The 101,875-nt window shown below is 63.1% G+C and carries 104 protein-coding genes and 2 pseudogenes; 56 read left to right on the plus strand and 50 right to left on the minus strand.

Features of this window, described 5'->3' with window-relative positions; translation table 11 throughout:
- The first annotated feature begins 426 nt into the window (after positions 1–426).
- Positions 427–1,182 carry a ThuA domain-containing protein gene (locus AC0L3P_RS25010; protein ID WP_354065645.1) on the plus strand — a complete coding sequence of 252 codons (756 nt, stop codon included), beginning with the start codon at positions 427–429 and terminating at the stop codon, positions 1,180–1,182.
- Between the two features lie 321 nt (positions 1,183–1,503).
- Positions 1,504–2,406: an alpha/beta fold hydrolase gene (locus AC0L3P_RS25015; protein WP_354212199.1), complete on the plus strand. Its 903-nt coding sequence runs from the start codon at positions 1,504–1,506 to the stop codon at positions 2,404–2,406.
- A 1,419-nt stretch (positions 2,407–3,825) separates the two neighbouring features.
- Here the strand turns inward: AC0L3P_RS25015 and AC0L3P_RS25020 are convergent.
- Together AC0L3P_RS25020 and AC0L3P_RS25025 are read right to left on the minus strand one after the other, a co-directional pair.
- Positions 3,826–4,347, minus strand: a complete 522-nt coding sequence (locus AC0L3P_RS25020) for an HdeA/HdeB family chaperone (protein WP_275174760.1) — start codon at positions 4,345–4,347, stop codon at positions 3,826–3,828.
- A 652-nt stretch (positions 4,348–4,999) separates the two neighbouring features.
- Positions 5,000–6,136 (minus strand): AraC family transcriptional regulator, encoded by a 1,137-nt coding sequence (locus tag AC0L3P_RS25025; protein ID WP_473305950.1) that lies wholly within the window; start codon positions 6,134–6,136, stop codon positions 5,000–5,002.
- A gap of 422 nt (positions 6,137–6,558) precedes the next feature.
- On the opposite strand from AC0L3P_RS25025, the gene AC0L3P_RS25030 reads away from it, so the two are divergent.
- The 3 genes from AC0L3P_RS25030 to AC0L3P_RS25040 all read left to right on the plus strand — a co-directional run bounded on the left by AC0L3P_RS25030 (position 6,559) and on the right by AC0L3P_RS25040 (position 7,785).
- Positions 6,559–6,882, plus strand: coding sequence for a hypothetical protein (locus AC0L3P_RS25030; protein WP_354210636.1), 324 nt, complete (start codon positions 6,559–6,561; stop codon positions 6,880–6,882).
- Positions 6,879–7,091 (plus strand): hypothetical protein, encoded by a 213-nt coding sequence (locus AC0L3P_RS25035; protein ID WP_275174762.1) that lies wholly within the window; start codon positions 6,879–6,881, stop codon positions 7,089–7,091. Before AC0L3P_RS25030 ends, AC0L3P_RS25035 begins: the two co-directional genes overlap by 4 nt.
- A 235-nt stretch (positions 7,092–7,326) precedes the next feature.
- A complete protein-coding gene (locus AC0L3P_RS25040) occupies positions 7,327–7,785 on the plus strand; it encodes a hypothetical protein (RefSeq protein WP_354065638.1) in 459 nt (152 codons plus the stop codon).
- 107 nt (positions 7,786–7,892) lie between these two features.
- On the opposite strand, the pseudogene AC0L3P_RS25045 reads toward AC0L3P_RS25040, so the two are convergent.
- A pseudogene (locus AC0L3P_RS25045) lies at positions 7,893–8,104 on the minus strand (hypothetical protein); the annotation flags it as partial.
- Between the two features lie 317 nt (positions 8,105–8,421).
- Between AC0L3P_RS25045 and AC0L3P_RS25050 the strand changes: the two are divergent.
- Positions 8,422–9,183 carry an outer membrane protein gene (locus AC0L3P_RS25050; protein WP_473305954.1) on the plus strand — a complete coding sequence of 254 codons (762 nt, stop codon included), beginning with the start codon at positions 8,422–8,424 and terminating at the stop codon, positions 9,181–9,183.
- 754 nt (positions 9,184–9,937) lie between these two features.
- Here the strand turns inward: AC0L3P_RS25050 and lpxD are convergent.
- The gene (gene lpxD / locus AC0L3P_RS25055; protein WP_473305957.1) at positions 9,938–10,999 is read right to left on the minus strand and encodes a UDP-3-O-(3-hydroxymyristoyl)glucosamine N-acyltransferase; all 1,062 of its coding nucleotides are present in this window, start codon (positions 10,997–10,999) and stop codon (positions 9,938–9,940) included.
- 384 nt (positions 11,000–11,383) lie between these two features.
- Here lpxD and AC0L3P_RS25060 point away from each other — a divergent pair, with 384 nt between their 5' ends.
- Positions 11,384–11,764 carry a hypothetical protein gene (locus tag AC0L3P_RS25060; protein ID WP_473305960.1) on the plus strand — a complete coding sequence of 127 codons (381 nt, stop codon included), beginning with the start codon at positions 11,384–11,386 and terminating at the stop codon, positions 11,762–11,764.
- Between the two features lie 81 nt (positions 11,765–11,845).
- Here AC0L3P_RS25060 and AC0L3P_RS25065 read toward each other — a convergent pair whose 3' ends face one another.
- The 4 genes and pseudogenes from AC0L3P_RS25065 to AC0L3P_RS25080 all read right to left on the minus strand — a co-directional run bounded on the left by AC0L3P_RS25065 (position 11,846) and on the right by AC0L3P_RS25080 (position 13,839).
- On the minus strand, positions 11,846–12,046 hold the full coding sequence (locus tag AC0L3P_RS25065; protein WP_275174766.1) for a hypothetical protein: 201 nt from the start codon (positions 12,044–12,046) through the stop codon (positions 11,846–11,848).
- Positions 12,047–12,126: 80 nt separating this feature from the next.
- A pseudogene (locus AC0L3P_RS25070) lies at positions 12,127–12,605 on the minus strand (SOS response-associated peptidase family protein); the annotation flags it as partial.
- Between the two features lie 9 nt (positions 12,606–12,614).
- On the minus strand, positions 12,615–13,088 hold the full coding sequence (locus tag AC0L3P_RS25075) for a PH domain-containing protein (protein ID WP_473305962.1): 474 nt from the start codon (positions 13,086–13,088) through the stop codon (positions 12,615–12,617).
- Positions 13,089–13,092: 4 nt separating this feature from the next.
- Positions 13,093–13,839 carry a TAXI family TRAP transporter solute-binding subunit gene (locus tag AC0L3P_RS25080; protein ID WP_473306090.1) on the minus strand — a complete coding sequence of 249 codons (747 nt, stop codon included), beginning with the start codon at positions 13,837–13,839 and terminating at the stop codon, positions 13,093–13,095.
- A 765-nt stretch (positions 13,840–14,604) separates the two neighbouring features.
- Here AC0L3P_RS25080 and AC0L3P_RS25085 point away from each other — a divergent pair.
- From AC0L3P_RS25085 to AC0L3P_RS25095, 3 genes are all read left to right on the plus strand, one after another.
- Positions 14,605–14,889 (plus strand): response regulator, encoded by a 285-nt coding sequence (locus AC0L3P_RS25085; RefSeq protein ID WP_473305965.1) that lies wholly within the window; start codon positions 14,605–14,607, stop codon positions 14,887–14,889.
- A 124-nt stretch (positions 14,890–15,013) separates the two neighbouring features.
- Entirely contained in the window at positions 15,014–15,724 is a 711-nt protein-coding gene (locus AC0L3P_RS25090) for an ion channel (RefSeq protein WP_275174772.1), read from the plus strand.
- A 184-nt stretch (positions 15,725–15,908) separates the two neighbouring features.
- Positions 15,909–16,172, plus strand: coding sequence for a hypothetical protein (locus AC0L3P_RS25095; RefSeq protein ID WP_354065623.1), 264 nt, complete (start codon positions 15,909–15,911; stop codon positions 16,170–16,172).
- A gap of 975 nt (positions 16,173–17,147) precedes the next feature.
- Here the strand turns inward: AC0L3P_RS25095 and AC0L3P_RS25100 are convergent.
- Positions 17,148–17,537, minus strand: a complete 390-nt coding sequence (locus tag AC0L3P_RS25100) for a hypothetical protein (RefSeq protein ID WP_275173155.1) — start codon at positions 17,535–17,537, stop codon at positions 17,148–17,150.
- Between the two features lie 287 nt (positions 17,538–17,824).
- Between AC0L3P_RS25100 and AC0L3P_RS25105 the strand changes: the two genes are divergently transcribed.
- A complete protein-coding gene (locus tag AC0L3P_RS25105) occupies positions 17,825–18,082 on the plus strand; it encodes a DUF2798 domain-containing protein (protein ID WP_473305969.1) in 258 nt (85 codons plus the stop codon).
- 50 nt (positions 18,083–18,132) lie between these two features.
- On the opposite strand, the gene AC0L3P_RS25110 is transcribed toward AC0L3P_RS25105, so the two are convergent.
- The 3 genes from AC0L3P_RS25110 to AC0L3P_RS25120 all read right to left on the minus strand — a co-directional run bounded on the left by AC0L3P_RS25110 (position 18,133) and on the right by AC0L3P_RS25120 (position 21,372).
- Positions 18,133–19,920: a chloride channel protein gene (locus AC0L3P_RS25110; RefSeq protein WP_473305971.1), complete on the minus strand. Its 1,788-nt coding sequence runs from the start codon at positions 19,918–19,920 to the stop codon at positions 18,133–18,135.
- A gap of 12 nt (positions 19,921–19,932) precedes the next feature.
- Entirely contained in the window at positions 19,933–20,586 is a 654-nt protein-coding gene (locus AC0L3P_RS25115; RefSeq protein ID WP_473305973.1) for a class II aldolase/adducin family protein, read from the minus strand.
- 159 nt (positions 20,587–20,745) lie between these two features.
- Positions 20,746–21,372, minus strand: a complete 627-nt coding sequence (locus AC0L3P_RS25120) for a MarC family protein (protein ID WP_473305975.1) — start codon at positions 21,370–21,372, stop codon at positions 20,746–20,748.
- Positions 21,373–21,461: 89 nt separating this feature from the next.
- On the opposite strand from AC0L3P_RS25120, the gene AC0L3P_RS25125 reads away from it, so the two are divergent.
- The 5 genes from AC0L3P_RS25125 to AC0L3P_RS25145 all read left to right on the plus strand — a co-directional run bounded on the left by AC0L3P_RS25125 (position 21,462) and on the right by AC0L3P_RS25145 (position 25,461).
- Positions 21,462–21,668 (plus strand): hypothetical protein, encoded by a 207-nt coding sequence (locus tag AC0L3P_RS25125; RefSeq protein WP_007601434.1) that lies wholly within the window; start codon positions 21,462–21,464, stop codon positions 21,666–21,668.
- 112 nt (positions 21,669–21,780) lie between these two features.
- Positions 21,781–22,347: a YciE/YciF ferroxidase family protein gene (locus tag AC0L3P_RS25130; protein ID WP_007612902.1), complete on the plus strand. Its 567-nt coding sequence runs from the start codon at positions 21,781–21,783 to the stop codon at positions 22,345–22,347.
- 155 nt (positions 22,348–22,502) lie between these two features.
- The gene (locus tag AC0L3P_RS25135) at positions 22,503–22,886 is read left to right on the plus strand and encodes an Hsp20/alpha crystallin family protein (RefSeq protein WP_007612908.1); all 384 of its coding nucleotides are present in this window, start codon (positions 22,503–22,505) and stop codon (positions 22,884–22,886) included.
- A gap of 8 nt (positions 22,887–22,894) precedes the next feature.
- A complete protein-coding gene (gene lon / locus AC0L3P_RS25140) occupies positions 22,895–25,300 on the plus strand; it encodes an endopeptidase La (protein WP_473305977.1) in 2,406 nt (801 codons plus the stop codon).
- Positions 25,301–25,305: 5 nt separating this feature from the next.
- The gene (locus AC0L3P_RS25145; protein ID WP_473305979.1) at positions 25,306–25,461 is read left to right on the plus strand and encodes a hypothetical protein; all 156 of its coding nucleotides are present in this window, start codon (positions 25,306–25,308) and stop codon (positions 25,459–25,461) included.
- A 71-nt stretch (positions 25,462–25,532) separates the two neighbouring features.
- On the opposite strand, the gene AC0L3P_RS25150 is transcribed toward AC0L3P_RS25145, so the two are convergent.
- The 3 genes from AC0L3P_RS25150 to AC0L3P_RS25160 all read right to left on the minus strand — a co-directional run bounded on the left by AC0L3P_RS25150 (position 25,533) and on the right by AC0L3P_RS25160 (position 29,036).
- The gene (locus AC0L3P_RS25150) at positions 25,533–25,835 is read right to left on the minus strand and encodes an HU family DNA-binding protein (protein WP_007601427.1); all 303 of its coding nucleotides are present in this window, start codon (positions 25,833–25,835) and stop codon (positions 25,533–25,535) included.
- 357 nt (positions 25,836–26,192) lie between these two features.
- Positions 26,193–27,425, minus strand: coding sequence for an acetyl-CoA C-acetyltransferase (locus AC0L3P_RS25155; protein WP_473305983.1), 1,233 nt, complete (start codon positions 27,423–27,425; stop codon positions 26,193–26,195).
- 147 nt (positions 27,426–27,572) lie between these two features.
- Positions 27,573–29,036, minus strand: coding sequence for a GH1 family beta-glucosidase (locus AC0L3P_RS25160; protein WP_473305986.1), 1,464 nt, complete (start codon positions 29,034–29,036; stop codon positions 27,573–27,575).
- Between the two features lie 483 nt (positions 29,037–29,519).
- Between AC0L3P_RS25160 and AC0L3P_RS25165 the strand changes: the two genes are divergently transcribed.
- On the plus strand, positions 29,520–29,726 hold the full coding sequence (locus tag AC0L3P_RS25165) for a hypothetical protein (protein ID WP_007601421.1): 207 nt from the start codon (positions 29,520–29,522) through the stop codon (positions 29,724–29,726).
- Positions 29,727–29,893: 167 nt separating this feature from the next.
- Here AC0L3P_RS25165 and AC0L3P_RS25170 read toward each other — a convergent pair whose 3' ends face one another.
- The 6 genes from AC0L3P_RS25170 to AC0L3P_RS25195 form a co-directional block, all read right to left on the minus strand.
- Positions 29,894–30,301: a hypothetical protein gene (locus AC0L3P_RS25170; RefSeq protein ID WP_473305988.1), complete on the minus strand. Its 408-nt coding sequence runs from the start codon at positions 30,299–30,301 to the stop codon at positions 29,894–29,896.
- Positions 30,302–30,359: 58 nt separating this feature from the next.
- Positions 30,360–30,527 (minus strand): hypothetical protein, encoded by a 168-nt coding sequence (locus AC0L3P_RS25175; RefSeq protein ID WP_275173173.1) that lies wholly within the window; start codon positions 30,525–30,527, stop codon positions 30,360–30,362.
- A gap of 169 nt (positions 30,528–30,696) precedes the next feature.
- Positions 30,697–30,930, minus strand: a complete 234-nt coding sequence (locus AC0L3P_RS25180; protein WP_275173174.1) for a hypothetical protein — start codon at positions 30,928–30,930, stop codon at positions 30,697–30,699.
- Positions 30,927–31,226 (minus strand): hypothetical protein, encoded by a 300-nt coding sequence (locus AC0L3P_RS25185; protein WP_007601417.1) that lies wholly within the window; start codon positions 31,224–31,226, stop codon positions 30,927–30,929. Before AC0L3P_RS25185 ends, AC0L3P_RS25180 begins: the two co-directional genes overlap by 4 nt.
- Before the next feature lie 150 nt (positions 31,227–31,376).
- Positions 31,377–33,863, minus strand: coding sequence for a TonB-dependent receptor (locus tag AC0L3P_RS25190; RefSeq protein WP_473305991.1), 2,487 nt, complete (start codon positions 33,861–33,863; stop codon positions 31,377–31,379).
- A gap of 152 nt (positions 33,864–34,015) precedes the next feature.
- On the minus strand, positions 34,016–35,374 hold the full coding sequence (locus AC0L3P_RS25195; protein WP_473305993.1) for a histidine kinase: 1,359 nt from the start codon (positions 35,372–35,374) through the stop codon (positions 34,016–34,018).
- Positions 35,375–35,519: 145 nt separating this feature from the next.
- Here AC0L3P_RS25195 and AC0L3P_RS25200 point away from each other — a divergent pair, with 145 nt between their 5' ends.
- Positions 35,520–36,140 carry a response regulator gene (locus AC0L3P_RS25200; protein ID WP_018460280.1) on the plus strand — a complete coding sequence of 207 codons (621 nt, stop codon included), beginning with the start codon at positions 35,520–35,522 and terminating at the stop codon, positions 36,138–36,140.
- 69 nt (positions 36,141–36,209) lie between these two features.
- Positions 36,210–37,055, plus strand: a complete 846-nt coding sequence (gene fghA, locus AC0L3P_RS25205) for an S-formylglutathione hydrolase (RefSeq protein WP_473305995.1) — start codon at positions 36,210–36,212, stop codon at positions 37,053–37,055.
- A gap of 27 nt (positions 37,056–37,082) precedes the next feature.
- Here fghA and AC0L3P_RS25210 read toward each other — a convergent pair whose 3' ends face one another.
- Positions 37,083–37,655 carry a DUF3280 domain-containing protein gene (locus tag AC0L3P_RS25210; protein WP_275173186.1) on the minus strand — a complete coding sequence of 191 codons (573 nt, stop codon included), beginning with the start codon at positions 37,653–37,655 and terminating at the stop codon, positions 37,083–37,085.
- Positions 37,656–37,714: 59 nt separating this feature from the next.
- Here AC0L3P_RS25210 and AC0L3P_RS25215 point away from each other — a divergent pair, with 59 nt between their 5' ends.
- The 6 genes from AC0L3P_RS25215 (at position 37,715) to AC0L3P_RS25240 (ending at position 42,583) form a co-directional block, all read left to right on the plus strand.
- Complete coding sequence (locus AC0L3P_RS25215; RefSeq protein WP_473305998.1) at positions 37,715–38,896, plus strand: ABC transporter substrate-binding protein; 1,182 nt, start codon at positions 37,715–37,717, stop codon at positions 38,894–38,896.
- Positions 38,897–38,906: 10 nt separating this feature from the next.
- Positions 38,907–39,887, plus strand: a complete 981-nt coding sequence (locus AC0L3P_RS25220; protein ID WP_473306000.1) for a YVTN family beta-propeller repeat protein — start codon at positions 38,907–38,909, stop codon at positions 39,885–39,887.
- Positions 39,884–40,690, plus strand: coding sequence for an ABC transporter ATP-binding protein (locus AC0L3P_RS25225; RefSeq protein ID WP_473306002.1), 807 nt, complete (start codon positions 39,884–39,886; stop codon positions 40,688–40,690). The genes AC0L3P_RS25220 and AC0L3P_RS25225 overlap by 4 nt, the downstream gene beginning before the upstream one ends.
- A complete protein-coding gene (locus AC0L3P_RS25230; RefSeq protein ID WP_473306004.1) occupies positions 40,687–41,535 on the plus strand; it encodes an ABC transporter permease in 849 nt (282 codons plus the stop codon). Before AC0L3P_RS25225 ends, AC0L3P_RS25230 begins: the two co-directional genes overlap by 4 nt.
- Positions 41,532–42,146: a hypothetical protein gene (locus AC0L3P_RS25235; protein WP_473306006.1), complete on the plus strand. Its 615-nt coding sequence runs from the start codon at positions 41,532–41,534 to the stop codon at positions 42,144–42,146. Before AC0L3P_RS25230 ends, AC0L3P_RS25235 begins: the two co-directional genes overlap by 4 nt.
- Before the next feature lie 137 nt (positions 42,147–42,283).
- Positions 42,284–42,583, plus strand: coding sequence for a copper-binding protein (locus AC0L3P_RS25240; protein WP_007601401.1), 300 nt, complete (start codon positions 42,284–42,286; stop codon positions 42,581–42,583).
- A gap of 126 nt (positions 42,584–42,709) precedes the next feature.
- On the opposite strand, the gene AC0L3P_RS25245 is transcribed toward AC0L3P_RS25240, so the two are convergent.
- A complete protein-coding gene (locus tag AC0L3P_RS25245; RefSeq protein WP_354065580.1) occupies positions 42,710–43,267 on the minus strand; it encodes a PQQ-dependent catabolism-associated CXXCW motif protein in 558 nt (185 codons plus the stop codon).
- A 10-nt stretch (positions 43,268–43,277) separates the two neighbouring features.
- Positions 43,278–44,159, minus strand: a complete 882-nt coding sequence (locus AC0L3P_RS25250) for a substrate-binding domain-containing protein (RefSeq protein ID WP_473306009.1) — start codon at positions 44,157–44,159, stop codon at positions 43,278–43,280.
- A gap of 129 nt (positions 44,160–44,288) precedes the next feature.
- Between AC0L3P_RS25250 and AC0L3P_RS25255 the strand changes: the two genes are divergently transcribed.
- Complete coding sequence (locus tag AC0L3P_RS25255) at positions 44,289–45,215, plus strand: quinoprotein relay system zinc metallohydrolase 2 (RefSeq protein ID WP_473306011.1); 927 nt, start codon at positions 44,289–44,291, stop codon at positions 45,213–45,215.
- 50 nt (positions 45,216–45,265) lie between these two features.
- Positions 45,266–46,084 (plus strand): quinoprotein dehydrogenase-associated SoxYZ-like carrier, encoded by an 819-nt coding sequence (locus AC0L3P_RS25260; RefSeq protein WP_473306013.1) that lies wholly within the window; start codon positions 45,266–45,268, stop codon positions 46,082–46,084.
- A 19-nt stretch (positions 46,085–46,103) separates the two neighbouring features.
- Here AC0L3P_RS25260 and AC0L3P_RS25265 read toward each other — a convergent pair whose 3' ends face one another.
- The 3 genes from AC0L3P_RS25265 to AC0L3P_RS25275 form a co-directional block, all read right to left on the minus strand.
- Positions 46,104–46,586 (minus strand): transporter, encoded by a 483-nt coding sequence (locus tag AC0L3P_RS25265; protein ID WP_473306015.1) that lies wholly within the window; start codon positions 46,584–46,586, stop codon positions 46,104–46,106.
- Positions 46,587–46,588: 2 nt separating this feature from the next.
- Positions 46,589–46,987: a hypothetical protein gene (locus AC0L3P_RS25270; RefSeq protein WP_473306017.1), complete on the minus strand. Its 399-nt coding sequence runs from the start codon at positions 46,985–46,987 to the stop codon at positions 46,589–46,591.
- A gap of 213 nt (positions 46,988–47,200) precedes the next feature.
- Positions 47,201–47,560: a hypothetical protein gene (locus AC0L3P_RS25275; RefSeq protein WP_027566550.1), complete on the minus strand. Its 360-nt coding sequence runs from the start codon at positions 47,558–47,560 to the stop codon at positions 47,201–47,203.
- A gap of 87 nt (positions 47,561–47,647) precedes the next feature.
- On the opposite strand from AC0L3P_RS25275, the gene AC0L3P_RS25280 reads away from it, so the two are divergent.
- From AC0L3P_RS25280 to AC0L3P_RS25295, 4 genes are read left to right on the plus strand one after another with little or no spacing between them, the layout of a single operon-like run.
- Positions 47,648–48,628: an ABC transporter substrate-binding protein gene (locus tag AC0L3P_RS25280; RefSeq protein ID WP_473306092.1), complete on the plus strand. Its 981-nt coding sequence runs from the start codon at positions 47,648–47,650 to the stop codon at positions 48,626–48,628.
- 1 nt (position 48,629) lies between these two features.
- Positions 48,630–49,367, plus strand: a complete 738-nt coding sequence (locus AC0L3P_RS25285; protein WP_275173206.1) for an ABC transporter permease — start codon at positions 48,630–48,632, stop codon at positions 49,365–49,367.
- Entirely contained in the window at positions 49,357–50,067 is a 711-nt protein-coding gene (locus tag AC0L3P_RS25290; RefSeq protein WP_473306020.1) for an ABC transporter ATP-binding protein, read from the plus strand. The genes AC0L3P_RS25285 and AC0L3P_RS25290 overlap by 11 nt, the downstream gene beginning before the upstream one ends.
- 47 nt (positions 50,068–50,114) lie before the next feature.
- Positions 50,115–50,468: a hypothetical protein gene (locus AC0L3P_RS25295; RefSeq protein ID WP_354210604.1), complete on the plus strand. Its 354-nt coding sequence runs from the start codon at positions 50,115–50,117 to the stop codon at positions 50,466–50,468.
- Between the two features lie 10 nt (positions 50,469–50,478).
- Here the strand turns inward: AC0L3P_RS25295 and AC0L3P_RS25300 are convergent, their stop codons facing one another.
- The 4 genes from AC0L3P_RS25300 to AC0L3P_RS25315 all read right to left on the minus strand — a co-directional run bounded on the left by AC0L3P_RS25300 (position 50,479) and on the right by AC0L3P_RS25315 (position 52,408).
- Positions 50,479–50,688: a hypothetical protein gene (locus AC0L3P_RS25300; protein WP_027566545.1), complete on the minus strand. Its 210-nt coding sequence runs from the start codon at positions 50,686–50,688 to the stop codon at positions 50,479–50,481.
- A 133-nt stretch (positions 50,689–50,821) separates the two neighbouring features.
- A complete protein-coding gene (locus AC0L3P_RS25305) occupies positions 50,822–51,727 on the minus strand; it encodes a hypothetical protein (protein ID WP_473306025.1) in 906 nt (301 codons plus the stop codon).
- 36 nt (positions 51,728–51,763) lie between these two features.
- On the minus strand, positions 51,764–51,844 hold the full coding sequence (pqqA, locus tag AC0L3P_RS25310; protein ID WP_018460299.1) for a pyrroloquinoline quinone precursor peptide PqqA: 81 nt from the start codon (positions 51,842–51,844) through the stop codon (positions 51,764–51,766).
- Positions 51,845–52,015: 171 nt separating this feature from the next.
- On the minus strand, positions 52,016–52,408 hold the full coding sequence (locus AC0L3P_RS25315) for a penta-EF hand family protein (protein ID WP_473306027.1): 393 nt from the start codon (positions 52,406–52,408) through the stop codon (positions 52,016–52,018).
- Positions 52,409–52,750: 342 nt separating this feature from the next.
- On the opposite strand from AC0L3P_RS25315, the gene AC0L3P_RS25320 reads away from it, so the two are divergent.
- The 5 genes from AC0L3P_RS25320 (at position 52,751) to AC0L3P_RS25340 (ending at position 57,367) form a co-directional block, all read left to right on the plus strand.
- Positions 52,751–54,415: a methanol/ethanol family PQQ-dependent dehydrogenase gene (locus AC0L3P_RS25320; protein ID WP_275173213.1), complete on the plus strand. Its 1,665-nt coding sequence runs from the start codon at positions 52,751–52,753 to the stop codon at positions 54,413–54,415.
- A gap of 10 nt (positions 54,416–54,425) precedes the next feature.
- Positions 54,426–54,782, plus strand: a complete 357-nt coding sequence (locus AC0L3P_RS25325) for a c-type cytochrome (RefSeq protein ID WP_473306030.1) — start codon at positions 54,426–54,428, stop codon at positions 54,780–54,782.
- Positions 54,779–55,708 (plus strand): substrate-binding periplasmic protein, encoded by a 930-nt coding sequence (locus tag AC0L3P_RS25330; protein WP_473306032.1) that lies wholly within the window; start codon positions 54,779–54,781, stop codon positions 55,706–55,708. The genes AC0L3P_RS25325 and AC0L3P_RS25330 overlap by 4 nt, the downstream gene beginning before the upstream one ends.
- Before the next feature lie 113 nt (positions 55,709–55,821).
- On the plus strand, positions 55,822–56,811 hold the full coding sequence (locus AC0L3P_RS25335) for a Bug family tripartite tricarboxylate transporter substrate binding protein (protein WP_473306034.1): 990 nt from the start codon (positions 55,822–55,824) through the stop codon (positions 56,809–56,811).
- Between the two features lie 130 nt (positions 56,812–56,941).
- On the plus strand, positions 56,942–57,367 hold the full coding sequence (locus AC0L3P_RS25340; protein WP_275173219.1) for a hypothetical protein: 426 nt from the start codon (positions 56,942–56,944) through the stop codon (positions 57,365–57,367).
- Between the two features lie 59 nt (positions 57,368–57,426).
- On the opposite strand, the gene AC0L3P_RS25345 is transcribed toward AC0L3P_RS25340, so the two are convergent.
- Positions 57,427–58,395: a helix-turn-helix domain-containing protein gene (locus tag AC0L3P_RS25345; protein WP_106946412.1), complete on the minus strand. Its 969-nt coding sequence runs from the start codon at positions 58,393–58,395 to the stop codon at positions 57,427–57,429.
- 512 nt (positions 58,396–58,907) lie between these two features.
- On the opposite strand from AC0L3P_RS25345, the gene xoxF5 reads away from it, so the two are divergent.
- From xoxF5 to AC0L3P_RS25380, 7 genes are all read left to right on the plus strand, one after another.
- Positions 58,908–60,713, plus strand: coding sequence for a lanthanide-dependent methanol dehydrogenase XoxF5 (xoxF5, locus tag AC0L3P_RS25350; RefSeq protein ID WP_473306095.1), 1,806 nt, complete (start codon positions 58,908–58,910; stop codon positions 60,711–60,713).
- A 109-nt stretch (positions 60,714–60,822) separates the two neighbouring features.
- Positions 60,823–61,311 (plus strand): c-type cytochrome, methanol metabolism-related, encoded by a 489-nt coding sequence (locus AC0L3P_RS25355; RefSeq protein WP_354210642.1) that lies wholly within the window; start codon positions 60,823–60,825, stop codon positions 61,309–61,311.
- Positions 61,312–61,372: 61 nt separating this feature from the next.
- A complete protein-coding gene (locus tag AC0L3P_RS25360; protein WP_027566533.1) occupies positions 61,373–62,482 on the plus strand; it encodes an S-(hydroxymethyl)glutathione dehydrogenase/class III alcohol dehydrogenase in 1,110 nt (369 codons plus the stop codon).
- A gap of 34 nt (positions 62,483–62,516) precedes the next feature.
- Positions 62,517–63,080, plus strand: coding sequence for an S-(hydroxymethyl)glutathione synthase (gene gfa / locus AC0L3P_RS25365; RefSeq protein WP_275173223.1), 564 nt, complete (start codon positions 62,517–62,519; stop codon positions 63,078–63,080).
- A 627-nt stretch (positions 63,081–63,707) separates the two neighbouring features.
- The gene (locus tag AC0L3P_RS25370; protein ID WP_007612984.1) at positions 63,708–64,160 is read left to right on the plus strand and encodes a (2Fe-2S)-binding protein; all 453 of its coding nucleotides are present in this window, start codon (positions 63,708–63,710) and stop codon (positions 64,158–64,160) included.
- A gap of 1 nt (position 64,161) precedes the next feature.
- Positions 64,162–66,474 (plus strand): xanthine dehydrogenase family protein molybdopterin-binding subunit, encoded by a 2,313-nt coding sequence (locus AC0L3P_RS25375; protein ID WP_354065542.1) that lies wholly within the window; start codon positions 64,162–64,164, stop codon positions 66,472–66,474.
- A gap of 57 nt (positions 66,475–66,531) precedes the next feature.
- Complete coding sequence (locus AC0L3P_RS25380; RefSeq protein ID WP_275173227.1) at positions 66,532–66,792, plus strand: hypothetical protein; 261 nt, start codon at positions 66,532–66,534, stop codon at positions 66,790–66,792.
- A 222-nt stretch (positions 66,793–67,014) separates the two neighbouring features.
- On the opposite strand, the gene AC0L3P_RS25385 is transcribed toward AC0L3P_RS25380, so the two are convergent.
- From AC0L3P_RS25385 to AC0L3P_RS25405, 5 genes are all read right to left on the minus strand, one after another.
- On the minus strand, positions 67,015–68,754 hold the full coding sequence (locus AC0L3P_RS25385) for a methanol/ethanol family PQQ-dependent dehydrogenase (RefSeq protein WP_473306038.1): 1,740 nt from the start codon (positions 68,752–68,754) through the stop codon (positions 67,015–67,017).
- Between the two features lie 114 nt (positions 68,755–68,868).
- A complete protein-coding gene (locus tag AC0L3P_RS25390; protein WP_275173230.1) occupies positions 68,869–69,522 on the minus strand; it encodes a QcrA and Rieske domain-containing protein in 654 nt (217 codons plus the stop codon).
- 266 nt (positions 69,523–69,788) lie between these two features.
- Positions 69,789–70,253 carry a group III truncated hemoglobin gene (locus tag AC0L3P_RS25395; RefSeq protein ID WP_473306041.1) on the minus strand — a complete coding sequence of 155 codons (465 nt, stop codon included), beginning with the start codon at positions 70,251–70,253 and terminating at the stop codon, positions 69,789–69,791.
- Between the two features lie 137 nt (positions 70,254–70,390).
- Positions 70,391–71,242 (minus strand): 3-hydroxybutyryl-CoA dehydrogenase, encoded by an 852-nt coding sequence (locus tag AC0L3P_RS25400; RefSeq protein WP_275173234.1) that lies wholly within the window; start codon positions 71,240–71,242, stop codon positions 70,391–70,393.
- A 241-nt stretch (positions 71,243–71,483) separates the two neighbouring features.
- Complete coding sequence (locus AC0L3P_RS25405; RefSeq protein ID WP_473306045.1) at positions 71,484–72,962, minus strand: FAD-binding oxidoreductase; 1,479 nt, start codon at positions 72,960–72,962, stop codon at positions 71,484–71,486.
- Between the two features lie 223 nt (positions 72,963–73,185).
- Between AC0L3P_RS25405 and hisC the strand changes: the two genes are divergently transcribed.
- Together hisC and AC0L3P_RS25415 are read left to right on the plus strand one after the other, a co-directional pair.
- Entirely contained in the window at positions 73,186–74,238 is a 1,053-nt protein-coding gene (hisC, locus tag AC0L3P_RS25410; RefSeq protein ID WP_473306047.1) for a histidinol-phosphate transaminase, read from the plus strand.
- Between the two features lie 222 nt (positions 74,239–74,460).
- The gene (locus AC0L3P_RS25415; RefSeq protein ID WP_354065526.1) at positions 74,461–75,159 is read left to right on the plus strand and encodes an ABC transporter permease; all 699 of its coding nucleotides are present in this window, start codon (positions 74,461–74,463) and stop codon (positions 75,157–75,159) included.
- Here AC0L3P_RS25415 and AC0L3P_RS25420 read toward each other — a convergent pair.
- Complete coding sequence (locus tag AC0L3P_RS25420; protein WP_354065524.1) at positions 75,133–75,942, minus strand: ABC transporter substrate-binding protein; 810 nt, start codon at positions 75,940–75,942, stop codon at positions 75,133–75,135. The two genes, AC0L3P_RS25415 and AC0L3P_RS25420, sit on opposite strands and share 27 nt — an antisense overlap.
- Positions 75,943–76,113: 171 nt before the next feature.
- Here AC0L3P_RS25420 and AC0L3P_RS25425 point away from each other — a divergent pair, with 171 nt between their 5' ends.
- The 3 genes from AC0L3P_RS25425 (at position 76,114) to AC0L3P_RS25435 (ending at position 78,140) form a co-directional block, all read left to right on the plus strand.
- The gene (locus AC0L3P_RS25425; RefSeq protein WP_354065522.1) at positions 76,114–76,404 is read left to right on the plus strand and encodes a hypothetical protein; all 291 of its coding nucleotides are present in this window, start codon (positions 76,114–76,116) and stop codon (positions 76,402–76,404) included.
- A gap of 319 nt (positions 76,405–76,723) precedes the next feature.
- Positions 76,724–77,803 carry a hypothetical protein gene (locus AC0L3P_RS25430; protein ID WP_354065520.1) on the plus strand — a complete coding sequence of 360 codons (1,080 nt, stop codon included), beginning with the start codon at positions 76,724–76,726 and terminating at the stop codon, positions 77,801–77,803.
- 64 nt (positions 77,804–77,867) lie between these two features.
- The gene (locus tag AC0L3P_RS25435) at positions 77,868–78,140 is read left to right on the plus strand and encodes a Plug domain-containing protein (RefSeq protein ID WP_275173244.1); all 273 of its coding nucleotides are present in this window, start codon (positions 77,868–77,870) and stop codon (positions 78,138–78,140) included.
- A gap of 11 nt (positions 78,141–78,151) precedes the next feature.
- Here the strand turns inward: AC0L3P_RS25435 and AC0L3P_RS25440 are convergent, their stop codons facing one another.
- A complete protein-coding gene (locus AC0L3P_RS25440) occupies positions 78,152–79,468 on the minus strand; it encodes an alpha/beta hydrolase (RefSeq protein ID WP_473306051.1) in 1,317 nt (438 codons plus the stop codon).
- A gap of 501 nt (positions 79,469–79,969) precedes the next feature.
- Between AC0L3P_RS25440 and AC0L3P_RS25445 the strand changes: the two genes are divergently transcribed.
- Positions 79,970–81,979 (plus strand): putative bifunctional diguanylate cyclase/phosphodiesterase, encoded by a 2,010-nt coding sequence (locus tag AC0L3P_RS25445; RefSeq protein ID WP_473306053.1) that lies wholly within the window; start codon positions 79,970–79,972, stop codon positions 81,977–81,979.
- A 2-nt stretch (positions 81,980–81,981) separates the two neighbouring features.
- Here AC0L3P_RS25445 and AC0L3P_RS25450 read toward each other — a convergent pair whose 3' ends face one another.
- The 8 genes from AC0L3P_RS25450 to AC0L3P_RS25485 are packed head-to-tail and all read right to left on the minus strand — an operon-like array spanning position 81,982 to position 90,345.
- Entirely contained in the window at positions 81,982–82,701 is a 720-nt protein-coding gene (locus tag AC0L3P_RS25450) for an ABC transporter ATP-binding protein (RefSeq protein ID WP_354065515.1), read from the minus strand.
- Entirely contained in the window at positions 82,694–83,449 is a 756-nt protein-coding gene (locus AC0L3P_RS25455; protein ID WP_354210586.1) for an ABC transporter ATP-binding protein, read from the minus strand. Before AC0L3P_RS25455 ends, AC0L3P_RS25450 begins: the two co-directional genes overlap by 8 nt.
- Entirely contained in the window at positions 83,446–84,444 is a 999-nt protein-coding gene (locus AC0L3P_RS25460) for a branched-chain amino acid ABC transporter permease (RefSeq protein WP_473306057.1), read from the minus strand. The genes AC0L3P_RS25455 and AC0L3P_RS25460 overlap by 4 nt, the downstream gene beginning before the upstream one ends.
- A complete protein-coding gene (locus AC0L3P_RS25465) occupies positions 84,441–85,316 on the minus strand; it encodes a branched-chain amino acid ABC transporter permease (protein WP_473306059.1) in 876 nt (291 codons plus the stop codon). The genes AC0L3P_RS25460 and AC0L3P_RS25465 overlap by 4 nt, the downstream gene beginning before the upstream one ends.
- Before the next feature lie 10 nt (positions 85,317–85,326).
- Positions 85,327–86,568 (minus strand): ABC transporter substrate-binding protein, encoded by a 1,242-nt coding sequence (locus AC0L3P_RS25470; RefSeq protein ID WP_473306061.1) that lies wholly within the window; start codon positions 86,566–86,568, stop codon positions 85,327–85,329.
- Between the two features lie 23 nt (positions 86,569–86,591).
- Positions 86,592–88,967: a xanthine dehydrogenase family protein molybdopterin-binding subunit gene (locus tag AC0L3P_RS25475; RefSeq protein ID WP_473306065.1), complete on the minus strand. Its 2,376-nt coding sequence runs from the start codon at positions 88,965–88,967 to the stop codon at positions 86,592–86,594.
- A complete protein-coding gene (locus AC0L3P_RS25480; protein ID WP_473306067.1) occupies positions 88,964–89,488 on the minus strand; it encodes a (2Fe-2S)-binding protein in 525 nt (174 codons plus the stop codon). The genes AC0L3P_RS25475 and AC0L3P_RS25480 overlap by 4 nt, the downstream gene beginning before the upstream one ends.
- Positions 89,485–90,345 carry an FAD binding domain-containing protein gene (locus tag AC0L3P_RS25485; protein WP_473306070.1) on the minus strand — a complete coding sequence of 287 codons (861 nt, stop codon included), beginning with the start codon at positions 90,343–90,345 and terminating at the stop codon, positions 89,485–89,487. The genes AC0L3P_RS25480 and AC0L3P_RS25485 overlap by 4 nt, the downstream gene beginning before the upstream one ends.
- 251 nt (positions 90,346–90,596) lie before the next feature.
- Here AC0L3P_RS25485 and AC0L3P_RS25490 point away from each other — a divergent pair, with 251 nt between their 5' ends.
- Positions 90,597–91,217, plus strand: coding sequence for a TetR/AcrR family transcriptional regulator (locus tag AC0L3P_RS25490; RefSeq protein WP_027519406.1), 621 nt, complete (start codon positions 90,597–90,599; stop codon positions 91,215–91,217).
- A gap of 6 nt (positions 91,218–91,223) precedes the next feature.
- On the opposite strand, the gene hutU is transcribed toward AC0L3P_RS25490, so the two are convergent.
- The 3 genes from hutU to hutI are packed head-to-tail and all read right to left on the minus strand — an operon-like array spanning position 91,224 to position 95,678.
- The gene (gene hutU, locus AC0L3P_RS25495) at positions 91,224–92,894 is read right to left on the minus strand and encodes a urocanate hydratase (RefSeq protein WP_473306072.1); all 1,671 of its coding nucleotides are present in this window, start codon (positions 92,892–92,894) and stop codon (positions 91,224–91,226) included.
- A 13-nt stretch (positions 92,895–92,907) separates the two neighbouring features.
- Positions 92,908–94,467, minus strand: a complete 1,560-nt coding sequence (gene hutH, locus AC0L3P_RS25500) for a histidine ammonia-lyase (RefSeq protein WP_473306074.1) — start codon at positions 94,465–94,467, stop codon at positions 92,908–92,910.
- Positions 94,464–95,678, minus strand: coding sequence for an imidazolonepropionase (hutI, locus tag AC0L3P_RS25505; RefSeq protein ID WP_473306076.1), 1,215 nt, complete (start codon positions 95,676–95,678; stop codon positions 94,464–94,466). Before hutI ends, hutH begins: the two co-directional genes overlap by 4 nt.
- Positions 95,679–95,777: 99 nt before the next feature.
- Here hutI and AC0L3P_RS25510 point away from each other — a divergent pair, with 99 nt between their 5' ends.
- The 6 genes from AC0L3P_RS25510 to AC0L3P_RS25535 all read left to right on the plus strand — a co-directional run bounded on the left by AC0L3P_RS25510 (position 95,778) and on the right by AC0L3P_RS25535 (position 101,766).
- Entirely contained in the window at positions 95,778–97,136 is a 1,359-nt protein-coding gene (locus AC0L3P_RS25510; protein WP_473306078.1) for a formimidoylglutamate deiminase, read from the plus strand.
- Positions 97,133–97,861: a histidine utilization repressor gene (gene hutC / locus AC0L3P_RS25515; protein WP_473306081.1), complete on the plus strand. Its 729-nt coding sequence runs from the start codon at positions 97,133–97,135 to the stop codon at positions 97,859–97,861. Before AC0L3P_RS25510 ends, hutC begins: the two co-directional genes overlap by 4 nt.
- 106 nt (positions 97,862–97,967) lie before the next feature.
- A complete protein-coding gene (locus tag AC0L3P_RS25520; protein WP_473306083.1) occupies positions 97,968–98,912 on the plus strand; it encodes an ABC transporter substrate-binding protein in 945 nt (314 codons plus the stop codon).
- Between the two features lie 73 nt (positions 98,913–98,985).
- Positions 98,986–99,759 (plus strand): ABC transporter permease, encoded by a 774-nt coding sequence (locus AC0L3P_RS25525; protein WP_027519414.1) that lies wholly within the window; start codon positions 98,986–98,988, stop codon positions 99,757–99,759.
- On the plus strand, positions 99,756–100,541 hold the full coding sequence (locus AC0L3P_RS25530) for an ABC transporter ATP-binding protein (protein ID WP_473306085.1): 786 nt from the start codon (positions 99,756–99,758) through the stop codon (positions 100,539–100,541). Before AC0L3P_RS25525 ends, AC0L3P_RS25530 begins: the two co-directional genes overlap by 4 nt.
- Positions 100,534–101,766: a hydantoinase/carbamoylase family amidase gene (locus tag AC0L3P_RS25535; RefSeq protein ID WP_473306087.1), complete on the plus strand. Its 1,233-nt coding sequence runs from the start codon at positions 100,534–100,536 to the stop codon at positions 101,764–101,766. Before AC0L3P_RS25530 ends, AC0L3P_RS25535 begins: the two co-directional genes overlap by 8 nt.
- Positions 101,767–101,875: the final 109 nt, after the last annotated feature.

Raw genomic sequence — 101,875 nt, forward strand, 5'->3', positions numbered from 1 at the left:
AGGGCGACGTCGTCGGCAGCTTGCGCCCTTCCAGTCGCAAAGAAGGTGTCGCGGAACGCAGCGGAGAGGCAGCAGCCCAAGCAATTCAGCAAGCAGCAGCTTTACGAGATACTGGCTGAAGCGGTCAAAAATACCGGCTAGGTCACCGCGAGCGCCGTTGCACTGCGCTCAGTATTCGGCTCGGCTCGGCAGTTCGGGGGTCGTGCACCTTCCCAAGTTCGTCTGCTTCGGGTCAAGGTGCGAAGAACCCGGCCTGAGCAAAACCAGTCCGCTTCCACCCACGAAGCTGACCTCAATGAGACGGTTCGCCACTTCGCTGATGGGCCAGCAGCGTTGCATAGGACGGCGATGCCCCAAGACCGGTGCTGGGCTGATCTGTGCTAGGCTTCTTCAAAACATGGTTGGTCGGCTTTGGCGGAGGCGATTGTGAGGCGACGTGAGTTCATCGCGCTCCTCGGCGGCGCTGCGGCAATCCGACCACTCGGCGCGCATGCGGAGCGTCCGCCAGAGCGCATCCTCTATTTCACATACTCCGCCGGCTATCGGCATGATGTCATACCGCTTTCCAAGGTAATCCTGGCCCAGCTCGGAAGCAATTCGGGTGTCTTTGAAGTCACTGCAACGGAAGACACGTCCGAATTTTCTGCCGAAAACCTCGAGCGCTACGCGGCGGTGATGTTCTACACAACCGGAGAACTTCCGATGAGCGACGCGCAAAAGAGAGCTCTTCTCAGCTTTGTACGCTCGGGCCGCGGGTTCCTCGGTGTTCATTCTGCGACGGACACATTCTACACTTGGCCGGACTATCTCGATCTGGTCGGCGGCTACTTTAATGGTCATCCTTGGCATCAGGCCGTGAAGATCGAGGTGGTTGATCCTGGCGATCCCCTGGTGGCTTTCCTCGGAAATTCGTTGCAAGTTGAGGACGAGATCTACCAAATCAGCGACTTCGATTATCGTGGATCACGCGTGCTCCTGCGCCTCGACCCAAGCTCGGTGGACCTTGGCAAGAACGGCGTGCATCAGCGATTCTATGGCTGGCCTCTCACCTGGACCCGGTTCTATGGCGAGGGACGGGTATTTTATTCGGCGCTGGGCCACGAGCCGTCAGTTTGGCAGGATTGCCGCTACCAGCGACTCCTCACGAACGCTATCCTCTGGTCTATGCGAAGGTCGCCCTAGGAGACGCCGCCGCACTTCGCATTTGCGCCACCGCCGGATTCGTCGGGTGGTGTCCGTGCCAGAGGTTCGGAGGGTCTTGGTCTGCGACTTCCGTTCAGGGTCAAAAGCGGCTGGCGAGCCAAGTTCAGCTCGGCGTCCGGTTCACCAGCGATAGCGGACATCACGGCGGCTGAACTGCTCTTCGGCTTAGGGCCACAACCGGACTCACATGAAGCAAGAAAAATACGCGCGCTCGGTTATCGCTTGCTGCCATGCGCGTTGTGGAGAACTATGCTGGCGGCAAACCAGTCCTCTCGGAGACCTGCCTGAGGAGGAAGTTCAATGCGCCGCATCGTGGTCTCATTTCTATTTGCCGCCTGCACGAGCACACTACTGTGGGCACAAGAGGTCAAGCCCGACTGGCCCATTCCATCGGAATTGAAATGGGAAGCCATCAACGGTTATCCCATGGCCTACCGGGAAGCGGGTGAGGGTACACCCATCGTGCTGGTGCACGGCTCTACAAGCGATTACCGGATTTGGAATGCCCAATTCGGCGCCTTTAGTGTCGCTCACCGGGTGATTGCGGTCAGCCTAAGGCACTTTTACCCAGAACGCTGGGATGGCAGCGGCACCGATTTCTCAATCGAGCAGCACGCCCAGGACATCGCTACGTTGATAAACAAATTGAATCTCGGGAAAGTGCACCTCGTTGGGCACTCGCGCGGTGGCGCGGTTGCAGTCGAGGTTGCGAAATCGCACCCCGAAGTCATTCGAACGCTGGTGCTGCCGGATGGCAGCATCGAAATGCCGGTGTCCGAGACCGCCGAGGCAAAAGAAGCCGGAGATTTCACAAAAAAGCTGATCGGGACCTTGCAGGAAAACTTAAGAGCCGGTGATACAGCCAGAGCTGCGGAGATCTTCGTCGACACGTTGAGCGGCCCCGGCACCTGGCTAAGGTTTCCCGAACCTACGAAGGAAATGTTTCTAGCAAATATTTACTCGGCGTTGGGGGACAAAGACCGCCCGATCAGCACATGTGCTGACGTCAAGAAGTTTGACTTCCCCGTGCTGCTCATGACGGCCGACAAAAGTCCAAAGAAGTTTGAGTTGATGTACCGCGAAATGCGGAAGTGCCGGGAGTTTCCTGCGACGGTGGTGATACCGAATGCAGCACATGGCATGCAGCGATTGAATCCGGACGTGTTCAACAAGCTCACGTTGGAATTCCTGTCCAACCATTGATTTCTCGTTGACTGGGTGCCCTCGAACGAACAATGGCCGCTTTTGGTCAAAAACAGAAGTCGCGACCTCGCGGTGCAATGTTTGCCTTGCTCCCCGCGAGCGGACATCGTCAGCATAGAGCCGCCGGGCGCTCGCGATTTCGAACTCAAGATCAATTTCAAAACTCTGCCACAGTCGGAAGTCCATTGGCAGAAATTGAGAGAATCAAAAAGGAGCCTGAACTACGAACGCCCATACGGGCTCAACAGAGCCGACCAACTGGCCAAAACGGGTTGCCGCCCCAGCGTTTGGGAAACTGGGGCGGCATTGGGGGGCTGGGTTGGTTGGTCACGGCGTTTGGGGGTGCCGTTGACGGGATAATAAAACTTCAATTCGGCCATAGAGCCAATTGTCCTGAGGTACAGGATCGGATTTTGCTTCTTCAAACCAAGCCTAGGGTTCGGCCTCATGACTGAAATCACGCAAGCCGCGTCCGCGAAATCTATGACCATTTTGCTTGTCGTTCCGGCCGATGACCACGCTGTCGACGGCAACCAAGCCGCAACCATCGTCGTCATCGAAGTCAAAGATCGCACAACGGACCGCCGTGCTAACTTCCTCCCAAGGTACATAGACGCCCCACCGGCTCAGTCATCCAGACTGAAGCCGTCTCATTTTCGGCGCGTGCGGTTTCTGCATAACAGGCTGACTAAGGGCTCGTACTCCGAAAGAGCCAAGCGATTGCAATGCGGCTGAGAGCCGCCGCGGTCGTTCGCGGCGACGCGCTCGTCGAGCCACCTGGGGACTTCGATCGATGTTGCCGGCAGCCCGACAGCCCCTCGGGTCGCATTCGCCCATTGGCACAAAGTGCAGTAGCCGCGGGCGGCAGATCTGTTTTGTCTACGGTGCGCCTTGCCGAGTCTTTCCAGCCCCCAAGCTTCCAGGATTGGCGGGAATGTACAGGCCCCGGCGCGGCATCCGCTTCGCCGGGGCCACGGACGCGGAGATAGTCCAGGACTATGGACGCAACGGCGGATCGGCAACGAGGTTTGGAGTTGGGTCGCCGCTGGGCAGAGCATGCGTCGGCACACGAGCTCGCGACCATGGTGAGCGGGTCGTTTGATGAACTGAGCCAAATACTGCCACCGGACGTATCTGATCAGTTCGTCGGCGGCTTTCGCGAAGGCGTGTTGCACGTCTGGCGCGGGGCCTAGGCGCCCCTCAGCACAACACTCCTTCTACGGTGTTCGACCGCCTTTGTTAGGCCCGCAGCCCTTGCCTTCTGCCTTGACGACCTTCGCCAAGCTCTCAAGTTGACGAGCCGAGTCCAGCCCAACATGCCACACTGAGCGAAACTCAAATGAATTGCGCTGTTACGCAGGAGCTACGCTAATGCAGGGCGCGATCCGTTGCTTGCAAGCGGTTGCAAACTGGTTCGACCTAGGTAGCTCTGTTCTGAATGGCCGTTGGTAGAGTGCGAGATTTGTTTTTCTTACAATACGCGACGACCGCACTGGAATTCCGCTGCAGGCGGTCGTAATCCAATACACTGTTGCTTGCCGCTGCGTTGTAATAGCCGCTCATGAAGTATCTTACAAAATCTTGATCCGCTGAACCGTATGCCAACCAAGTTCCGCAAGTGATCTTGTTAAAATCCAGCGTAGCAGTAGGCACCGCATTTACGCCTATCGATTTTTCTAGCCCTGCCATCACACTGGCATTTGGGTTGGATTGGCACCACCCTCTTACGCTTGTGACATTTGCCCGATGCAGGTCAAAATCTACAAACGTCCTCCGACTTTCATAACTGAACCAGCCGGTCATCCAAGCCGAAAACTTGCTCGACGGTGCAGCCGACATGGCAAGATATTCGCCACAGGTGATGCTGCGAATATCGGCCGTCGTGGCGCGCGCCTCACTGGCCAAAGCTGAGGAGACTAAGACCAGCGCAAGCAGAAGCAATCTGCACCTCATTGTGATGACCTCCCGAGCAACAATTGGATACCAGACCAAGCAACATCGTGATCACACATCCCGTGACCACAACTGTATTCGGGCGTTGTGGCGACTGCCTAGTTGATCTAGATCAACGGCGGCGAAGCAATGTCCCTGCCAACCATCCCGGCTCAAGCAAAGTATGTCCTCGCGAAGGCAACGAAGTGCTCGTCACGTCAATTTAAGGATGGCGCACACTGACGCAAGAGACCGTGAGGTGGCGCTTACGCCTGCCGCGATTCGGGCGTAAAGTACTCGCTCAAGAGTCGATCGATCACTAATTGGGTCTCAACTTCGGTTCGGAATCCTGCGAGGATCAAAATAGAACCTGGCCGCGATTCTCGCGCCAGAGACCTCTCGCGGGTATCTTCGATCGTGATTGACGGGTCCGGGAAGTGCCGTCGGATCGAGGCATGACAAGACATGATCTCCCCCTCTTCCAAGTGAACTACTGCAAGCTGAAGCAGGGTAGAGGACCTCGCAAGTGCACCAAAGGGCATCGTCCTTGAGTACACTATGAATAGCACTTGAGCCGGCCTGCAAACCCGAGCGCCATGACGTCACACTTTCTCCGCTCCACGCCGGGCAAGTACTCCGCTCGTCGAACTAATCAAGGCAATCAGGGCTTTTCGCTGCGACTCAGCTCGCGTTGAGAGCTTGACCGGAACTGTCGTGGTGTCATTCCGGTCCATCGCTTGAACGCGTGTGTTAGGGAACTCAGTTCGCGATAACCAAGCAGCCACGCAACTTCAGACACGGGTAGCTGCTCCTCTTCGAGATAGCGCTTGGCGAGCGCCGCCCGTAACTGGTCAAGAATTTCAGCGAAGGACGTCTTCTCTTCGCCAAGCTTGCGCGACAAGGTGCGGGTACTCAGTCCTATCTGCCGCGCGACTTCCTTCGCGACGCCTCTACCGTGAGGCAGCAGTGTGGTGAGCGTCTTTTCGACCCTTGAATGAACCGTCGCGCCATGCGGCGCATTCCGCATCAGCGCTTCCTCCGCGTAGCATCGCAACAAATCGTGCAGATAGCCGTCGCGGCCTACCAGCGGGAGCAGTGCCACTTGCACCGGAAAAGAGATCACATCGCCGTCAGCGCCGAACTCGACGTCTCTGCCAAAGAACGTTCTAAATTCGGGGGGCATGCCGGTTCGCAGATGCCTCACCTGCAGCCGAGACGGCACCACACGGCCGTCCGTTACCTGCCTGCAGATCCGCACCAGCGTAACTATCCAGAGTTCGATCTGTTGCCGCTCGCCGCTTCGATCGACACCGACATATTCGAGGGCAACGGTCGCAGTATGCTTCTCCATGTCGAAACGCAGCCGGACTCCCTCATTCAAGATCCGGCTGTACCGTTCCGCGGCACGAAGCGCATCGGCGACATTCTCCGACGAAGCCATAACGTAGTAGACAAGGCCGATCTCACGCAGATCAAAGCTCCGGGCGAGCCGGAAGCCCAAGATGTCATCCTCCAATTCTTGAGCAGCCAATTCCAGAATCTTGATCTGGGTCGCAACCTCGAGCCGGACTGCTGGGTCGCGGAAGTCGTTCAGCGTCAATCCCGCCTTGGACACTAGCGCAGCTGTGTCTTGGCCCGAGGTAGCGACCCGCGCGCAGGCCAGCCGAGCAATACCGCCCGTCGCGCTAGGTATCGCACTCAGGCTTCCCGCCGACCTATAGCTCGCTCCTGCCCTGCTCAAGACATCAACGCCCACATCTTTGGGCGAGCCATCATAGGGCGATCCCCGCACTTCCACATAGAAACATCCCCCTGCAGTGCCCTTTCACGCTTTGCCCGACTGCGTATCTCCGGAACGCCAAGCGCTGCTTTCCTTTTCTGGCGGGAACTCAAAGGTCGAGGGGGCTCCGATTTCTTCCAAATACCTGAGGTCATCTCGTTCGCAATGTTTGACCTAGGTCAAACACTGGGCGAGCAGCGATCTAAGGTTGACGTCTCCGGTATCCCACTCGCTACTTTACAGAGGCGCACCGGTCCGTTTGCAGAGCTTTTGCGCCGCAATGGATTTGTGGCCTCAAAGATCAAAACTCTGGCGACCTATAGCAAGCGCGCGTCTGCTGATCATGGCTATGTCTGGCCGCCCTCACCTCAATGCTCAGGCTAATCCCCGAGCGACGCTCGCGATTGGTCAATGCCTCCAAAAGACACCAGGACTGAATTTTGATCGCCGGCAGCACGCCCGGAAGGGCACTTACGGAACTGAAGATCGCGCAGACTTACGTTCGGCTCTCATGCATCCCGGACAACGATCTAGGTATGTCCGTTTCAGTCGCCATGGTCGCAAAGTGTGAAATCCGGATGTTGCGAGGCCCGGAACTTGATCTGCATGGTGTGCCACTGTTCTGGCTAGAGCTGTTCGACCTCAGTGCAGAGCTTTCGCTCGACAGCGGCTGCTGCCAAAAGATTGAGGACGCGGTGCCCATATTTGACAATTTCGTCGCGCAGGCGCTTGCCATGAGCCGGCCGGATGGCGAGCCGCTGTGAATGATCACCGGGATCATCTGGAAGCACTGCGAAAGCAAGCAGCAGAAGCTGCGCTGATTAGCGCGCTGGCGACATCGCCGCAGAAGCGAGAACTTTTGGCGAAGATTGCGCAGCATTTCGACACGCTGTCGACTGAGCTGGAGCGAGCGGTGAAGGCCGGTTTATATCCAACGGACGAAAACCCACCAGGTATCCCCACAGGGGACTAAGTTGAGTCTCCTGGCGGGCTTCGACAGGTCCGCTCGCCGCGTTCGAAGCTGGTTACACATGCCCCATTCCTGGGACACTCACGTCGCACTTCCGTTTATTGACTTAGATCAATTCCATTCCCGCGCGTGAGGCAAACTCGTTGAGGAGTCTTGCTGTTAGCCGGAAACGAGAATGCCGGATTTACTGCCAGAGAAGACGCTCTCGCGCATCTGATGTCAGTCGGGGAGGCACATCATGAGACCCCTTGCTCTGCTGCTCGCTTCAGCATTTTTGGTTGTATGCGCCGGCGAGAGCCACGCAGTGGTGAGAATTGCCAATGACCGTGGTGGCTTGATCCAACGTTACCTTGATCGATATGATGAGTTGAATGAGACTGGCCAGACTGTGATTATCGATGGCCTCTGCGCCTCCGCCTGTACAATCGCATTAGCAAAGATCCCATCAAATAGGATCTGCGTTACTGAGAGGGCAAGGCTCGCTTTTCATGCAGCCTGGGACCTCGGCGACGGCGGGCGCCATATTACAAATCGAGAAGCCACGCAAATGATCTATTCGATGTACCCGGCTCCAGTTCGGAGTTGGATCTCAGAACGAGGCGGTTTGTCGCCTCACACAATTTTCCTCCGCGGGGCGCAGTTGCAGGCCATGTTTCCGCGCTGCTATTTGGACGCCGCAGTTTTCCTACGGTCGTAGTCCACCAAGGGCGCCCCAACTCCTTTGCTCCGCGCGAAGTACTACACACGCGACAGCAGACCACGCGAACTAATAACCAGCTCAGAGTTCGGAATTTTTCCGCAATGTCAGGCGATCCCGTCTGATGCAGATCGTTCAGCAGACCCCGGCCTCAGACGAGTTGACGGATCGCAGCTAATCTTATTTCGCAGTTCCAAGAGATCGGTGAAGACATCTGCTTGGCGCCGCAGCTCATGTGCGAGCATGGGCGTTGACTCGTAGGTGTGGAGACGACCGTCACGCGCACCCCGCTCCGCTGCACTGCTTGGACCAACGTGCGAACAGGTACACGCAGTCAGACAGTGTATTATGAAGGTCGCTGGGGCCACGCGCAGTGAGGAGTTATCCGCGGCCATAATGAATGGTTGTGGCGATTAAGAAGGACAGTACCGCCTAAGGAGATCCGAGTCCGCGGAAGAGCCTGAAGGTTAATTAAGTCCTAAGCTTAGTAGAGGGCATCGGGTTCCCCCTCCCACACATTTTGGCGCTGCGGTGTGACAGGCAGGACACGGACGACATGGAGCGAGTCGTATAATTATGCTCTTGCAACTTGCGACAGCGTCGGCGACCGCCGACGCATGGGGATGGAGAACTCTGATGAAGAAGTTTCTGCTCGGTACCGTTGCGTTGTTTGCTTTGGGGCTCGCCTCCCCAACTTCCGCTGCCGACATGGCGGCACGTCCGTACACCAAGGCCCCGCCGGCGCTGGCCGCTCCGATCTACGACTGGACCGGGTTCTACATCGGCGCGAACGGTGGCTGGGGTCAAAGCCGCAATTGCTGGGATTTCGTCGGCGCGGCCGGCGTGGTTTTCGCTGATGGCTGTCGCGAGCGCTCTGGAGGCCTGATCGGCGGTCAGGTCGGGTATCGTTGGCAGGCAAGCCAGTGGGTGTTCGGCCTGGAAGCTCAAGGTGACTGGGCGGACCTCAGCAGCCAGCGCGTCAGTCTGATCAACCCAGCGTTCTCGACCCGCACAAAAACGGACGGCATTGGCCTGTTCACCGCCCAGATCGGCTATTCCTGGAACGCTTCCTTGCTATACGTTAAAGGCGGCGCGGCAGTGACGAGCAACCGCTTCAGCATCCTCGACACGCTCACCGGAACTGAACTGGCAGCTGCGAGCTCAACCCGCTGGGGCGGGACTGTAGGCGTCGGCTGGGAGTATGGTTTCGCACCGAACTGGTCAGCCGGCATCGAGTACGATCATCTGTTCATGGGTGACGCGAACAACTCGTTCTCGGTAGCCAACCCCGTCGTTGCTGGCGCGCTGAACAGGATCAGCCAAGACGTCGATATGGTCACACTGCGCGTCAACTATCGCTTCGGCGGGTACGGTGCGCCGGTGACCGCTCGCTATTGATTTCTTCTAACATTCGAAAACTAAGGCCTCGGCACCGCCGGGGTCTTTCTATGTAAGCGGGCCAGCGTCTGCACGAGTCGGTCCTGCCCGCAGAACGGGACGCTGGCAGTACGAGGGTTCGTACTTGCCTTCTTGAGACAGACTCGATCTCCTCGCCCGCGTCGGCCCGGGCTGTTCGGAGGGCCTTGCTCAGCCTGTTACGCAGTCAGCCCGACAGCGCTTTCCGGCCGGCTATTGGCACAAAGTGCACTAGCCAGAGACTGCGGATCTGCTTGTCTGCAGTGGCCTTGCCGATTCTTTCCAGCCCCCAAGCTTCCAGGATTGGCGGGAACGTACAGGCCCCGGCGCGGCATCCGCTTCGCCGGGGCCACGGACGCGGAGATAGTCCAGGACTATGGACGCAACGGCGGATCGGCAACGACGTTTGGAGTTGGGTCGCCGCTGGGCAGAGCATGCGTCGGCACACGAGCTTGCGACCATGGTGAGCGGGTCGTTTGATGATCTCAGCCAAATTCTGCCGCCGGACGTATCTGATCAGTTCGTCGGCGGCTTTCGCGAAGGCGTGCTGCACGTCTGGCGCGGGGCTTAGGACCACAGCACAAGGGCGCCCGGATGAGACCAAGCGCCCTTGCACCCCCATCGTCGGCTGATCCAAGCTGTGAGTTCTAGGAGATCGTTGGGTGAGCCGAGGAACGCTGGAATACCAAGGGAATCAATAGCCGAGCCTCTTGTTGCAACTGAGGCAGACTCGCGTTCACGGGTCTCGCGCCGCGATCCTCTTAAGCGTGGCAATCTGTCGGAAGAAGGTCTTTATCGACTGGGCAGGGCTTCCGAGAACCTTAGCACCGGGTGCTAGATCCGAAATGACGCCCGCCTGCGCTCCGATTTCCGAACCTCGGCCTATTCGAAGATGCCCTGCCATAGCAGCCTGCCCCCCAACGCGGACGAAATCTTCAAGTACAGTTGAACCCGAGATCCCCACCTGTGCAACTACGACGCAACAGCGGCCGAGACTAACATTGTGACCGATTTGCACGAGGTTATCGAGGCGGGAGCCAGCGCCAATTACGGTGTCTCGCGATGATCCGCGATCAATAGTCGAATTGGCACCAACTTCAACATCATCTTCAAGAATAACTCGCCCAAGCTGGGGGATCGAGAGAAACCCGTCGCTGGTGGAGGCGAATCCGAATCCTTCCTGCCCAATCCGCGCACCCGGATACACGTAAACGCGTGCTCCCAAAACCGCGTAACTAAGGCTCACATTTGCGCCAATCCGGCAGTCCCTCCCGATGGTGACCCCGCTTCCGATGACTGCGCAAGGACCGATCCGGCAACCCGGCCCTATCTCCGCTCCGGTTTCGATCACAGACAGGGGTCCAACTTCTGTCGAAGGATCAATTTGAGCGCCATCCGCTATTATTGCCGAAGGGTGAACGCCAGGACGAGGCGGTGGCACCGGGTAGAACAGCGCAGCAACGCGGGCCCAAGCCGCATACGGTTCGCTCGTTTGGATCGCCACAGTTGCCGCTGGTACTCGTGAAGCCATATCAGGATGAACGAGCACCGCGCCGGCGGAGGTTTGATCCAGGGCCGAAGCGTAACGGCGATTGTCTAGAAAGCTCACTTGAGTCGGTCCGGCCGCTTGTAAAGGGGCCAAACCTTCCAGCAATAATTCACGTTCGTCTGCCACACCCCGCGCCGTGCTAGCGACGAGCGCGAGTGGATGCGGACCAGTTCGCCGGAAGAACCTTGCACTGCCGAGCACTGTTTCGAGCATCACGTCCCCCTGCAGCAAACCGACTTCGGCTGGCATTCCTCCTCCGCCCGTCCCGGCCCATGTCTCTTGTGGTCAGTCGCAGCCGCGGCGAAAAGCGGTTCCCTAGATGCCTTGGCCCAACAGCAATGTTGCTCTCTGCCGTCGGCAGAATTGATTCAGATCAAGACGCATCTTCGGCTGAGCACTTCGCACTGGCTAACGGGCCCGCAACGCGTTCAGAAAGCGGTTACAAGCCACTTGATAGCGGTAATTTTGCTGGCGCCACCACGCCGCCCTTGACCCCCGAGCACCTTGAAACGTGCCGACTCTTCTCCAGGCACACATCGGAGTTGACTTAGATCAACCTTCCGCTCGGCGATCGCCCTTTTTTGAATCGGGACAGGCTGGTAATTATCGAGCTTTCCGGTTTCTGAGATGAAAATGACGCGAGCATTGCTCTTCATTGTGGTGGCAATCCTTTGCGCATCATGCAGAACCGACGCGCAGCTTGACCCGATCCAGGCCACCGCGATTATCGATGCGGCCGAAGTCACCGATAGAGAAGAATGCCTCTACCAAGAAGTCGCCCGACTAATGGAGCCAAAGGGCAGTTCACCAATCAGCCTGCAGAATGTTGCGGTGGCCGCGACTCGGTTTTGTAGCGCTACTGTGAGAAAACGACTCGAGAGGGCGGCCTCCGTATCCCCGTCTGATGCGCAAACTCTCGCACGCGATGATCAGATGAAGACAGAACACCGCGCGTTCGCCATCGGGTTGGAATTGCGTGAGAAAAGGACAAATGCGGGAATGGCAGGGAACTGAACGTGGCGGCTCCCGCCGGTTTTGTGCGTCCTTGCAACAGGTCCATCTCAGTAGCCAGCCCGCCAGTGTCTTCGCAGCGATCTATCTCGGAACATCGCCCACGCTCATCCCTGCAAAAGATACCTTTCCCCAGTCTGATTTTAAATCGAGTTTATCTATTCCCTTTGAAAGCCCCGACCCATGAAGGAATAATCGGTCCCCCCAAAAGATGGCCGCTACACCACCGGCAATGAGCAAGGCGGCAATCCCAAAGCGGCCATAAGCAAACATATCTCCCGACATTTAGCTGGTCCCTCTTTAAGGTCCATCCACCGTGCAAGTTCGAGGGGCAAGGGTCAAAGGGAGCTACCTCAAAAACGTCATCATACCCACAGTTTCGCGCTGCCGGTGCCCCTGCATCGAGGGCGCTCTCGAGGGTAGCGTCTGCTCTTGATCCGTCGCCTTGTCCTCTTTGTCGGCCCGCGCATCACGATCCGGAGCGTGTCGTTCGGCAGCGGGCGCTGCAATGCCTTGGCCTCATCCCAGGGTGCGCGCATCCAAACGTCCCTCTCTTCGTCGGTGGTCAGGATCACCGGCAACGCCTTCGGATGGACGGCTCGACCACCGCGTTCGGCGAAGTCGTGAGAAAACCATAGACGTGATGCGGGCCGGGTAGCGGCTTCGACTTCGTGCCGCGATCACCGTTGAACGTGGTCCAGATGCCAACAAAGGCGGTGAGCGGCCTGTCCTCGTCGAGCGCGAACCAGACCACGTACTTTTTCCTGGTCTCCGGGTTCGGCTCCGGCGCGTATTCTGCGAAGCTGTTGAACGGCACCAAGCAGCGGTTCTCCGGCTTCAGCCAAGGCGACTGTTACACCGGTCTCGTCGTGATGGCGTTGCGAAACGCGAGCGGCGAAGTGATGGTGGTAATGGTTCGCGTGCCCTCGCCCACACCCTGAATGGTGAGGTCGCCGTAGTCCATAAGGCGGCCAAGAATGCTCTGCTTCACATCAACGCTCTCAACTTTGTCGAGGCTCATCTCAAAAGTTTCCCGCTTGATGAAACCGGTCTTGTGGACAACCCGCATGTTGGTTACGTCGGTCTCGGTGGTCCACCGGTGGAACCAAGCCGTCGCCATCCAGTACAAAGCCGCAAGCCCGGCTCCCGCCGCTAAGGCCAAGCAGGCCAACGCCAGCACTTCGGCAGTAAAGAAGCGCCACAGCACCAAAAATGCGACCATCACGATCCACGCAGCGATTGCGGGTAGAAAGTACATCCAGTGTTCGTTGGTCGAATACAGCAACCTTTCGCCGGGCTGTATGATTTTGTCGATATACCGCGCCATAGGGCTACCCTGAGTTAACCCGCCACCGCAGCAATTTGCGCCATTCGAGCCGATCAAGGCCTTGATCTATCTCAAGCCTTCGAACGACCAGCGCTGGAAGCTTGTCAAGCGAGAGCCGGACCAACCCTCCTCTAAGAGATCGGAGTGATTGGACGGCTAAGTTTGTAATGGAATTGCGAAGGGTCCCGCCACGGATCAGCGCGGGGTGGAGACCGTCACGGGCTGCAAGCATCGCTTTGGTGCCAATAAGATCGACTTCTCGCTCCGGAATGTTGTTCGCCAAGTCGACCACGCCGGGTGGCAACGTCAGTTTGCTGATGAAACTGAGCCGTCGATGGTAGGCTTCAGCCTTGCTGTAACTTAGCAGCTTCAAAGTTGGATCGTGAAGCGCTGTCCAGACGGCGTGGTTTTCCGCTCCATCGACAAAGATAGCCGCGTCGACTGCGCCCGACTGCAGTGCGAGCAGTGCGGCATTGTTGCTCAGCGGCTGCATCGAAATATTGTTGATCGTGAGACCGTTAAGCGCGAATATGTGTTCCCCCAATGAACGAGCGCCGCTACCGCTAACACCAACGGCAACCCGGTGGTTGCGCAGCTCGTTAACATGCGTAAGCACGTCCGTACTGCGGTGGAAAATCCACATAGGTACGTAGTAGAGGCTCGCGAGCATGATTACGTTTTTGGCTTCCGGAAGAGTTGCGATACCGCCCTGCGTGAAGCCGATGTCAACACCCGACTGTGGATCTTGCAGTAGCCGTAGATTGTCCCCGACCGTTGGTAATTCGTTCCTTTACCGTGACCCCGGGTCGAGCGAGGATCTCGATATATTGCTTCGCATACCGGTGGAGCAGGCCATCTTCCAGTCCCGAAGCCAGCACGATGTGACGTGGCGGGGCGGTTTGTAGGAAGTACGCGACAGCCCATACCGCAGCAACGATCATTGCAAAGGTCATTATGGCTATGCTGACGCGGCCACGTCGTGCCCTGAACCGTAACTTTTTGAAGATCATACGTACCGCCTTCACGAAAGGTAGACGGAAACGGCTTGACGAGACCAAGGCGTGTGTTTTTGGGCATTTCGTTGCCCTCGGAACTCGGTCGGCATCGGGCGCAGCGGCAAAGCACGCGCGGTGGCTTTCGCGTAACTGCAACCGGGGATGTTCTCGCAGCAGATACCCTCGATAACCGGCGTCGGGCTGTCCCCGCAGTTCCTTCGCAGCTCGGTAGTACCTTGCCGAGGGGATTGCGGAGGGCACCATCGTCGGTCGGCGGCCATCACGGGACAACCGCGCTGCAAGGGCGACAATGACCGTTGATCCGTCCGCAGGGACGACCGGCGCAACAGGCCGCATCGCCAGCATATCAACTAAAACGCCACGGCTCCGGAGAGCTGTTACCCGTCTTTCACCCCGGAAGCGATCGGTAGGTCCCGGAGTGCACAGTAGGCAAGTCATAGTCGATGACAACGATCCCGGAATGCTGAGGGCTGTCCAGCGGCTCCTCCGACAGCATGACTATGAACCGATCCTCTTCTCGTCTGCCGAAGAGCTGGAGCAGCACGCCGATCGCCAACGCACTCTGCATCATTTTGGATATCAATCTCAACCTGCGCTCGGGGATCGATCTCCGACATCAACTCAAAGCACGAGGCGTTTTGGTCCCCGTCATTTTCATCACCCGCAAGGAGACCGATTCCGTTCGCGAGGCCGCACTGCTGTCCGGATGCCTCGCATTTCCAACGAAGCCGTTCTCAGCGCACGAGCTAATCGAGCCGCTCAAACAGGCTGCGGCAGGCCACTAACCCATTCACTGAGCGCGCCTGGGCTTGCTCCCGTTCCCTTGATCTAGGTCAACGAGACTGAGCTTTCGTCCGGAATTGTACAAAGGTGCAGCGCTGCGGTCAGCGCCAGGCCTTAGGAACATCGATGAAGACGCCCGTAAGCGAGCTGCGCCGTTTGCGCGGAGAACGCATTGACTGGCTGCTCTCGGTGCTCACGGCAGTGCTGGCATTACTGATTTTTGTCTTCGCCCCGCTACAAGCAATGGGCATTACCGCCTTTCATCTGTTTGCGGATGGCCTGTTGCTAGCGATCATCGTCAGCATGGTGATCATCTCCAACAATCCGACTGCTCTCGTTCTGATGTCGCTCGCGCTCGTTTTCAACGTCGCCGTATTCTTCTTGCGCATTTACTACCCAGTACCGTACCACCTTCACATTTTGGCGGGCGCATGGCTGGTCATCGCCTGCACGTTGGGCGTTGTCGTGCTTCAGGCCGTTTTCAGGCGAGGTCTCGTTACATATCACCGAATTATCGGAGCGATCCTTCTGTACCTTTTGATTGCGGTGGCCTTTGCAACGCTGTTCCTGTTTGTAGGGCTGGCGGCTCCCGACGCAATCAAGGGAATAGCTTTCGAGGACGACCATTCGGTTGCCGCATCGCTTTTTTACATGAGCTTTGTCACGCTTACGTCGACTGGGTATGGAGACATCGTTCCGGTACATCCGTTGGCACGAAGTCTCTGCAACATCGAGAGCGTGATCGGTCAGCTTTATCCGGCGACGCTTCTCGCGAGGCTCGTCACCCTCGAGCTCGGCAGTACCGGCTCAGCGAGTAAGCCCACCCCTATCACCTGAGCCGCAGGAGCTGCACCGACACGTGTGCGCTGCACTCGCCTCTGTGGGGTTCCCGCGTCGCTAGGGGAACGCATGGTTGATCTGTGTCAACGCCCCCGATCCTTTAGCGGACACGCTGCGTGCAGCCGCACCAGAGACGGCATCCGTGTATCTGTTGTGCAGGCACAAAAGGGAGACCCGCACCATGCATCCCAAGAAGCGTCTTTCGATCCAGTCAGCGACTATTAGCGGGATTGCGGCTAGCGCCCTCTTGGGCCTTGCAGGTCTCACGCTGAATCCAGGCCCAGCCAATGCGGTCGTGTACTGCCAATACACTGCCTACCCGGCGGGTTGCGTTGCTCGGCCCGGTGTGGTGCTGGGTGCGCGTCCAGTGGCCCGCGCTGCGGTACGCCATAATGCCGGTGGCAATGCCAATGGTGGCGTCAACCGCGTCGGCGTGCGGCGATAAGCCAGTTTGCAGGTGACTGGCAGAAAGGAGCTGTCGCGGTCATCTCGGCCCGGAGGACCGGGACCGATGACGAGCAGCGGCCTCGCGGTATGAAGTACACGTGGTATGTCACTTTTGAAGTGCCCATGGATGGCACGCTGCAAAGACGGCGACTCCGCGCCTGACCAAGACGTTCGTCACTGAAGCAGAAGCGCGGGATTTTGCGCGAGCGAAATTCGCCGAAGGATTGATTGTCACTGCGGGCACCATCATCCCGCACGTGCCGAGAGTGTCGATTCCGTCGGAGGAGATTCCAGCGTGGTTTGAAGCTGACCAAGTAAATGACTGATCAGCCAGCCGGGAGCTTGAAGATGTCGGAGCCGAAAAAGGCCCGTTGTCATCGCAACGCACTGACTTTCCTTGGATACGGAAGGCTGTTTGAACCACCATGTGAAACTAGGGCCTAATAGGGCCCGGCTGTTTCAGGCCGGACGGAGCGCCGGACGGCATCCTTGTAAGTCTTTCAATGATCGAGGGTTTTCAGGTATTCCAACCCACGAGAAATCACTGGACGACAGGACCACACGGTTTGCCGTACGCACGGCTCGCCATTTCACCACCGGTTTCGACGACGTTGTGCACGTTGCCGCCGACCTGATGACGAGACGAAGCCTAGCAGCGCCGCTCGTCGGAACGAAGTTTTGGGCTCACGGAGAGCAATCCGCCCTGCCCACACCTCTCGCACCCGAACGCTGCCGCGTCCACCGCAAGCCCGGCTCGCGAACGTGACGACCACAGGATCGCCCCTCAAGAATGAGCCGGGATGAGCGACACATACGCCAAAACCGAATTTCGGTAAAGTGGAATATTTTTGCGCGCGCGCGGATTGACACCCGCGACACAGGTCGCGCAATGACATGCCTCGCGCAGAAGCAACAAGGGGCGGTGTAAAACACCGCCCCTTGGCGCGATAGAGGCTGCAACGAGGGCAGCCGCCTAATACGGCTGATAATAGCCACGCGGACCATAGTAGGGACCGCCGCCGTAATATCCCTGGCCGCCGTAGTAAGGACCGGGGCCGTAATTATAGCGGTCCTCGTAGTACTCCTGGCGCCTGCTCTCCGCGATCGCACCGCCGATCAGACCTGCCGCCACGCCCATGAAAGCGAGGCCTGCAGCGTTCGGACCTCGTCGATAGTAGCGGTGGCGGCGAGCCGCGCTGAAATCAGTGGCAGCCGGAGCAGCCGGACCCGCGGCAGCGGCCTTGCTGGGCGCGGATGAGTTGGCAGCCGAAGGCGCGATAGAGGCCGTAATCAGAACAAGACTTGCGAAAGCCGCCAACACAAGGTTGCGGCCGGCTGCAGAAATCATCGGTCTCTTATTCATCTTGACCTTCCCCTGTTCTCGCTCAAAGCGGCATGCAAACAAGACTTAATGCGCAAACCACTGAAATCGTTTCGCGATCGCGGCAATCTGCCACGCTTTGAACGATTGTAAACCGAACGTCTGGATCCAGCTTGAACCATCCAACATGAGCGGATAATGAACAGACGCACCGTTTTTCGGTCGCCGTAAGCGTTTTACGTGAACCAACGCATCAACCGACGCCGTCGGGATCGATGCCATTCTTGGGTTCACCGTGACTGACGCGTCCTATTCCAAAGAGAAATCAGATGATTGCGGTTCGCAAACTGCCGGCGCGCTATGCGCCGATCGTGATGCCATTCGTGCTGTCCATCCTCATGACGGCCGTGGTGTCGGTCATTTCGACGCTCCGAAGCCTCGGCGCAACGCCGGCGTTTCTCGCGACCTGGCCGGGCGCCTGGGCGCTGTCATGGCTCGTCGCCTTTCCGACGCTGCTGATGGTGCTGCCACTGGTCCGCCGGATCGTGACTAGCATCGTCGCGGCTCCCTCCCAACCGGGCCGGTAGAAGGCGCGGACGACGGCGCCTGACGAACGCCGTCCCGCTTCCGCGTGACCTTACGACAGCGCCCCGAGCACGCCGCGCGTCGCCTTGTCGATCTCCTCGACATAGCGGCGGCGGGCGAAGGTCTCGGTGAGGAAGCCGACCACCTTGCGGCTGTCGGTGGAATCGACCACCGCCAGCATCTCGGCCTCCGCCTCGTCGAACACCGCCATCGCCGACTTCACGTTCATTTCCGGGATCAGCACGATCTCGGTCAGCCGCGCGAGCTCGATCACCTGGATTTCGTCGGCGATGCTGTCGAGATCGCCCGAGAACAGGTCAGGCAGCAGGACGAGCCCGACATATTCGTCCGCATTGTTGACGATGACGATCCCGGGCCGCGAGCCCAGCGCGAATTCGCGGCGGACCGCGGCGATCGTCGTGGTCGACGGCACCTTGCCGACATCGGAGCGCATCAGCCGCTCGACGGTGAGGTTGCGCAGCCAGCCGACGTCGTTGGCGCTGCGGATGGTCTCGCCGCGCAGATGCAGGCGCCAGGTCGAGAAGGAGTGCCCGAACATGAAGCGGACGCAGATCGAGGTGACGATGCAGCCGGCGAGCACCACGGCGGTAACGTCGACGTTGCGGGTCATCTCGAGCACGAGGAACGACATCGTCAAGGGACCGCCGACGATGGCGACGCCGAGCGTCGCCATGCCCGTCAGCATCGCGACCAGCGGATCGATCACGAAGTTCGGGCTGATCAAGAGCAGCACCGCGGCAAAGAACTTTCCGATCAGGCTGCCGACGAACAGCGAGGCAAAGAACAGCCCGCCGCGGAAGCCGGAGGCGAGCGAGATCAGGCAGGCCGTCACCTTCAAAGCGATGATCAGCGCGATCAGGCCGATCGTCATGTCGTGAAAGAGATCGAGCACCATCGCGCCGTGGCCGGCCGCCAGCACCTGCGGCGTGACAATCGCGAAGCCGCCGACGATGAGGCCGCCGATCACCGGGCGCAGCCAGACCGGCAGCCATTTGAACAGGCGCTCGAACATCGAGGACGAGCGCATCACGGCGATGCCGACGCCGCTGGTGATGAGCGCGAGCCCGATCAGCGCCAGATATTGCTCGACGCCGACGGCACTGACCTTGGGTATTTCGAGCGAGTATGGCGCGCCGCCGAGCCATTGCGCGGTCAGGGCACCGGCGAGCGAGGCGGCGAGGATCGGCGCGGCACTGCCGACCGAATAGACGCCGACGATCAGCTCGCAGGCGTAGAAGGCCCCCGTGATCGGTGCACCGAAGGCCGCCGCGATCGCCGCAGCCGCGCCGCAGCCGACGATCAGGCGCAGATCGTTGCGGCGCAGATTGAAGAACTTGCCGAGCAGCGAGGCGATGCCCGATCCGATCTGGGTGTAGCCGGCCTCGAGGCCGACGGAGGCGCCGCAACCGTTCGAGATCAGCGTCTGGCTCGACACCACCACGCTGTCGCGCATCGACAGATTGCCACCACGCAGCGCGTTCGCCTCGATCGGATCGACCGCGCTGGAGAGTTTCAGCCGTCGCCGCCACCACTCCATGATGCCGAGCGCCAATCCGCCCAGCGCGGGCGCAATCAGCGCGGCCCAGGGACTGACGCTGGTATTGGCGGACAGACGGACGTCGATGGGAATGCCGTAGATCACCATATGGGCAATCTGCGCAATCTCGGCCATCAGCGTCACGATGGCGCCGGCAAGCGTGCCGATCACCAGCGCCAGCGGGATCAGATAGAATTCGTTGCTGCGCAGCAGCGCCCGCAGCCGAACCATGACGCGGTTCGTCCCCTTGCGATCGGCGAGATGTCTGATCCGCAGGAACACTTTCTGTCCGCCCTACCCTTCCGACATGCCGTAACCGGACATGCGCTGGCGGACCCGCTCGATCTCCGCGCTCGACAGCAGCGGCGGCTCTCCGATCTGGAGACAGCCGTGATATTGGCGCGCCAGCGTCTCGACCTCAACGGCGAGCCACATCGCCTTGTCCAACGACTTGCCGATCGCGATCATGCCGTGATGGTCGAGCAGGCAGGCAAGCCGGCCCTCCAGCGCCCGCACGGCATGTTCGGACAGCTCCGCCGTTCCGAAGGTGGCATAGGGCGCGCAGCGGATGCTGTCGCCGCCAGCGGCTGCGATCATGTAGTGCACGGGCGGGATCTCCAGGCCCATGATCGCAAGGATGGTGCAATAGGTCGGATGGGCGTGGACGACGGCGTCGATTTCGGGCCGGGCCTTCAGGATGTCGAGGTGGAAGCGCCACTCGCTGGACGGCTTCTGATCGGGCGCGTGCGAGCCGGCCATCGTCATGAACACGATTTGGTCCGGCGTCATGGCGTCGTAAGGCACGCTGGTCGGGGTGACCAGAAGCCCGTCCGCATGCCGGACGCTGATATTGCCCGAGGTGCCCTGGTTGATGCCGAGCGCGTTCATGCGGCGGCAGGCGCCGATGATGGCCTGTCTCTTGTCGAGCTCGTCCGCTGTCATCGACATCTCGATTTCCTGACGATGGGCGCCTGTCAGACGGGGAGTACGTCAAAGCAATATGGCAGCGCAAGAGAAAGCAGACCGGATCGCGTGCGATCCGGTCTGCCGCCTCATGGCATCATGAAATAAACATGAAAATCAACGCATTAACAGATTGTCGCAGCCCTACGGCAGGCTCGCCCGGACGGCCGCGATTCCGTTGATCACGAACTGTACCGAATAGGCCGCGAGCAGCATGCCGAGCACGCGCGAAAGGACGGCGTTGCCGGTCCGCCCGAGGGTCCGTGCGATCAGGCGCGCGGAGACAAAGCAGAGCATGCAGAGCAAGCACACGGAGAGCACGACCGCGACGATGATCGCGAGCCTCGGCCCGTAGCCGGCATCGCCCGTCAGGAGCAGCGTGGTCGCGATCGCGCCTGGACCGGCCATCATCGGGATCGCCAGCGGGAATACCGCGACGTCGGAGGCATGCTCGGAGCTTGCTTTGTCAGCCTCGCGGGCCTCGCGATGCGGACGGTCGCCGAAGATCATTTGGTACGACACGCCGAACAGCAGCAGTCCGCCGGCGATCTGGAAGGCGGGGATGCCGATCCCGAGCTGGCGCAGCAGCCAGTTTCCGATCAAGGCAATCACCACCAGGATCGACGCCGCAATCAGCGGCGCGCGTAGCGCGATGGTGCGTTTGGTCTTGTCGGGCATGCCTCCGGTCGCGGCGAGGAAGGCGGGCACGAGACCAACGGGATCGACCACCAGCAGCAACGTCACGAACGCGGACAGGGAGAAGTCGATCATGTCTCGGTGGGCTCCCTGGGCGCAGGAACGATGGCTGGCGAACTGACTTAGCCCGGCAGAACCGCTTTGAAAATCACCGGAGATGCACAATGAGCGACAGTGGAATTGGAATGTTGCTGGGCCACCTTTCGGGCAACCTGCTCTGGCTCTGGTTCATCGGAGCCTTCGTGCTCGGTGCGGTCCTCGTCTACGGCGTGGCGAAGGCGGGGCGCCTGCGACGCCGCGAGCGCGCACAGCTCGACCGCAACACCGAGGCGCGGCAGCGGCAGGAAGATCCCTACAAGCGTCCGACCTGAGCGACGCGCCGAGTGCAGCTTGCAGTTTGGAACTTTCGTTCACCGAAAGGCTTGGATCGCCTGAGGATTGAGGAAGGCGATGCCTTCCCGTGTCACCTCAAGAGGAGGATTTATGGCCAAAAAAGCGAAGAAGCGCACAACCAAGAAATCGTCGACGGGCCGCGCCCGTCAGGCGCCCAAGATGTTGAGCGACCTATTCCTGGAAACGCTCAAGGACATCTATTTCGCCGAGAACAAGATCATCAAGACCTTGCCCAAGATGGCCAAGGCTGCCAACTCGAAGGAGCTCGCGGCGGCCTTCAACAAGCATTTGCGCGAGACCCAGGGCCAGGTCAAACGTCTCGACCAGATCTTCAAGATGCTGGGCAAGCCGGCCCGCGGCAAGCCTTGCGAAGCGATCAACGGCATCACCGACGAAGGCGCCGAGATCATGAAGGAGTTCAAGAACGCTCCTGCGCTCGACGCCGGCCTGCTCGCAGCCGCGCAGGCGGTCGAGCATTACGAAATCTCCCGCTACGGCACGCTGCGCACCTGGGCCGAGGAGCTCGGCATGCAGGACGCCGCGAGGCTGCTCCAGGCGACGCTGGACGAGGAAGAGGCGACCGATCACACCTTGACCGAGCTCGCCACCTCCGTGATCAACCTCGAGGCGGAAGAGGAATACCGCCAGGCGGCCTGAGCCACACATCGCGCGACGACGAAACGCCGCGGCCCGAAAGGCCGCGGCGCTTGTCTTTTCGGATCGCACGATCCGCATGGCACCTGCGCGCCACCGGGCTGGAATTCTCGGGAACCGGCCCCATATTCAGCGTTCCCCACCGCCGAGCCCGCATCATGCAACCCAAAAATCCCCTCGACTGGATGTTGTCCGAAGCCCTGGACTCGCTCACCCGCGCCGAACGGCTGCGCCAGCAGTTCGGCCGCCAGGACGCCTGCTGGGAGCCACCGATCGACGTACTCGAAACCGAGCATGAGCTCCTGATCCTGGTCGCGCTTCCCGGCGTCAATCCCGACAATGTCGAGACTGTCATCCATGACGGCGTGCTCGTCATCTCCGGCCAGCGCACCCTTCCGCCGGAGCTTCGCAACGCCCGCATCCATCGGCTCGAACTGCCGCAGGGGCGTTTTGAACGCCGCATTGCATTGCCCGTTGGCCGCTACGCCATCAGCCGCTTCGTGATGGACGGCTGCGTCGCGCTGCGTCTCGCCAAATCCTGAGGTCGATCATGGCCACCGAACCAATGAATACCGCACCGACCAATCCCCAGAGCAATTCCGACGTGAAGATTCCCGAAGACGCGCTGATCATCATTCCCGTGCGCGAGATGGTGCTATTCCCCGGCGCCATCGCGCCGATCGCGATCGCGCGGCCGAAGTCGGTCGCCGCCGCGCAACAGGCGCTGCGCGAGCAGCGACCGGTCGGCATCGTCCTGCAACGCAGCCCCGAGACCGAGGAGCCCGGACCGGACGACCTCTATCGGGTCGCGACCATCGCCAACATCGTGCGCTACATCACCGCGCCCGATGGCACCCATCACATCGTCTGCCAGGGCGTGCAGCGCGCGCGCATCCTCGACTTCCTGCCGGGGACGCCGTTCCCGGCCGCGCGGATCCAGCAGATTCCGGAGCCGACCACCAGCACGCCCGAGATCGAGGCCCGCGGGCTGAACCTGCAACGCCAGGCCATCGAGGCAATCGAGCTGCTGCCGCAGGCGCCGCCCGAACTGGTCGCGATGTTCCAGGGCACCACCGCGCCCGGCGCGCTGGCGGACCTGGCGACCTCGTTCATGGACATCAAGCCGCAGGACAAGCAGGAGGTGCTGGAGACCATCGACCTCGCCTTGCGTGTCGAGAAGGTGTCGAAGCATCTGGCTGAACGGCTGGAGGTGCTGCGCATCAGCAACGAGATCGGCCAGCAGACCCGCGCCAGCTTCGACGAGCGGCAGCGCGAAGCGATCCTGCGCGAGCAGATGGCGACCATTCAGCGCCAGCTCGGCGAAGGCGACGGCAAGGCGGCCGAGGTCGCCGAGCTGACCGCTGCCATCGCCAAGGCCAACATGCCGCCCGAGGCGGACGCTCATGCGAAGAAGGAGCTGCGCCGCTACGAGCGCATGCCGGAGGCCGCCGGCGAGGCAGGCATGGTCCGAACATACCTCGATTGGCTGATCGAGCTGCCGTGGGCGTTGCCCGCGGAGAAGCCGATCGACATCAAGGAAGCGCGCCGCATCCTCGACGCCGATCACTTTGGCCTGGAGAAGATCAAGAGCCGGATCATCGAATATCTGGCGGTGCGCAAGCTGGCGCCGCAGGGCAAGGCGCCGATCCTGTGCTTCGTCGGACCGCCCGGCGTCGGCAAGACCTCGCTCGGCCAATCCATCGCACGCGCGATGGACCGTCCCTTCGTGCGCGTCAGCCTCGGCGGCGTGCATGACGAGGCCGAGATCCGCGGCCATCGGCGCACCTATATCGGCGCGCTGCCCGGCAACATCATTCAGGGCATCAAGAAGGCCGGCACCCGGAACTGCGTCATGATGCTGGACGAGATCGACAAGATGGGCCGCGGCGTGCAGGGCGATCCGTCCGCCGCAATGCTGGAGGTGCTCGATCCCGAGCAGAACGGGACGTTCCGGGACAATTATCTGGGCGTGCCCTTCGACCTGTCGCGCGTGGTGTTCATCGCGACCGCCAACATGCTGGACCAGATCCCGGGTCCGCTGCTGGACCGCATGGAGCTGATCAGCCTCACCGGCTACACCGAGGAAGAGAAGCTGGAGATCGCCAAGCGCTATCTGGTGCGGCGGCAGCTCGAGGCCAACGGCCTGACGGCCGAGCAGGCCGAGATCGAGCCGGAGGCGCTGAAGCTGGTGGTCAACGGCTACACCCGCGAAGCCGGCGTGCGTAACCTCGAGCGCGAGATCGGCAAGCTGTTCCGCCATGCCGCGGTGCAGGTCGCCGAGGGCACCGCCGTCAAGGTCGTCGTAACGCCGAAGGATATCGGCACCGTGCTCGGCCAGCCGCGCTTCGAAGGCGAGATCGCGCAGCGCACCAGCATTCCGGGCGTGGCCACCGGCCTTGCCTGGACACCGGTCGGCGGCGACATCCTGTTCATCGAAGCCTCGCGGGTATCAGGCCGCGGCGGCATGATCCTGACCGGCCAGCTCGGCGAGGTCATGCGCGAGAGCGTGCAGGCTGCGATGACGCTGGTGAAGAGCAAGGCCACGAAGCTCGGCATCGATCCGCAGCTGTTCGAAAAGAGCGACATCCACGTTCACGTCCCGGCGGGCGCGACCCCGAAGGACGGGCCGAGCGCGGGCGTTGCAATGTTCACGGCGCTGACGTCCCTGCTCACCAATCGCACGGTGCGCAGCGACACCGCCATGACCGGCGAGATCTCGCTACGCGGCCTGGTGCTGCCGGTCGGTGGCATCAAGGAGAAGGTGGTGGCGGCTGCGGCCGCGGGCCTGAAGCGGGTGATGCTGCCGGCGCGCAACAAGCGGGACTACGACGACATCCCCAAGAGCGCGCGGGACAACCTCGAATTCATCTGGCTGGAGCGCGTCGACGAAGCCATCGCCGCGGCGCTCGAGCCGGCCGAGGCCCAAGCCGATGCCAAGGTCGAAGCGGCGGAGTGAATGCGATGAAGAAACTGCTGGAAAGAGCGAAGCGATCGCGGAAGACGCAGCGGCTGCGCCAGTTGCTGGATCGCGCCATCGACGGGGTTCGCGATGCGCTGGCGGCATCAGGACCGCGGCTTGAGCCGGTCCCGGTCAGGATGAAGCGCCGCAAGGGTTGAGCCCTCCGTCTCAAGTCCTCGCGGCTGCCCCAAACAAAAGGCCCCCTCTACCCAAGGGGGCCTTTGCGTCGTTAGCCCACGGCGTCCTTGGCGGCCTTGACCGGGCGGGCGCGGACGATCTTGCGGGCCGGCTTGGCCTTGAACATCATCTCTTCGCCCGTGAACGGGTTGGTGCCCTTGCGCGCCTTGGTCGCGGGCTTCTTGATGACCACGAACTTGGCAAAGCCCGGCACCAGGAACAGGCCGTTCTTCTTGAGCTCCTTGTGACCGACGTCGGTCAGCGTCTCCATGACGCTCTTGACGTCACGCTTGGAAAGCTCGGTGGTGGTCGCGATCTTTTCGATCAGCTGCGATTTCGACATTTGGGTGGCCATCGTGTCTCCTCTGATTCGTTGACGGCTGCATATTAGACCAACCGGTGAAGGCCTATAGCCTTCTGCACAGTTTTGTCGGGGTTTTACGGGCTTTTTTGGCCCTCTGTGGCAAAAAACCCTGCTTTTTAGCCACTTCCGGAGCGGGAGAGGCCTCAGGCAGCGGATTTTACCTTGTTTCAAAGGCCCGCACGCAGCCTTGCTAAAGCTGATTCGATGCTTTCGACAAGCGACGACCGGCCTCTTTGTGAAAGGCCGGCCGCGATTCACCCCGGAAAATAAGGCTAGATCGTCGTGATGCGGCGATCGCGGGTACTTTCTCTCGCTTATTTCTAAGGAGCGCGACGAGCTTCGCTCGCGCTAGATGCGCTCGATGATGACGGCCGGGGCCATGCCACCGGCCGCGCACATGGTGACGAGACCGCGCTTCAAGTCGCGCCGTTCGAGCTCGTCGAGCAGGGTGCCGATCAGGATCGAGCCGGTGGCGCCGATGGGATGGCCGAGCGCGATCGAGCCGCCATTGACGTTGACCTTGGCGCGGTCGAGCTTGAGGTCGCGGATGTATTTTTCCGCAACCACGGCAAAGGCCTCGTTGATCTCGAACAGGTCAATGTCGTCGATGGTCAGCCCGGCCTTCGCCAACACCTTGCGCGTCGCCGGCACCGGCGCGTTCAGCATCAGCGTCGGCGAGTCCCCCATGTTGGCCATCGCAACGACGCGGGCGCGCGGCTTCAGGCCGTGCGCCCTGGCGTAAGCGGGCGAAGCCAGAAGGATCGCGGCGGCGCCGTCGACGACGCCGGACGAATTGCCGGCGTGGTGCATGAAGTCGATTTCGAGGTCGGGGTACTTCTGCAGGATGAGGCCGCGATAGGTCGTGCTCTTGTCGTCGAGCGCATGGTCGGCGACCGCGGGGAATGCGGGCTTCAATGCGCTCAGCCCTTCCATCGTGGTCTGCGGCCGCGGATATTCTTCATGGTCGAGCGCGAGGCTGCCGTCCTCGCGATGCACCGGCACGAGGCTCTTCTTGAAGTGGCCGTTCGCGATCGCATGCGCGGCACGCTTCTGGCTTTCGAGGCCGAGCGCGTCGACGTCCCTTCGCGTGATGCCTTCCAGCGTCGCGATCGCGTCGGCGCAGACGCCCTGATGCGACTGCGGATGCTGCGCACGCAGGCGCAGATTGCCGTTGTCCATCATCATCGGGCCGCCGCCGCGGCGTCCTTCCATTGACATCATCTCGCAGCCGCCGGCGACGACGAGGTCTTCCGCGCCCGCCATGATCGAGCTTGCGGCCATGTTGACGCTGGTGATGCCGGAGCCGCAGAAGCGGTCGAGCGTCACGGCACTGGCGCGCACGTCGTAGCCGGCGTCCAGCGCCGACATGCGGCCGAGATCGCCACCTTGCGTTGCGACCTGTGCGCTGCAGCCCCAGATGATGTCGTCGACGTCGGCGGTGTCGATGCCGGTGCGCGTCGCGAGCGCACGCAGCACGGTTGCTCCCAGCTGCTGCGGATGAATGCCCGAGAGCGCCCCCTTGCCGGCCTTGCCAACGCCCCGCGGGGTCCGGCAGGCATCGATGATAAGTGCGTCGGTCATTGGCGTTATCCTCTTTTTGAATGGTTAGAGGCGTTTTGAATCAGGGGGCGAAGGGAGTCAATGCGCGTTGACGGAACTCTCTCACCCAGGCCTCTCAGCGCGACCCAAGCTCGTCGCGCCCCGCAAGAACGGGGCGAGGGAGAGCAATCACACACCCGCCGCGTTCTTCGCGATCACGTTGCGATAGAAGCTGGCGCTGAGTTTCGGCGTACGCACCTGCGTGTCGAAATTGACGTGGTAGAGCCCAAAGCGCTTGTTGAGCCCGAACACCCATTCAAAATTGTCCATCAGGCTCCAGAGGAAGTAGCCGCGCACCGGTACGCCTTCGGCGGTGGCACGCTGGAGCTGGGCGAGGTAGTTGCGCAAATACATGATGCGATCGGTGTCGTAGATCTTGCCGTCGGGCGTCACGACGTCTTCGCCGGAGGTGCCGTTCTCGCTGATATAGATCGCATCCGTCTTCCAGATCTTCGCCGCCAGCTTCGGCACCCAGTAGATCGTCTCGGGACCGACGCGCAGCCAGTCCGAATTCATGTGCGGGAACGATTTCGGGATCGGCAGCGGCATGAAGCCCGCGCCCTGGTCGGACGCCACCACGTAGTTCTGCGGCGCGTAGATGTTGAGGCCGAGGAAATCGACCGGCGAAGAGATGATCTTCAGCTCCGCATCGGTGTATTTCGGCGCGTCGCGCCCGGCGAACTTCAGGAAGGCGTCGGTGTACTGGCCCGTCATGATGACGTTAAGATAGCCGGCGTTCATCTCGCGCAGCGCGATCTCGGCGGCGCGGACGTTCTCGGGCGTGTCGATCGCGGGGGCGCAGGCATCGATGTTCTCGGCCGGCCCCACCCTGGTGCCGCGGCGGCCATGGGCGCGCACCGCCTGGACCGCGAGCCCGTGCGCGAGCGCGCTGTTGTGCCTGATCTGGTTGACCTCGGCTTGCGGCAGCGTCACGCCCGGCGCGTCGATGCCGATGCCGTAGCCGAAATAGACGAAGCGGCCGCTCTCGTTCAGTGTGAACACGTTCTTGACGCGATCAGTCAGGTGCTCGGCGACATAGGCCGCGTAGTCGCCGAAGATCTTGCAGGTCTCCGTCGAGCGCCAGCCGCCAAACCGGTCCTGGAGCGATTGCGGCAGGTCCCAATGATAAAGCGTCAGCCACGGCTCGATGCCGTTCTTGAGGAGCTCGTCGACCAGACGGTTGTAGAAGTCGAGCCCCTTCGGGTTCGGCTTGCCGTCGCCGTCCGGAAACAGCCGCGGCCAGGCCACCGAGAAGCGATAGGCCTTGCAGCCGAGCTCCCTGATGAGCGCGATGTCCTCCTTGTAGCGGTGATAGTGCTCGTTGGCGCGGTCGCCGGTAGTACCGTCCTCGATCTTGCCGGGGATGCGGACGAACTTGTCCCAGATCGAGACCCCTCGCCCGTCCTCGTTGACCGCGCCCTCGACCTGATAGGACGAGGTCGCCGTGCCCCAAACGAAGCCCGTCGGAAAGCCGTCCGCGCTCCGCGGCGGCGATGCGGGCTTGGCGTCCGCGACCTCGAGAGGATTGGCGATTCCGGCTGCGGACAATCCCGCCAGCGTGGCGAACTGGCGACGCGAGACCTTGTCCGACATTGATTATGCTCCGGGGCGATGCTCTTGCGGCGGCACCATGGCGAATCGCGGGTCGTTTGAGAAGCGGGCGAGCCGAGGGCTGAGGATGCAGAATCGCCGAATGCGAAGAAGTTGTCCGAAAGGGGCCACGGCGATCGTCGGCCGAGGTACCCCAAAGCCGAAATACCGTTATTCGAAGTCCCAGCCCAATTCGGCGAGGAAGCGTCAGTTCCCCTCGAGACGCTTGGCCCGCTTACTTGCAGAATGCCCTAAACCGCTCGGAAATTACGACCAAAGTTCGCAAATATGGCGTATGGTGCGACATCGCCGCTCCGCTCTGGGCGATTGTCTGTCTGCACCGGTCAAGCAAGGGAACGACTGACTTATGACGCGATTTGACCGCATGAGACCGTGGTAACTCTTCCGCTTGACCAAGCGCCTGTCCTGCCAGGGATACAACGACTGACCCCACGTCAGAGCCACTGTGAAGTTCGAGGTAGATATATGTCGTATGCCTACAAGCTGAATGAAGACGTTCGCCACCAGCCGCAAGGCCCGCAAGGACGTGCCGCAACTGAGCCACCGATGATTTACACCATCGTTCAGCATATGCCCATCGAGGCCGATGGACGTCTCCGATACCGCATCAAGTGCAAGTCGGAGAAAATCGAGCGAGTCGTCACGGAAGATCAGCTTTCGTATTCGCAGTGATCTGCTTGATGACGGTGGCACTCCAGCCCGGATGAATTGGCTCGGAGTTGCCATGATCAACGGCGGGACCGTTCTCGTTGCTTGGCGAACCTCAATTCCGGAATGTCTGCCTGGGTCAGGAGCAGACATGAGGTCCTTCCGCCGCACTGGCGCGCGGGCTTCCGCGATCAGCGCGAGCGCTTCGGCAATTTTGGCAGCTTGTCGGGATTGAACGGCGGCATCTGCCGGCTTCGTTCAGGTGCGGGCGTCGGCTGTTCCGTCAGAATCAGCGTACCCTGGAGGACCATTCCCGGCACCTGCACTGCCGTCGCCGTGTAGGTCGCGACCTTGCCCGGGCAGTTTCCCTCGATGTCCAGCGTGAGCTCATCGTCGACGCCGAACACCGTTGCGCGTCCGTCGGTATGGCGCTTCGTCGACACCGTGGCGGTGAAGCGATCTCCGTCGATGTTGCAAGAGCCGTGATAGGTCATCAGGCTGTCGCAGCCCCAGATCTGTCCGTCTGCGACATGGACGATCCCGGTCCCCTGATCGAGCGGCGTCTTGTACCAGGCGGCGTAGGTGCCGTCTTTCAACATGGGAGCAGTCTCCCCGGTATTCCCTCGCATCATCCACACGATCAGCGCTAACAAAGCGTTAATCGGGCGGCCCGTGCCAATCCGGGCTATCCCTGCGCAGCTCGGCTTCCAGGTCCTCGATGATGCTGTGAAGCAGACACGCGGCAAGTGGATCGGTCACTTCGCGCTCCAAACGTCGGTAACGCGCGATCTGGAATTCCTGCTCTCTCAACTGGTGCTCTGTCATCGGACGGGCCCTCCGACAAACCGACGCAGAGACAGCCAAGTCGTTTCGTTACAATTTTAGGATCATTCGCTATGGTTTCCGATCGGTAAAAACAACGCGACGCCAGGCTTCGCCGGCGCGCGGGATCATCGGAGGAGTCAAAAGATCGGATAAGCTGACAAGCGCGCTGTCACGGCACCTCGCCGGTGTTGCGACTCCCGCCGATGCTGTGCGGCTTGTTGAGGAAGAACTCCCGGTTGCCGAGAGCTGCCTCCGCGTACTGGTCGATCGCGACCTGGATGGCCTCGATGTGCATGCGGCACCAGCCCTCGAGGCAGGACAGGCGCCGCGCATGATGGAGAGCCTTCAGAAATTCCGGGGGCTCCGGCATATCGGAGAAGTAGGTCGGCCTCTCCCCCTTCATGCCCGTGCCATCTCTCGCGGCGGAACAAGGCGGCGCTTCTCGACACCGACGCGCGATGGCATCGGCCGCCGGCGGGGAACGAAGAGGCTGGCGACGACGATCGGGTCGGTGTCACCGAGGGCGGCCCGCTCCTGAACGAGCCCACTCATCACCGTGCGCATCTTCATGACTTCGCCTGCGACGAAGCTGCAGTCCTCGTCCCTGTTGATCTGTTCATGCATGATCGCCTCGGCCTCACGCATGCTGACGCGTAACGCCCTGATGATCCTGCGGATTTCGTTGATGCGGTTGTCCACGGCTCGCTCCCTTGGCTGGAGAGCAGCATAAGAACAAAACATGAACAATGAGTCAATCGGCTTTAGGTAGAACACACCCGTGCCGGCACGCCGCGCCGGCGCGAACCGGCCTCCTCGTCATCCCACATGCGCCGGGGCTTGCGAGCCGGATCAGAACGTCACCCGCATCCCCGCATAGAATGCACGCGGCCTTGCCGGGCTGAGCGAGCGCGGGTCGGTGAACTCGGCGCCGCCGTTGGTAAAGTTGGGCACGGCTCCGGTGTCGAAGAACTGTCCGTAGGTCGCGAAGCGCTTGTCGAAGATGTTGTCGATCTTGCCGTAGAGCTGGAAGTTCTTGGTCACCTGGTAGGACGTGTGCAGGTTGAACACGGTGTAGGACGGCAGCTTCGCATATTGGTTGGACTCGTCGCCGACCAGATATTGGCTGGAGACGAACAGCGCATTGCCGCCGACCTTCCAGACGTCGGTGACGGCATAGTCGACGCCGACCTTGACGCGGTGGCGCGGGATGGCGGGGAGCTGGTTGCCGGGCGAGACCTGGATGTTGCCGTCACCATCGGCGAACGGGCTGTTGGAGCCGATGGACAACGCGTCGAGGAAGCGCGCGTCGACGAAAGCGTAGCTCGCCTGGAATTGAACCGTCGGCGATTTGATGTTGATTTCGGCCTCGAGGCCTTGCCGCCGGGTGCGGCCGACATTGGAGAAATAGCCAAAGCCGGTGCGGCCGGGAACGGGGATCGCGACGATGTCGTCGTAATTGGTGGCGCGGAAGCCGCCGAGCTTCCAGCCGAGCGTGCCGATGTTCAGCTCCCTGCTGCCACGCAAGCCCGCTTCCACGGTCTTGGACACGACCTGTTTCAGCGGCGGATCGGAGACGAGGAACGCGGCAATGAGACAGGGACGGGCGGGATCGGAGCAGCCGAGCTCGAGCGGCGTTGGAACGCGGTTGGCCTCGGAATAGCCGGCATAGGCCGTCAACCCCGGCGTGAGTTTGTAGGTGCCGCCGATCACCGGATTGAAACGGGTGAAGGTGTGATCGCCGTTGAGATCGGCCCCGAGCTGATCCTCCAGTGAGATGCGCGCCACGTTGAACCGGCCGCCGCCGGTGACGGCAAAGGCGTCGGTGACATTGAACGTGTCCATCCCATAGAGACCGTTATATTGGTTGACAGTCCGCAGCGAGACAGGGCCGGCAACGGTATCAGGTACGCCGGTCGGCCCCAGGAAGAGGCCGCTGCCGCTGACGACGTAGTTTTCTCCGATCGTGCCAATTTCGGCGGTGGCGTTATAGCGCGTGACGCTGGCGTCATAGGTCGCGCCCATCACGAAGCGGTTGTCGTGGCCGAACAATTGATCGGTGTTGGTGGCCTGCCCCGACACGCCGAAGGTGGTCGAGCGTATCGAGCTGCGGTCGATCTCGCCGAGGATGGTCCCCGACGCGAAAGGATTGGCAAGCGGCAGGCCGTTCCCGCCGTTTGCCGGTGTGGCGCCGTCGCCGAAGCAAAGAAGGCCGGCGAGCCCCGGATCGGTGCATTCCTGCGCGTCGGTCGGATTGCCGTCGACCAGCTTCTGCTCGTACCTGCGCACATGCGCGGTGCCTTCGAGCGTCCAGGTCGGCGTCGCATCGACCTTGCCTGTCAGGTTGAGATAGCCGACGCGATTGGAGGTGGTCTGCGGTGTCGTGTAGGTCGCGCCCCAATATTTGTCGAGCAGCTCGGCCGGAACGGTGGCGCTGGCGCCGAAATCGTTCTTGGCGACGCCCATGTTGGCGTGGAATTCGCTGTCGCCGGCCTTGTAGCCGACATCGCCGTAGAAGCGCCGCACGTCCGATTGGGAGAAATTGCGGAAGCCGTTGTCGTGCAGGCCTTCGAGCGCGGCATAGACGCCGTAGTTCTTGTCGACCGTCTTGCCCCATTGCGCCGAGCCCTGGATGCGGCCGAACGAGCCGCCCATGAGATCAAGCTCCGCGCCCTGGTAGGTGAAACCGTCCTTCATTTGCAAATTGATCGCGCCGCCCAGCGCGTTGAGGCCGAAGGCGGGATTGTTGGTCACGAGCGTCACCGACCGGATCGCCGCGGTCGGGATCAGGTCCCAGTTGACTGCGTCGGAGAAGGCCTCGTTGATGCGAACGCCGTTCTGATACACAGCCAGGCCTTGCGGCGTGCCCGTCACCGGAGATGCAACGAAGCCGCGGAATTCGACATCCGGCTGAAACGGATTGCCGGTGACCTCGCTGATGTTGACGCCGGCGATGTTGTCGCGAAGCGCATCGGTAATGTTCAGCGAGCCGGTGCGCTTGATCTGGCTGGCGTCGACGGCGTTGATCGCCGACGGGACCTTGTCGACGTCAAGCCCTCGGCCGGTACCCGGCGCGGTCGGGTAGACGTAGAGGCGCGTCTTGGGGCTAGCGGATGACGGTGCCCCGATGCGCGCGACCGGACGCGATGACGCGGTGCGCCGCGCCGTTGACGGCGGCGGCGCCGTCACCTCGACCGGCGGCAGGTTCTGGACGTTCGTTTCCTCGTCCGGTGCAGCCCCCGCAGGGATCGCGAAGACACAGACCACCCCGGCCGAAACCGAGGCCATCAACAAACCACGCTTGAACCCAAGAGCCTTGAACCGAACACGATCGCCCATCCCAGCCTTCCCATCCGTGACCACCGGCTGTTTTGATTTTCGCCGGTTGGTCGAAACGAGTGTAATCGGCAGGGATGCGGACGCCAGCCACAAAAGGTCGGACCATATCCGCACCCGTTTTCCCGACCAAATCGGGAATTTTCCCGACGCGATCAGGCCGCCGCCGTCGGAACCAGTGCCTCGACGGTTAGACCGCCATCGCCGGACACGACGTTGAGCGTGCCGCCCAACGCCAGGATCCGCTCGCGCATGCCGACGAGCCCGAAGCCGAGCTTCTGGCCCGGCTCCATGCCGCGGCCATTGTCGCTGACCCGCACCCGGGCACAGCCGCGGCCGTCGCTTGCCGCCTGTGCCACCGGCTCGATGACGACATTGACCGAGGTCGCGCCGGCGTGGCGGAACACGTTGGTGAGCGCCTCCTGCACGATGCGGTAGATGGTGAGGTCGGCGGTCTCCCCCGTGACGCCAAGCGCCGGCGAGATCACGGTCTCGATGGCGACATCGGGATGCGACTCTCGCCACAGCCGTGACAGCGATTCCAGTGCCTGGCGCAGGCCGAGCTCGGCAAGGCCGACGGGCCGGAGACGCTCCAGCACGCGGCGATTGAACTGCTGAAGCGCGTTGATCTGCTCCAGCATGGCACTGCCGTGTTTTCGCACGGCCTCCGCACTCGGGGCGCGTCCGTCCGCCTGCTTCGCCAGCGCGCTGGCATGCGCGCGTAGCGAAAACAGATATGGCCCGAACTCGTCATGGAGCTCGCGCGCGATCTCCTTGCGCTCGACATCCTGGAGCGACACCGTTCGCTCGGCGAGGCGCCGCTTGTCCTCGATGGCGTCACTGAGCGTCGCCGCAAGATGGTTGAGCTTGCTGCAGATCGCGGCGAGCTCCGGTGCGCCGCCCGGCGCGACGCGCGCCTGATAGCGGCCGTCTTCGAGCTCGGCCATCACATCCGCCAGGGACTGGAGCGGCGCCAGTGCCCGGCCGACCACATTCATCATCACCAGGAACAGCGCCAGCGCGATCGCCGAGCCGACCTCGAGCTGGGTCACGATGGCGTCCCAGATCTCGGCGATCTCGTCATCGGGATGGGAGGTGATCAGCAGTGAACCCGGCTTGCCATGGATCGAGACGGGTACGCTCACCGCCGTCTGCTCGGGATGAACGAGGCTGACAAACCAGGCCGGCGGCGCGCGGGTGTCGTCATCGGCGTCGGTCCGGGGCTGCGTCAGCGGACTGCCGGCTTCGTCCCGCAGCGCGATGCTGACATGGCGCAGGCGGCTAAGGTCGCGTGCGATCTGGTTCAGCCTGGCATCCGGATCGGGAGCCTCGTTGAGGTCCGCCACGATCATTTCGATGAACTCGCGCGCGAGCCGGATCACGCTCTGGTCCTCGGCCTGCACGCGGGGCCCGGCTTCCGCGACCTGGCGGCCGATATTGACGGCGAGCCCCAGCGCCAGCAGCAGCGCCAGCAGCAGGTTGATGCGCCCGCGCAAGGATAGATTTTGCCACATTGGTCTCGCCCGTGCCCTTGCGAAGGATTGGCCTGCGCCTGTCCGATGACGTTGACAGAGGCGAAGCGCCCGATATCTAATCGAAAGCGTACAGCAATCCCGGCCGGGCGCGAAACAGGCCAAGACGCTGTCGCGAGGAACGCCTATGCGCATTTTGATCGTCGACGATCATCCCATCGTCGCCTCCGGCTGCCGTGCCGTGCTGGCCGACGAGGGCGAGATCGAGATTTTGGAAGCCGCCGACGCCGAAGACGGCGAGTGCGTCTTCATCGTCGAGCGCCCCGACCTTTCGATCATCGACATCAACCTGCCGACCGTGTCCGGCTTCGAGCTCGCGCGCCGCATCCTCGAGCGCGCGCCCGAGGCCCGGATCATCATGTTCAGCATGAACGACGACCCTGCTTTCGCCGCGCGCGCAATCGAGTGCGGCGCCAAGGGCTACGTCTCCAAGACCGGTGACCCCGACGATCTCGTCGAGGCGATCCGCACCGTCGGCGGCGGCGGCACCTATCTGCCGAGCGCGATCGCGCGCAGCATCGCCTTTGCGGGGCCCGCGCTGGCGCAAAGCCCGCTGTCGAAGCTGAACGCGCGCGAGATGGAGATTTTGCGGTTGCTCAGCGCCGGAAAGAGCCTTTCCGAGATCGCCTGGCTGGTGCAGTCGTCCTACAAGACTGTCGCCAACACCTCGTCCATCATGCGCCAGAAGCTCGGGGTCAAAACCTCTGTCGAGCTGGTGCGGCTGGCGATCGACAGCGGCGTGGCCTGACGGCGGCCCCGAATTCGGTCACACAAGCGTTGCAATCCTGATGTGGTTTGATGCCACGGAGCAAATGGCATGACGATCCAGACTGTCTCGACCAATACATCCTATGGCGGCGTGCAGGGCGTGTATCGCCATGCCAGCCAGGCGACCGGAACCGACATGGTGTTCTCGGTCTATGTTCCCCCGCACGCGCAGGGCGCCAAGCTGCCCGTGGTCTGGTATCTCTCCGGCCTCACCTGCACGCACGCCAACGTCACCGAGAAAGGCGAATTCCGCAAAGCCTGCGCCGAGCTCGGCTTGATCTTCGTCGCGCCCGACACCAGCCCGCGCGGCCCCGACGTGCCGGGCGATGCCAACAATGCCTATGATTTCGGTCTTGGCGCCGGCTTCTATGTCGACGCGACGGAAGCGCCGTTTTCACACAATTATCGCATGTGGAGCTACGTCACCGACGAACTGCCGAAACTCGTGGCGGAGAATTTTCCGGTCGATGCAAAGCGCCAATCGGTGATGGGCCATTCGATGGGCGGCCATGGCGCGCTGACGGTCGCGCTGCGCAACCCGCACCGTTTTCGCGCGGCCAGCGCCTTTGCGCCGATCGTGGCGCCATCGCTCGTGCCCTGGGGCATCAAGGCGCTGACCGGCTATCTCGGACCGAACAAGGATGCCTGGCGCAGCCACGACACGGTGGCGCTGATCGAGGACGGCGCGAAGTTTTCGGGCTTCCTCGTCGACGTCGGCGAGGCCGATAATTTCCTGAAGGAGCAGCTTCGTCCTGAATTGCTGCAGGCGGCCTGTGCCAAGGCCAACATCCCGCTGACGCTGCGACGGCAGGCGGGCTACGACCACAGCTATTATTTCATCTCGACCTTCATGGGCGACCATCTGCACTGGCATGCGGAGAGATTGAAGGGGTAATGGCTTCTTCTTCTCTCTTGGAAGAACCTACTCCGGCTTGCCGTAATTCGGTGCCAGCAGCCGGTTGCGGATCAGATAGCTCATCGTGCGCGTCCAGGATTCATCCGTGTTGCCGCGCATGTCGGCGCTGGCGGCCGTGATCATGTTGCCGGTCTTCACGTCTCGCAGGTAGATGTTCAGATTGATGATCAGGTTCGAGACCTTCTGCACCATGCCGGTGATCTCCAGGTCGGCACCCAACTGCCCGGCAAGCTGGAGATCGCAATTGCCGCAGGCCTGTAAATTGCTGTGTCGGGCCGCGTCCCGGATCGGCGCGATATCGAGCAGCTGGAACCTGCCTGACTCAACCAGCGCCTTGCGCAACTGCTCGCTGATGAGGTCGAGCCGCGCCTCCTCCGGCTTGGATCCGTAGAACTCGCCGGGCAGGCTGGTGTCGATCAGTTCGAAATCGAACACCGCGAGTTTCGGCGGATCGGCGAATGCGACCGAGCCCGTCAACAGCAAAGCGGCGAAACATATCAGCGCTCGCATGATCGTGATTCCCGGCCTCACGCGCGCGAGGACGAAATGCGGGGTTGCATGCCCTGACAAATCGGTCATGCTTTAGCATGAGACAATTCTCCATCGGCGGTCAAGCCGGGGAGTTGTGCGGAGGAAACATGATCCGATGGTTGGTCGGCCTGATCGGCTTGGGACTTGCTGCGACGAGCGCGCTCGCGGCCGACCCTGTCATGATCGGCGTCGGCTATCTCGGAATCGCCGGCACGAGATCGACGCTGTCGCTGGTCGAGCAGCCCGCGGAGAATGACGGCGTCGCCGGCGCACGCCTCGCCATCGACGACAACAACACCACCGGCAAATTCCTGGGCCAGCGATTTGCGCTGGAGGAGCGGCGTATCAAGGAGGGCGAGGATGCCGTGCAGGCCGCGACCGATCTCGCCACACGCAACGGCTTCATCATCGCCGACCTGCCGGCCGACGCGCTGCTGAAAGTCGCGGACGCCCTGCGCGAGCGCGGCACGCTGCTGTTTAACGCCGGCGCGATCGACGAGCGACTGCGCGAGGCCGATTGCCGTGCCAACGTCATCCACACCGCGCCGACGCGCGCAATGCTGGCGGACGCGCTCGGTCAGTATCTGGTGTGGAAGCAGTGGAAGCGCTGGCTGCTCGTGGTCGGCTCGCATGACGAGGACAGACTGTTCGCCGATGCGCTCCGGCGCACCGCGGCGCGGTTCGGCGCCAAGATCGTGCAGGAGCGCAGCTTCGAAGACAAAGGCGGCGCGCGCCGCACCGACTCGGGCGTGACGCTGATCCAGCGCCAGATGCCGGTGTTCACGCAGCAGGCACCGGCCTACGACGTGCTGGTCGCCGCCGACGAAAGCGAGGTGTTCGGCGCCTATTTGCCCTATCGCACCTGGGATCCGCGGCCCGTCGCGGGCTCGGCCGGCCTGGTGCCGCGGAGTTGGGACGCCGCGCAGGATCAATGGGGCGCGATCCAGATGCAGAACCGCTTCGTCAAGCTGAACGCACGGCGGATGACCGCGCTCGACATGCAGGCCTGGACGGCCGTACGCATGATCGGAGAGGCCACCTCGCGCACCAATTCCGGCGACATCAAGAAGGTCACCGATTTCATCAAGGGCCCGGAGTTCTCGGTCGCCGCCTTCAAGGGGACAAAGCTGACCTTGCGCGATTGGAACCTGCAGCTGCGCCAGCCGATCCTGCTGGTCGACGGCCGCATGGTGGTGTCGGTGTCGCCGCAGGAAGGTTTCCTGCATCAGGTCTCCGAGCTCGACACGCTCGGCTATGACCGCCCGGAGAGCAAATGCAAGCTGAAGTGAGGACATTAAAGTGAGGACTTGGACGTTGCGCGCGTGGCGTGTTGGGTTGCTGTCCGGACTGACGCTGGCGGCGGCGCCCGCGCATGCGTTCATCGCCTATGTCTCGAACGAGAAGAGCAACACGGTGTCGGTGATCGACACCGAGAGCTGGACGGTCACCAAGACCATCAAGGTCGGCCAGCGCCCGCGCGGCATCGACTTCACGCGCGACGGCAAGTTCGTGATGGTCGCGGTCGGCGACGACGACACCATCCAGATGATCGACGCCAAGACGCAAAGCGTGGTGGACAGCCTGCCCTCCGGGCCCGACCCGGAATTGTTCGCCCAGGATGCCGCCGGCAAGATCCTCTATGTCGCCAACGAGAACGACAACACGGTGACCGTGATCGACCTCGAGAAGCGCGCCCGCCTTGGCGACATCCAGGTCGGCGTCGAGCCCGAGGGCATGACCATCAGCCCGGACGGCAAGACGCTGATCAACACGTCCGAGACCACCAACATGGCGCATTTCATCGACACGTCGTCGCGCCAGATCGTCGCCAACGTGCTGGTCGACGCGCGGCCGCGCTTTGCCGAATTCAAGCACGACGCTTCCGAATTGTGGGTGTCCTCGGAGATCGGCGGCACCGTCTCGATCATCGATCCCGGCAAACACGAGGTGACCGGCAAGATCAATTTCGAGATCCCGGGGTTGAGGAAAGAGGCGATCCAGCCTGTTGGCATCGGCATGACCCGGGACGACAAGACCGCTTTCATCGCGCTCGGACCCGCCAACCGCATCGCCGTGGTCGACGTCGCAACGCGCAAGGTGACGAAATATCTGCTGGTCGGACAGCGGGTCTGGCACATGGCATTCACGCCGGACGAGAAATTTCTGCTTACCACCAATGGCGTGTCGAATGACGTCTCCGTCATCGACGTCGCCGCGCAAAAGGTGATCAAGACCATTCAGGTGGGCGAGCTGCCCTGGGGTATCACGATCGCGCCATGACCAGCCCTGCTCCCATCGCCGAACAACGCGAAACACCAAGGCCCGATCCGGCGGCCGTGCCCGCGCTGTCGATCGACAGCGTCAGCCACGCCTATGGCCCGCGCCGCGCGCTGATGGACGTGTCCTTCAACGTACAGCCCGCGAGCTTCACGGCCCTGCTCGGCCTCAACGGCGCAGGCAAGAGCACGCTGTTCTCGCTGATCACGCGGCTGTTCGGCATCCAATCCGGCCGCGTCGGCATTTTCGGCCACGACATCAGCAGAAGCCCCGGCGAAGCGCTGCGGTTGCTCGGCGTCGTGTTCCAGCCGCGCACGCTCGATCTCGATCTGTCGCTGACGCAGAACCTGCTCTATCACGCCGCACTCCACGGTATCAGCCGCCGCGAGGCCCGGGCGCGAGCCGCCGAGTTGCTTAGCCGCATCGGGCTTACCGAGCGTGGCGGCAGCAAGGTGCGCGATCTCTCGGGCGGGCAGATGCGGCGGGTGGAGATCGCCCGGGCGCTACTGCACCGGCCGCGCCTGCTATTGCTGGACGAGCCCACCGTCGGCCTCGACGTCAAGGCGCGCGCCGACATCATCAGCCATGTGCGCCAGCTCGTGAGCGAGCAAGGCATCGGCGTGCTCTGGGCCACGCATCTGTTCGACGAAATCATGGCCGGTGACGATCTCGTGGTGCTGCACCAGGGCAAGGTGCTGGCGCAGGGGCCGATGAGCCGCGTCGTCGCGGAAGCCGGCGCGCAGGACGTCAACACCGCCTTCATGCGCCTGACCGGCGCGCAGTCCCTGCCGGGCGGCGGCGCATGAGCAGCATCACCACCCGCGAGGCGCCGCGCGGCTTCTCGGCCGCCGAATACATGACCTGCCTCACGGGCATCGTCTGGCGCGAGGGACTGCGCTTCCTGCACCAGCGCGAGCGTTTCGTCTCGGCGCTGGTGCGGCCGCTGGTCTGGCTGTTCATCTTCGCCGCCGGATTCCGCCAGGTGCTCGGCATCTCCATCATCCCGCCTTACGAGACCTACATCCTCTACGAGGTCTTCATAGCGCCCGGGCTGATGGCCATGATCCAGCTCTTCAACGGCATGCAGTCCTCGCTCTCCATGGTCTATGACCGCGAGATGGGGAACATGCGCACGCTGCTGGTAAGCCCGCTGCCGCGCGGCTACCTGTTGTTCTGCAAGCTGCTCGCGGGCACCGCGGTGTCGCTGCTCCAGGTCTACGCGTTCCTGCTGATCGCCTGGTTCTGGGACATCACTCCTCCCCCGATCGGCTATCTCACCGTGCTGCCGGCACTGATCCTGTCCGGACTGATGCTGGGCTCGCTCGGCATGCTGATCTCCTCCGGCATCAAGCAGCTGGAGAACTTCGCCGGCGTGATGAATTTTGTCATTTTTCCGATGTTCTTCGCTTCATCGGCGCTCTACCCGCTCTGGCGGGTGCAGGAAGGCAGCCCCTATCTCTACTATGTCTGCGAGGCCAATCCGTTCACCCACGCGGTTGAGCTGATCCGGTTCGCGCTGTACGGACAGATCAACTGGATCTCGCTGGCGGTGGTCGCGACCTGCACAATCGTCTTCATGCTCGGCGCGATCTATGCCTATGATCCCTCGCGCGGGCTGGCGCGACGGGGCCCTGCGGGAGGCGAAGGATGACGGTTCGGGTGCTGGCCATGACCGCTCTGATGCTCGCAGCCGCGAGCACGGCGGCACGCGCGGCCGATCCGCGCTATCCGGATTGGCCCTGCACGCAGGCCAAAGTGCCGGAAATTTCGCTTGCCGCGGTATGGGCTGGTCCTTCGCTCGACGACGTGCAGAACAAGTGGAAGGACGACGCCAAAGTCAGCGCGCTGGTCGCCAAACTGTCGGCACGCAAGACGCCGCTGGACGAGGCCGAGAAGCTGGTGAAGGAGTTTTTGGCGGGCTCCGCGGCCGACAAGACCGCGAATGCGAAACTGCTGTTCGCAGGCCTGTTCGACACGCTCAACGCTCAGCGCTCGCAGGTCATGAGCGGGCTCGAACGCGTCAGCCGCAAGCAGCGCGAAGCCGCCGACAAGATCCGTGAGGAGAGTGTCCAACTCCAGGCGCTCCAGGGCGCCACGCCGCGCGACGAGGCCAAGGTCGATGCGCTCAGCAACGAGCTGATCTGGAAGACCCGCATTTTCGAGGACCGCTACAAGGTAGTGCGGTTCGTCTGCGAGGTTCCCACCACAATCGACCAGCGGCTGTTTGCGCTCGGACGCGTGATCCAACAGGAAATGGAATAGCGTCAGCCTCGTTGACCGCTTGCGGCAGGTTCCCGCGCCTCCATTGCGATGATTAACCTGCCGCCGCTCTATATGCCGGAACCAAATCGATCTAGGATGTCTTGTCGATAGGTAATCCAAGGCATCGGGAGGCCTCGATGGGAACCACGAAATTCATCCTCGCAGGCGCTGCGGCCATCAGCATGCTCGCAAGCAGCGCATTCGCTGACGATCTGACCGGAATGGTCACCCGGATCGATCGGCTCAACAGCACGATTTCGATCCAGCAGACACAGAAGGGCACAGTCGGCGGCAGCGCAGGCGGCGCCGGCGCGCTCCAGGAGTACAAGGCCAAGGATGCCGCGATGCTCGATGCCGTCCACGCCGGCGACAGGGTGAGCTACTCTGCGACCGACAATAACGGCACGGGCACGCTGACGAAGTTGCAGAAGCAGTAGGCTTTCCTCGCCTCTTCCCACGTGCGACAGGGCGTCATGGCCGGGCTTGTCCCGGCCATCCACGCATAGCCACGCGGCACGAAGAACGTGGATGCCGGGACAAGCCCGGGCATAACGATCTCTTGCCTACTGCTCCGGCCGCGGCTCCGGCTGCGCCTCCTCGGTCGGAAGCTTGGCGCGCTCCCAGCCGTCGGTGCCATCGGGATACCAGGCGATGTTGGAATAGCCGTACGCGAGCGCGCGCTTGGCGGCGTTCCAGGACATCCAGCAATCGGCCAGGCAATAGATCACGAGCAGCGCGGTCTTGTCGCCGTGTGATGCACGCGCGAGGCCACGCTGAAAGTAGTCGTCCATGGCTTGCGGCAGCGTGCCGTAGCCGGTATCCGGCAGCCAGATGCTGCCCGGAATGTTTTTGCGCGGCGCCTCGCGCCAGACGGTACCCGCAGGAAGGTTCTTCGGCTTCGGCGCGCGCGGCAGCACGTCGATGAAGGCGCCGCTCTTCGCTTGCCAGATCGCCTCGGCTTCTGGCGTCGACAGGACGCGCGCCCCGCCGAGCGTCGCCGGCACAGGCGCGCGGTAGTTATCGGTGCGATAGCCCTCGGGCTCGAACGGCTCCTGCTGCTGCGCAACGACCGGCGCCACCAGCATGGCGGCTACCAGCGCAGCGGCAAGATGCCGCCTCATGGCGTCTGCCTCATGGTGCCTTCTTGGCCGTCTCCGCGCCGAGCGGCCGATTGTTCTCGTCCAGCAGCGGCACGCCGAAGTCGAGCAGGATCTTGTTGATCTCGCCTTGGTTCTCCTGGATCAACTTGTTGAGTTGCCGCTTCCAGTTCTGGTCGGCGCCACGCACGCCCATGCCGATGCGATACACCAGTTTTGGCCCGGTGGTTTCCTTCACCAGCGGGGTGACATGAAGCGATCCCGCCTTCTTTGCGTAGAACCCCGCCATCGGTCCCCACAGCACGCCGGCGTCGATCTTGCCCGCCGTGAGATCATTGATCATTGCCTGCGCTGAATTGTCGTAGCGCGTGTCGATCATCAGCGGATAGGGCTTTGCATCGCCCATCAGTCCCGCGATGGCCATATTGGTCGCAGGCGGTGTGCCGGCGACGATGCCGACATGCTTGCCCTTCAGCCTGGTATCCTCGAGCGTGTCGACCTCATCCAGCCCGCTGCCTGCTTTCGCAACCAGAGCATAGCTCGTGCGGTAATATGGATTGGTGCCTTGCACGAGGTCATCGCCTTGGGGGAAGCCCATGATGACGTCGCAGCGATGCGCGCCAAGCGTCATGCGCACGAAGCCGGTGGCTTGCGGAAAAAAGACATAGTCGAGCTTCTTCTGGAGCTTGTCCGCAAACAGCTCGGCAAGCTTGTTCTCGAACCCCTCGCCCTTCTCGTTCGAGAACGGCAGATTGCGCGGGTCGGAACAGACCCGCAGCACCTTGGGATCGACCAATTCGAAGGAGAGGTCGCCGGCGTCGTTGGTCTGCGCGATGGCGACGTCGCCGAACGCGCAAGATGCAACCAGGATACTCAGTGAAAACAACCAGCGACGATGTCGTCCGGCCTCCGTCATCGCGCTTCCTCCTAGGCTTGTTTGAATGCTAGCCATGCAACGCATGACGCGCCATGTTTTGCCAGACTGTGTGCTGGCTTTTCTTTGTTGCGGTGCAATGCGCGCAACCCTTTGAACTGAGGCGGAAAAGTGTCTCGCATCGCTCTCGTGATCGCAGCCTTGTCCCTGCTGGTGACAGCGACGCTAGCATGCGCCGCAGCGGCCGAATTGCCTGTGAGCGAAGTCGCGCCGGGAATCTTCGTACACTCCGGGACCATCGCCTTGATGACCCGCGAGAACGAGGGCGACATCGCCAATGTCGGATTCATCGTGGGCGAGGATGCTGTGGCGGTGATTGATACCGGCGGTAGCGTTCGCGAGGGTGAGGCGCTGCTGGCGGCGGTGCGGGCCCGCACGAGCAAGCCGATCCGCTACGTCATCAACACCCACGGCCATCCGGACCATGTTTTCGGCAATGCCGCCTTCGCCGTCGGGGACACCATTTTCGTCGGTCACAGCAGGCTGCCGCGGGCGCTGGCTGCGCGCGGGCCGTACTATCTCGACAATTTTAAGCGCATCATGGGGGACGAATTGATATCCCCCGTGAAAATTGTGCCGCCCACAATGCTTGTCACGGACACAATGACGCTCGATCTGGGCGCGCGCCGCCTGACCTTGCGGGGCTGGCCGGCCGGGCACAGCGACAATGACCTGACCGTGTTCGATGAGATGACGAAGACGCTGTTCACTGGCGACCTTGTCTTCCTCCGCCATATTCCGGTGATGGACGGCAGCATTCGCGGCTGGCTCGGCACCCTCGGGGAACTCGAGAGCATTCCGGCGCAGCGCGTCGTTCCCGGTCACGGGCCCGTGAGCGAATGGCCGGCAGCGCTGACCGATGAACGGCGCTATCTGACGGCACTGCTGGCGGACGTCCGGGCATCGAACAAGAAGGGCGAGCCGATCCGAACCGCCGCAGACAAGGCCGCCGCCTCGGAACGGCCGCACTGGGAGCTGTTCGACGACTACAACGCCCGCAACGCAACCGCAGCATTTTCGGAAATTGAATGGGAGTAGCGGACGCGCTACGATGCGCGAAACGTTGCTTCGTCCGCGGGACCAAGACCATGACGGGATGCACGCGCCGACTGCCTCTGATCGCCCTGCTCCTCGGCATCGCATTCGCCGTGCCGGTGCAGGCTTACGAAGCTTACGATCCCTGGCCGGGACTGGTGCAGGACATCTTCAGCAACCGTCCGATGAATGACGGCGGCAATGTCATTGGCATCGAGATGCCGTATCGCGCCGAGGACGCGGCCATCGTGCCCGTGACCCTGCGCAGCAAGCTCTCGCCCGGCGATGCCCGCCGCATCCGTTCGATCACGCTGGTGATCGATCGTAATCCAGCGCCGATGGCCGCGAAGTTCGAGCTCGGACCGGATGCCAACGTCACCGAAATCTCGACGCGCGTGCGCGTCAACAATTACACCGACGTCCATGCGGTGGCCGAACTCAGCGACGGCCAGCTCTATGTCTCGAAGGTCTATGTGAAGGCTTCCGGCGGCTGCTCCGCACCGGCGGGGAAGAATGCCGAGGAAGCCCAGAACCGGCTCGGGCAGATGCGCTACCGGCAATTCGCGCGCGAGGAGGCCCCGGCGAGCCGCATGCGGGAGGCGCAGATCATGATCGGCCATCCCAACAATTCCGGGCTGCAGATGGACCAGGTCACGCAGCTCTACATTCCCGCCTTCTTCGTCAACCAGCTCAAGCTGACGCAGGACGACAGCCCCGTGCTTTCGATGGAAGGCGGCATCTCGATCTCGGAAGATCCCAATCTGCGCTTCACCTACGTGTCCAACGGCGCCAGGCGTTTCCGCGCGGAAGCCAAGGATACGGACGGACACGTGTTCCGCAACGAGTGGGATGTGGAGAAGCCGGGGACGTGAGGGCGTCCATCATCCTCCCTCAATATCCTTCGCCCCAACGATACTGCCATGCGATACCAACAGCTGTCAGTTCGCTTCCCGTGCGGCTGGTGAGGCCGGTGCTGGCAGAGAGCTTGACTGAGTTTTGCCGATCGATCGGAAACGCAACCGTCACGCCCGCGCGCGAAATGGCCTGCTCGTTGTCGTTTTTGATGCCGTTGAGGATCGTGCTGCCGCCGGCGAAATACAGTCCGTCCAGCGCCATCCATATGCCGGACTGGAACGTGTAGATGACATGTCCCTGCACCGCATAGATCGGAGCCTGCGAGAACGTCTTGCCGCCGAAAAAGTCGGTGTTGTCGCTGAAGAAGGTCACGCTGGGGGCGAGCTCGACCGTCCATGGTCCCCATGCCTTTGAAATTCCGAGCTCGGGCCGGAACGACCAACGGTTGCCGCCGAGGTTGAGCAGCTTGGTGCTGTCATATTGCCCGAGGGGCGCGGAGACCTGAAGGCTTACGCCCACGATCAGATCCTGATGGTAGCTGGCGAAGTCCTTCGCCGAGAGCGCGGGAGCCCCAACAGGTTGACCGAGACACGAAATCGCGGATCGCCCAGACCGGACATCTCCCGTTCGCGCGGCTCGCCGTTGACGAGCCCATGCGCGGCAAACGACGATGTCGGCACGATCGCGTCGAACTTGGCCGACTGGCCGGCGAGGTCGAAGGACCGAACATAGGCCACTACGCCGGTATCGGAGCGGAATGTGGCATCGGCGATCGCGGTGCTGGGATCGAACGCGAGCTTGCCTTGGGCGTAAACGTAGCCCGAGATCAGGAAATTCAACCCGACAGGCGTATTCGAATACGATCGCGGCTCGGCCTCCTGCGCGCTCGAATTCGGGACCGCCGACAATGCGGCGATCATTCCCAATGCCGGGCCGAGCGGGAGCCGTCTTGCGCGACGCACTAGAGGCGCATCGGCGTTTGCATCATCGATGATGGGCGTATCAGCAACCGCCCGGTGCACTCCAACGCCGTGCCGGTCCATCGAGATATCCTACCAAGCAAGCTCGTCGGATCATACCATCGAAGCTCCGCAGGCGATCTTGACGAGGGAAGCGAAGCCGCGCGGCAACGGTCAAAAACACCTCACCTCGGCTTCCGCCTGCGCGCGCCTGAGATCGTTCACCGCGGAATTCGCCTGCTCTGACGTGCGGAACTGGACGCCGAGATTGCCGCGGACCTGGGACATGCTGAGCGCGGTTTCTGCGGTGACGTAGCGCTCATAGGACACAATCGAGGCCACCACGTCGATCGAGCAGGAACATTGTTCAATCGCCTGCCGGCTCTCGCCATTGGCCTTCATGCAGCCATAGACGTATTCGGCACGCGCCGACGTCGGATAATCATTGGCCTCTTCAGCCTGCGCAGCGAGCGCGGTCGCAGCCCACACCGCCAATGCGGCGACAATCGGTCGTAGCTGTCCGGCCAGATTCATGAGCGTCCTCCCGCTGGTTGCGACGGAAGCTATGCTATGCGTATTGTCCTGAAAAGCACTCTATCAGAGGAAACGGCTCACAAGGTGATGAGAGCATTTGGTCGATCATTGGCGCTCGCGGTGACGCTGGCGCTGACACTAGCCGGGCCCGGCCGCGCCGCGGATACCATCCGCCTTGCGGTGCAGAAGACCGGAACATTCTCCTGGGAGCTGGCCGCGATCCGCGCCGGCGGCCTCGACAAGGAGGCCGACCTGTCGCTCGACGTCAGCGAGCTTGCGAGCCCCGAGGCCGGCAAGATCGCGCTGCGCGCCGGCAATGCCGACATCATCCTGTCCGACTGGTTGTGGGTGTCGCGCGAGCGCACGCTCGGCGCCAAGCTCACCTTCTATCCCTATTCCAGCGCGCTCGGCGCGGTGATGGTGCCGGCTTCCTCGCCGATCAAGTCGCTGGCCGATTTGAAGGGCCGCAAGCTCGCCGTCGGCGGTGGTCCCATCGACAAGAGCTGGCTGCTGCTCCAGGCGCGCATGAAGCAGGACGGCATCGACCTGAAGTCGGAGGCGACCATCGTCTATGGTGCTCCGCCGCTGATAACCGCCAAGGCGCTCGACGGCGAGATGGATGCCAGCCTCAACTTCTGGAATTTCTGCGCACAGCTGGAGGCCAAGGGTTTTAAACGTCTCGCCGGCATCGAGGACATCCTGCCGAAACTCGGCGCCAAGGGCGCGGTCTCTGCAGTCGGCTATGTCTTCGACGAAAGCTGGGCGGCAAGTCATCGCGAGGCCGTGGCGCGCTTCATCGCGATGACTCGCAAGGCCAAGCAGCTGCTGGTGACCTCGGATGCCGCCTGGGACAAGATCGCGCCGCTCACCGGCACGAGCGATGCCACACTGCTCAAGACCTATCGCGAGCGATATCGCGACGGCATTCCGCGCCGGAGCATCGATGACGAAGAAAAGGACGCGCGCGTGCTCTACCGCGTGCTGGCCGAAACCGGCGGCCGCGACCTCGTGGGCTCTGCCGCCGAGCTCGATCCCGGCACGTTCTATCACGCAGTTCCCGGAGACTGAGGTGCTGCGTCTTCTGTCGTTTGCCCTGTTCCTCGCGATCTGGTGGATTGCCGCGCTGTTCGTCGGCGCCACAAAGCTGCCGTCCCCGCCCGCCGTGCTCGACGTCGTCATCGCGGAAGCATCGAGCGGCGCGCTGTTCCTGCATCTCGGCGCTACGCTTGCCCGCGTAAGCCTCGCTTTCGTGCTGGCGATGTCGCTCGGTAGCGCCATCGGATATCTGATGGGACGGGTGAAGCTCGCCGACCGGCTCGGCGATCCCTGGCTGATCCTGCTCCTGAACCTCCCCGCGTTGGTCGTGATCGTGCTGGCCTATATCTGGGCCGGGCTCACTGAAGCCGCAGCGGTCGCGGCGATCGCCATCAACAAGCTGCCGACCGCCATCGTCACCCTGCGCGAGGGCACGCGCGCGCTCGACCGCTCGCTGGACGAGATGGCGAGCGTGTTCGCGATGCCGCGCTGGCGGGCCTTCCGCCACGTCGTGCTGCCGCAGCTGGCGCCCTATATCGCAGCCTCAGCCCGCTCCGGATTGTCGCTGGTGTGGAAGATCGTGCTGGTCGCCGAACTCCTGGGGCGGCCAAACGGCGTCGGCTTCGAGATCGGCGTTGCTTTCCAGCTGTTCGACACGCCGCGGCTGCTGGCCTATTCGCTGACCTTCGCCGCCGTCGTGCTCGTGATCGAGACCGCGCTGGTGCAACCGTTCGAAGCCCGCGCAACACGGTGGCGACCCCGTGCGGCTTGAGGTCGATATCACAGGCAAGAGGTTCAGGAGTGCCGCGGGCGGAACGCAGGAGGTGCTCGCGCCGGTCAGCTTCGCGCTTCAATCCGGCGAGGTCGGCGTGCTGATCGGTCCGTCCGGCTGCGGCAAGAGCACGATGCTTCGCATCATCCTCGGGCTCGACCGCGATTTCGAGGGACGCGTCTCGCGCCCGCCGGAAGCGCGGATCGGCATGGTTTTCCAGGAGCCGCGGCTGCTGCCATGGCGCTCGGTCGAGCAGAATGTGCGGCTCGCGGCTCCCGATGTCACTGATGCCAAGCTCGCCGAGCTGTTCAGGATCCTGGAGCTGGACGCGCACCGCAGCCACTTTCCCGGCGAGCTATCGCTCGGCCTCGCCCGGCGCGTCGCGCTCGCCCGCGCGTTTGCTGTCGAGCCCGATCTGCTCGTGCTCGACGAACCCCTCGCCTCGCTCGACGATGCACTCGCCGGCCGTTTGCGCGACGAGATCGCGACGCTGGTGGCGCGCCGTCCGGTAATGACGCTGCTCGTCACCCACAGCCTGGACGACGCGATCCGGCTCGGCGACCGCCTGTTCTTGCTGTCGCCGCGACCGGCGCGCATCGTGCGGGAGGTGCCGATTGCCATCCCGCGCGCGGAGCGCAGCGAGGCCGAGCTCGGCCGGATTAGGGCCGAGCTCGCGGCGTTGCAGCTTGAATCGAAATGAGAACTCATGGTCAATTGGACCAACGACATCTTCGCGGGAGGTTCACCATGCGGCGTACGCTGATTGCGATCGGCATCCTGTTGGTTGCGATGCCGGGCGCGGCGCTCGCGCAGGCCAAGGGCAAGGGTATCCGGCTCTGGAATCTGACGACGGAAACGATCTCCGGCTTCCAGCTCTCGCCAGCCGGGAAGACCGAGTGGGGGCCGAACCAGTGCCTGAACGACAAGGACAAGGAGGTCGACCACGACGAGCGGCTGCGCATCACCGGCGTAGAGCCCGGCCGCTACGACGCCAGGGTCAGCTATCCCAATACCCGGCAGTGCATCGTGCGCGACATCGAGATCAAGGCGGATGCGGTGTTCTCGATCGCCGACAAGGATCTGAAGGACTGCACGAAGTAACGCCGGCGGCTCACGCCTTGTCGTTCGGGTGCGGGTATTCGCAGCGCCACCGCACCGCCTGCCACTTCGGATGGTCGCCAACCCATTGCGCGATATAGGGCGGCGCAGCCATCGCGCATTGCGTCGGCGACCCCGCATAGTTGAACACCAGATGCTGCTCCTCGCAGGTCGCAGGCGAGAGCACCGCACACACAGTCACCACCAGGTCGATCGGGTTCATGCCGGGATCCTCGCAGAGGCGATGAAGATTAGCACAAAAGGTTACGCTCCGAGCAACGGGAAGTTTCAATCCGGCCGCGAGAAATAAAACGGGAATTGCCCCGTCGCCTCTCCCCGCAACCGGGGCGCGAGCGTTAGAAATTGACCCCAAACACCAGCCTCGCCTGGTGGCGCTCGAAATTGACGAGGTCAAGATTGCCGCCCGACCCGGCCGGACGGCCCCAGGCCTGCATGCTCCAGCTCATGGTCAGGCGCGAGCGCTCGGAAAGCTGGAAATAAGCGGTCGGACCGACGAAGAGGGCCTGGCCTGCGAACTCGCCGAGGCCGATGCCTTCATACTGCCGGAAGTAGCGCACCTCGCCGCCGAGCAGCACGTCGGGACGCACCCGCACGAGGCCGGCGAAGGCCGCGCCGATGGTCGAGCTCTTTTCGGACAGTCCCGCCATCTCAAAACGCGCCCATTCGGGTTGATAGATCAGGTTGAGCGCCCCGATGGCGAAGTTCGGGATCAGCTCGCGATCGAAGGCGAGCGTGAAATCGGTACCGTACATCCGCCCTTTTGCGCCCGAGGTCTCGTCGATGCGGTCGCCATGGAGTTCGGCGGCGACAGTCAACCCGAATGGCGCGCGCTCGCGATCGAGCAGGCGATAGCGCAGGTCGAGCGAAGCGCCCTGAAAATTGAACTGGCGGCGGTCGCCGATATCGGGGACGCCGGTGATGTCGTGCAGCGTGGCGGTGCCGCCGACCTCGATCCGGAAGTTCGGCAGCGGCACGATCTCGATCTCGACCTCCTGCGAGAGGGCGCGATAGGTCCCGCCGCCTTTGCCGAGTCGTCCTGTCGTTTGGGTCTGGAATTCGCGCTCGCCGGGATTGCCGACATCGGTGCCGATCATGAAACCGAAGATGTGCTCGGTATCAAAGCCCTCTTCGGCGCTGACGCATGCCGGCGCGAGCGCGACGGTGCAGGCGGCTATGGTCCAGAATGTATGGGCTCTCGCGCGCATCCCCGACACTACCACGGCTTCGACGGTGGTTGCCATCGAAGCCGCGGCAGGTCGTCAGTCTTACTTGTGGTCTTACTTGCGCAAAGCGCAGGCGTACATGTTGATTTCCATGCCGACCGGCACTTCCACGATCTTCGGAGCTTTCCAGGCCATTCGGGGACTCCCAAGGGATTGAGCGCGACATCGCGCCGGCCAAAACCTAGGGCTGCGTCAGTCACAGCGCAAGTCTGGAATCGCGCCGTCGACACAGTGAACTGCCGCATCGCGCTTGCAAATTTCTCTCTCGGGCAACTCGCCTTCGCTCCCAGTCAAGCGGCGCTGTTCTCACCGCAACAAGCGCAGCAGCGCACGGCCGGCGCGCGAGTTCAGCTCCTTCCCATCCAGCGTTCCATCCTTGTCGGGATTCGCTGCGTTGAAGCGCTGCTCCACCACCGAGAGATATTCGTCGAGCGTGAGAGTCCCGTCGCGATCGGGATCGGCGGCGGCGAGTTCTTTTGCCGTTAACCGTCCGCGCAACTCGCGGGCATCGAGCGTGCCGTCGCGATCGGGATCAAGCTTGGCGAACAACGCGGCCGCCGCTTTCTTCACCTCGGCAAGATCGAGCGTGCCGTCATTGTCGGCATCGAACGTCTTGACCGCGTTGCCGGAGGCCGACCATGCCGGACCGGACAGCAGCGCAATCGTGAGCGCAAGTGCAACAGAGCGACGAGACATCATGAAAACCTCCCTCACCAAGGGCTCCGATGCGAGCCGGATCGAGACGACATAAGTCCACAAGTGAGCCTCGGTTCAAGCCCCGAATTGCAGCCTGCGCTCGGCACAACTTGCGGAACCCGTCGCCCCAACCGCTGCCGTCGCGCACGCGCTCTGCTCCATGCCGCGGAATTTCTTCAGCGCCTGCGCACAAGTGAGCATGGCTTGTCAGGTCTCCGTCAGGTGACGACATCCGGTCGCCCACCATATCGGCGTCGCAGATACGACTTTCGTATTGACGCGTTTTGCATTCGGGCGGAGTGTTGCTGTCGCAGCGTCAATAGGCGCGCATATTGGGAGGAACGGATGAAACGCTTTGCGATGGCCGCGGGCCTCGTCATGCTTGCATCGTCTTGTGCAAATGCACAAACCAGCGAGCAGCTGGTCAAGGGTGCGACCGATACATCGAATGTTCTCAACTACGGGATGGGCTACAATCTCCAGCGTTTCTCGACGCTGAACCAGATCAACAAGGACAGCGTCAAGAACCTTGTCCCGGTTTGGAACTACTCTTTCAACGACGATCGTAGCGAGGAATCGCAGCCGCTGGTGTACCAGGGCGTGATCTACGTGACGTCGCACAACGCGACCATGGCGGTCGACGCCAAGACCGGCAAGCAGATCTGGAAATCCAAGGTCGAGTATCCTGCCGAAACGCCGCGCATCGTCTGCTGCGGCATCATCAACCGCGGCGCCGCGCTCTATGAGGGCAAGGTGTTCCGCACCACGCTCGATGCCAACGTGATCGCGCTCGACGCCAAGGACGGCAAGGAGCTGTGGCGGCAGAAGGCGGCCGATATCAAGGAGGGATATTCGATGACGGTGGCGCCGCTGGTCGCCGACGGCGTCGTGATCACCGGCATCTCCGGCGCCGAGTTCGGCACCCGCGGCTTCATCGACGGCTGGGATCCGGCAACGGGCAAGCATCTGTGGCGCACCCATTCGATCCCCTCCCCCGACGAGCCCGGCGGCGACACCTGGAAGGGCGATACCTGGAAGCTCGGCGGTGGCTCGACCTGGATTACGGGCTCCTATGATCCCGAGCTGAACACGGTCTATTGGGGCATCGGCAATCCCGGCCCGTTCAATTCGGCGGTGCGCCCAGGCGACAACCTCTACACCTGCTCCGTGCTGGCGATGGATCCCAAGACCGGCAAGATCAAGTGGCACTACCAGTTCTCGCCCAACAATCCGTTCGACTATGACAGCGTGGCCGAGATGGTCCTCGCCGACATGAACGTCGAGGGCAAGCCGACCAAGGTGCTCATGGACGCCAACCGCAACGGCTTCTTCTACGTGCTCGACCGCACCAACGGAAAGCTGCTCGCGGCCAATCCTTACGTAAAGGTCAACTGGGCGACCGGAATCGACATGAAGACCGGACGTCCCATCGAGACCGACGTGTCGAAGGACGCGCGTGAGGGCAAGAAGGTGACAGTCTATCCGTCTATTCTCGGCGGCAAGAACTGGGAGCCGATGTCGTTCAATCCGCAGACCGGCCTCGCCTACGCCAACACGCTCGCCTTCGGTGGCAGGTACAAGACCGAACCCGCCACCTTCAAGCAGGGTGAATGGTATCTCGGCATGGACCTCACCGATCTCTGGGAATGGGGTGACGGCCCGCGCGGTCATCTGAAGGCGATCGATCCCATGACCGGCAAGGCGAAGTGGGAAGCACCAAGCGACATCCCGCGCTTCTCCGGCGTGCTGTCGACCGCGGGCGGCGTCGTGTTCTCGGGCGCGCTGACCGGCGAGTTCGAGGCCTTCGATGCCGACACCGGCAAGAAGCTCTGGCAGTTCCAGACCGGCTCGGGCATCGAGGGACAACCGGTGACCTGGCAGCAGGACGGCGTGCAGTATGTCGCGGTGACGAGCGGCTATGGCGGCGTCTACTCGCTGTTCTCCGGCGACGAACGCCTGGCCAAAGTGCCGCCCGGCGGCTCGCTTTGGGTTTTTGCGGTCAAGCAATAACCACGGCACGATGCTGAGAATGCTATCCCACAAGACGGTGGCGATCCTCGCCACCGTCGCGGTGCTGACGGTCGCGCTTGCGGCGACCGTTCGTGCCGCGGATGACTCAACCGGCAATCCCGTGCAGGCGCAGATCGACCACGGCAAGTCGACCTATGCCGAGAAATGCTCGCACTGCCACGGCCCCAACATGATGAACCCCGGCACCATCACGCCGGACCTGCGCGCCTTCCCCGACGACAAGACGCGCTTCGTCACCACCGTGAAGAACGGCAAGAACAACAAGATGCCGCCCTGGGCCGACATTCTCAGCGACGAGGAGATCGGGGATCTCTGGGCCTTCATTTCGAGCCGGAGGAAGCCATGAGGGTTTGGCTGGCCGCGCGGGGCATTGCCGCGATCCTCGCGGCGGCGGCTACGGCTGCACGCGCGGCCGACGACCCGCTCAAGATTTGTCTCGACGAGGACCGGCCACCGCTCTCGGTGCATCACAAGGGCAAGCCGGGCTCGGGTTTCGACGTGCTGCTGGCGCAGGCGCTCGCCGACCGGCTCGGACGGCCGCTGACGATCCAGTGGTTCGAGAGCAAGCTGGATGAGGATTCGAGCCCGCAGCTCGAGGCCAATGCGCTGCTGTCCGACGGGCGCTGCTCGCTCGTCGGCGGCTATGCGCTGACGACCGACTCCCTCGTCAAGCCAGGCATGAAAACGGCGCGCCTGCCGGATTTTGCCGGCGCCACGCGCGACGACCGGCGCCGCCGCGTCGCGCTCGGCGTGCTCGCGCCGAGCCAGCCCTATGTCTACTCGCCGATGACGGTCGTGCTCGGACCGAAGGCGCGGGGTCGCAAGATCGGCGATATCGGCGACCTCGCCGGTCTGCGCCTCGTCATCGAGAGCGGCTCGCTCGGCGATGCGATCCTCATGACCTTCGACAAGGGGCGCCTGATCGATGACATCACGCATCTCGTCCCCGGCCGCGATGATCTCCTGGGCGCACTTGCCCGTGGCGACTATGACGCAACGCTGATCGACCTCGGCCGCCTCGACGCCCATCGCGCCGCGCACCCCGATACGGCGATCACGGCCTCCGGCTATTACTATCCGATCGGGGCCAACCGCGGCTATGTCGGGCTGGTCAGCGATCACGGGCTGATCGACGCCGTCAACAAGGCGCTGACCAGGCTTGCTGCCGAGGGCAAGATCGCCGAATTCGGCACACAGGCGGGGCTGACCTATCTGCCGCCGCGGGAGCCTGCGGTTCTCGGTGACGTCTGGATGAAGATCATTCAGCGCTAATGGACACTTGGCGCACTAAGCGCGGCCCTTCGAATGCGCCAATCTGTCTCGCCTGCCACCCATGGCAGAGGCGACCCGATGCAGTACCGTCGGCGACAATCCGGGAGAGAATCATGTCCACAAGGCTCGATCGCCGCCACTTCATCGCCGCCGGCACCACCACACTCGCGATGCCTTTCGTCTCACGCGGCGCCTCGGCGCAGGCTGCGTGGCCAACGCGGCAGATCCGCATGATTTGCAGCTATCCCGCCGGCGGACAGACCGACCTGCTCGCACGCGCTTATGGCGAATTCATCTCCAAGCAGGTCGGAAAGACCGTCGTCGTCGAGAACAAGCCCGGTGCCGCCGGCGCGATCGGGACGGCGGAGGTTGCCCGCGCGGAGCCTGACGGCCACACCATCCTGTGCTCGATCTCGACCACCTACATCATGAACCGGGTGGTGATGAAGACTCCGGGCTACGACATGGACAAGGATCTGACGCTCGTCAGCGTCATTCCGGGCGCCGGCCTGTTGCTGGTCGCGAACCCGAAGACCGGCGTCAAGACACTGGAGGATTTCGTCGCCTTTGCGCGCAAGAGCGGCAAGGTCAACTTCGGCACCTATAGCGCGGGCTCGGCCCCGCATATGACGGTCCACGAGCTCAACAAGCAATACGGCCTTGCCATCGAGCCGATTCACTATCGCGGCGAAGCCCCGATGTGGACGGGCATGCTGGAAGGTACGCTCGATGTCGCCATGGGCAGCTACACGGCAGCGCAATCGGTTTTGCAGAGTGACCGTGGCACCGTGTTCGCGGTGCATTCGAAGAAGGTCGACGCGATCCCTGATATCAAGACGCTCCCCGAGCAGGGCGCGACGTCGAAATTCTTCACTGTCAGCGGCTTCTCGGGCTGGGCCGTGCCGAAAGCGACACCGCAGCCGGTCGTCGACCGCCTGGCGGAGCTTTGCGTCGCTGCCAACAGCGATCCGAAGGTGAAGGAGGTACTCACCACGTTCGTGCTCGAACCCGCGATCGGCTTCAAGGAAACCAACGCGCTGTATCAGCGCGAGCTGCCGATCTGGATCGAGAGCGCGCGGTCGCTCGGCCTCGAGCCCTCCTGAACCGCGAGGCAAGACGCCCTTCGCGGCGCAGCATCCGACCAAAGCCTAGTGCCGGAAACGCATTTTCCCGCTGTGATTGTGCGACGCTGGCGGGAAGGTTTGACCGGCGCGGAGAAGAAAGGCCGATCCCATGACACCGGATGGCGTTGCCGTAGCCGTCATGATCATCCTGCTCTTTCCGATGGGCTATTTCACGCTGGCGTCTCCGGCCTTCCTGCTGGTGAAGCTGGATATCCAGCCCGTCGCCCAGCTTTTGCGCGGAATGTTCAATGCGCATTTTCTGGTGATGCGCGTTGCCGGACTGATTGGGACGGTCGCTTTCCTGCTCGACGGTCGTTTGGTCGCCGCGATGGGCGTTGGCCTCCTTGCAGCCCTGGCGATCTACGGGCGCCGCGGGTTCATGCAACGGATGGACGAACAGCTCAGCGCCAGGGACGCCGGCGATGCCGAGGCCCCGCGCCGGCTACGCCGACTGCATTGGAGTGGAATGCTGGGCAACGCGGTCTTGCTCGTCGCTCTCCTGACCAGCATTCCCTACATCGCCATATCGGCGTGAGAGACAGCGCGGGCGTGTGACGGTCAACCCTGGTCGTCGACGCCGAACCTGGCGTTTGCCTAATGCTCGTCCGCCGCAACGGCGCCCTGCTGCGCCTTGTGGATCGAGGACGGCACCACGCCGAAATATTTCCGGAACACCCGGCTGAAATGCGATGAGCTGGAGAAGCCCCAGGAGAACGCGACGTCGGTGATGGTCTTGCCGGCGTGGGCCTCGAGCTCCTGGCGGCAATTCTGAAGACGCGCCTGCCAGATGTAGTCGCTCACCGTTGTGCCTCGCTCCGAGAACAGCATGTGCAGATAGCGCTTGGAGCAACCGAGCTCGTTGGATATCTGGTCGATGCACAGATCCGGATCGCGCAAATGCTCACGGATGAAGAACTGCGCGCGCACATAGGTCGCTTCTGGCCCGACGCGATCGAGCATCGTGTCCGCCTCGCGCAGCGGCAGCAGCAAGAGGTCGATCAGCGAATCGGCGACCCCGACTGCACTGTTCGCCGACAGCTTGGCCGCCTCGTCGAAGGTCGCATGCACGAAATCGTGGGCGATCCGCCCCGTCCCCGTGCGTGAGGTCAATTTGCAGGCGGGCATCCGCTGCGACGGGAATCCGCGGTCGCGCAGCAGCGCCTTCGGCACGATCACCACGTCGTGGCGCGTGAAAGCGGGGCTGATGATCGAATGCGGACAGGAGACGTCATAGGCGATGATGTCGCCCGGGTTCAGCTCGATGTGGCGGCCTTCCTGCTCGAAATAGGACACGCCGTATGTCTGGAAGTGGATCTTGATATACGGATGTTCGTTGGCCTTGGCGCGCGCCAGCGTGTGCGCGATGCGATGCTGGCTGACCTCGATCTGGCAGAGCTTCAGGCGCGAGACGCTAGTGTAGTCGATGCGGCCTTCGAGCGAAGACGCTTCCAGCGGATCGACGTCGAAATGCCCACACAGGCTGGTCAGCCCGTCGATCCAGCTCTGGATCTGCCGCTTCGGCGTCATTCCCGTCGTCGAGAGCGTGTGAATTGTGTCGGACATTAATCCAGCCACTGGTTTGATCCGGAGATTTTGACGCGAATCGCGAGCCGCGCTGCCGGAGCCCTGAACCGTGATTGCGTGACGTTTACCTCGATTTTGAGCGATCTTGTGGAACGAGCGCCATCGTTCCATTGCCACCCTTGAAAGTTAATCCTCCGCCTTAGTTGCTGCGCCGTCAAGGGGAACCTAAGCGTGGAAGGCGGTCCCAAAGCGCTGCGGAAGCCGCTGAATTCGCTACTGCAAAATCAAAATCTTCGCGGCCGTGCGCTGTCAAGCAAACCAGCTTCTCTCTTGGGCAAGTTTCCCGGTGGCGAAGTCGCTACGGATGCATCAGGAACAACAAAAACGGGCCGCTCCTGCACGTGGACCCGTAGCTCTCATCAGGAGGAGAAAGCACCACAGCATCGTTTCTGGTCCCAAACGTGACCGCCCTGCACGAGCAGACACCGGACGAGAAGCCCGGTGATTGAGCAATGCTTCGGAAAAATAAACGAGACAACGGAGGAATGACTATGCTCAAGGTACTACTGGCGACCTTTCTTGGGTCCGCGGCGGCTCTCGCCGTAGGCAGCGCGTCAGCCAATGACGAGCTGAACAAGATGGCGCAGAACCCGAAAGACTGGGTGATGCCGGCGGGCGATTATGCAAATACCCGCTATTCCAAGCTCAACCAGATCAATGCTCAAAACGTCGGCAAGCTCCAGGTCGCCTGGACCTTCTCGACCGGCGTGCTGCGCGGCCATGAAGGCGGCCCGCTGATCATCGGCAACATGATGTACGTCCACACGCCATTCCCGAACAAGGTCTACGCTATTGACCTTTCGAACGAGAACAAGATCGTCTGGAAGTACGAGCCGAAGCAGGATCCGAACGTCATCCCCGTGATGTGCTGCGACACAGTCAACCGCGGCGTATCTTACGGCGACGGCAAGATCTTCCTGCATCAGGCCGACACCACCCTGGTCGCGCTCGATGCCAAGACCGGTCAGGTTGCATGGACCGTCAAGAATGGCGATCCCGGCAAGGGCGAGACCGGCACCTCGGCGCCGCTCGTCGTCAAGGACAAGGTGCTGATCGGCATCTCCGGCGGCGAGTTCGGTGTTCAGGCCCATATGACCGCCTACGACATCAAGACCGGCAAGCTGGCTTGGCGCGGCTACTCTGAAGGGCCGGATGATCAGATCCTGGTCGACGCAGAGAAGACCACCGCACTCGGCAAGCCGGTCGGCAAGGACTCGAGCCTGAAGACCTGGCAAGGCGATCAGTGGAAGATCGGCGGCGGGGCCACCTGGGGCTGGATCTCCTACGACCCCGAGCTGAACCTCGTCTACTACGGATCGGGCAATCCCTCGACCTGGAATCCGAAGCAGCGTCCCGGCGACAACAAATGGTCGATGACGATCTGGGCTCGCAACCCTGACACCGGCCAGGCCAAGTGGGTTTATCAGATGACGCCCCACGACGAGTGGGACTATGACGGCGTCAACGAGATGATCCTCTCGGACCAGGCCATCAACGGCCAGCCGCGCAAGCTGCTGACGCACTTCGATCGTAACGGCCTCGGCTACACGCTCGATCGTGCCACCGGTGAACTCCTGGTTGCCGAAAAGTACGATCCGAAGGTGAACTGGACCTCCGGCGTCGACATGGACAAGAACTCGCCGACCTACGGCCGCCCGAAGGTGCTCGACGCAGCTTCGACCGACAAGGCGGGCGAGGACCACAACGTGAAGGGCATCTGCCCGGCCGCGCTCGGCACCAAGGACGAGCAGCCGGCAGCCTACTCGCCGGACACGCAGCTGTTCTACGTTCCGACCAACCACGTCTGCATGGACTACGAACCGTTCAAGGTGAGCTACACCGCGGGCCAGCCCTATGTGGGTGCGACGCTCTCGATGTATCCGCCGCAGGGTGAAACCCACATGGGTAACTTCATCGCCTGGGACGGCAAGACCGGCAAGATCGTCTGGTCGAACAAGGAGCAGTTCTCGGTCTGGTCGGGTGCGCTCGCAACCGCGGGCAACGTGGTGTTCTACGGAACGCTCGAAGGCTACCTGAAGGCAGTCGACGCCAAGACCGGCAAGGAGCTCTACAAGTTCAAGACTCCCTCCGGCATCATCGGCAACGTCACCACCTATGAGAACGGCGGCAAGCAGTATGTCGCAGTGCTCTCCGGCGTGGGCGGCTGGGCCGGCATTGGTCTGGCGGCAGGTCTGACCGATCCGACCGCCGGTCTCGGCGCAGTCGGTGGCTACGCGGCGCTCAGCAACTACACGGCACTCGGCGGTACGCTGACCGTGTTCTCGCTGCCCAACTAGACCTCTCAGCATCGCTCCGGCGCGTGGATCAACTCCACGCGCCGGCTCGTCTCACCGAATGCCTTCCGAGGAAAATCTCTTGCGTAAAATCTGCTCTGCCATTGCTGCGATGTTCTTGGTCGCGTCCGGAGGAATTGCCGTCGCGGACGGCTCAGGTGACCCGACTGCCGTCAAGCAGAACGAAACCGGCGAATGGTCCGACAAGGAAGGCAACCCAACCTACAAGGTCACTGACGGATCCGTCGACTGGTACACCTATTCCGGATACCGCCGCTATCACTCGGACTGCCATGTGTGTCACGGCCCGGATGGAATGGGCTCGACCTACGCCCCGGCGCTGAAGGATTCGCTGAAGACGATGAGCTACGCCGATTTTCTCGGCGTCGTCGCCTCCGGCCGCAAGAACATCTCGACTGCCGCAGACAACGTGATGCCGGCCTTCGGCGATAACCCGAACGTCGCCTGCTACATGGACGATCTCTACGTCTATCTGCGCGCCCGGTCCAACGAGGCCTGGGGCCGCACAAGACCCGGCAAGCACGAGGACAAGAACGACGCCTATACCAAGAACGAAGATTCGTGCATGGGCAAGAAGTGAACGTGCGGAGCCCGACCAGGACCTGGTTCTTGGCGCCCTGCTGGAATTTGAGGAGTTTAAGATGAAGACACGTGCCGCCGTCGCTTTCGAAGCCAAGAAGCCGCTCGAGATCGTCGAAGTCGATCTGGAAGGACCGAAGGTTGGCGAAGTCCTGGTCGAGATCAAGGCGACGGGCATCTGCCATACCGACGCCTACACGCTCGACGGCTTCGACAGCGAGGGAATCTTCCCGTCGATCCTGGGCCATGAGGGCGCGGGCATCATCCGCGAGATCGGTCCTGGCGTGACCTCGGTGAAGCCGGGCGACCACGTCATCCCGCTCTACACGCCGGAATGCCGGCAATGCAAAAGCTGCCTCAGCCAGAAGACCAATCTCTGCACCGCGATCCGCGCGACGCAGGGCAAGGGCGTGATGCCCGACGGCACCAGCCGCTTCTCCTACAAGGGCAAGCCGATCTACCACTACATGGGCTGCTCGACCTTCTCGAACTTCACCGTGCTGCCGGAGATCGCGGTCGCCAAGATCCGCGAGGACGCGCCGTTCGACAAGAGCTGCTACATCGGCTGCGGCGTCACCACCGGCGTCGGCGCCGTCGTCAACACCGCCAAGGTCGAGCCGGGCTCCAACGTGGTCGTGTTCGGCCTCGGCGGCATCGGCCTGAACGTGATCCAGGGCGCCAAGATGGCTGGCGCGGACAAGATCATCGGCGTCGACATCAACGATTCCAAGGAGGAATGGGGACGCCGGTTCGGCATGACCGATTTCGTCAATCCCAAGAAGATCACCGGCGACATCGTCCCGCATCTCGTGACCCTGACGGACGGAGGCGCCGACTACACCTTCGACTGCACCGGCAACACCACAGTGATGCGCCAGGCGCTCGAAGCCTGCCATCGCGGCTGGGGCACCTCGATCATCATCGGCGTTGCCGAATCCGGCAAGGAGATCGCTACCCGCCCGTTCCAGCTCGTCACCGGGCGAAACTGGCGCGGCACCGCCTTCGGCGGCGCGCGGGGCCGCACCGACGTGCCGAAGATTGTCGACTGGTACATGAACGGAAAGATCCAGATCGACCCGATGATTACCCACACGCTCAAGCTCGAAGACATCAACAAGGGCTTCGACCTGATGCATGAGGGCAAATCGATCCGTTCAGTCGTCGTGTTCTAGCTCGAAAAGCGTCACCCCCAAGGAGGATCGACCCATGACTGTTGCACTCCATCCCTCGATCGATAACGGCCTCAAACAGGGCAGCGGCAGCTTCGCCGGCGGCACGCTCGCCTGCAAATGCAGCGACCATCAGGTCAAGGTCGCCGTCAAGGGCGACGTCGCGCACAACCACGCCTGTGGCTGTACCAAGTGCTGGAAGCCGCAAGGCGCGAATTTCTCCGTCGTCGCTGTGGTACCGCGTCAGAACGTCACCGTGCTCGAGAACGGCGACAAGCTCCAGATCGTCGATCCATCGGCGGTGATCCAGCGCTACGCCTGCAAGGCCTGCGGCACGCACATGTACGGCCGCATCGAGAACAAGGGCCACCCGTTCTACGGCCTCGACTTCATCCACCCCGAACTGTTCCAGGAGCAGGGTTCGCAGGCGCCGCAATTCGCCGCCTTCGTCTCGTCGGTGATCGAATCGGGCGTGAAGCCGGAGCAGATGGGCGGAATACGGGCTCGGTTCAAGGAACTTGGACTTGAGCCCTATGACTGCTTGTCGCCGGCGCTGATGGACGCGATCGCGACGCACGTGGCGAAAGCCAAAGCCGCCTAAGCAAAGGCCGCCTGACGTTTGCCACGCCCCGCCCGTTCGCTGGTTCCACCACAGCCAGCGCGCGGACGGAGCCGGCCTCGGGACCATCGCGGCGATGCCGCCGCTTCTGAACTGCGCTTGTGTGAGGGCCGTCAGCTCCCTCAGTCCTGGTCTCTGAATGACTGCGCAGGGCCGCCGGCTTCCTGCTTGAAGTCCGCGGCGCCTGCGTTTCTCCCTCCCTCGACTGAGGCATCCTGCTTCGTCCGCACAGGTCTTCTGGCGGACGAAGCTTTTTTCATTATGCCCGTATCGAGAGGCGCGCGGCGTGATCCGGCGCCCTGCTTTTGACAAACCTTCGTTGCAATCTTTTCCCATCGAGAACAGCTGACTCAAGAATACTTGGCTGTGAACGCCAGACTGAAGCGATCCCGCTACGATCGCGACGTGACGATGCCGCGCGAATTCAATAATCAAGAACACGACGGGAGGTATCGAACACATCCGGACATGACATAGGCATTCCTGATTCCTGCCGGGATCTGCCCGCGCGGGATGACCGCTAGAATGCGACGCCGCGCAGCGGGCACTGCACCGACCGGCATCTGGAAAATCTGAAATCAGCAAGCTTATGAAGAGCGAGGGACGATCATGATCAAGGTGAAGATCAATGGCCAGGAACAGAGCTGGGACGGCGACCCGGATCTCCCGCTACTCTGGTTCCTGCGCGACGAGGCCGGGCTGACCGGCACCAAGTTCGGCTGTGGCCAGGCCCTGTGCGGCGCCTGCACCGTCATCGTCGACAAGGAAGCCGTGCGCGCCTGCATCACGTCGATCAACGACGTCGCCGGCCGCGAGGTCACGACGATCGAAGGACTGCATCCGAACGGCGATCACCCGGTGCAGAAGGCCTGGCGCCAGGTCAACGTTCCCCAATGCGGCTTCTGCCAGGCAGGCCAGATCATGCAGGCGGCTGCGCTGCTGATGGACAATCCAAAGCCGTCGCACGACCAGATCCGCGAAGCGATGTCCGGCAACATCTGCCGCTGCGGCTGCTACCAGCGCATCGAGAATGCGGTCCATCTCGCATCGACGGGAGTGTGACATGAATTTCATCGACAACCCCAAGAAGCTGCGTGGCTTCGAGAAGAACATCAAGGTCGAGAAGGTTTCGCGCCGCAGCATCTTGAAGGGGCTCGGCATCACCGGCGGCTTCGTGCTCGCGGCGCCCGTGATGTCACGCCAGGCGTTCGCCTACGAGACCGGCGCCGGCAAGATGCCGCACGGCGTCGTGGTCGATCCGCGCGTGTTCGTCGCGGTCGCACCCGACGGCACTGTCACCATCCTCGCCCACCGCGCCGAGATGGGCACCGGCGTGCGCACCAGCCTGCCGCTGATCGTGGCCGAGGAGATGGAAGCCGACTGGTCCCGGGTCAAGGTGGAACAGGCCCATGGCGACGAGGTCAAATTCGGCAACCAAGACACCGACGGCTCGCGCAGCACGCGGCATTATTTGATGCCGATGCGCCAGATCGGTGCCTCCGCCCGCACCATGCTCGAGCAAGCCGCCGCGAAACGCTGGGGTGTGCCGGCCACCGAGGTCAAGGCCGTCAATCACGAAGTCGTCCACAGCGCGACGAGCCGCAAGCTCGGTTTCGGCGAACTCGCAGCCGACGCCGCCAAGGAATCGGTGCCGAGCATCGAAGGGCTCAAGCTGAAGGACCCCAAGGACTTCCGCTATCTCGGCAAGGGCCAGATCGGCATCGTCGATCTCCACGACATCACCACCGGCAAGGCGCGTTACGGTGCCGACGTGCGGCTGCCTGGCATGAAGTATGCTGTGATCGCGCGCCCGCCGGTAACAGGCGGCAAGCTGGTCAAGTTCGATCCGGACGCGGCGTTGAAGGTCCCCGGCGTCGAGAAGGTGATGCAGGTGCGCGGCTGGCCGTGGCCGTCGAAATTCCAACCGCTCGGCGGCGTTGCCGTGATCGCGCGCAACACCGGCGCGGCGATCAAGGGCCGCGACGCGCTGAAGCTGACCTGGGACGACGGCGCCAACGGCAAATACGACTCCGTCGCCTACCGCAAGGAGCTCGAGGAGGCCTCACGCAAGCCGGGCCTTGTTGTGCGCCAGGAAGGCGACGCCGAGGCTGCTCTGAAGGGCGCCGACAAGGTCGTCGTCGGCGAATATTATCTGCCGCATCTCGCCCATGTCAGCATGGAGCCGCCGGTGGCGGTCGCCGACGTCAAGGGTGACAAGGCGGAGATATGGGCGCCGGTGCAGAGCCCGGGCGGTACGCGCGAGGACGTCGCGAAGACGCTCGGCATTCCCGAGGGCAATGTCACCGTCAACGTCACGCTGCTCGGCGGCGGCTTCGGCCGCAAGTCGAAATGCGACTTTGCGCTGGAGGCCGCGCTGCTGTCGAAGGAGCTCGGCGTACCTGTCAAGGTGCAGTGGACGCGCGAGGACGACGTCCGCCACGATTTCCTGCACACGGTCTCCGTGGAACGGATCGAGGCGGGGCTCGACAAGAGTGGCAAGGTGATCGCCTGGCGCCACCGCAGCGTCGCCCCGACCATCGCTTCGACGTTCGCCGCGGGTGCCAAGAACGAGGCCCCCTTCGAACTCGGCATGGGCTTGGTCGACATGCCGTTCGAGATCGCCAACATCTCCTGCGAGAACCCGGAGGCCGCGGCGTTCACCCGCATCGGCTGGTTCCGCTCGGTCTCGAACATCCCGCGCGCCTTCGCGGTGCAGTCGATGGTGGGCGAGATCGCCCATGCGACCGGCCGCGACCAGAAGGAGACGCTGCTCGCGCTGATCGGCAGCCCGCGCATCGTCAAGCCTGCTGTGAAGGACATGTGGAACTACGGCGAGCCCTTGGACAGCTATCCGATCGACACCGCGCGCCTGCGCAAGGTGGTCGAGCTGGTCGCCGAGAAGGGCGAATGGGGCCGTCAGGTGCCGAAGGGCCATGGCCTCGGCATCGCCGTGCACCGCAGCTTCGTCAGCTATATCGCGACCATCGTCGAGGTGGCCGTCGACGACAAGGGCAAGCTGACGGTGCCGCGGGTGGACACCGCCATCGACTGCGGCACTTATGTCAACCCCGAGCGCATCGCCTCGCAAATCGAGGGTGCTGCAATCATGGGCCTGAGCCTCGCCAAATACGGCGAGATCACCTTCAAGGACGGCAAGGTGCAGCAGAAGAACTTCGACGACTTCCAGGTGCTCAGGATGGATGAATCTCCTGTGGTGACCAACGTCTACATCGTGCCGCCCGGACCCGACACGCCGCCGAGCGGCGTGGGCGAGCCCGGTGTCCCGCCATTCGCGCCGGCGCTGATGAACGCCATCTTCGCCGCGACCGGAAAACGCATCCGCAGCCTGCCGCTTGGCAAGCAATTGGAAGCATAAAGGCGGGAACACAAGGCGGCCTCGCGCCGTTTGCATCGATCTGACAGGAGCAGATCGATGACCAACATCTCAAGGGCGCTCGCAGTCTCGTTGCTGTCGGGCGCCTTTCTTTTGACGGCCACTGGCGCATACGCCCAGAGCAACACCACGCCGCCGACCACGGCGACGCGCCCCAGCACGCCGGACCAGAACTCCCTGCCCAACGCCAATGCCCCGCCCCCTTCCACCACCCAGACCACCGGGCAGCACAATCCCGATCCCAAGGTTCGCGAGATGAACCAGAAGGAAAAGGACAAGGTCGAGCGCGAGGGGAAATAGCGATCTCGCGTTGCGTGCGAGCGCATCGTCGTGGCCGGGCTTGTCCCGGCCGTCTAGGAGCGTTGCTATGACACAAAGACCGTGGATGCCCGGGACAAGCCCGGGCATGACGACTTTCGTGGCGTGGGCAACAATCCCGTCACGCACGCAAAATGCGGCGGACGTTGCCGTCCGCCGCATTTGCCCCCTGACACTCCGCTTCTTTCGATCCGCCAGCGGAGCCTACTTCTTCAGCGCGAACACCCAGATCACGCCGCCCTGCGGCACGTTAGCTTCGATCCCGATATTGTTGGTCACGAGTGCATCCTGGATGCGCTGCGCATCCACGCCCCATCCCGATTGAATCGCGATGTATTGCGTACCGTCGATCTCATAGGACACCGGCATACCCATGATGCCGGAGTTGGTCTTCTGCTCCCACAGCAGTTCGCCACTCTTGGCGTTGAAGGCGCGGAAGTTGCGGTCGTTGGTGCCGCCCACGAAGACGAGATCGCCCGCGGTCGCCGTCACTGAGCCGAACAGCTGCGACTTGGGGAAGTTGTGTTGCCACATCTTCTTGCCCGTGACGGGATCCCAGGCCTGGAGCTCGCCGAAATGATCGGCACCCGGCTTCGTCTTCAGGCCAATGTCCTCCGGCTTGGTGCCGAGCCAGAGCTCGCCGGGCTTGAGCGGAACCTTCTCGCCGGTGAACCCGCCGCAGAAATTCTCGTTGGCGGGCACGTAGACGAGGCCGGTCTTCTGGCTGTAGGCCGCCGACGGCCAATCCTTGCCGCCCCACAGCGACGGACAGAATTCCACGCGCTTGCCGACCATCGGCTTGTGCGCGGGATCGACGATCGGCCTGCCGCTCTCGGCGTCGATGCCCTTCCAGACGTCGGTGGAGACGAACGGCCAGCCGGCAACGTAGTTGATCTTGGTCGGCGTGCGCTCGAGTATCCAGAAGATCGCATCGCGTCCCGGATGGACCAGGCTCTTGATGTTGCGACCGTCGCGTTGCAGGTCGATCAACATCGGCGCTTCGACCTCGTCCCAGTCCCAGGAATCGTTCTGGTGATACTGGTGATAGGTCTTGATCTTGCCGGTGTTCGGATCGAGCGCGAGCACCGAGGAGGTATAGAGATTATCGCCGGGATGCATCTCGCCGGGCCACGGCGCTGCGTTGCCGACCCCCCAATAAATCGTCTTGGTCTCCTTGTCGTAATTGCCGGTCATCCAGGCCGAGCCGCCGCCGTTCTTCCAGTCGTCGCCCTGCCAGGTATCGTGGCCGGGCTCGCCTTCGCCCGGAATGGTATAGGTCCGCCACAGCTCCTTGCCGTCCTTGGCATCATAGGCGGCGACATAGCCGCGCACGCCGAACTCGCCGCCGGAGCCGCCAACGATGACCTTGCCGTCGATGATCAGCGGCATCAGGGTCATGTACTGGCCCTTCTTGTAGTCCTGCACCTTGGTGTCCCACACCACCTTGCCGGTCTTGGCGTCGAGCGCGACGACATGGTCGTCGGTGGTGGCGAGATAGAGCTTGTCCTCCCACAGGCCGACGCCGCGGCTGGTCGGATGCAACTGGAACAGATCGTCGGGGAGCTGCCGCTTGTAGCGCCAATATTCGTCGCCGGTCTTGGCGTTCAGCGCGATCACCTGCCCCATCGGGGTCGCCACGAACATCACGCCGTTGTTGACGATCGGCGGCGCTTCGTGACCTTCGACCACGCCGGTCGCGAAGGTCCAGACCGGCGTCAGGTTCTTCACGTTGGAGGCGTTGATCTGGTCGAGCGGGCTGTAGCCCTGCCCGTCATAGGTCCGCCGGTAAAGCATCCAATTGGCGGGCTCCGGATTTTCCAATCGCTGCGCGGTGACCGGAGAATAATTCTCGATCGGGCCTGATACGGCGGCGGTCGAGGCAAGAGTCGATGCAAGACATGTGAAGGCGACGAAGCCGGACAGTAACCACTGCTTCCTGGTCATGGCGTTCCCCTTTTTCATCCGTTTGAATTCTTGTTTGAATTCTTGTCGTTCGTCCCGTCGTCCGCCCATCGGCGGATGCGGTCTCTCGTGACGCGGGCACAACCCGCACGCCCATCATCCCGGCTGCGCGCCACCTACCTTTCCGATGAAGTTTCCGGCGACGCTGAGCGAGCCGTCAGCCAGCGTCAGCGGCAGCGCAGCGAGCCGTCGCGGCGCCGGCCCAAATACGACCTGCGCGCCCGCGCGAGGATCGTATTCGGAGTTGTGGCACATGCATTTGAGCACTTCCTTGTCGCCGACATCGCTCTTCACCCAGGCTGTGACGGGACAGCCGGCATGCGAGCAGATTGCCGAATAGGCGATGATGCCGTCGACGGCGCGCGCTTTCGTCTGCTCGTCGAGCTCGGCGGGGTCGAGCCGGATGATCAGGATCTCGTTGAGGCGCGAGGCGCTGCGCACGACCGATGTCTTCGGATCTTTCGGCCAGGCATGCACCGGCGGTCCGCCGGCCGACAGAGCGGCCGCGGTGACGGGCTTCCCCTCCTGGTCGCCTTCGGAGAATACGAGCAGATCGCCTTTCTGAGGCCGCTCGTCGGAGCCGGGCGCATCCTCGCCCGCGTGGACCTGCGTGGAACAGGCGAGACACGCCGTGGTGGCCAGCGCACTCATCAGGAGCGTCCGCCGAGTTTGCTCCCTGCAAGCGTCAGCTTCGGATTCCGCAGTGTTGTCGGAGGGTGAAGAGGATGTGTTGAACGATGCACGCGACATGCGTGCAAGCAGGCGCTGGAACTCTGCCGAAAAAAAGGCAGAGATTTTTTCCCGCAGTGCATCAATACAGCTTTGCTCGCACTGATTGAACGCGAACACGCGCATTTGCGCGCATATTTTGAATTGCAACATCACGCTACGCGACCGGCATGATGATTTTGCAGATCAGGTCAATGCTGTCGGTATTGGTGCAATGCGCCGACGCTCGGCGCGATCGTAGCGAGATCAGTGCGGCTTGCGCATTTCTCAGGCAGGCATTCTGTATTCTAGGAGCGGAGCACGTGACGCGGCGAAGCGATGCGCCCGGCCAAGGTCGCCGACGCCATCTCGAAGCTGTCGGCGATGCGGCGCGCCTTGTCGATGAACAGGGCGGCTGCCTGCGACGGGCAGACCTCGCGCGCGGTCTGTTCGAACAGATCGAGCCAGCGGTCGAAATGATCCCCAACGAGGCTCAACGGCATATGCGCCCGCATGGGCGAACCATGGTAGCGGCCGCTCATCAGCACGACCGACGACCAGAAATCCCGGAGCTTGGCCAGATGCTCGTCCCAATTCTGCACGACCGCGAACACCGGCCCCAACAGCTCATCCTCGCGCACGCGCCCGTAAAAGCGGGTGACGAGTTCCCCGATCATCTCTTCGGTGATCCCCGTGCGCTCGATTGCATCCTGGGTCAGCAAATTCCGCCGCGCGGTCGCAGCCTCGCGCTCGGCCTTCAGTCGATCCGACATGTCCCTTGTTATCCGTTCCGTTGTTCCCGCAGGCCGCCCGTTCGACATTGTCAGGCCGATTGCGCGCGGCGTCTTTGTCGCAGCGCAAATCGCGGGGTCTGGCGGCGAGCACTCAAGGCCCGCCGCCCGCGCCATTGTCAGGCGCTGTAGGTGTAAAAGCCCTGCCCCGTCTTGCGGCCGAGATGGCCGGCGTCGACCATTTCCCTGAGCAAGGGGGCTGGACGGTATTTGGGGTCGTTGAAGCCTTTGTAAAAGACCTCCATCACCGACAACATGGTGTCGAGCCCGACGAGATCGGCGAGCGCCAGCGGCCCGATCGGATGGTTGCAGCCGAGCTTCATGCCGGCATCGATCTCTTCCGCCGTCGCAATCCCTTCCTGAAGCGCGAAGATCGCCTCGTTGATCATCGGGCACAGGATGCGGTTGACGGCGAAGCCGGGGCTGTTCTTGGCCGTGATCGCCACCTTGCCGACGCGCTTGGCGAAATCGAGCGACTTGGCGTGGGTGTCGTCGGAGGTCTGCAGGCCGCGGATCAGCTCCAGCAGCGCCATCACCGGAACCGGATTGAAGAAGTGCATGCCGATGAAGCGGTCGGGGCGGTCGGTCGCCGCGGCGAGCTTCGTGATCGAGATCGACGAGGTGTTCGTGGCGAGCAGCGTGCGCGGCGACAGCGTCGCACAGAGATCCTTCAGGATCTTGACCTTGAGTTCCTCGTTCTCGGTCGCGGCCTCGATGACGAGGTCACAGTCGACGAGCTTGGCGCGGTCGGTGGTGCCGGTGATGCGCTTGAGCGTGGCGTCGCGATCGCCCGCCGACATCTTCTCCTTTTTGACCAGACGCTCGAGGCTGCCGCCGACCGTCGAAATGCCGCGGTTCACCGCCGCATCGGAAATATCGACCATCACGACCGAAAGCCCGGCCGCGGCACAAATCTGCGCGATGCCGTTGCCCATTGTCCCTGCCCCGATGATGCCAACGGTTTGGATCATTGCCTCAAATCCTTCATCCTTGCGGACGTGCCATACCGGCCCCGTCCCATTGTTCCTGGATCAGGGTCTAACACCGCCCCCGGCCGGGTGCGACCCGATCCTGTCCTTCCTTAAAGCATCCAAGGCGGGAATAAAGCCGCCTTCCGGTCGCGAAACGGCATGATTTCGCGCCCCGGCCCGTTTGGCCCGGCCTATCTGCGGCATCCCTTGCCCCGGGAGCCGGGCTCGCGGCGGTAACGGCTTAACCGAGACGAAGCACCTTGCCCGGATTCATGATGTTCTTGGGATCGAGCGCCCGCTTGATCGTGCGCATGATGTCGAGCTCGGTCCGGGAGCGATAGTGCTGGAGCTCGTCGAGCTTCTCGATGCCGATGCCATGTTCCGCCGAGATCGAGCCGCCCATCGAGGTGATGAGGTCGTTGACGGCCCGTGTGATCGCCGCGGAATACTGGGAGAGCGTATCGCGGTCCATGCCCTTCGGGCCCATGAAGGAGAAGTGTACGTTGCCGTCTCCGATGTGGCCGAGCGGATAGGGGCGGATCGCGGGCAAGATTGCGAGCACGGCCTCGAGACCGCTGTCGATAAACTCGGGAATCCTGGAGACCGCGACCGACACGTCGTAGCTCAAGCCCGGACCTTCGGTGCGCGATGCCTCGGCGACAGCCTCGCGAATCCGCCACATGTTGCGCGACTGCGCTTCGGTTTGCGCGATCACCGCATCCAGCACCCGGCCCGCCTCGAGTTGGTCGGCCAGGAACTGCTCCATCCTGTCCGACATGCCCGTGCCGCCGTCCTGCCGTGGCCGGGCCGACGACCATTCGAGAAGGAGATACCATTCGGTCTGAGCCTTGAGAGGATCCTGGGTGCCGGGAATGTGGCGCAGCACCATGTCGGTGCACGCACGGCTGATGAGCTCACAGGAGCCGACATTGTCATCGGAAGCGGCATGCGCCTGCGACAGCAGGTCGATGGCGGCCTTGGGATCGCGAATCGCGAGCCACGCCGTGCACACGTCTTTCGGCGCCGGCCAGAGTTTCAGCACCGCCTTGGTGATGATGCCGAGCGTCCCTTCGGCGCCCATGAACAGATGCTTGAGATCATAGCCGGTGTTGTCCTTCTTGAGTGCGCGCAGGCCGTCCCAGACATCGCCGTTAGCCAGCACGACTTCGAGACCCAACACCAGATTTCGCGCATTGCCATAACGCAGCACCTGCACGCCGCCGGCATTGGTGGACAGATTGCCTCCGATCATGCACGAGCCCTGAGCACCCAGGCTGAGCGGAAAGAGGCGATCGTGGCGCGCAGCTGTGTCCTGAAGCGTCTCGAGGATGCAGCCTGCCTCCACGGTCATGGTGTAGCCGACCGGATCGACATCCAGCACCTGGTTCATGCGACCGAGCGACAGCACGATGCCGCGGTGCATGGGCCACGGCGTGGCACCGCCCATCAGGCCGGTGTTGCCACCTTGCGGAACGATGGCAATGCCGTTGTTGTAGCAGAGCTTGACGACAGCGGAGACTTCCGCGGTGCTGGCCGGACGCACGACCGCCGCGGCCTGCCCCGCCAGTTCGCCGCGCCAGTCGGTCACGAAGGGTTGTTTGTCTTGCTCATCCAGGATCAGGCCTTTGTCGCCGACGATGGTCCGCAAGCGGTCGAGAACGGCTGACGTCACGGGCGCGGTCGGAATCGAAGGAGCGGTGGGAAGGGCTGCACCCGGCATGTGTTCCTCTCTTTTTGGCCGTTCAGCGCCTTGGGGCGCGCCAGCCTTCGTTCTTGTTTTCATTCTGGGCGGTGGTGCGACGACCCTAGCATAGGGGTCGCGCTTGCGGGAACGTCCCCGGCAGTAAGCCTCGTGCGGATTTGCCCGGAATGCTGAACGCAGGTGCACTTCCGCCGAGCTCCCGCATACCCTACTGTGCCCGATCAAATTCGGATTGGAGATCATGAGCCGTTTCTGGAGTCCGGTCGTCCACACGCTTTCGCCCTACGTTCCCGGGGAGCAGCCGAAGCAGGACGGCATCGTCAAGCTCAATACCAATGAGAACCCCTACCCGCCCTCGCCGCGCGTGCTGGCGGCGATCGCATCGGCCGCGGAGCGGCTGCGCCTTTATCCCGATCCGCGCGCAACGCGCCTGCGCGAGGCGATCGCGGCCCATTGCGATGTGGCGCCCGAGCAAGTGTTCGTCGGCAACGGCTCCGACGAGGTTCTGGCCCACACCTTCCAGGCTCTTCTGAAGCACGACATGCCGCTTCTATTCCCCGACGTCACCTACAGCTTCTACCCGGTCTATTGCGGCCTCTATGGCATAGCGCATGACGAGGTGCCGCTCGATGCTGCGATGAGGATCGATATCTCCGACTACAGGCGACCATCGAGCGTCACCCTCCTCTGTAATCCGAACGCTCCTACCGGCATCGCGCTTCAGCGCGACGCAATCGCATCGCTGCTGGCCGAACAACCGGACCGGCTGGTGGTGGTGGACGAGGCCTATGTCGATTTCGGCGCCGAGAGCGCCGTGCCACTGGTTGCACGCCACGACAATCTGCTGGTCATCCAGACCTTCTCGAAATCGCGCTCGCTCGCTGGCCTGCGGGTTGGTTTTGCCATCGGCCAACGACCGCTGATCGAAGCGCTGGAACGGGTGAAGGACAGCTTCAACTCCTATCCCGTCGATTGCCTCGCGATCGCCGGCGCCGTTGCCGCGATCGAGGACGACGGCTGGTTCAGAGAGACTCGTACCCGTATCATCGCAAGCCGCGAAACCCTGGCCCGTGACCTCAGACAACTCGGCTTCGAGGTGTTGCCGTCGCTCGCCAACTTCGTCTTCGCGCGCCATCGAAACCGGAGCGGAGCCGATCTCGCGGCAGCGCTTCGCCAGCGTGGCGTTCTGGTGCGGCATTTCGGAAAGCCGCGCATCGAGGACTTCCTGCGCATCACGGTCGGAACGGAGGCCGAGTGTGCCCGGCTTGTTGAAGTGCTGCGCGGCTTGATCTGAGCCCCGACGGTCCCTGCATCGGCCAACGTCAAACGATGGGGCCGAACGCCACCTCGTGCCATGCCGCGCGAGGCTTTGATTTCCAGTCAAATTCGGGTTACCAAACCGCTCCGCCGCCGACTTGCACGACGATGCCCTCGGGGAAATATACGTGAAACACCTCCGCAGTCCCGGAATCGACGCACCCGAGACATCGTGGCGGGCGCCGAAGCTTAGGCACGGATGAACGACTTCGCGCGATCCGTCGGCGCCGCATTCACGCTGATCGGCGAGGCCGACGCAGAGCTTCTGGGCATCGTCGGACTGTCGGTGCGTGTCAGCCTGACGGCCAGCATCGTCGCGCTTCTGATCGGGGCGCCGTTGGGGGCGCTGCTTGCGATCACCCGGTTCCGCGGGCGGCAGGTCATCATCGTCCTGACCAATGCCTTGCTTGGTCTTCCGCCGGTCGTGGTGGGGCTCGCCCTTTATCTTCTCCTGTCGCGGTCCGGCCCGTTCGGGGCGGCCGGCCTGTTGTTCACGCCGACGGCCATGGTGATCGCGCAGGCGCTGCTCGCCACACCGATCGTGGTCGCACTGGTGCACCGGCCGGCGAGCCTGCTGTGGGCGGAGTATGGCGACCTGGCGCGGATCGACGGGCTGTCAACGCTGCGCAGGATCGGCTTGCTGTTCGCGCTGGGCCGGACCTCGCTGCTGACGGCTTTTCTCGCGGCCTTCGGGCGCGCGATTGCCGAGGTTGGCGCCATCCTCATCGTTGGTGGCAACATCCGCGGTTTCACGCGCACGATGACGACGGCGATCGCGTTGGAGACCAGCAAGGGCGACCTGCCGCTGGCGCTCGGGCTCGGGCTGATCTTGCTCGCACTCAGCGTCGCAGTGTCGACCGTCGCCTTCCTTCTAGTGGGACGCGTTGGGGAAAAATAGCTGCTCGCCGCCGACCTTATAGCCGGCAATGGCCTCCTGCCCCTTTGAAGAGATCAGCCAGTCGATGAAGGCCTGCCCGTCCCGCGCCTTCACGTTCGCATGCTTGGCTGGATTCACCAGCATGACGCCGTACTGGTTGAACAGCCGCTTGTCGCCTTCGGTCAGGACGGCAAGGTCGCCGCGGTTCTTGAACGACAACCAGGTACCGCGGTCCGACAGCAGATAGGCATTCGACGACGAGGCCATGTTCAGCGCCGGGCCCATGCCCTGGCCGATCTCGCGATACCAGCCGTCTTTGCCGGCACCGAGGTCGATGCCGGCCTCCTTCCACAGCCGCAGCTCGGCCGCGTGCGTGCCGGACTTGTCGCCGCGCGAAATGAACGGCGCCTTCGCGGCGGCGATCTTGCGCAGTGCCTCGGCCACGTCCTTGCCGCCGGCGATCTTCGCGGGATCGCTCTTCGGCCCGACAATGACGAAGTCGTTGTACATGACGTCGAAGCGCTTCACGCCCTCCCCTTCGGATATGAACTTGTCTTCGGCAGGCCTGTCATGGACGAACACGACGTCTGCATCGCCGCGCCGTCCGATGTCGAGCGCCTGGCCCGTGCCGACGGCCACGACCTTCACATCGATGCCTGCGGCCTTCGAGAACAGCGGCAGCAAGTAACCGAACAGCCCCGACTGTTCCGTCGACGTCGTCGAGGCCACGGTGATGGCGCGCTCCTGCGCGATTGCGATCGTGGACCAGAGCAGAACCGCTCCGAGAGTCAGTATCCTTTTCATGCCTCGTCCTTACACCAGATGCCGGATGTTCCAAACTCTACCGTCGATAGAGCCGTACAGGGAACCCTGACAAGCGCCGCAACGCGCCTGGTCATGACTCGCGGCGCTCCCCGGTGAGGAACGTCCGCTCCGCGCGTAAGTTGTGCCCAAGTCAACCCAGGAGGAAACCAGATGAAGAAGCTCATTTTGGCATCCGCGTGCATCATGGCGCTGGCGACCGGCGGCGCCACCGCGCAGACACAACCCGCCCCCGGCGCATCCGGCCAGGGCGACGTTGGCCCCTCGTCGCGGGGCCCCGCGACCAAGGGCATGACGACCGGCACGTCGTCGAACATGCAGAACGAGGCCGCCGACAGCAAGGGCAAGCAGACTCCGTCGGCCGGTGGCACCAACACGAACAACATGGGTAGCCAGGCCGGCGGCGGCGCAGGCTCCGGCTCCGGCTCCGGCGCCGGAAAGTAGGCCGGTATCGATTGAAAATCCTGGAGAGGGGGCGATCGTCCCCTCTCCAGAAGCCTACGTACGTGCCGTCAAAGCTTGTCGACGTCATGTGCGGAGGTGTTGGTGTCGAACGAAGCGTATTGGCGGGGCCGCACCTTGCTTACAGTCACGCCGGCAAAATCGCAGCCGCGCGCTCTGAAAGCGCGGATGTTCTGCAATTGGTCCCACCCACATTGACATCAGTGTGACAGCCGGGGATTTTTACATTGCTGGCGAATCAGCGATGGCCTCAAGCCGAGTACCTCTTGGACAACTCCCTGTGCTTTCGAGACTGATATCGTTGCTGCGCCGCATCCCCGCGGTGAAATGGGCGTTCACCCGGCTTCGCCCCGCGCCGCATGGCGGCAGCATCGACGTCGCGCCTGATGCCGTAGACGCCTCACCCGCCATTGTTGCCGAAATTGCACAAGCCGCCCCGGCTATCGACACTACCATTGGCGCGGATACCTTGAACTCCGACGCGGCGGTCGCGGCTTCAGCCGCCGAAGACGACACCGCCAGCCTTATTATCGCGGAGAGCCCGTCGGAAGCGCCAGCCGATGTCACCGGCAGCGACGAACCATCCCGGGAGACGGGGGCGGACGTCGAGCCCGTCGTTGTGGAGGAAGCGTCGGTCGCGACCATCGACGTCGTGCGCGAGCCGGTCGACGTCCCCGTACTCATCATCAACAGCGATCCATCTCCCGAACTCGCGGCCGACCTTGAGCCTGTTGTCGTGGAGAAGGCCTCGTCTGCCGAGGTCGAGTTGGAGGTCGTCCCGGTCGATGCCCCCGCTCTCGCTGTCAACGAGGAGCATTCCTCTGCCATCGACGTGGATACTTGCTCAACTCTCGACGACACGTGTGTCGCGTTCGCCGATCGCGGCATCTCGCCGGAGCATGTCCCTGAAGACAGCATCGACAGCGATCCGTCCCCCAGCGGCGCGGACGTCCTCGCCGACACGCCCAGCGTCGTCACGGATGTTGCGCCGGAGCCGGCCCTCGTGTCTCCGGCTCCGGACATCCCGAGTGCACCGAAAGCTCGCGCGAAAGCCGCAGAACCCGCCGACCGCGCCGCGCTGATCCGGCAGCGCTGGGCGGAGACCGGGATCAGGATGTGGAATCCCCGCCTCTACGGCGCCGGTGATGCCACGCTGAACATCCAGGGAAGCGTCGGGCTGTTGCCGCCCGGGCTCGGCGAGACGATGCCGCGCTACGACAAGCTGGAATTCCGGATGCTCGGCGGACAGATCGTCTGCGAGGGCGTGATTGTCGAAGCACCCGCGCATGCAAGCCAGCGCAGTTTTACGCGGCTGGCCGAGCCCGGGAAACCCGACCGGGTCCGCGAACCAATGCGGGAACGCCAGGCCGCTCTCGCCTGACCCTTTTTTTCCCTGCGACGACCAGCCCATATGCTAGGCTCACGCCCTGAATTTGGGAGATCGCATGCCCGTAAAATCATTGCGACTGGTCGTGATTGCCGCCCTCTGCGTCTCGCAAGGAGCCTTTGCCGCATCCAGTAAACGGCCGCACCATGCGCCGGCTACCGATCAGGCCTCACCCTACAAAGCCGACCGCCTCTCCTCTTCGCGCGGAGAGACGATCCTCAACACGCCCGGCCAAGCCACCGTGCTGACGCGAGAGATCCTCGACGACAAGCACGCGACGAGCCTCAAGGACGCCATGCGTTCGACCGCCGGCGTGACGATCGGGCGCTAGGCCACTTTCGCTCAGGGGATAGGATAGCCCTTCCAGACCCACTCCAGCGCCGACGGAAGCGTCTGCGCGATCGTGGGGCGGTCGACGTGCTTGGCATTGCGCACGAACAGAAACTGATAGTGGTAGCCCTTCTCGGCCAGCACCTTGGCCATCAGCGCGTTGGAGAGGGTCCAGTCGTGCATGCCGTCGGGGATGGTGGGGTTCGGATAGAACAGGTCCTGGTCGCCGCCGAAGAACCAGAAACGGATCGGCTTGGTCGGCGCAGCGACGATCAGCGGCACGCCGGGCGGCTCGGCCGGCGTGAGCACGCCCGCCTTGGAGATGAGGTTGGGTGTGGCCGGCCCCGTCCATGCGCTGTGATATTCCCAGGCGCCGCCACGTAGCGACGGGTCATGCGGCCATTGCTGGTTGACCATGGTCGGCGAGAACGCCAGCACGCGGCGATAGAGATCGGGATAGAACCACGCCATGGTGAAGGCTGCCACGCCGCTCGAACTCAGCCCCATGGTCGCACGCCCGTCGGGATTTCTGGTCAGCTTGACGTCGGCGTTCTTTTCGACCAGCGGCAGCACTTCACGCTCGACGAACTGCGCGTAGGCGCCTGACACCGCGTCATATTCGCGGCCGCGCTGACTGCCCTGCGCGTCCTGCCCGCCATTGCCGATCTGGATCGCGATCATCGGCGGCACGCGGCGCTGCGCGATCAGATTGTCGAGCGTGACGGCGAGATCCTTGTAGGCGTTCGAGCCGCCGTCGCCGACCACGATGAACGGCGCCTCGCTGCCGCGCACATATTGCGCCGGCACATAGACGTCGATGGTGCGCGACCAGACGCCGGGATGGCTGGTGGTCACGATCATGTGCGACTTGTCATCCGGCGCCGTAACGGTCGTCATAATGGAGGAATTGGTGCAGCCGGCAAGATCGTCGCGGATCAGACCCGGATTGTAGATGGTGCTCTCCTTCGACGACAGCGTGAAGGATTTTGTCGTCCCACGCGGCACGCCCTCCTTCGCGATCGTCTCCGGCGCAGGATTGTGGGTGGGACCGATGATGAAATTGCCCTCGGCACCCGGTGGCGGCAGCGTTCCGTCAGGAAGCTCAGTGGCACGCGGATAGTTGGGATTGGAGGGATCGCGCGTCGGAGGTGTCGTCTTGAAATCGAGACCCGCCGTATCGATAAAGAACGGGCCCGTCTTGTCGACGGTGTTGGCCCCAGGCGGCACCACCATGTTCTGGGTGACGCAGGCCGGCTGCGAGAAGGCAATCGATGTGGAAGAGATGAGGGAAATCAGCGTCCCCGCAACAACGGAGAATGAATTGATCATTTGAGCTCCCGGTGTTGACGAGTCTTTCTGGCTCGCCTTGGCGCAAAGTATGACGAGCCGCCTGCGCGCGGTCAAACCCCAGCCGGCCGCATTGCAGCTATGGCCGCCATGCTCAAATCGGACAGGGAGGGTTATTCCGCGCACTGTCACGAAATTACGGGACACGTGGCGCTCGAGAAAACAGCGATCGTCTCGCGCTATCTTCACCTCTCCTTCTCCGGGGGAGAGGTGAAGCGGCCATGCCGGCTCGCACCGTTGTCGGTGCGACAATACGTTGCGCCGCGCATATGGTTAGCAGAGCGTAGCCGCTACTTATGCAGGCTCTTTCAGCCAATCACCGCGCTTCCGCCGCCGGATATCGTTAACGCGGTCTCACCGGTGCGCGGATCGAGAAGATCCGCGGCGCGTCGAACCTCTCGCGAGGACGCCAATCTAACGCCCCCTTTACCCCCGCCGTGCAAGATCGCCCGCGTTTTGAGGGAATTCAGGGCTGATATTGCAATGCCTGTCACCAATTTGAAGTCTCATCTAGCTGCCGTTGTAGAGCTGTTTCGCGTGCCGGCCGACAATCCGGAGCTGATGCGGGCGCAATTCGACGCGTTCTCAAAACAGATCCCACTGCTCTATTTCATCCTGATCACCAACACGATCGCGGTGGCTTATACCTATGTGCCGCTGGCACCGGCTTCGCTCAGTATGATCGTGCCGGCCGTGTTGATCGCGGTGACAGGCTTTCGCACATTCTGGTGGCTGCGCCAGCGCGGTGTCGTCCGCAACGATGCCGACATCCTGCGCAACCTGCGCCTCACCAACTGGATTGCAGCGCCGATCGCGGCGGGTTTTACTCTCTGGTCGTTTGCCCTGTATCCCTACGGCGATGCTTTCGCCAAGAGCCAGGTTGCCTTCTACATGGCGGTGACCGTGATCGGCTGCATCTTCTCGCTGATGCATTTGCGTTCGGCGGCACTGATCGTGACGCTGGTCGTCGACGTGCCCTACGTGCTGTTCTACTTCGCGACGGGCGAACCGACGCTGGAGGCGATGGCCGTCAACAATCTGCTGGTCACCGGTGCGATGGTCACGGTGCTGTTCATCTACTATCGCGACTTCGCCGACCTTGTCGCGAGCCGCAAATCGCTGCTGGCGCAGCAGGCGGCCACCCAAGCCCTCTCGGACGAGAACTTCCGCCTCGCCAATCTCGATTCCCTCACCGAGTTGCCGAACCGCCGCCGTTTCTTCGCCGAGCTGTCGAGCGCATTCACCGATGCCGAGCGCAGGAACGTTCGCGTCGCGGTCGGGATCATCGACCTCGATGGCTTCAAGCCGATCAACGACAATTATGGCCATTCGGTCGGCGACCGCGTTCTGATCGAAGCGGGCCGGCGCATCCGCGAGGTCTGCGAGGGCTTCGGCCCGCAGCGAGTGGAATTCGCCAGGCTCGGCGGCGACGAGTTCGGCCTCGTCGTGTGCGGCGACCCTGACGATGCGGATCTGATGCGGCTCGGCGAACGCATCGGTGACCGGGTCAAGCTGCCCTACCAGCTCGACACCGCCCATACCGGGCTGTCCTGCTCGATCGGCTTCGCGCTATTCCCGCAATCGGCAACGACGGCGGAAGCGCTCTATGAATGCGCCGACTATTCCCTCTATCATGCCAAGCGCCATCTGCGCGGCCGCACCGTGATCTTCTCGAGCGAGCTCGAGGCCGAGATCCGCAGCCGCGGCGTCATCGAGAATTTGCTGCGCACCGCCGATTTCAGCACCGAGATGGACCTGGTGTTCCAGCCGATCGTGGACGCCATGAGCGAGCACACCGCCGGCTTCGAGGTCCTGGCGCGCTGGCGCAGCTCCCGCCTTGGCCTGGTTTCGCCGGCCGACTTCATTCCGGCCGCCGAGCGCATCGGCCTGATCCGGCCGCTGACGCAGGCGCTGCTGGTGCGCGCGCTCGCGACGGCCAAGACCTGGCCCGACCATATCCGTCTGTCGTTCAACCTGTCCGCCCACGACGTCTGCTCGCCCGAGGGCATCCTGCCGCTGATCACCATCATCGAGAGGAGCGGGCTGCCGCCGCACCGGATCGATTTCGAGATCACCGAGACCGCCGTTACCTTCGATTTCGGACGCGCACAACAATCGATCGCGGCATTGAAGGCGATGGGCTGCGGCATTTCGCTGGACGATTTCGGCACCGGCTATTCCTCGCTGAGCCACGTGCATTGGCTGCCGCTCGACAAAATCAAGATCGATCGCAGCTTCATCGCCGACGTCAACGACAATGCAGTGAGCCACAAGATCATCAAGTCTCTCACGGGCCTCTGTGACGACATGGAGATCGCCTGCGTGGCCGAGGGCGTAGAGACCCGCGCTCAGCTCGATACCCTGCGCCGGCTGGGATGCGACTTCATCCAGGGTTACTACTTCGCAAAGCCCATGCACGGCGACGCGATCGACGAGTATCTCGCAAAGGAACGCCAGCGCCTCAGCGGCGCCGGAGCCAGGGTCGTGGCCTAAAGTCAGACCGCGCAGTAGCGCTCCTGGATGTCCTTGTCCGCCAGCAGCGCCGCGGCGCTGCTTTGATGCACGACTTCACCCTGATCGATGATCACGGCACGGTCGGCGAGCCGCAGCGCCCATTCGACGTTCTGCTCGACCAGGAGCAGCGTCTTGCCCTCGTCGCGCAGGCGACGGAACAGCACGCCCATCTCCTCGACCAGGACAGGCATGATGCCTTCCGATGGCTCGTCGAGCAGAAGCATCTTCGGCTTCGCGATCAAGGCGCGTGCAATCGCCAGCATCTGCTGCTCGCCGCCCGACAGCGTGACACCCTCCTGGTCGAGACGCTCCTTCAGGCGCGGAAAAGTCTCGGCGATCTCGTCGATCGCCACGCGTTCATCGATGTCGCTTCCTGCCGCGACGAGGCCGAGACGAAGGTTCTCGCGCACGGAGAGACCGGGGACGATGCGGCGCTCCTCGGGAACGTAAGCCAGGCCGAGATGGAAGCGCTGATGGGCGCGCAGCTGCAGAAGCTCCCGGCGCGCAAAGCGCACGCGACCTGTCGCCTTGGGCATCAGGCCCATCATCGACCGCAGCGTGGTGGTCTTCCCGGCTCCGTTGCGACCCACAAGGGCAACGACCTCGCCGGGCTGGACATGCAAGGAAATGCCGTGAAGGACGTGGCTCGCCCCATACCAGGCGTGGAGATCCCTGATTTCGAGCAGTGCGGTCTCAGCCATAACCTTCACTCTGTCCGAGATAGACCCGGCGTACCTCCGGATTGCTCCTGATCTCATCGGGTGCGCCGTCGGCAAGCAGGCGGCCATGATGCAGCACCACGACGCGCTTGGATAGGCCCAGCACCATCTTCATCTTATGCTCGACGAGAAGCACGGTGCGCTTCTCGGCGAGCCGTTCGAGGAGCGCGACCATGTCCTTTGTCTCTTCCGGCCCCATGCCGGCGGTCGGCTCGTCGAGCAGAAGCAACTCCGGCTCCGAGACCAACGCGATCGCGATCTCCAGCGCGCGTTGCTGGCCATGCGACAGGAACTTCGCCAATTCGGCGCGCCTGCCCAGCAGCCCGACTGCGTCGAGTGCAACATCGGCGCGAGCATGGAGTTCTGTTAGTCGAGCGCGGTTGCGCCAGATGTCGTAGCTCACGGTCAATGCCTGCGCCGCCACGCGGACGTTCTCGTGCACGGACAGGTCCGGGAAGATGTTTGTGATCTGGTACGAGCGCGAGATGCCCTGATGCACGAACCGATGCTGCGGCAGACCGTTCAGCTCGCGTCCTCTGAAATGCAGCTTGCCTGACGTCGGTGTCAGCGCGCCGGAGAGGATGTTGAAGAACGTGCTCTTACCGGCGCCGTTCGGCCCGATGATCGAGGTGAGCTGTCCGGCCGCAAAAGACACGGTGATGCCTTCGAGCGCGACGAAGCCGCCGAAGTGCTTGCCGATCCCCTCGGCACGAAGCAATTCGCCGCTCATGGCCGCGCCTTTCCGACACCCAATGTGTCGAGCAGCGTGCCCCAGATGCCCTTGGGGAGGAACAGCACGAACAGGACGAAGATCGCGCCGACGAAGAGCTGCCAGTGTGGAGTCCAGACCGAGATGACGTCCTCCAGGATCAGGAACGCCGCCGCGCCGACGAACGGCCCGAAGAAGCTGCGCGCGCCGCCGAGCAGCACCATCATCACGATCATCCCCGAGGTCTGGTAGTGCAGGATGTCGAGCGGTACGATCGACAGATGTAGCGCCAGCATGCAGCCACCGAGCGAGGAGATCGCGCCCGACAGCATGAACACGATCAGCTTGCTGCGCTCGACGTCATAGCCGCAGGCCCGCGCCCGCTGCTCGTTCTCGCGGATTGCCTCGATCACGGCCCCGAAGGGCGAGTTCAGGATGCGCGACTGGAACCACATCGCCAATGCGGCAAAGGCCATCAGCACATAATATTTGTTGACCGGGTCGAGGAAATTGACGGAGAGGCCGAACAGGCTGACGCGATCGACCGTAAAGCCACGCAGGCCGTTCTCGCCGCCGGTGAAGGACGACGCTTGAAGCGCGACGTAATAAACGAGCTGAGCCAGCGCAAGCGTCACCATGGAGAAGTAGATGCCGCGGGTGCGCGTCGAGATGATGCCGATCGCGGCGGCGAGGCCGGTGCTGAGGAGAACAGCCATCGGCACCGCTGCGAACCAGGGCACGCCGTAACGGCCGATCGCGATGCCCGTGAAGTAGGCGCCCGCACCGAAGAAGGCGGCCTGGCCGAACGACAATAGCCCGGTATAGCCGAACAGCAGGTTGTAGCCCATCACGACGACGCCGTAGATCAGGACATTGACGGCCAGCGCCTGGGACGGCAGCAGCCAGGGCAACACAGCCAGCACCGCGATGGAGAGCAACACGCGTTGGTCGAGAAGCCGGCCGAACCCGCTGGACGAGGGTTTGGCGACCGCTTCGCCGCCCGATGGTGACGTCACGCCGTCCTCCCTCTGACGCCGAACAGACCTTGCGGGCGGATCAGCAGCACCACAGCCATCAGCGCGAACATGACGATGGTCGCCATCTCCGGCGCGAACAGCGCGACCAGGCTGATGGAGATGCCGACCATGAGGCCTGCGATCACCGCCCCGACGATCGACCCGAGGCCGCCGATCACGGTCACCACGAAGGCTTCCGCCAGCACCAGCGATCCCATCTCCGGATTGACGCTGCGCATGGGACCCGCGAGCACGCCCCCGAGCGCGGCCAGCCCAACGCCGAGTCCGAAAATCGCGAGCCAGACCCGGCCGATGTCGACACCGAGCACCTGCATGATGGTGGGATCGCGGGCCCCTGCGCGCACGATCAAGCCGATTCGGGTCTTCTCCAGCGTCAGCCAGAGCACCAGGAGCACCACCGCCACCAGCGCAATGACGAACAGGCGGTAGCGCGGGAAGAATCCGATCCCGAGATCGAGCACACCGATCAGCTGCGGCGGGGTCGGAAACGGGATGCCGTCGCTGCCGAACACGATCCGCACGCCCTCCACCAGGATGTAGCTGAGGCCGAAAGTGAGCAGCAGCGGATCGTCGATCGAGCGCCCATAGAGTCTGCGGATCAGGACGAACTCGATCAGCATGCCGAGGCCGCCGATCAGGATGGGAGCGAGCAGCAATCCCCACCAGAAGCTTCCGGTGAGAGACGCCAGGTACAGCCCCGCATAGGCCCCGATCATGAACAGCGCGCCATGGGCGAAATTGACCACCCCGAGCATGCCGAACACGATCGTCAGTCCAAGCGCAGTGATCACCAGGACCGCCCCAAGGGCGATCCCGGAAAGAAGCTGCATGATGATCAGCGACAGGTCCATTGCCCAGGCTTCAGGTCGCGTGGCCCAGCTCGCTGCAACTGCGCAGCATGTCGTCGGAACCCGTGTCGTTGGCGAGAATGGCGAACAGATCGTTGTCGTTGGCCATGGCGGACTTCTTCTTGGACTCCAGCACCAGGACTGGCTGCACCGACTGGTGGTCGCATTTGCGGTAATGCTGCGGACCCTTGGTCAGGTCGTATTGCAGCTTCTCCAGGGCATCGACCACCTTGTCCGTATCAGTGCCACCCGCGGTTTGCATGGCCTGCAAAAGCGATCCGACGCCGGAATAGCCGTAGGCGCCGTAATCGGTCGGGATCGCGCCGCCATTGGCTGCCTTGAAGGCGCTGTTGAAAGCGGCGGCGGACTTGCTCTGCGTCTCCAGGCCCCAGTAATAGTTGGCGCCGCCGACCACGCCCTCGAACACGTCGGGACCGACCGCGAGCCGCTGGTTGTGCAGGATCACCGGCACGACGATCTTCATCTGCTGCTTGACGCCGAAGTCCACCGCTTGCTTGATCGCATTGGCCTGGTCGCGGCCGAAATTGGAGATGCAGAGCACGTCCGGCCGCATCGACATCAGGCGCGGCATGAAGGTGGAATAGTCGGCAGCGCCAAACGGATGCAGGATTTCGCCGACATTGTCCGCGCCGATCGCTGCCTGCGCGCGCTTGAAGCCGCGCAGCATCTCGTGGCCGTAGGCATAATCGGCGACGAGATGGGCAACCTTCATGCCCTTCTTCAGGGTCTGCCGTGCCACGGCGGCGGTGGTCATGTGCGGGTTCAGCGCCTCATGGAAGGTGAATTTACTGAAATCCTTGGCCTCGTTGATGGTGTCGGACTGGCTGATCGAAACGTAGATCACGCCGCGGGCGCGGGTGACCTCGTTGACCGCCAGCTGCACAGCGCTGGAGAGCGCGCCGACCACGGCGTGAACCTTGTCCTTCTCGATCAGCTCCAGCGTACGGGTCGCGGCTTCACCGGCATTGAGCTTGTCGTCGCGCACCAGCAGCTCGACCTTGCGGCCGCCGATACCGCCCTTGTCGTTGGCGAGCTTGACCGCAAGCTCGGCGCACTTGACCTGGTCGCGCGCTTCCGCGGCGAACGGGCCGGTCAGCGGGGTTGGAAAGCCGATGCGGATCGTTTCGTCCGCGGCGCGGCCGAGCCGCGGCATGGCGAGCAGTGCCGCGCTTGCGGAGAGACCGGCGAGCGCGGTGCGGCGGGATATTTTCAGGGTCGAACCGGACTTGGGCATGATTTCCTCCAACTATATTTTTTCTAGAATCGCTTCAGGGCTTTCAGGACTTTTGCGGGCGTGATCGGGATAGAATTGATCGTCGCATCGAACGGTGTGAGCGCATCGGTGACGGCATTCAGCACACAGGCCGACGCCGCGGCCGTCCCCGCCTCGCCGCACCCCTTGGCTCCGAGCTCGGTGTCGGCGGTCGGTGTCTCGATATGGGCGATGACGATGTCAGGCATCTCCATCGGCATCGGGACGAGGTAGTCGGCGAGCGAGCCGTTCACGAGCTGGCCGGTCTCGCTGTAGCGGCATTCCTCGAACAGCGCCGCGCCGAGTCCTTGCACGATGCCGCCGCGGAGCTGCTCGTCCACCAGCATCGGATTGATGACCCGGCCACAATCCTCCACGATGAAATGCTTCAACATCTTGATGAAGCCGGTCTCGACGTCGACCTCCAGCAAACAGCCCTGGATGCCGTTGGTGAAGGCGAAAGGATAGCCCTGTGGCGCGAAGTGCTGGCTCACGGTGAGCTGAGCCTGCGTGCCCGGCGGCAGCGTATCGGAACGGAAATACGCAATGCGCGCGATCTCGGAGACCGGCATCCGCTGATTTCGCGTGCCGGCATCGACGACCTCGCCATCGATGATGTCGAGTGCCGATGGCTGCTCCTGGAGGATGAGCGCGGCAATTTCCAGGATGTTGCGCCTGAGCGCGCGCGTAGCCTGGAGCGCGGTCTCGCCGCCGATGCCGGCGCCGCGGCAGGCCCAGGTCGCCCCGCCATGCGGCGTCACCTCGGTATCGCCGGTGATGACCTTGACGTGCTCCTGTGCGACGCCGAGCTGATCCGCGACGATCTGACTGATGATCGCCTCGGTGCCCTGCCCCTGCTCGGTGACCGAGATAAGGCATCGCACTTCGCCTGATGGCGTCAGGCTGATGATCGCGCCGTCCTGCGAGGAGATACGGGCTCCGCCAACGCCATAGAACGCGGGACTTGGATTGGTGATCTCGACAAAGCCCGCGATACCGATCCCGCGATAGACGCCGCCCTTGCGCAACTCTGCCTGCTCGGAGCGCAGCGCATCATAATCCATCATCTCGTGCAGCCGCTTCAGGCAGGCCTGATGCGACAGCGCCTCGAAGCGGTAGCCGGTCGGCGAGGTCTGCGGATAAGCATCATCGGCGATCAAATTCTGCGCTCGGATCGCGAAGGGGTCGAGACCGACCTTCGCCGCGGCCATGTCGACCAGCCGCTCCGTGACGGCGCAGGCGATGGGATGGCCGACCGCGCGATACTGGCTCGTCTGCACCTTGTTCTGGAAGATCACCTCGAGCGTCGCGCGGTAATTCTTGAAGCGATAGGGCGCGCCAATCAGGCGGATGACCTGGTTGCCCTCCACCACGCTTGTACGCGGATAGCTCGAAAACGCCCCGATCGCGGTAAGGTCGAGCACGTCCATCGCCAGGATCTCGCCCTTGCCATCAAGCGCCATCCGGGCGCGGACGCGGTGGTCGCGGGCGTGGATGTCGGAGACAAAGGATTCGATGCGGTCGGCAACGTATTTGACGGGACGGCCGAGCAGGATCGAAAGGCCGACCACGGCCATGTCCTCGTGATAGACATGCAGCTTCATCCCGAAGGAGCCGCCGATATCGGTCGCGATCACGCGAACGCGGGCCTCCGGGATGCCGTAGTGGCGCGAATAGAGGTCCTGGAATTGATACGGCGTCTGTGTCGCGTGGTGCACGGTGAGCGCACCTGCTGCGGGATCGTAGTCGGCGACGATGGCGCGGGGCTCCAGGGTCACGGCCGTATGGCGTCCGAAACAGAATTCCTCTTCCACCACATGGGCCGCATGTGCAAAGGCGTCGTCGACGCTGCCGTTGTCGAGCTGGCTACGGAAGCAGACGTTGTTGGCACTGCCCGGATTGATCAGCGGCCCGCCGGCCTCACGCGCGCTGTCGATATCGGCGACGATGGGAAGGTCCTTGTAGTCGATCTCGATCAGCTCTAGCGCATCCTCGGCGATCGCACGGCTCTCGGCAACGACTGCAACCACCGCCTGCCCGGCCCAGACCACGCGGTCGAGCGGCAGCGGCAATTGCGGTGCCGAGGTCATGCCCTTGAAATGGTCGAGCGTGCCGGTCCAGGGCGTGCAGATCTTTGCGAGATCGGCACCGGTCGCAACGAGATGCACGCCTTCGAGCGCGCTCGCCCGCCCGGCATCGATGGAGATGATCTTCGCATGCGCATGCGGGCTGCGCAGGAACGCGGCATACAGCATCCGCGGCAGCCTGAGATCGCTGACATAGCGCCCGCGCCCGGCGAGCAGCCGCTTGGCGTTCGGGCGCGGCACGGAGCGGCCGATATAGGAATTCGGGCGATCGAGCGAGGTCAGCGGCGCGCTCATGTCGGGCCTCCGCTTTCGATTCGCGCTTTTGCCACGGCGTCGATCGCATCGACGATCGCTTCATAGCCGGTGCAGCGGCAGTAATTGCCCGACAGCGCATCGCGAATGTCCTCACGGCTGGGCCGCGTCACCTGCGAGAGGAGTTCGTGGGCGTTGACCAGCATGCCCGGGGTGCAAAAGCCGCATTGCAGAGCGTTGCGGCGGTGGAATTCGGCCTGGAGGTCGGCGATTACGCCGCTCTCGGTGAGCCCTTCGATCGTATCGATCCTGGCGCCGTCAGCCTGCACCGTGAACATCAGGCAGGCGTGCACGGCCCGGCCGTCGAGCTGCACAAGACACGCGCCGCAGGCGCCCATCTCGCAGCCGGCATGCGTGCCTGTCAGCTCGAGCACGTTGCGCAGGCAATCGACCAGCGTCTCGCGCGGCGCGACCTCGCAGGCGACCTTGCGGCCGTTGACGGTGAAGCGAACGCGCACGGTCTCGTCCGCATCATCCAGAAGGGATTCGTCGAAGCCGCTCATGCGCCCGCTCCGAGACGTCCGAGCATGCGTCCGAGCAGTACGCGGGCGAGATGGAGCCGCATCGCCGGCGGCACCTCGTCGCCATCAGGTGGTGCGAGATCACCTTCGAGCGCGGCCTGCGCTGCGGCGATGCGTTCAGCGCCAAGGCTCGAGCCGATGAGCGTAGCCTCCGTTCCTTTCACCCGCGTCGGCGTGTTGCCGACGGAAAAGAACGAGATCCATATGTCGTCGATACGGTCGCCGGTGCAGGTCGCGAGCATACCGCAACCGACCAGCGCATAGTCCCCGCGTCGCCGGGCCAATTCGTCAAATGCAAAGCGCTGATCGGCCTTGAACAGCGGGACGAAGACCGCCGTGATCAGCTCACCGGGCTGCAAAGCCGTCTCGAACAGGTCGACGAAGAAGTCGTCGGCCTTGACGCGCCGGCTGCCGGAAGGGCCGACAATCTCGATCTCGGCACCGAGCGCCAGCGTCATCGCCGGAAACTCGGAAGCCGGATCGGCGTGCGCGACACTGCCGCCGAACGTGCCGCGGTTGCGGATCGCGGGATGGGCGACGAAGGGCGCAGCCGCATGCAGCAGCGGCGCGAATTCGGCGATCAGCGGCTCGCTCAGCATCTCGCAATGGCGCGTCAGCGCGCCGATGCGCAAGAATGCGCCTTCACGCCTGACGCCGCGCAGCTCGGCAATGTGGGTGATATCGATCAGCAGCCGTGGCGCCTGCAGCCGTAGCGACAACGCCGGCACGAGGCTCTGGCCGCCGGCAATGAAACGCGCATCGTCGCCGGCGCGCGCGTGAGCGTCCAACGCCTGGTCGATCGTCGCAGCGCGAAAATAGCTGAAAGCCCTCGCCTTCACCGCCGTTTCCTCGAATCCCTCGGCTCATCGGCCGGGACGCCAGATTTGTAACCATCTGGTCTCAAAATCCTGACACGCCGCCGGAAGCCGGTCAACAGGAAATGACCATTTGGTTACAAATGCGCGTTGGGCTATGAAGACAACTGGACGTGCGATTCAGCGACGAAATGGCCCGAAAAGCGCAGAAGACGAAGCGACCGGCCCGGAAGCGGGCCGAGACAGGCAGCAAGTCCGCGCCAAAGCGCCGCAACATGCGTGCGGCCGACCGCGAGCGCGCAATCCTGGACGAGGCAATCCGCTTCTTCGCCGAGCGCGGCTTCGAGGGGCAGACGCGCGAGCTCGCCAAGCGCCTGGGCATCACGCACTCCGCGATCTATCGCCACTTCCCGAGCAAGGAAGCGCTGATCGAGCGTGTCTACCAGGAGGTTTATCTCAGCCGCTGGTCGCCCGATTGGGGTCCGATGATCCGCGACCGCTCGCTATCGCTGGAGGCCCGGCTGACGCGCTTCTATCTCGACTATGTCGAACGCGTGTTCGAGTACAATTGGGTGCGGATCTTCGTCTTCTCCGGCATGAAGTCGTTCGGCATCACCGGCCGCTACCTCGACATCATCAGGCGCGAGATCATCGAGCCGGCGGCCGGCGAGCTGCGCCACGACCTGAAACTGCCCGAAGCAAAGACACATCCGCTCGGCGAGCGCGAGACCGAGCTGTTCTGGGGCCTCCACGGCCGCATTTTCTATCTCGCGATCCGCAAATTCATCTACGCGACGCCGATCCCGGCCGATCTCGACGCGATCGTCCGCGATGCAGTTCAGACCTTCATGGACGGCGCGAAGACGACCATGCCGAGGCTCCTGGCGCGCGACTGAGCCTGGCTACTTCGTCAGGCTCGGCAGATCGAGCCCTTTGTCGCGGGCGCATTCGATCGCTGTGTCGTAACCCGCGTCGGCGTGACGCATGACGCCGCTGGCGGGATCGTTCCAGAGCACGCGCGCGATCCGCTTTGCCGCTTCCGGCGTACCGTCGGCGACGATCACCATGCCGGCATGCTGGGAATAGCCGATGCCGACCCCGCCGCCGTGATGCAGCGATACCCAGGTCGCGCCGCTGGCGCAATTGAGCAGCGCGTTGAGCAAGGGCCAGTCGGATACGGCGTCCGACCCGTCCTTCATCGCTTCGGTTTCGCGGTTGGGGCTCGCCACCGAGCCGCTGTCGAGATGATCGCGGCCGATCACGATGGGTGCCTTCAATTCGCCGCGCGCCACCATCTCGTTGAAGGCAAGGCCCAGGCGATCGCGATCGCCAAGCCCGACCCAGCAAATCCGCGCCGGCAGACCCTGGAACTTGATGCGCTCCCTGGCCATATCGAGCCAGTTGTGCAGATGCTTGTCGTCAGGCATCAGCTCCTTGACCTTGGCGTCGGTCTTGAAGATGTCCTCGGGATCGCCCGACAGCGCGGCCCAGCGGAACGGCCCGACGCCACGGCAGAACAAGGGACGGATATAGGCGGGGACGAAGCCGGGAAAATCGAAGGCATTCTTCAGGCCCATGTCCTGCGCCATCTGGCGGATGTTGTTGCCGTAGTCGAGTGTCGGGATGCCTTGCCCATGGAAATCCAGCATGGCCTGGACGTGCTCAACCATAGAAGTTTTCGAGGCGCGCTCCACGGATTTTGGATCGGCGGCGCGCTTGGCTTCCCACTCCGCGAGTGTCCAGCCCTTCGGCAAATAGCCGTTGATCGGATCGTGCGCGCTGGTCTGGTCGGTGACGATATCCGGCCTGACACCACGGCGGACCAGCTCGGGAAAAATCTCCGCGGCATTGCCGAGTAGGCCGACCGAGACCGCCTTCTTCGTCTTCGCCGCCTCCGCCATGATCGCAAGCGCCTCGTCGAGCGTCGCGGCCTGGCGATCGAGATAACCGGTGCGCAGCCGCATCTCGATGCGGCTCGGCTGGCATTCGACCGCCAGCATCGAGGCCCCCGCCATGGTCGCAGCCAGCGGCTGCGCGCCGCCCATGCCGCCGAGACCGGCGGTCAGAATCCATTTGCCGGCGAGGCTGCCGCCATAGTGGCGGCGGCCAACTTCAACGAAGGTTTCGTAGGTGCCCTGCACGATGCCCTGGCTGCCGATATAGATCCAGGAGCCGGCCGTCATCTGGCCGTACATCATCAGGCCCTTGCGATCGAGCTCGTTGAAGTGATCGAGCGTCGCCCAGTGCGGCACGATGTTGGAGTTCGCGATCAGGACGCGCGGCGCGTCGGAATGGGTGCGGAACACGCCGACCGGCTTGCCGGATTGGATCAACAGCGTCTCGTCGGCTTCGATCTTGCGCAAGGCCGCAATGATCCGGTCAAAGCTCTCCCAGTCACGCGCGGCGCGGCCGATGCCGCCATAGACGACGAGCTCGCTCGGACGTTCTGCAACGTCGGGATCGAGATTGTTCATGAGCATGCGTAAGGGAGCTTCCGTCAACCAGCTCTTGGCGCTGATTTCGCTGCCGCGGGGCGCGCGGATGGTGCGGTCATTGTCCAGTCGGCGGTTCATGCGGAACACCTCGTCAGGCAAGCGTCGGAAACGGGTCAGTTGAAAGTACGGCGAGCGCCGCAGCCGGCAGCGCGTCGGCCTCGACCAGCGCTGCAGCCTTGGCGAGATCGCCGGCCATGTAGCGGTCGTCGCCGAGCGCCGGCACCTGCTCGCGCAGTGCGGCGATGACGGCAGCGAGCGGCGCGCTGGTTGCATGCGGCGCGCGCAGCGTGATGCCCTGGGCGGCGACCAGCAGCTCGATGCCCAGGATGGTGGCGAGATTGTCGGCCATGTCCGACAGCCGCCGCGCGGCATGCGCGGCCATGGAGACATGGTCTTCCTGGTTGGCACTGGTCGGCGTCGAGTCGATCGAGCAGGCAGAAGCGCGCTGCTTGTTCTCGGCATAGAGCGCGGCCGCCGTCACCTCGGCGATCATGAAGCCGGAATTGATACCGGGATCGGGGGTGAGGAACGGCGGCAGGCCGAAATTGAGCGCGGGATCGACCAGCGTCGCGATGCGCCGCTCGCTGATCGCACCGATCTCCGACAGCGCCAGCGCGATGGTATCCGCGGCAAAGGCCACCGGTTCGGCATGGAAATTTCCGCCGGAGACGATCTCACCGGTCTCGACCAGCACGAGCGGATTGTCGGTGACGGCATTGGCCTCGACGACCAGCGTCCGCGCCGCCTGCACGATCAGGTCGAGCGCCGCGCCCGCGACTTGGGGCTGGCAGCGCAGGCAATAGGGATCCTGCACGCGCTCGTCGCCTTCGAGATGCGACAGGCGGATGTCGCTGCCGTCGAGCAGCGCCATCAGGGTTGCCGCCGCCGCGATCTGTCCGGAATGACCGCGCAGCGCCTGGATCTCGGGGCGGAACGGCGCCGTCGAGGCCATTGCCGCATCGACCGACAGCGCGCCGGTGACGAGCGCGGCGCGGGCCAAGCTAAATGCGCGCAGCACGCTGGAGACGGCGTAGGCGGTGGAGAATTGCGTGCCGTTGATCAGCGCGAGCCCTTCCTTGGGCCCCAATGTCAGCGGCACGACGCCGGCGGCTGCGAGCGCCTCGCTGCCCGATACGATCTTGCCGTCGACGAACGCCTGTCCTTCGCCGATCATGACCGCAGTCATATGTGCGAGCGGCGCGAGATCGCCGGAAGCACCGACCGAACCTTGCTGCGGCACCAGCGGTGAGACGCGCCGCGCCAGCATGGCTTGCAACTGTTCAATCACCTCGCGGCGCACGCCGGAGGCGCCGCGCCCGAGCGAGATGATCTTCAGCGCCATCATCAGGCGGACGATCGGCTCGGGGGTTGCCGCACCGACGCCGCAGCAATGCGAGACGATGAGATTGCGCTGGAGCAGCGCGGTCTGATCGGCCGGAATGCGCTTCGAGGCCAGTTTTCCAAAGCCGGTATTGATGCCGTAGACGGGGACGTCGGCTCGCGCGGCCCTTGCAACGATCTCCGCGGCCGCGTCGACGCGCGGCCAGAACGCGGGATCGAGAACGACAGATGCGCCTTCGAGCACGCGCGCGAGATCATCGAGGCTGACCGTTCCCGGTTTGACGACGATCGCCGCGCCCGGCTCCGTCATTGTCCCCTCCAAACCCGGCGATGCAGCGGATTGAAGCCGATGCGGTAGACCAGCTCGGCGGGGCGCTCGATGTCCCATATCGCAAGGTCGCACCATTTGCCGGCCTCTAACGTGCCGGTATCATCGAGCACGCCGAGCGCACGCGCACCTTCGCGGGTGACACCGGCAAGGCACTCGGCCACATTCATTCGGAACAGCGTCGCACCCATGTTCATGGCGAGCAGGAGCGAAGTCAGCGGCGAGCTTCCGGGATTGCAATCAGTCGCGAGCGCCATGGCAACGCCGTGCTTGCGGAACGCCTCGACCGGAGGTTTTTGCGTCTCGCGGATGAAGTAGAAGGCGCCGGGCAGCAGCACGGCCACCGTTCCGGCCTTTGCCATCGCGGCGGCACCGGCTTCGTCGGTGTGCTCGAGGTGATCGGCCGATAGCGCCGAGAATTGTGCGGCGAGTGCGGCACCGCCGAGGTTCGAGAGCTGGTCGGCATGCAGCTTGACCGGCAGTCCAAGCCGCCTCGCCGTCTCGAACACCCGCGCCGTCTGCTCCCCGGAGAATGCGATACCTTCCATGAAGGCATCGACGGCATCGGCCAGGCCGGCCTGCGCGACCGACGGCAACATCTCCTTGCAGACGAGATCGATGTAGCGATCCTTGTCGCCCTCCGCCTCGATCGGCAACGCGTGCGCGCCGAGGAAGGATGTACGGATCGCGACCGAGCGCTGACGGCCCAAGCTTCGCGCAGCGGCTAGCTGCCGCATCTCGGTCGCGGTGTCCAAGCCGTAGCCGGACTTGATCTCGACCGTGGTGGCGCCCTCGGCAATCAGCGCATCGAGCCGCGGCAGCGCGTGGGCTACGAGTTCGGCCTCGCTTGCCTTGCGCGTCGCAGCCACCGTCGAGACGATGCCGCCGCCGGCACGCGCGATCTCCTCGTAGCTCGCGCCCTTGAGGCGCAGCTCGAATTCATGGGCGCGGTTGCCGCCATAGACCAGATGGGTGTGGCAGTCGACGAGACCGGGCGTAATCCAGCGCCCTCCGCAATCGATCCGGTCGGCCGCATCGGCACTCACCGGAAAATCGGTCTGCGAACCCGCATAGACGATACGGCCGCCGCGCGAGGCGATGACGCCGTGCTCGATCTCACCGGGATCGGGACGGTCGGCCCGCATCGTGGCGAGCCGAGCGTTATGCCAGATCCGGTCGAAGCGCTCTGCCATGCAACTGTCCCTTCGCGGATGCCCCTGCGCCCCGGGATGCTTGACTTATATGTCTAGACATATAATCGTGTCGCGGTTCTGTCCAGCCGGCATGGAAACATGACACGACTGCATTTCGCCTCCGCGCTCCTGCCCTCGGGCTGGGCCAATGACGTGCAGGTGGTGATCACCGGCGGCGCGATCGCCGAGGTGACGCCGGGCGTGGCGCCGACCTCCGGCGACGAACGCCACGGCCTTGCGCTTCCGGGACTTGCGAGCCTGCACAGCCACGCCTTCCAGCGCGGCATGGCGGGTCTCGCAGAACTGCGCGGCGATAGCACCGACACCTTCTGGACCTGGCGCGAGACGATGTACCGCTTCGCGCTGGCGATGACGCCTGACGACGTCGCAGCGGTCGCGACACTGCTTTATGTCGAGATGCTGGAGCAGGGTTTTACCCGCGTCGGCGAATTCCATTATCTACATCATGATCGCGACGGCTCGCCCTATGCCGACGTCGGCGAAATGGCCGCACGGATCGCACAGGCCGCCGAAGCTTCGGGTATTGCGCTGACGTTGCTGCCGAGTTTCTATGCGCATGGCTCATTTGGGGGCGCAGCACCGCATGCCGGCCAGCGCCGCTTCATCTGTACGGTTGATCAATTTTCCGCGCTGATGGCTGGCTCGCGCAAGGCGATTGAGCAATTGCCGGGCGCGAATATCGGCATCGCGCCGCACAGCTTGCGCGCTGTGATGCCGGCCGAGCTTGCGGTGATCATTCCGCTTGCTGAGGGCGGACCGGTGCACATTCATGCCGCCGAGCAGGTGAAGGAAGTCGAGGATTGCCTGGCGTGGTCCGGGCGACGTCCGGTGCAATGGTTGCTGGAGCACGCACCCGTCGATCAACGCTGGTGCCTCATTCACGCCACCCACACCACGGACGAGGAAGTCCGCGCCTTCGCCAGGACCGGCGCGGTCGCCGGCCTCTGCCCTATCACCGAGGCAAGCCTTGGCGACGGCATTTTCCCGGCTCGCGAATTCGTCGGTGCCGGCGGTGCCTTTGGGATTGGCACGGATTCCAATGTGCTCGTCGGCGTCGCCGACGAGCTGCGCCAGCTCGAATATGGCCAACGGCTCAAGCACCGCGAGCGCAACGTGCTCTCTGCCGGCGCAGGCCGCTCGACGGGACGCGCCCTGTTCGATCATGCATTTGCAGGCGGCGCGCGGGCACTGGCACAGATGTCAGTCGGTCTCACGCCAGGTGCGCGCGCCGACATCGTCTCGCTCGACATCACGCATCCCTCGCTGGCGGGGCGCGTGCGCGACGCCGCCATCGACGGCTGGATCTTTGCTGCGGCCAGCGGTGCGGTCGATTGCGTCTGGGCCGGCGGCGACAAGGTCGTCGAAGGCGGCCGGCACAGACTGCGCCAGGCCGCGCGCGAACACTTCAACGCATCGGTGCGGAGGCTTGTTGCATGAGTCTCGCCACTGATACGACCGACCAGCCCACGCTCTACAAACGGATTCGCGCCGATATCGAGAACCGCATTCTGACCGGCGAGTGGCCGCCCGGGCATCGCATCCCCTTCGAGCACGAACTGGTCGCGCGTTACGGCTGCTCGCGCATGACCGTGAACAAGGCGCTGTCGGAGCTCGCGCAAGCCGACCTGATCGAGCGGCGGCGACGTGCCGGCTCCTTCGTCCGCCGGCCACAACATCAGTCCGCCGTGCTCAAGATCGCCGACATGCGCGCCGAGATCACTGCGCTCGGGCGTGCTTACGGCTACGAGCTGATCGGTCGCAAGCTCCGCGCCGCGACCGCTGCCGACCGCGACCGGCTCGGCGTCAAGAAGGCCGGCAAGGTGGTCGCGATCACCTGCCGCCACAGCGCCGACAACGTGCCCTTCGCCGTCGAGGACAGGTTGATCGATCTCGCGTCGGTGCCGGATGCGGCGACCGCAGATTTTTCGCGTGAGCCGCCCGGCTCGTGGCTGCTTCACCATGTTCCATGGACAGAGGCCGAGCATACGATCAGCGCTATCGTTGCGGACGATCGCACGGCAGAAGCGCTCGACATTGCCGTCGGCGCACCCTGCCTCGTGATCGACCGCTATACTTGGCGCAGCGCGCGCACGATCACCGCGGTGCGGCTGCTCTATCCCGGTGACTCTCACCGCCTTGTCGCCCGATTCAAGGGAGGCTGAGAGGACGATGTCGGCACAAATCGTGCAACGCTTCGAGCAACGGTCCACGAGGACCGACCAACATCAACAGGACGTCAATCCATCGATCGGCAAGAGGACGACAATCATGCGTAGTTCGAAAGTATTTGCGACAATCATTGCCCTCACAGCTTCCACCCCCGTGCTCGCCGACGACGTCAAGGTCGGCGTCGGCATCTCCGGATGGACCGGGTTCGCGCCGCTGACGCTGGCGAAGGAAGCCGGCATTTTCAAGAAGAACGGTCTCGACGTCACCATCAAGAAGATTCCGCAGAAGGACCGCCATCTCGCGATCGCCTCCGGTGACGTCCAATGCGCGGCAACGACCGTGGAGACCTGGATCTCCTGGAACGCCAACGGCGTCGCGACCAAGCAGATCTTCCAGCTCGACAAGAGCTACGGCGCTGACGGCATGGCCGTGCGCAACGAGCTCGCCGCGATCAAGGATCTGAAGGGCAAGACGGTTGCGGCGTCCGCGCCCGGCACCTCGCCCTATTTCGCGCTGGCCTGGATGCTCAAGAAGAACGGCTTGTCGGTTAAGGACGTCACCGTCGTGAACCTCGAGCCGGCTGCGGCCGCGCAGGCCTTCGTCTCCGGCCAGAACGATGCCGCCATGACCTATGAGCCGTACCTGTCGACGGTTCGTGCCGCACCCGACAAGGGCAAGATCATCGCGACCACACTCGACTATCCGATGGTCATGGACACGTTCGGCTGCACGCCGAAATTCCTCACCGAGAACCCGAAGGCCGCCAAGGCGCTCGCGGACAGCTATTTCGAGGCCCTCGAAATGATCTCCAAGGACCAGGCCAAGGCCTACGAGATCATGGGCGCCGACGTGAAGCAGACCGGCGAGGCCTTCGGCAACTCGGCAAAGTATCTGCGCTGGCAGGACAAGGCCGCGAACCAGAAATTCTTCGCCGGCGATTTCCTGACCTTCAACAAGGAGGCCGCCGACCTCCTGCTCGAGATCGGCGTCATCAAGGCCGCGCCGAAGGTCGAGGATCTCTTCGACGCGAGCTATATCAAGTAAGTCTCCTAGGAGCCGCCGGCCCCGTCTCGCGGCGGGGCCGGCAAACTTGTTCACCGCCCGGATAGACAGTTTGATGCGTCCCCTCGATCCCGTGACGTCAAGGCAGCGCGTGGCTTACGGCCTTGCGTTCTTCGTGGTGTTCGTTGCCCTCTGGTCCTGGGCGACCTTCGGCGGCCACGTGTCGAAGGTGTTCCTCGCCAACCCGCTGACCATGGTGCAGGAAGGCGTCGATCTGATTGTCAAACAGGGCTTCCTGTTCGACATCGGCATGACAATCTGGCGCGTCGTCGGCGGCTTCGTGCTGGCCGCCATCATCGCGGTGCCGTTCGGCGTGCTGATGGGGGCGTACAAGCCCGTCGAGGCGTTCCTCGAACCGTTCGTCTCCTTTGCGCGCTATTTGCCGGCCTCCGCCTTCATTCCTCTCCTGATCCTTTGGGCCGGCATCGGCGAGTTGCAGAAGCTGCTTGTCATCTTCATCGGCTCGGTGTTCCAGATCATCCTGATGATCGCGGTCACCGTCGGCACAACGCGCCGAGACCTGGTCGAGGCGGCCTATACGCTGGGGGCCAGCGACCGCGGCATCATCCGTCGCGTGCTGTTGCCCTCCTCCGCGCCGGAGATCGCCGAGATCCTGCGGCTGGTGCTGGGCTGGGCCTGGACCTATGTCATCGTCGCCGAACTGATCGGCTCCTCCTCCGGTATCGGCCATATGATCACCGACAGCCAGGCGCTGCTCAACACCGGCCAGATCATCTTCGGCATCATCGTGATCGGGCTGATCGGCCTCGTCTCGGACTTCCTGTTCAAGGCGTTCAACGCGTGGCTGTTTCCGTGGAGGCTCGCATGACGATCCTCAAGATCGAACAGGTCTCGCGGACCTTCCCCGCGCGCCACGGCAATGCCCCGACCAGGGCGCTGGAGCCGACCGATCTGGTGATCGGCGACAACGACTTCGTCACCATCCTCGGCCCTTCCGGCTGCGGCAAGTCCACGCTGCTTCGCATCGTCGCCGGCCTCGATCGCCCGACCGGCGGACGCGTGGTGCTCGACGGACGCGAGGTCACCGGTCCGGGCGCCGACCGCGGCATGGTGTTCCAGTCCTACACGCTGTTTCCCTGGCTGACGGTGCGCGAGAACATCGCCTTCGGCCTGCGCGAGCGTGGGGTGTCCGAGTCGGAGCGAAACAAGATCGCCGACGCCTTCATCCGCCAGGTCGGTCTGTCCGGCTTCGAGAACCATTGGCCAAAGCAGCTCTCCGGCGGCATGCAGCAGCGCACCGCGATCGCGCGCGCGCTCGCCAATGACCCCAAGATCCTGCTGCTCGACGAGCCCTTCGGCGCGCTCGACAACCAGACCCGCGCCCTGATGCAGGAAATGCTGCTCGGGATCTGGGAGCGCGACCAGAAGACCGTGCTCTTCGTGACCCACGACATCGAGGAAGCGATCTTCCTCGGCAGCCGCGTCATCGTCATGAGCGCGCGCCCCGGCCGCATCAAGGCCGAGATCAACGTGGACCTGCCGCATCCGCGCTCCTACAAGATCAAGACCACGCCCGAATTCGTCCAGTTGAAGGAACGGCTGGTCGAGGAGATCCGCACCGAGGCGTTGAAGGTTGCCGAGCATGCCTGACACTTTTTCACGCGCAAACGGGATACGCGTTCTCGCCGATCTCAATGCGCTCCGCGCCATCGGCGCCTACAAGACCGGCGTGCACAAGCCGACCTTCTCCGAGCCGCACAGGCTTTCGCTGGATTGGCTGGTGCGGAAGCTGCCCGACGCGGGCCTCACCGCGGCGATCGACGGCATCGGCAATGTCTTCGGCACCAGCGCAAAGCCGGGACCCAAGCTGCTGGCGGGATCGCATCTCGAAAGCCAGAACTACGCCGGCTGGCTCGACGGGCCGCTCGGCGTCGTCTACGCGCTCGAAGCGGCCCGCGTCCTCAATGCCGATCCCTCGCTCGACGGCGCGGTCGAACTTGCCGCCTGGTGCGACGAGGAAGGACATTTTGGGCACTTCCTCGGTTCGCGCTCCTATGTCGGACAAGTGACCGAGGCCGACATTGATGCCGCACGCGACCGCACCAGCGGCCGCAGCATGCGGGAGGCACTCGCCGACATGGGGCTGGCAGGACGACAGCGCATTACCGCCGAGCCGGGCCGGCATGTCGGCTATCTGGAAGCGCATATCGAGCAGGGCGACACGCTCGAAAGCGGTCGCCTTGCGATCGGCGTCGTCACCTCCATCGTGGGCATCTGGCAATACCAGATCAATTTCGTCGGTGAGCAGAATCACGCCGGCACCACCCGCATGGCTGCACGGAAGGATGCCGGGCTGGCGCTGGCAAAATTCTGCGTCGCGATCGACGAGCGTTTCCCTGATACAAGCGGCCCGCGCACGGTCTGGACCACCGGCCGCATCACGCTCGATCCTGGCGCGCCCAGCATCATTCCGGGGGGAGCCGAAATGCTGTTCCAGATCCGCGACGACGATCCATCGGTTATCGCGCGGCTGGAGGAGTTGCTGCGGAGCATGGTGTACGAGGCCAGCGCGAAAGGCCCCTGCACCATCACCGTGGAAAAGATTCGCACTGGCGCTCCGGCCATGATGAACGCGGGCATCCAGGACGCGATCGAAGCCGCGAGCAAGGCCCTTGCCGGCGGACGGTCCGTCCGCATGCCCAGCGGCGCCGGCCACGACGCGCAGATGCTGGCGACGATCATGCCCGCGGGTATGCTGTTCGTACCGTCGATCGGCGGCATCAGCCATCACTGGACCGAGAACACCGCCGACGTCGACATCGTCACGGGCGCGCAAGTGTTCGTCGAAGCTTGTCGGCGGATACTCGGCGGCTAGAACGGCGTGCCGCCCCCACTCTCTCCCCATCGTCATTGCGAGCGCAGCGACGCCAAACAAAAAAAACCCCCCCCCCGCGCGCAAGGAAAGTTGTAGGGGACAAGGAGAG

The organism is Bradyrhizobium sp. WSM4874, from assembly GCF_055811835.1.

Coding starts and splice junctions, on each gene's coding strand:
- AC0L3P_RS25015 (WP_354212199.1), top strand. CDS start 1,504: ATGCGCCGCATCGTGGTCTCATTTCTATTTGCCGCCTGCACGAGCACA.
- AC0L3P_RS25040 (WP_354065638.1), top strand. CDS start 7,327: ATGAGACCCCTTGCTCTGCTGCTCGCTTCAGCATTTTTGGTTGTATGC.
- AC0L3P_RS25050 (WP_473305954.1), top strand. CDS start 8,422: ATGAAGAAGTTTCTGCTCGGTACCGTTGCGTTGTTTGCTTTGGGGCTC.
- lpxD (WP_473305957.1), bottom strand. CDS start 10,999: ATGCCAGCCGAAGTCGGTTTGCTGCAGGGGGACGTGATGCTCGAAACA.
- AC0L3P_RS25060 (WP_473305960.1), top strand. CDS start 11,384: ATGACGCGAGCATTGCTCTTCATTGTGGTGGCAATCCTTTGCGCATCA.
- AC0L3P_RS25065 (WP_275174766.1), bottom strand. CDS start 12,046: ATGTCGGGAGATATGTTTGCTTATGGCCGCTTTGGGATTGCCGCCTTG.
- AC0L3P_RS25075 (WP_473305962.1), bottom strand. CDS start 13,088: ATGGCGCGGTATATCGACAAAATCATACAGCCCGGCGAAAGGTTGCTG.
- AC0L3P_RS25085 (WP_473305965.1), top strand. CDS start 14,605: ATGAACCGATCCTCTTCTCGTCTGCCGAAGAGCTGGAGCAGCACGCCG.
- AC0L3P_RS25090 (WP_275174772.1), top strand. CDS start 15,014: ATGAAGACGCCCGTAAGCGAGCTGCGCCGTTTGCGCGGAGAACGCATT.
- AC0L3P_RS25095 (WP_354065623.1), top strand. CDS start 15,909: ATGCATCCCAAGAAGCGTCTTTCGATCCAGTCAGCGACTATTAGCGGG.
- AC0L3P_RS25100 (WP_275173155.1), bottom strand. CDS start 17,537: ATGAATAAGAGACCGATGATTTCTGCAGCCGGCCGCAACCTTGTGTTG.
- AC0L3P_RS25105 (WP_473305969.1), top strand. CDS start 17,825: ATGATTGCGGTTCGCAAACTGCCGGCGCGCTATGCGCCGATCGTGATG.
- AC0L3P_RS25115 (WP_473305973.1), bottom strand. CDS start 20,586: ATGTCGATGACAGCGGACGAGCTCGACAAGAGACAGGCCATCATCGGC.
- AC0L3P_RS25120 (WP_473305975.1), bottom strand. CDS start 21,372: ATGATCGACTTCTCCCTGTCCGCGTTCGTGACGTTGCTGCTGGTGGTC.
- AC0L3P_RS25125 (WP_007601434.1), top strand. CDS start 21,462: ATGAGCGACAGTGGAATTGGAATGTTGCTGGGCCACCTTTCGGGCAAC.
- AC0L3P_RS25130 (WP_007612902.1), top strand. CDS start 21,781: ATGGCCAAAAAAGCGAAGAAGCGCACAACCAAGAAATCGTCGACGGGC.
- AC0L3P_RS25135 (WP_007612908.1), top strand. CDS start 22,503: ATGCAACCCAAAAATCCCCTCGACTGGATGTTGTCCGAAGCCCTGGAC.
- lon (WP_473305977.1), top strand. CDS start 22,895: ATGGCCACCGAACCAATGAATACCGCACCGACCAATCCCCAGAGCAAT.
- AC0L3P_RS25145 (WP_473305979.1), top strand. CDS start 25,306: ATGAAGAAACTGCTGGAAAGAGCGAAGCGATCGCGGAAGACGCAGCGG.
- AC0L3P_RS25150 (WP_007601427.1), bottom strand. CDS start 25,835: ATGGCCACCCAAATGTCGAAATCGCAGCTGATCGAAAAGATCGCGACC.
- AC0L3P_RS25155 (WP_473305983.1), bottom strand. CDS start 27,425: ATGACCGACGCACTTATCATCGATGCCTGCCGGACCCCGCGGGGCGTT.
- AC0L3P_RS25160 (WP_473305986.1), bottom strand. CDS start 29,036: ATGTCGGACAAGGTCTCGCGTCGCCAGTTCGCCACGCTGGCGGGATTG.
- AC0L3P_RS25165 (WP_007601421.1), top strand. CDS start 29,520: ATGTCGTATGCCTACAAGCTGAATGAAGACGTTCGCCACCAGCCGCAA.
- AC0L3P_RS25170 (WP_473305988.1), bottom strand. CDS start 30,301: ATGTTGAAAGACGGCACCTACGCCGCCTGGTACAAGACGCCGCTCGAT.
- AC0L3P_RS25175 (WP_275173173.1), bottom strand. CDS start 30,527: ATGACAGAGCACCAGTTGAGAGAGCAGGAATTCCAGATCGCGCGTTAC.
- AC0L3P_RS25180 (WP_275173174.1), bottom strand. CDS start 30,930: ATGAAGGGGGAGAGGCCGACCTACTTCTCCGATATGCCGGAGCCCCCG.
- AC0L3P_RS25190 (WP_473305991.1), bottom strand. CDS start 33,863: ATGGGCGATCGTGTTCGGTTCAAGGCTCTTGGGTTCAAGCGTGGTTTG.
- AC0L3P_RS25195 (WP_473305993.1), bottom strand. CDS start 35,374: ATGTGGCAAAATCTATCCTTGCGCGGGCGCATCAACCTGCTGCTGGCG.
- AC0L3P_RS25200 (WP_018460280.1), top strand. CDS start 35,520: ATGCGCATTTTGATCGTCGACGATCATCCCATCGTCGCCTCCGGCTGC.
- fghA (WP_473305995.1), top strand. CDS start 36,210: ATGACGATCCAGACTGTCTCGACCAATACATCCTATGGCGGCGTGCAG.
- AC0L3P_RS25210 (WP_275173186.1), bottom strand. CDS start 37,655: ATGACCGATTTGTCAGGGCATGCAACCCCGCATTTCGTCCTCGCGCGC.
- AC0L3P_RS25215 (WP_473305998.1), top strand. CDS start 37,715: ATGATCCGATGGTTGGTCGGCCTGATCGGCTTGGGACTTGCTGCGACG.
- AC0L3P_RS25225 (WP_473306002.1), top strand. CDS start 39,884: ATGACCAGCCCTGCTCCCATCGCCGAACAACGCGAAACACCAAGGCCC.
- AC0L3P_RS25230 (WP_473306004.1), top strand. CDS start 40,687: ATGAGCAGCATCACCACCCGCGAGGCGCCGCGCGGCTTCTCGGCCGCC.
- AC0L3P_RS25235 (WP_473306006.1), top strand. CDS start 41,532: ATGACGGTTCGGGTGCTGGCCATGACCGCTCTGATGCTCGCAGCCGCG.
- AC0L3P_RS25240 (WP_007601401.1), top strand. CDS start 42,284: ATGGGAACCACGAAATTCATCCTCGCAGGCGCTGCGGCCATCAGCATG.
- AC0L3P_RS25245 (WP_354065580.1), bottom strand. CDS start 43,267: ATGAGGCGGCATCTTGCCGCTGCGCTGGTAGCCGCCATGCTGGTGGCG.
- AC0L3P_RS25250 (WP_473306009.1), bottom strand. CDS start 44,159: ATGACGGAGGCCGGACGACATCGTCGCTGGTTGTTTTCACTGAGTATC.
- AC0L3P_RS25260 (WP_473306013.1), top strand. CDS start 45,266: ATGACGGGATGCACGCGCCGACTGCCTCTGATCGCCCTGCTCCTCGGC.
- AC0L3P_RS25270 (WP_473306017.1), bottom strand. CDS start 46,987: ATGATCGCCGCATTGTCGGCGGTCCCGAATTCGAGCGCGCAGGAGGCC.
- AC0L3P_RS25275 (WP_027566550.1), bottom strand. CDS start 47,560: ATGAATCTGGCCGGACAGCTACGACCGATTGTCGCCGCATTGGCGGTG.
- AC0L3P_RS25280 (WP_473306092.1), top strand. CDS start 47,648: ATGAGAGCATTTGGTCGATCATTGGCGCTCGCGGTGACGCTGGCGCTG.
- AC0L3P_RS25295 (WP_354210604.1), top strand. CDS start 50,115: ATGCGGCGTACGCTGATTGCGATCGGCATCCTGTTGGTTGCGATGCCG.
- AC0L3P_RS25300 (WP_027566545.1), bottom strand. CDS start 50,688: ATGAACCCGATCGACCTGGTGGTGACTGTGTGTGCGGTGCTCTCGCCT.
- AC0L3P_RS25305 (WP_473306025.1), bottom strand. CDS start 51,727: ATGGCAACCACCGTCGAAGCCGTGGTAGTGTCGGGGATGCGCGCGAGA.
- pqqA (WP_018460299.1), bottom strand. CDS start 51,844: ATGGCCTGGAAAGCTCCGAAGATCGTGGAAGTGCCGGTCGGCATGGAA.
- AC0L3P_RS25315 (WP_473306027.1), bottom strand. CDS start 52,408: ATGATGTCTCGTCGCTCTGTTGCACTTGCGCTCACGATTGCGCTGCTG.
- AC0L3P_RS25320 (WP_275173213.1), top strand. CDS start 52,751: ATGAAACGCTTTGCGATGGCCGCGGGCCTCGTCATGCTTGCATCGTCT.
- AC0L3P_RS25325 (WP_473306030.1), top strand. CDS start 54,426: ATGCTGAGAATGCTATCCCACAAGACGGTGGCGATCCTCGCCACCGTC.
- AC0L3P_RS25330 (WP_473306032.1), top strand. CDS start 54,779: ATGAGGGTTTGGCTGGCCGCGCGGGGCATTGCCGCGATCCTCGCGGCG.
- AC0L3P_RS25335 (WP_473306034.1), top strand. CDS start 55,822: ATGTCCACAAGGCTCGATCGCCGCCACTTCATCGCCGCCGGCACCACC.
- AC0L3P_RS25340 (WP_275173219.1), top strand. CDS start 56,942: ATGACACCGGATGGCGTTGCCGTAGCCGTCATGATCATCCTGCTCTTT.
- AC0L3P_RS25345 (WP_106946412.1), bottom strand. CDS start 58,395: ATGTCCGACACAATTCACACGCTCTCGACGACGGGAATGACGCCGAAG.
- xoxF5 (WP_473306095.1), top strand. CDS start 58,908: ATGCTCAAGGTACTACTGGCGACCTTTCTTGGGTCCGCGGCGGCTCTC.
- AC0L3P_RS25355 (WP_354210642.1), top strand. CDS start 60,823: ATGTTCTTGGTCGCGTCCGGAGGAATTGCCGTCGCGGACGGCTCAGGT.
- AC0L3P_RS25360 (WP_027566533.1), top strand. CDS start 61,373: ATGAAGACACGTGCCGCCGTCGCTTTCGAAGCCAAGAAGCCGCTCGAG.
- gfa (WP_275173223.1), top strand. CDS start 62,517: ATGACTGTTGCACTCCATCCCTCGATCGATAACGGCCTCAAACAGGGC.
- AC0L3P_RS25370 (WP_007612984.1), top strand. CDS start 63,708: ATGATCAAGGTGAAGATCAATGGCCAGGAACAGAGCTGGGACGGCGAC.
- AC0L3P_RS25375 (WP_354065542.1), top strand. CDS start 64,162: ATGAATTTCATCGACAACCCCAAGAAGCTGCGTGGCTTCGAGAAGAAC.
- AC0L3P_RS25380 (WP_275173227.1), top strand. CDS start 66,532: ATGACCAACATCTCAAGGGCGCTCGCAGTCTCGTTGCTGTCGGGCGCC.
- AC0L3P_RS25385 (WP_473306038.1), bottom strand. CDS start 68,754: ATGACCAGGAAGCAGTGGTTACTGTCCGGCTTCGTCGCCTTCACATGT.
- AC0L3P_RS25390 (WP_275173230.1), bottom strand. CDS start 69,522: ATGTCGCGTGCATCGTTCAACACATCCTCTTCACCCTCCGACAACACT.
- AC0L3P_RS25395 (WP_473306041.1), bottom strand. CDS start 70,253: ATGTCGGATCGACTGAAGGCCGAGCGCGAGGCTGCGACCGCGCGGCGG.
- AC0L3P_RS25400 (WP_275173234.1), bottom strand. CDS start 71,242: ATGATCCAAACCGTTGGCATCATCGGGGCAGGGACAATGGGCAACGGC.
- AC0L3P_RS25405 (WP_473306045.1), bottom strand. CDS start 72,962: ATGCCGGGTGCAGCCCTTCCCACCGCTCCTTCGATTCCGACCGCGCCC.
- hisC (WP_473306047.1), top strand. CDS start 73,186: ATGAGCCGTTTCTGGAGTCCGGTCGTCCACACGCTTTCGCCCTACGTT.
- AC0L3P_RS25415 (WP_354065526.1), top strand. CDS start 74,461: ATGAACGACTTCGCGCGATCCGTCGGCGCCGCATTCACGCTGATCGGC.
- AC0L3P_RS25420 (WP_354065524.1), bottom strand. CDS start 75,942: ATGAAAAGGATACTGACTCTCGGAGCGGTTCTGCTCTGGTCCACGATC.
- AC0L3P_RS25425 (WP_354065522.1), top strand. CDS start 76,114: ATGAAGAAGCTCATTTTGGCATCCGCGTGCATCATGGCGCTGGCGACC.
- AC0L3P_RS25435 (WP_275173244.1), top strand. CDS start 77,868: ATGCCCGTAAAATCATTGCGACTGGTCGTGATTGCCGCCCTCTGCGTC.
- AC0L3P_RS25440 (WP_473306051.1), bottom strand. CDS start 79,468: ATGATCAATTCATTCTCCGTTGTTGCGGGGACGCTGATTTCCCTCATC.
- AC0L3P_RS25445 (WP_473306053.1), top strand. CDS start 79,970: ATGCCTGTCACCAATTTGAAGTCTCATCTAGCTGCCGTTGTAGAGCTG.
- AC0L3P_RS25450 (WP_354065515.1), bottom strand. CDS start 82,701: ATGGCTGAGACCGCACTGCTCGAAATCAGGGATCTCCACGCCTGGTAT.
- AC0L3P_RS25455 (WP_354210586.1), bottom strand. CDS start 83,449: ATGAGCGGCGAATTGCTTCGTGCCGAGGGGATCGGCAAGCACTTCGGC.
- AC0L3P_RS25465 (WP_473306059.1), bottom strand. CDS start 85,316: ATGGACCTGTCGCTGATCATCATGCAGCTTCTTTCCGGGATCGCCCTT.
- AC0L3P_RS25470 (WP_473306061.1), bottom strand. CDS start 86,568: ATGCCCAAGTCCGGTTCGACCCTGAAAATATCCCGCCGCACCGCGCTC.
- AC0L3P_RS25475 (WP_473306065.1), bottom strand. CDS start 88,967: ATGAGCGCGCCGCTGACCTCGCTCGATCGCCCGAATTCCTATATCGGC.
- AC0L3P_RS25480 (WP_473306067.1), bottom strand. CDS start 89,488: ATGAGCGGCTTCGACGAATCCCTTCTGGATGATGCGGACGAGACCGTG.
- AC0L3P_RS25490 (WP_027519406.1), top strand. CDS start 90,597: ATGCGTGCGGCCGACCGCGAGCGCGCAATCCTGGACGAGGCAATCCGC.
- hutU (WP_473306072.1), bottom strand. CDS start 92,894: ATGAACCGCCGACTGGACAATGACCGCACCATCCGCGCGCCCCGCGGC.
- hutH (WP_473306074.1), bottom strand. CDS start 94,467: ATGACGGAGCCGGGCGCGGCGATCGTCGTCAAACCGGGAACGGTCAGC.
- hutI (WP_473306076.1), bottom strand. CDS start 95,678: ATGGCAGAGCGCTTCGACCGGATCTGGCATAACGCTCGGCTCGCCACG.
- AC0L3P_RS25510 (WP_473306078.1), top strand. CDS start 95,778: ATGACACGACTGCATTTCGCCTCCGCGCTCCTGCCCTCGGGCTGGGCC.
- hutC (WP_473306081.1), top strand. CDS start 97,133: ATGAGTCTCGCCACTGATACGACCGACCAGCCCACGCTCTACAAACGG.
- AC0L3P_RS25520 (WP_473306083.1), top strand. CDS start 97,968: ATGCGTAGTTCGAAAGTATTTGCGACAATCATTGCCCTCACAGCTTCC.
- AC0L3P_RS25525 (WP_027519414.1), top strand. CDS start 98,986: ATGCGTCCCCTCGATCCCGTGACGTCAAGGCAGCGCGTGGCTTACGGC.
- AC0L3P_RS25530 (WP_473306085.1), top strand. CDS start 99,756: ATGACGATCCTCAAGATCGAACAGGTCTCGCGGACCTTCCCCGCGCGC.
- AC0L3P_RS25535 (WP_473306087.1), top strand. CDS start 100,534: ATGCCTGACACTTTTTCACGCGCAAACGGGATACGCGTTCTCGCCGAT.